Annotated in this window: 106 protein-coding genes, 1 tRNA gene and 2 pseudogenes (2 of these 109 cut by a window edge); 62 read left to right on the top strand and 47 right to left on the bottom strand. The window is 71.5% G+C overall.

The annotated features are described in order from the left end of the window. From ACIQRW_RS21755 to ACIQRW_RS21720, 8 genes and pseudogenes are all read right to left on the bottom strand, one after another. Positions 1 to 131 carry the 5' portion of a hypothetical protein gene (locus tag ACIQRW_RS21755; RefSeq protein WP_403762726.1) on the bottom strand. Its footprint begins 121 nt before the window's first position, so only the first 131 of its 252 coding nucleotides appear in the window; the start codon lies at positions 129 to 131; its stop codon lies off the left edge, out of view. Between the two features lie 72 nt (positions 132 to 203). Further along, entirely contained in the window at positions 204 to 1,004 is an 801-nt protein-coding gene (locus ACIQRW_RS21750; RefSeq protein ID WP_403762724.1) for a hypothetical protein, read from the bottom strand. Between the two features lie 282 nt (positions 1,005 to 1,286). Further along, complete coding sequence (locus tag ACIQRW_RS21745; RefSeq protein ID WP_401904565.1) at positions 1,287 to 1,718, bottom strand: hypothetical protein; 432 nt, start codon at positions 1,716 to 1,718, stop codon at positions 1,287 to 1,289. A 141-nt stretch (positions 1,719 to 1,859) separates the two neighbouring features. Continuing rightward, positions 1,860 to 2,267, bottom strand: a pseudogene (locus ACIQRW_RS21740) (TniQ family protein); the annotation flags it as partial. 3 nt (positions 2,268 to 2,270) lie between these two features. Next, positions 2,271 to 3,323 carry an AAA family ATPase gene (locus tag ACIQRW_RS21735; RefSeq protein ID WP_403762722.1) on the bottom strand — a complete coding sequence of 351 codons (1,053 nt, stop codon included), beginning with the start codon at positions 3,321 to 3,323 and terminating at the stop codon, positions 2,271 to 2,273. Further along, a complete protein-coding gene (locus tag ACIQRW_RS21730; RefSeq protein ID WP_403762977.1) occupies positions 3,320 to 5,341 on the bottom strand; it encodes a Mu transposase C-terminal domain-containing protein in 2,022 nt (673 codons plus the stop codon). Before ACIQRW_RS21730 ends, ACIQRW_RS21735 begins: the two co-directional genes overlap by 4 nt. A gap of 14 nt (positions 5,342 to 5,355) precedes the next feature. Next, positions 5,356 to 6,069 (bottom strand): TnsA-like heteromeric transposase endonuclease subunit, encoded by a 714-nt coding sequence (locus ACIQRW_RS21725; RefSeq protein ID WP_403762720.1) that lies wholly within the window; start codon positions 6,067 to 6,069, stop codon positions 5,356 to 5,358. Positions 6,070 to 6,190: 121 nt separating this feature from the next. Next, positions 6,191 to 6,457, bottom strand: coding sequence for a hypothetical protein (locus ACIQRW_RS21720; protein WP_127832453.1), 267 nt, complete (start codon positions 6,455 to 6,457; stop codon positions 6,191 to 6,193). 57 nt (positions 6,458 to 6,514) lie between these two features. Between ACIQRW_RS21720 and ACIQRW_RS21715 the strand changes: the two genes are divergently transcribed. Continuing rightward, complete coding sequence (locus ACIQRW_RS21715) at positions 6,515 to 7,108, top strand: DUF4240 domain-containing protein (protein WP_403762718.1); 594 nt, start codon at positions 6,515 to 6,517, stop codon at positions 7,106 to 7,108. Positions 7,109 to 7,126: 18 nt separating this feature from the next. Here ACIQRW_RS21715 and ACIQRW_RS21710 read toward each other — a convergent pair whose 3' ends face one another. Continuing rightward, entirely contained in the window at positions 7,127 to 7,540 is a 414-nt protein-coding gene (locus ACIQRW_RS21710) for a DUF5958 family protein (protein WP_403762715.1), read from the bottom strand. Between the two features lie 277 nt (positions 7,541 to 7,817). Next, entirely contained in the window at positions 7,818 to 8,288 is a 471-nt protein-coding gene (locus ACIQRW_RS21705) for a DIP1984 family protein (protein WP_108710717.1), read from the bottom strand. A 482-nt stretch (positions 8,289 to 8,770) separates the two neighbouring features. Here ACIQRW_RS21705 and ACIQRW_RS21700 point away from each other — a divergent pair, with 482 nt between their 5' ends. The 3 genes from ACIQRW_RS21700 (at position 8,771) to ACIQRW_RS21690 (ending at position 14,204) form a co-directional block, all read left to right on the top strand. Further along, a complete protein-coding gene (locus ACIQRW_RS21700; RefSeq protein ID WP_403762713.1) occupies positions 8,771 to 9,619 on the top strand; it encodes a TnsA-like heteromeric transposase endonuclease subunit in 849 nt (282 codons plus the stop codon). A gap of 224 nt (positions 9,620 to 9,843) precedes the next feature. Next, positions 9,844 to 12,957 (top strand): AAA family ATPase, encoded by a 3,114-nt coding sequence (locus tag ACIQRW_RS21695; RefSeq protein ID WP_403762710.1) that lies wholly within the window; start codon positions 9,844 to 9,846, stop codon positions 12,955 to 12,957. 8 nt (positions 12,958 to 12,965) lie between these two features. After that, on the top strand, positions 12,966 to 14,204 hold the full coding sequence (locus ACIQRW_RS21690) for a TniQ family protein (protein ID WP_403762707.1): 1,239 nt from the start codon (positions 12,966 to 12,968) through the stop codon (positions 14,202 to 14,204). Between the two features lie 142 nt (positions 14,205 to 14,346). Here ACIQRW_RS21690 and ACIQRW_RS21685 read toward each other — a convergent pair whose 3' ends face one another. Then, entirely contained in the window at positions 14,347 to 15,618 is a 1,272-nt protein-coding gene (locus ACIQRW_RS21685; protein WP_403762705.1) for a hypothetical protein, read from the bottom strand. A gap of 447 nt (positions 15,619 to 16,065) precedes the next feature. Here ACIQRW_RS21685 and ACIQRW_RS21680 point away from each other — a divergent pair, with 447 nt between their 5' ends. From ACIQRW_RS21680 to ACIQRW_RS21670, 3 genes are all read left to right on the top strand, one after another. After that, a complete protein-coding gene (locus ACIQRW_RS21680) occupies positions 16,066 to 16,533 on the top strand; it encodes a helix-turn-helix domain-containing protein (protein WP_403762702.1) in 468 nt (155 codons plus the stop codon). A gap of 35 nt (positions 16,534 to 16,568) precedes the next feature. Continuing rightward, the gene (locus tag ACIQRW_RS21675; RefSeq protein ID WP_403762699.1) at positions 16,569 to 17,318 is read left to right on the top strand and encodes a hypothetical protein; all 750 of its coding nucleotides are present in this window, start codon (positions 16,569 to 16,571) and stop codon (positions 17,316 to 17,318) included. 146 nt (positions 17,319 to 17,464) lie between these two features. Further along, the gene (locus tag ACIQRW_RS21670) at positions 17,465 to 17,803 is read left to right on the top strand and encodes a DUF2516 family protein (RefSeq protein WP_403762696.1); all 339 of its coding nucleotides are present in this window, start codon (positions 17,465 to 17,467) and stop codon (positions 17,801 to 17,803) included. Here ACIQRW_RS21670 and ACIQRW_RS21665 read toward each other — a convergent pair. The 3 genes from ACIQRW_RS21665 to ACIQRW_RS21655 form a co-directional block, all read right to left on the bottom strand. Beyond that, positions 17,785 to 19,206 carry a PP2C family protein-serine/threonine phosphatase gene (locus tag ACIQRW_RS21665; RefSeq protein WP_403762693.1) on the bottom strand — a complete coding sequence of 474 codons (1,422 nt, stop codon included), beginning with the start codon at positions 19,204 to 19,206 and terminating at the stop codon, positions 17,785 to 17,787. The two genes, ACIQRW_RS21670 and ACIQRW_RS21665, sit on opposite strands and share 19 nt — an antisense overlap. Positions 19,207 to 19,498: 292 nt before the next feature. After that, positions 19,499 to 20,581 (bottom strand): NlpC/P60 family protein, encoded by a 1,083-nt coding sequence (locus ACIQRW_RS21660; protein WP_403762690.1) that lies wholly within the window; start codon positions 20,579 to 20,581, stop codon positions 19,499 to 19,501. 301 nt (positions 20,582 to 20,882) lie between these two features. Continuing rightward, entirely contained in the window at positions 20,883 to 21,668 is a 786-nt protein-coding gene (locus ACIQRW_RS21655; RefSeq protein ID WP_403762687.1) for a class I SAM-dependent methyltransferase, read from the bottom strand. A gap of 190 nt (positions 21,669 to 21,858) precedes the next feature. Here ACIQRW_RS21655 and mshA point away from each other — a divergent pair, with 190 nt between their 5' ends. The 3 genes from mshA (at position 21,859) to ACIQRW_RS21640 (ending at position 25,690) form a co-directional block, all read left to right on the top strand. Continuing rightward, entirely contained in the window at positions 21,859 to 23,211 is a 1,353-nt protein-coding gene (gene mshA, locus ACIQRW_RS21650) for a D-inositol-3-phosphate glycosyltransferase (RefSeq protein WP_403762684.1), read from the top strand. 42 nt (positions 23,212 to 23,253) lie between these two features. After that, entirely contained in the window at positions 23,254 to 23,766 is a 513-nt protein-coding gene (locus ACIQRW_RS21645; protein WP_403762681.1) for a YbjN domain-containing protein, read from the top strand. A gap of 121 nt (positions 23,767 to 23,887) precedes the next feature. Further along, positions 23,888 to 25,690, top strand: a complete 1,803-nt coding sequence (locus tag ACIQRW_RS21640) for a glycosyl hydrolase family 28-related protein (RefSeq protein WP_403762678.1) — start codon at positions 23,888 to 23,890, stop codon at positions 25,688 to 25,690. 6 nt (positions 25,691 to 25,696) lie between these two features. On the opposite strand, the gene ACIQRW_RS21635 is transcribed toward ACIQRW_RS21640, so the two are convergent. Then, positions 25,697 to 26,701 (bottom strand): phosphotransferase family protein, encoded by a 1,005-nt coding sequence (locus tag ACIQRW_RS21635; RefSeq protein ID WP_403762676.1) that lies wholly within the window; start codon positions 26,699 to 26,701, stop codon positions 25,697 to 25,699. Between the two features lie 325 nt (positions 26,702 to 27,026). Between ACIQRW_RS21635 and ACIQRW_RS21630 the strand changes: the two genes are divergently transcribed. Beyond that, positions 27,027 to 27,836 (top strand): hypothetical protein, encoded by an 810-nt coding sequence (locus ACIQRW_RS21630; protein ID WP_403762674.1) that lies wholly within the window; start codon positions 27,027 to 27,029, stop codon positions 27,834 to 27,836. A 46-nt stretch (positions 27,837 to 27,882) separates the two neighbouring features. Here the strand turns inward: ACIQRW_RS21630 and ACIQRW_RS21625 are convergent, their stop codons facing one another. The 4 genes from ACIQRW_RS21625 to ACIQRW_RS21610 form a co-directional block, all read right to left on the bottom strand. After that, entirely contained in the window at positions 27,883 to 28,125 is a 243-nt protein-coding gene (locus ACIQRW_RS21625) for a hypothetical protein (RefSeq protein WP_018959818.1), read from the bottom strand. Continuing rightward, positions 28,122 to 28,370 carry a hypothetical protein gene (locus ACIQRW_RS21620; RefSeq protein WP_265600837.1) on the bottom strand — a complete coding sequence of 83 codons (249 nt, stop codon included), beginning with the start codon at positions 28,368 to 28,370 and terminating at the stop codon, positions 28,122 to 28,124. Before ACIQRW_RS21620 ends, ACIQRW_RS21625 begins: the two co-directional genes overlap by 4 nt. Positions 28,371 to 28,654: 284 nt before the next feature. Further along, entirely contained in the window at positions 28,655 to 29,044 is a 390-nt protein-coding gene (locus tag ACIQRW_RS21615) for a hypothetical protein (protein ID WP_403762671.1), read from the bottom strand. Positions 29,045 to 29,154: 110 nt separating this feature from the next. Continuing rightward, entirely contained in the window at positions 29,155 to 29,367 is a 213-nt protein-coding gene (locus ACIQRW_RS21610; RefSeq protein WP_403762668.1) for a hypothetical protein, read from the bottom strand. A gap of 158 nt (positions 29,368 to 29,525) precedes the next feature. Here ACIQRW_RS21610 and ACIQRW_RS21605 point away from each other — a divergent pair, with 158 nt between their 5' ends. Both ACIQRW_RS21605 and ACIQRW_RS21600 read left to right on the top strand, forming a co-directional pair. After that, entirely contained in the window at positions 29,526 to 30,269 is a 744-nt protein-coding gene (locus tag ACIQRW_RS21605; RefSeq protein WP_403762665.1) for a class I SAM-dependent DNA methyltransferase, read from the top strand. 106 nt (positions 30,270 to 30,375) lie between these two features. Further along, positions 30,376 to 31,020, top strand: a complete 645-nt coding sequence (locus ACIQRW_RS21600; RefSeq protein WP_403762974.1) for a hypothetical protein — start codon at positions 30,376 to 30,378, stop codon at positions 31,018 to 31,020. Positions 31,021 to 31,093: 73 nt separating this feature from the next. On the opposite strand, the gene ACIQRW_RS21595 is transcribed toward ACIQRW_RS21600, so the two are convergent. After that, a complete protein-coding gene (locus ACIQRW_RS21595) occupies positions 31,094 to 31,855 on the bottom strand; it encodes a phosphoglyceromutase (RefSeq protein WP_018959814.1) in 762 nt (253 codons plus the stop codon). A 206-nt stretch (positions 31,856 to 32,061) separates the two neighbouring features. On the opposite strand from ACIQRW_RS21595, the gene ACIQRW_RS21590 reads away from it, so the two are divergent. Beyond that, positions 32,062 to 33,390, top strand: coding sequence for an MDR family MFS transporter (locus tag ACIQRW_RS21590; protein ID WP_403762662.1), 1,329 nt, complete (start codon positions 32,062 to 32,064; stop codon positions 33,388 to 33,390). Positions 33,391 to 33,468: 78 nt separating this feature from the next. On the opposite strand, the gene ACIQRW_RS21585 is transcribed toward ACIQRW_RS21590, so the two are convergent. Both ACIQRW_RS21585 and phoU read right to left on the bottom strand, forming a co-directional pair. Beyond that, complete coding sequence (locus ACIQRW_RS21585) at positions 33,469 to 33,618, bottom strand: hypothetical protein (RefSeq protein WP_215108036.1); 150 nt, start codon at positions 33,616 to 33,618, stop codon at positions 33,469 to 33,471. 289 nt (positions 33,619 to 33,907) lie between these two features. Continuing rightward, positions 33,908 to 34,585, bottom strand: a complete 678-nt coding sequence (gene phoU, locus ACIQRW_RS21580) for a phosphate signaling complex protein PhoU (protein WP_403762659.1) — start codon at positions 34,583 to 34,585, stop codon at positions 33,908 to 33,910. A 199-nt stretch (positions 34,586 to 34,784) separates the two neighbouring features. Here phoU and ACIQRW_RS21575 point away from each other — a divergent pair, with 199 nt between their 5' ends. Next, complete coding sequence (locus ACIQRW_RS21575; protein WP_403762656.1) at positions 34,785 to 36,047, top strand: sensor histidine kinase; 1,263 nt, start codon at positions 34,785 to 34,787, stop codon at positions 36,045 to 36,047. Continuing rightward, a complete protein-coding gene (locus ACIQRW_RS21570; protein WP_003968183.1) occupies positions 36,044 to 36,724 on the top strand; it encodes a response regulator transcription factor in 681 nt (226 codons plus the stop codon). The genes ACIQRW_RS21575 and ACIQRW_RS21570 overlap by 4 nt, the downstream gene beginning before the upstream one ends. A gap of 118 nt (positions 36,725 to 36,842) precedes the next feature. Here the strand turns inward: ACIQRW_RS21570 and ACIQRW_RS21565 are convergent, their stop codons facing one another. Then, positions 36,843 to 37,565 carry a DUF461 domain-containing protein gene (locus ACIQRW_RS21565; RefSeq protein ID WP_403762653.1) on the bottom strand — a complete coding sequence of 241 codons (723 nt, stop codon included), beginning with the start codon at positions 37,563 to 37,565 and terminating at the stop codon, positions 36,843 to 36,845. An 868-nt stretch (positions 37,566 to 38,433) separates the two neighbouring features. Here ACIQRW_RS21565 and ACIQRW_RS21560 point away from each other — a divergent pair. The 11 genes from ACIQRW_RS21560 to ACIQRW_RS21510 all read left to right on the top strand — a co-directional run bounded on the left by ACIQRW_RS21560 (position 38,434) and on the right by ACIQRW_RS21510 (position 50,937). Next, complete coding sequence (locus tag ACIQRW_RS21560) at positions 38,434 to 38,916, top strand: CarD family transcriptional regulator (protein WP_003953493.1); 483 nt, start codon at positions 38,434 to 38,436, stop codon at positions 38,914 to 38,916. Positions 38,917 to 39,282: 366 nt separating this feature from the next. Then, entirely contained in the window at positions 39,283 to 40,050 is a 768-nt protein-coding gene (ispD, locus tag ACIQRW_RS21555) for a 2-C-methyl-D-erythritol 4-phosphate cytidylyltransferase (protein ID WP_403762649.1), read from the top strand. Then, on the top strand, positions 40,040 to 40,555 hold the full coding sequence (gene ispF / locus ACIQRW_RS21550) for a 2-C-methyl-D-erythritol 2,4-cyclodiphosphate synthase (RefSeq protein ID WP_403762646.1): 516 nt from the start codon (positions 40,040 to 40,042) through the stop codon (positions 40,553 to 40,555). The genes ispD and ispF overlap by 11 nt, the downstream gene beginning before the upstream one ends. Positions 40,556 to 40,706: 151 nt before the next feature. Further along, positions 40,707 to 41,333: a GNAT family N-acetyltransferase gene (locus tag ACIQRW_RS21545; protein ID WP_403762972.1), complete on the top strand. Its 627-nt coding sequence runs from the start codon at positions 40,707 to 40,709 to the stop codon at positions 41,331 to 41,333. Between the two features lie 31 nt (positions 41,334 to 41,364). Continuing rightward, complete coding sequence (locus ACIQRW_RS21540) at positions 41,365 to 42,897, top strand: ABC transporter substrate-binding protein (protein ID WP_403762643.1); 1,533 nt, start codon at positions 41,365 to 41,367, stop codon at positions 42,895 to 42,897. 4 nt (positions 42,898 to 42,901) lie between these two features. Beyond that, on the top strand, positions 42,902 to 44,623 hold the full coding sequence (locus ACIQRW_RS21535) for an ABC transporter permease subunit (RefSeq protein ID WP_403762640.1): 1,722 nt from the start codon (positions 42,902 to 42,904) through the stop codon (positions 44,621 to 44,623). Continuing rightward, the gene (locus ACIQRW_RS21530) at positions 44,620 to 46,017 is read left to right on the top strand and encodes an MFS transporter (protein ID WP_403762637.1); all 1,398 of its coding nucleotides are present in this window, start codon (positions 44,620 to 44,622) and stop codon (positions 46,015 to 46,017) included. Before ACIQRW_RS21535 ends, ACIQRW_RS21530 begins: the two co-directional genes overlap by 4 nt. Positions 46,018 to 46,066: 49 nt before the next feature. Further along, the gene (locus ACIQRW_RS21525; protein ID WP_403762634.1) at positions 46,067 to 46,471 is read left to right on the top strand and encodes a PPOX class F420-dependent oxidoreductase; all 405 of its coding nucleotides are present in this window, start codon (positions 46,067 to 46,069) and stop codon (positions 46,469 to 46,471) included. A gap of 131 nt (positions 46,472 to 46,602) precedes the next feature. Beyond that, positions 46,603 to 48,003, top strand: a complete 1,401-nt coding sequence (gene cysS / locus ACIQRW_RS21520) for a cysteine--tRNA ligase (protein ID WP_403762631.1) — start codon at positions 46,603 to 46,605, stop codon at positions 48,001 to 48,003. Positions 48,004 to 48,101: 98 nt separating this feature from the next. Further along, positions 48,102 to 49,058, top strand: coding sequence for a 23S rRNA (guanosine(2251)-2'-O)-methyltransferase RlmB (gene rlmB, locus ACIQRW_RS21515; protein ID WP_403762628.1), 957 nt, complete (start codon positions 48,102 to 48,104; stop codon positions 49,056 to 49,058). A 232-nt stretch (positions 49,059 to 49,290) separates the two neighbouring features. Further along, the gene (locus tag ACIQRW_RS21510; protein WP_403762625.1) at positions 49,291 to 50,937 is read left to right on the top strand and encodes a DoxX family membrane protein; all 1,647 of its coding nucleotides are present in this window, start codon (positions 49,291 to 49,293) and stop codon (positions 50,935 to 50,937) included. Between the two features lie 101 nt (positions 50,938 to 51,038). Here the strand turns inward: ACIQRW_RS21510 and ACIQRW_RS21505 are convergent, their stop codons facing one another. From ACIQRW_RS21505 to ACIQRW_RS21495, 3 genes are all read right to left on the bottom strand, one after another. Further along, positions 51,039 to 51,755 carry an NDP-sugar synthase gene (locus tag ACIQRW_RS21505; protein ID WP_397925040.1) on the bottom strand — a complete coding sequence of 239 codons (717 nt, stop codon included), beginning with the start codon at positions 51,753 to 51,755 and terminating at the stop codon, positions 51,039 to 51,041. Positions 51,756 to 51,818: 63 nt separating this feature from the next. Next, the gene (locus tag ACIQRW_RS21500) at positions 51,819 to 52,232 is read right to left on the bottom strand and encodes a hypothetical protein (RefSeq protein ID WP_403762622.1); all 414 of its coding nucleotides are present in this window, start codon (positions 52,230 to 52,232) and stop codon (positions 51,819 to 51,821) included. A gap of 227 nt (positions 52,233 to 52,459) precedes the next feature. Beyond that, positions 52,460 to 53,596: an ABC transporter ATP-binding protein gene (locus ACIQRW_RS21495; protein WP_403762618.1), complete on the bottom strand. Its 1,137-nt coding sequence runs from the start codon at positions 53,594 to 53,596 to the stop codon at positions 52,460 to 52,462. A 178-nt stretch (positions 53,597 to 53,774) separates the two neighbouring features. Here ACIQRW_RS21495 and ACIQRW_RS21490 point away from each other — a divergent pair. Next, positions 53,775 to 53,848 (top strand) — tRNA-Thr (locus ACIQRW_RS21490). A gap of 72 nt (positions 53,849 to 53,920) precedes the next feature. Here the strand turns inward: ACIQRW_RS21490 and ACIQRW_RS21485 are convergent. Continuing rightward, positions 53,921 to 54,241, bottom strand: a complete 321-nt coding sequence (locus ACIQRW_RS21485) for a hypothetical protein (protein ID WP_403762615.1) — start codon at positions 54,239 to 54,241, stop codon at positions 53,921 to 53,923. 383 nt (positions 54,242 to 54,624) lie between these two features. Between ACIQRW_RS21485 and ACIQRW_RS21480 the strand changes: the two genes are divergently transcribed. The 7 genes from ACIQRW_RS21480 (at position 54,625) to ACIQRW_RS21450 (ending at position 62,314) form a co-directional block, all read left to right on the top strand. After that, positions 54,625 to 55,149 (top strand): hypothetical protein, encoded by a 525-nt coding sequence (locus tag ACIQRW_RS21480; protein WP_403762612.1) that lies wholly within the window; start codon positions 54,625 to 54,627, stop codon positions 55,147 to 55,149. A gap of 179 nt (positions 55,150 to 55,328) precedes the next feature. Then, complete coding sequence (locus ACIQRW_RS21475) at positions 55,329 to 56,219, top strand: DUF4097 family beta strand repeat-containing protein (RefSeq protein ID WP_403762609.1); 891 nt, start codon at positions 55,329 to 55,331, stop codon at positions 56,217 to 56,219. Between the two features lie 102 nt (positions 56,220 to 56,321). Then, positions 56,322 to 57,317 carry an ATP-binding cassette domain-containing protein gene (locus tag ACIQRW_RS21470; RefSeq protein ID WP_403762969.1) on the top strand — a complete coding sequence of 332 codons (996 nt, stop codon included), beginning with the start codon at positions 56,322 to 56,324 and terminating at the stop codon, positions 57,315 to 57,317. Next, entirely contained in the window at positions 57,314 to 58,105 is a 792-nt protein-coding gene (locus tag ACIQRW_RS21465; protein WP_403762606.1) for an ABC transporter permease, read from the top strand. The genes ACIQRW_RS21470 and ACIQRW_RS21465 overlap by 4 nt, the downstream gene beginning before the upstream one ends. Before the next feature lie 53 nt (positions 58,106 to 58,158). After that, positions 58,159 to 59,427 carry a cytochrome P450 gene (locus ACIQRW_RS21460; protein ID WP_403762603.1) on the top strand — a complete coding sequence of 423 codons (1,269 nt, stop codon included), beginning with the start codon at positions 58,159 to 58,161 and terminating at the stop codon, positions 59,425 to 59,427. Positions 59,428 to 59,722: 295 nt separating this feature from the next. After that, entirely contained in the window at positions 59,723 to 60,637 is a 915-nt protein-coding gene (locus ACIQRW_RS21455; protein WP_403762601.1) for a diiron oxygenase, read from the top strand. A gap of 9 nt (positions 60,638 to 60,646) precedes the next feature. Beyond that, entirely contained in the window at positions 60,647 to 62,314 is a 1,668-nt protein-coding gene (locus ACIQRW_RS21450) for an FAD-dependent oxidoreductase (RefSeq protein WP_403762598.1), read from the top strand. Between the two features lie 107 nt (positions 62,315 to 62,421). Here the strand turns inward: ACIQRW_RS21450 and ACIQRW_RS21445 are convergent, their stop codons facing one another. Continuing rightward, positions 62,422 to 63,891 (bottom strand): MFS transporter, encoded by a 1,470-nt coding sequence (locus ACIQRW_RS21445; RefSeq protein ID WP_403762595.1) that lies wholly within the window; start codon positions 63,889 to 63,891, stop codon positions 62,422 to 62,424. Between the two features lie 179 nt (positions 63,892 to 64,070). On the opposite strand from ACIQRW_RS21445, the gene ACIQRW_RS21440 reads away from it, so the two are divergent. Beyond that, positions 64,071 to 64,517 carry a MarR family winged helix-turn-helix transcriptional regulator gene (locus tag ACIQRW_RS21440; protein WP_403762592.1) on the top strand — a complete coding sequence of 149 codons (447 nt, stop codon included), beginning with the start codon at positions 64,071 to 64,073 and terminating at the stop codon, positions 64,515 to 64,517. Positions 64,518 to 64,548: 31 nt separating this feature from the next. Here the strand turns inward: ACIQRW_RS21440 and ACIQRW_RS21435 are convergent, their stop codons facing one another. Beyond that, positions 64,549 to 65,949, bottom strand: coding sequence for an NAD(P)/FAD-dependent oxidoreductase (locus tag ACIQRW_RS21435; RefSeq protein WP_403762589.1), 1,401 nt, complete (start codon positions 65,947 to 65,949; stop codon positions 64,549 to 64,551). 79 nt (positions 65,950 to 66,028) lie between these two features. On the opposite strand from ACIQRW_RS21435, the gene ACIQRW_RS21430 reads away from it, so the two are divergent. Both ACIQRW_RS21430 and ACIQRW_RS21425 read left to right on the top strand, forming a co-directional pair. Further along, a complete protein-coding gene (locus tag ACIQRW_RS21430; protein WP_403762586.1) occupies positions 66,029 to 66,979 on the top strand; it encodes an aminoglycoside phosphotransferase family protein in 951 nt (316 codons plus the stop codon). Positions 66,980 to 67,117: 138 nt separating this feature from the next. Beyond that, positions 67,118 to 67,609, top strand: coding sequence for a GNAT family N-acetyltransferase (locus ACIQRW_RS21425; RefSeq protein WP_403762583.1), 492 nt, complete (start codon positions 67,118 to 67,120; stop codon positions 67,607 to 67,609). 595 nt (positions 67,610 to 68,204) lie between these two features. Here the strand turns inward: ACIQRW_RS21425 and ACIQRW_RS21420 are convergent. Further along, positions 68,205 to 69,395: an NAD(P)-binding protein gene (locus ACIQRW_RS21420; protein ID WP_403762580.1), complete on the bottom strand. Its 1,191-nt coding sequence runs from the start codon at positions 69,393 to 69,395 to the stop codon at positions 68,205 to 68,207. Between the two features lie 103 nt (positions 69,396 to 69,498). Between ACIQRW_RS21420 and ACIQRW_RS21415 the strand changes: the two genes are divergently transcribed. Then, the gene (locus tag ACIQRW_RS21415; protein ID WP_403762577.1) at positions 69,499 to 70,227 is read left to right on the top strand and encodes a pentapeptide repeat-containing protein; all 729 of its coding nucleotides are present in this window, start codon (positions 69,499 to 69,501) and stop codon (positions 70,225 to 70,227) included. A 54-nt stretch (positions 70,228 to 70,281) separates the two neighbouring features. Here the strand turns inward: ACIQRW_RS21415 and ACIQRW_RS21410 are convergent, their stop codons facing one another. Next, positions 70,282 to 70,779, bottom strand: coding sequence for a hypothetical protein (locus ACIQRW_RS21410; RefSeq protein ID WP_030590408.1), 498 nt, complete (start codon positions 70,777 to 70,779; stop codon positions 70,282 to 70,284). Positions 70,780 to 70,881: 102 nt separating this feature from the next. Here ACIQRW_RS21410 and ACIQRW_RS21405 point away from each other — a divergent pair, with 102 nt between their 5' ends. Further along, complete coding sequence (locus tag ACIQRW_RS21405; RefSeq protein ID WP_403762574.1) at positions 70,882 to 71,766, top strand: hypothetical protein; 885 nt, start codon at positions 70,882 to 70,884, stop codon at positions 71,764 to 71,766. 78 nt (positions 71,767 to 71,844) lie between these two features. Here the strand turns inward: ACIQRW_RS21405 and ACIQRW_RS21400 are convergent. The 4 genes and pseudogenes from ACIQRW_RS21400 to ACIQRW_RS21385 all read right to left on the bottom strand — a co-directional run. Then, positions 71,845 to 72,066 (bottom strand): annotated as a pseudogene (locus tag ACIQRW_RS21400) (methyltransferase); the annotation flags it as partial. Then, a complete protein-coding gene (locus ACIQRW_RS21395) occupies positions 71,976 to 72,881 on the bottom strand; it encodes a helix-turn-helix domain-containing protein (protein ID WP_403762571.1) in 906 nt (301 codons plus the stop codon). The gene ACIQRW_RS21395 and the pseudogene ACIQRW_RS21400, both read right to left, overlap by 91 nt. Positions 72,882 to 72,994: 113 nt before the next feature. After that, positions 72,995 to 73,639, bottom strand: coding sequence for a response regulator transcription factor (locus ACIQRW_RS21390; RefSeq protein WP_215111152.1), 645 nt, complete (start codon positions 73,637 to 73,639; stop codon positions 72,995 to 72,997). Continuing rightward, complete coding sequence (locus ACIQRW_RS21385; protein ID WP_403762568.1) at positions 73,636 to 74,937, bottom strand: sensor histidine kinase; 1,302 nt, start codon at positions 74,935 to 74,937, stop codon at positions 73,636 to 73,638. Before ACIQRW_RS21385 ends, ACIQRW_RS21390 begins: the two co-directional genes overlap by 4 nt. A 270-nt stretch (positions 74,938 to 75,207) precedes the next feature. On the opposite strand from ACIQRW_RS21385, the gene ACIQRW_RS21380 reads away from it, so the two are divergent. From ACIQRW_RS21380 to ACIQRW_RS21365, 4 genes are all read left to right on the top strand, one after another. Beyond that, positions 75,208 to 75,765, top strand: coding sequence for a heme-binding protein (locus ACIQRW_RS21380; protein WP_403762566.1), 558 nt, complete (start codon positions 75,208 to 75,210; stop codon positions 75,763 to 75,765). A 45-nt stretch (positions 75,766 to 75,810) separates the two neighbouring features. Next, positions 75,811 to 76,407, top strand: coding sequence for an ankyrin repeat domain-containing protein (locus tag ACIQRW_RS21375; protein WP_403762563.1), 597 nt, complete (start codon positions 75,811 to 75,813; stop codon positions 76,405 to 76,407). Then, positions 76,404 to 77,774, top strand: coding sequence for a hypothetical protein (locus tag ACIQRW_RS21370; RefSeq protein ID WP_403762561.1), 1,371 nt, complete (start codon positions 76,404 to 76,406; stop codon positions 77,772 to 77,774). Before ACIQRW_RS21375 ends, ACIQRW_RS21370 begins: the two co-directional genes overlap by 4 nt. Positions 77,775 to 77,857: 83 nt before the next feature. Next, positions 77,858 to 79,273 carry a M1 family metallopeptidase gene (locus ACIQRW_RS21365; RefSeq protein WP_403762558.1) on the top strand — a complete coding sequence of 472 codons (1,416 nt, stop codon included), beginning with the start codon at positions 77,858 to 77,860 and terminating at the stop codon, positions 79,271 to 79,273. A gap of 29 nt (positions 79,274 to 79,302) precedes the next feature. Here ACIQRW_RS21365 and ACIQRW_RS21360 read toward each other — a convergent pair whose 3' ends face one another. Together ACIQRW_RS21360 and ACIQRW_RS21355 are read right to left on the bottom strand one after the other, a co-directional pair. Then, positions 79,303 to 80,925 (bottom strand): M4 family metallopeptidase, encoded by a 1,623-nt coding sequence (locus ACIQRW_RS21360; RefSeq protein ID WP_403762555.1) that lies wholly within the window; start codon positions 80,923 to 80,925, stop codon positions 79,303 to 79,305. A gap of 273 nt (positions 80,926 to 81,198) precedes the next feature. Continuing rightward, on the bottom strand, positions 81,199 to 81,774 hold the full coding sequence (locus tag ACIQRW_RS21355) for a TerD family protein (protein WP_007446537.1): 576 nt from the start codon (positions 81,772 to 81,774) through the stop codon (positions 81,199 to 81,201). A gap of 238 nt (positions 81,775 to 82,012) precedes the next feature. Here ACIQRW_RS21355 and arfB point away from each other — a divergent pair, with 238 nt between their 5' ends. Next, a complete protein-coding gene (gene arfB, locus ACIQRW_RS21350) occupies positions 82,013 to 82,447 on the top strand; it encodes an alternative ribosome rescue aminoacyl-tRNA hydrolase ArfB (protein WP_403762553.1) in 435 nt (144 codons plus the stop codon). A 19-nt stretch (positions 82,448 to 82,466) separates the two neighbouring features. On the opposite strand, the gene ACIQRW_RS21345 is transcribed toward arfB, so the two are convergent. Beyond that, positions 82,467 to 82,973 (bottom strand): flavin reductase family protein, encoded by a 507-nt coding sequence (locus ACIQRW_RS21345; protein WP_403762550.1) that lies wholly within the window; start codon positions 82,971 to 82,973, stop codon positions 82,467 to 82,469. 428 nt (positions 82,974 to 83,401) lie between these two features. Here ACIQRW_RS21345 and cdgB point away from each other — a divergent pair, with 428 nt between their 5' ends. Then, complete coding sequence (gene cdgB, locus ACIQRW_RS21340) at positions 83,402 to 85,057, top strand: diguanylate cyclase CdgB (RefSeq protein ID WP_361331126.1); 1,656 nt, start codon at positions 83,402 to 83,404, stop codon at positions 85,055 to 85,057. A 144-nt stretch (positions 85,058 to 85,201) separates the two neighbouring features. Next, positions 85,202 to 86,209, top strand: coding sequence for a carbohydrate-binding protein (locus tag ACIQRW_RS21335; RefSeq protein ID WP_403762547.1), 1,008 nt, complete (start codon positions 85,202 to 85,204; stop codon positions 86,207 to 86,209). A gap of 41 nt (positions 86,210 to 86,250) precedes the next feature. On the opposite strand, the gene ACIQRW_RS21330 is transcribed toward ACIQRW_RS21335, so the two are convergent. The 3 genes from ACIQRW_RS21330 to ACIQRW_RS21320 all read right to left on the bottom strand — a co-directional run bounded on the left by ACIQRW_RS21330 (position 86,251) and on the right by ACIQRW_RS21320 (position 89,407). After that, positions 86,251 to 87,177 (bottom strand): 1-phosphofructokinase family hexose kinase, encoded by a 927-nt coding sequence (locus ACIQRW_RS21330; protein ID WP_403762544.1) that lies wholly within the window; start codon positions 87,175 to 87,177, stop codon positions 86,251 to 86,253. A 143-nt stretch (positions 87,178 to 87,320) separates the two neighbouring features. Beyond that, positions 87,321 to 88,478: an N-acetylglucosamine-6-phosphate deacetylase gene (nagA, locus tag ACIQRW_RS21325; RefSeq protein ID WP_403762541.1), complete on the bottom strand. Its 1,158-nt coding sequence runs from the start codon at positions 88,476 to 88,478 to the stop codon at positions 87,321 to 87,323. Continuing rightward, complete coding sequence (locus tag ACIQRW_RS21320; RefSeq protein WP_403762538.1) at positions 88,478 to 89,407, bottom strand: ROK family protein; 930 nt, start codon at positions 89,405 to 89,407, stop codon at positions 88,478 to 88,480. Before ACIQRW_RS21320 ends, nagA begins: the two co-directional genes overlap by 1 nt. A 404-nt stretch (positions 89,408 to 89,811) precedes the next feature. Between ACIQRW_RS21320 and ACIQRW_RS21315 the strand changes: the two genes are divergently transcribed. Both ACIQRW_RS21315 and ACIQRW_RS21310 read left to right on the top strand, forming a co-directional pair. After that, a complete protein-coding gene (locus ACIQRW_RS21315; protein ID WP_403762535.1) occupies positions 89,812 to 91,089 on the top strand; it encodes an ABC transporter substrate-binding protein in 1,278 nt (425 codons plus the stop codon). 44 nt (positions 91,090 to 91,133) lie between these two features. Further along, complete coding sequence (locus tag ACIQRW_RS21310; protein ID WP_403762532.1) at positions 91,134 to 91,415, top strand: DUF3263 domain-containing protein; 282 nt, start codon at positions 91,134 to 91,136, stop codon at positions 91,413 to 91,415. Between the two features lie 141 nt (positions 91,416 to 91,556). Here ACIQRW_RS21310 and ACIQRW_RS21305 read toward each other — a convergent pair whose 3' ends face one another. Then, a complete protein-coding gene (locus tag ACIQRW_RS21305; protein ID WP_403762529.1) occupies positions 91,557 to 92,237 on the bottom strand; it encodes a phosphotransferase in 681 nt (226 codons plus the stop codon). A 253-nt stretch (positions 92,238 to 92,490) separates the two neighbouring features. Here ACIQRW_RS21305 and ACIQRW_RS21300 point away from each other — a divergent pair, with 253 nt between their 5' ends. The 4 genes from ACIQRW_RS21300 to ACIQRW_RS21285 all read left to right on the top strand — a co-directional run bounded on the left by ACIQRW_RS21300 (position 92,491) and on the right by ACIQRW_RS21285 (position 96,542). After that, the gene (locus tag ACIQRW_RS21300) at positions 92,491 to 93,864 is read left to right on the top strand and encodes an alpha-lytic protease prodomain-containing protein (protein ID WP_403762526.1); all 1,374 of its coding nucleotides are present in this window, start codon (positions 92,491 to 92,493) and stop codon (positions 93,862 to 93,864) included. 129 nt (positions 93,865 to 93,993) lie between these two features. Next, complete coding sequence (locus tag ACIQRW_RS21295) at positions 93,994 to 94,845, top strand: carbohydrate-binding protein (RefSeq protein WP_403762523.1); 852 nt, start codon at positions 93,994 to 93,996, stop codon at positions 94,843 to 94,845. A gap of 196 nt (positions 94,846 to 95,041) precedes the next feature. Beyond that, positions 95,042 to 95,551, top strand: coding sequence for a SigE family RNA polymerase sigma factor (locus tag ACIQRW_RS21290; protein ID WP_403762520.1), 510 nt, complete (start codon positions 95,042 to 95,044; stop codon positions 95,549 to 95,551). A gap of 85 nt (positions 95,552 to 95,636) precedes the next feature. Next, complete coding sequence (locus ACIQRW_RS21285) at positions 95,637 to 96,542, top strand: hypothetical protein (protein ID WP_403762517.1); 906 nt, start codon at positions 95,637 to 95,639, stop codon at positions 96,540 to 96,542. 278 nt (positions 96,543 to 96,820) lie between these two features. Here the strand turns inward: ACIQRW_RS21285 and ACIQRW_RS21280 are convergent, their stop codons facing one another. After that, positions 96,821 to 98,497, bottom strand: a complete 1,677-nt coding sequence (locus ACIQRW_RS21280) for a bifunctional 3'-5' exonuclease/DNA polymerase (RefSeq protein ID WP_403762514.1) — start codon at positions 98,495 to 98,497, stop codon at positions 96,821 to 96,823. Between the two features lie 142 nt (positions 98,498 to 98,639). Between ACIQRW_RS21280 and ACIQRW_RS21275 the strand changes: the two genes are divergently transcribed. After that, positions 98,640 to 99,812 carry a DUF2786 domain-containing protein gene (locus ACIQRW_RS21275; protein ID WP_403762511.1) on the top strand — a complete coding sequence of 391 codons (1,173 nt, stop codon included), beginning with the start codon at positions 98,640 to 98,642 and terminating at the stop codon, positions 99,810 to 99,812. A gap of 36 nt (positions 99,813 to 99,848) precedes the next feature. Continuing rightward, positions 99,849 to 101,975 carry an FUSC family protein gene (locus ACIQRW_RS21270; RefSeq protein ID WP_403762509.1) on the top strand — a complete coding sequence of 709 codons (2,127 nt, stop codon included), beginning with the start codon at positions 99,849 to 99,851 and terminating at the stop codon, positions 101,973 to 101,975. Between the two features lie 34 nt (positions 101,976 to 102,009). Here ACIQRW_RS21270 and ACIQRW_RS21265 read toward each other — a convergent pair whose 3' ends face one another. After that, a complete protein-coding gene (locus ACIQRW_RS21265) occupies positions 102,010 to 102,528 on the bottom strand; it encodes a hypothetical protein (RefSeq protein WP_403762506.1) in 519 nt (172 codons plus the stop codon). 255 nt (positions 102,529 to 102,783) lie between these two features. Here ACIQRW_RS21265 and ACIQRW_RS21260 point away from each other — a divergent pair, with 255 nt between their 5' ends. After that, positions 102,784 to 103,026 (top strand): DUF397 domain-containing protein, encoded by a 243-nt coding sequence (locus tag ACIQRW_RS21260; RefSeq protein WP_003968242.1) that lies wholly within the window; start codon positions 102,784 to 102,786, stop codon positions 103,024 to 103,026. 37 nt (positions 103,027 to 103,063) lie between these two features. On the opposite strand, the gene ACIQRW_RS21255 is transcribed toward ACIQRW_RS21260, so the two are convergent. Continuing rightward, a complete protein-coding gene (locus ACIQRW_RS21255; RefSeq protein ID WP_403762502.1) occupies positions 103,064 to 103,570 on the bottom strand; it encodes an ATP-binding protein in 507 nt (168 codons plus the stop codon). 355 nt (positions 103,571 to 103,925) lie between these two features. Between ACIQRW_RS21255 and ACIQRW_RS21250 the strand changes: the two genes are divergently transcribed. Next, positions 103,926 to 104,789 (top strand): helix-turn-helix domain-containing protein, encoded by an 864-nt coding sequence (locus ACIQRW_RS21250; RefSeq protein ID WP_403762499.1) that lies wholly within the window; start codon positions 103,926 to 103,928, stop codon positions 104,787 to 104,789. A gap of 58 nt (positions 104,790 to 104,847) precedes the next feature. Beyond that, positions 104,848 to 106,305, top strand: a complete 1,458-nt coding sequence (locus ACIQRW_RS21245; protein WP_403762497.1) for an aldehyde dehydrogenase family protein — start codon at positions 104,848 to 104,850, stop codon at positions 106,303 to 106,305. 18 nt (positions 106,306 to 106,323) lie between these two features. On the opposite strand, the gene ACIQRW_RS21240 is transcribed toward ACIQRW_RS21245, so the two are convergent. Further along, a complete protein-coding gene (locus ACIQRW_RS21240; protein ID WP_403762494.1) occupies positions 106,324 to 107,325 on the bottom strand; it encodes a GlxA family transcriptional regulator in 1,002 nt (333 codons plus the stop codon). Between the two features lie 64 nt (positions 107,326 to 107,389). Here ACIQRW_RS21240 and ACIQRW_RS21235 point away from each other — a divergent pair, with 64 nt between their 5' ends. The 4 genes from ACIQRW_RS21235 to ACIQRW_RS21220 all read left to right on the top strand — a co-directional run bounded on the left by ACIQRW_RS21235 (position 107,390) and on the right by ACIQRW_RS21220 (position 111,263). Beyond that, positions 107,390 to 108,712: an MFS transporter gene (locus ACIQRW_RS21235; protein WP_403762491.1), complete on the top strand. Its 1,323-nt coding sequence runs from the start codon at positions 107,390 to 107,392 to the stop codon at positions 108,710 to 108,712. 24 nt (positions 108,713 to 108,736) lie between these two features. Next, positions 108,737 to 109,378, top strand: a complete 642-nt coding sequence (locus ACIQRW_RS21230) for a PadR family transcriptional regulator (protein ID WP_403762488.1) — start codon at positions 108,737 to 108,739, stop codon at positions 109,376 to 109,378. Positions 109,379 to 109,455: 77 nt separating this feature from the next. Beyond that, the gene (locus tag ACIQRW_RS21225) at positions 109,456 to 110,439 is read left to right on the top strand and encodes an ATP-binding cassette domain-containing protein (protein ID WP_403762486.1); all 984 of its coding nucleotides are present in this window, start codon (positions 109,456 to 109,458) and stop codon (positions 110,437 to 110,439) included. Then, a complete protein-coding gene (locus tag ACIQRW_RS21220; RefSeq protein ID WP_403762483.1) occupies positions 110,436 to 111,263 on the top strand; it encodes an ABC transporter permease in 828 nt (275 codons plus the stop codon). The genes ACIQRW_RS21225 and ACIQRW_RS21220 overlap by 4 nt, the downstream gene beginning before the upstream one ends. A gap of 28 nt (positions 111,264 to 111,291) precedes the next feature. Here ACIQRW_RS21220 and ACIQRW_RS21215 read toward each other — a convergent pair whose 3' ends face one another. Further along, positions 111,292 to 112,180, bottom strand: partial view of a glutamate decarboxylase gene (locus tag ACIQRW_RS21215; protein ID WP_403762480.1) — the 3' portion only. 539 nt of this gene lie beyond the right edge of the window; 889 of the gene's 1,428 nt are visible here — the last part of the coding sequence; the start codon falls outside the window, past its right edge; it ends in the stop codon at positions 111,292 to 111,294.

Raw genomic sequence — 112,180 nt, 5'->3', positions numbered from 1 at the left:
AGACGTGCGCAAGTGACGGCCCGATTCTTGGCGAATCGGCTGGAGGGTGGCTCAACCTCTTCGAGCGCTGGTTCGCTGAACTGGTCTGCCGCAAACTCGGGGTCTGCTGGTGAGGTGGCGTCGATATGCATGCCCCGATTTGGCGCTATCCCGCCGTGGCGAAGGGATCGGCTCCTGCTCGGCGAAGCTGGGCGTCGCCCACGTCAGTTGGCGGCGTCCCGGCGAAGGCGACGCCGAGGGACGATGTCCCCAGAGATACCGAGGTGCGCGGTGGCCTGGTCAAGCTCCTCGGCCAGCAACTGCTCGCTGAGGATGGAGTTAAGGATCCGGCCGGCCTGGATCAGGCAGACGGCCGTCCAAATGACGTCGTTCAGGCCACTCTCCCTGGGCTTGTTCCGCAGTTCCCAGCCGCCGGCCCGTGTGCGATGGAGATACAGCTGCGCTGTCTCTCGTGTGGTGTGGGAGTAGGAACTGAGGTGCCGGTAGGGCAGATAGCTTTCCTGCTCTCCGAATGCCGCCATCAGGTCGGCGGTGTTGCGGATCTCGTTCGTCAGCCGGACAACCTCAGGGGCCGGGTGGGCGGTGCGTTCGTCGACAGCGGCACGGACCTTTGCCTCGACCTCGTCTCCCTCGACATCCCACCCAGCTCGCTTCGCGTTAGTGATCAGCTTGAGGAGCTGGTCGTCGCTGTAGGCGTCAACGGCCTGCACCGCGGCGTCGCCGCCGTCAACGAGCCAGGCCATCGCCACCGCGTGCGTCATCAGGTTCCGCATCACCGGTGCGACGACGAACCCGTTACCGTTCTTGGCCGCCTCCGCCACCACGCGGGCGGAGGCCGAAATGAGCATCCACCAGCTCCACGCGACTGGTGCCACCGCCTCGTGTTCGCGGAGGAAGCCAATGCCGCCCACTCCGGAGGCCATCCTGTCGCGGGCGGCCAGCAGCTGGTCGATGACGTCGAGAGCGCGCCAGGCCGTGGCCTCGTCATGCGCAAAATCGGGCATAGCGCCAATCTATGGCTCCGCGACCCGAAACCGCCCCACAATTTCCGACTGGACCTGGAAGGCGACAGCTGTCGCGCAAATACGACACCTATCGTGCTCAGTTGTCCGTTCCCAAAAGATCTGGATCGAGGTGGTGCCTCTGACCTGGTCCTTGTCAGTTCTGCTGGGACGGGTTGGAAGCCGGGCGGCCCAGTGGATCTGGGCGCTGCTGCGCCTGCTTGAGCGCGAGCTGAGACCGTCCCACTTGTTCTGTCGGACGGCGCGGCCGTGGCCTGGTGTTTTTCAGTTCTGGTGGGACTCATCCCGTAGGGCGTCGTAGTCGTCCGGCGTCGTCACCAGCATCAGCGATCGTCCCAGGGAGTCGGTCCAGCGAAAGAGGGGGTCGTTGGAGAAGGCGTGGGAACGGAGCTTCTCGCGGAGAGTGGGGACGTTCAGCCGGTGCTCGGCCTCTGTGTAGACGGAGTCGATGGTGCGCCGGTGCTGGCTGAGGCTCGTCCATCGGCCAGGTTCCCGTAGTGCCCGCCAAGCAGGATCGGCCAGCATGCCCAGCAGCGTGACGAACTCTGGATAGGTGGCGATGTACTCCCGCTCGTCGACGCGTCGCCTGATGATGTTCCCGTAGATGGCTTCCTTTGGAGGAAGCTGGGCGAGGCGGTCGTTCCAGCGTGAGAGCAGATGAGGTTGCTTCTTGTTCAGGAGCCATGAGCGGACCAAGTGCTGCGCTTCCTTCGTCGCTGCTTCCAGGGTGTCGGGGAAGCGCCGGGCGATCCGTCGATGTCGGTGCTCAGCGGTACCGAGCTCTGGTAGGTGACCGACACGGTAGTGGCGGTTGCCGTCCACCCAGATGCCGTGTCGGCGGCAGAGTTGGAGATCTGCGGGACGATGGGCGAGGACTGGCCTGGTGATCCCGCGGCGGTGCATGCAGTGTGAGCAGGCGATGTAGAGATGCCGACGGTAGCGGACTACCTCACCTGTGGTGCGCGCCTCAACCCGGGCGATCGCTGGTAGCAGCATCCGGAGGGTCTCGGGCGTAAGGCCCGTCAGGGTGGCCAGCCGTGGCAGAACCATCGGAGTCCAGCGCCAAAGCGTGTCCGTCCTCTTACCAACCTGCGCGTTTTTGAATGGTGTCAGAGTCTTCGCCAGCTGGCCCGCCGTCACGTTGTTGGCGGCGGCGAGGCGGTGCAAGTACCAGCCGAAGACTTCTCCGTGGACTGGTGGCAGAGGAAGAGGCAGGAGCCTGACCGGGGCTTCCCTGGGCTCCATTACTCAGGCCGCCTTCGGCCTGCGGGCGTATTTGGCTCGGGGGCGATCGGGCCGGGTCTTCTGGACAGCGTGGTCGAGCTCGATCTCGTCGAGCATGCGCTTGGTGATCTTTTCCGTGCCGCTGTCGATGGCGTCGACTGCGGCTTCTCGGATGAGCTGGGAAAGGCTGCCGATCAGCCCGCCAGTGCGCTCGTGGAGGTAATCGGCCATGGCGACCAAGGTGCCGGGACGATGGGCGTGTAGTCGCAGGGAGTTCTCCATGGTCACCACCAGGGCCTGCCAGCTCTCCTTGTCCGCGCGGTTCTTGTGGCCGAAGGGTCGGGAGGGGATGACCGTATAGCGGCCGGCGATCTGCTGTCCGCGAGTGCCCTGGAACAGGCTGCTCGTCTCGACGTTGAGACCAGCAAGCACGAAGGTGGCCGCGATCCGTTCCGAGAGGTACTTGAGCTGATCGGATGCCTCGGCTCCATTGCGGGTGGTCAGGTCGAGGTTGTGGATCTCGTCGACCAGGACGAGTGTGGTGCCGAGTTTGCCGAGCAGGTCACAGACGGCGTTGGTGATCTGGACCTGGCTCATGCGGTGCTCCAGCGGGATGCCAAGGAATCGGGCGAACTCGCCTGCGAGCATCTTCGGGGTAGCCGCCGGGGGGACGGTGACGAAGACGACCGGCAGTCCGCCGACGGCGGTGGGGTTGCGCCGCCGGGTGATCTGTTCGACGTTCTTGCCCAGCTGGGTGATCGCTGTGGTCTTGCCGGTGCCGGCCGAACCGGACACGATCAGGCCGCGACGGGCGGAGACTTGGTGCCGGTTGAGCACGATGCGTTTGCGGCCCGTGGTGACGACGCCACGGATCGTGGGGGTATTCACGATGACGGATCGTGTGTGGTAGTCGATCCGCGCTTCCCTGTAGGACTCCAGCTCATCCTCGTCCAGGACGGTGCCAGACGGGAGCGACGGCGGGGGATCCGGGTTTTCGTAGACGAACGCTCGCCAGCCTTCCTTCGTGGTCAGTGACATCTGCGGGTTGGCGATGTTCTGTGGCGGAGCCTCGCTCACAGGCGGCTCCCGTCGGTGAAGGCGTCGAAGACGCCGAAGGGAATGACGTTCGACGTCTGCTCCGGGACGGTGGCCTCGTCCTCGGCGTCTTCCAAAGCTGGTGCCTGCGGCAGCGCAGGGACGGACCGGGCGGGTTCCAGGGCGGCGCGGGTACGGGCCGCGATACGGCGGTCCGGCCCGGTTTCCGCCCGTGTCAGCAACTGGTCGACGGCTGCGGTCACGGCGGCTTGGTTGGTGTCGTCCTGGCCCCGCATCGCAAGCAGGTCTCGGGCTCGGCGCCAGGTGAAGTCCGCGAACGGTGTCGAGACCAGGTGCCGGTGTGTCCACGGAACCGTGATCCACTCTCCGGTGCGCGCGTCGCGTACCCAGACCTGAGACAGGTCGTAGGGGTCGTAGTGGACCTCCCAGAGACCGCCTTTCGCGGCCACTCCCGAAGGGCGGCGCCGCAGCGGAGCCAACTCCAGGCAGTTGTAGGTGCGATGGTCGATACGGATTCCGTACTCGTTCACCGACCGCCAGACTGCTGGCAGCAGTTCGAGGTAGTCGAGACCGCTCAGCGGCAGCGGGACGTAGCCGGTGCGGGCCACGAGCAGCGCGTACGCGTCGTTGGGTGACATCGACCGGCCGGGTAGGAACGGACTACGAAGCCCGTCGTGCGGCCGCTGCTGCCAGCAGGCCACGATCCATTCCTGAAGAAGGTCATCGAGTTCCGCGAGCGTCCATACCGCCTCGACACCCGCGCCGCGGCGGTCCGTGTTGGAGCCGGTGTAGCCGGAAACATGCTGGCAGAACAGGGTGTTGATGGAGGAAAACGTCCGCTCCACGATGGCCTTGTCCGTCGGAGTGGCGGGCCGCGAGGGCTGCACGGAGACGCCCAGCGACCGACAGGCGGCGATGAACGCGTCGGAGACGAACACCTTGCCGTGATCGATGCCGATGGTTTCCGGGACGACCACCGGTTTCGCGGCGGCCTGCTCCAGCCGGACGTCGATGTCCAGCAGCCGGGCGTGCGGAATCAGCGTCGCCGACAGGGCCAGGGCCTCCGGCCAGCCCGGCCGCAGCGGCTCGGGGACCAGCATCTTCGCCAGCAGCAGCGACGCATCGACAGCCTTGGTGCCCGCCGGCCGCAGCACCGCCGCGCAGATTGTCCGGGTCGCCACGTCAACGGCGATAGTCAGTTCCGGACGACCGCTCACCCCGTCCTCCAGGATCACCAGCACATCCAGTGGAGTCGTGTCGATCTGTACCAGCTCGCCCGGTCGGCAGGCCGCGGACGGCGTGAACATTCCCTCGGGCCGACGAGCTTGGGAGCGGCGGGAAGCAGCCGAACCGAAGGCGTGCGTGCCCGCGCTCACTGCCGCGACAAGCCGGTAGAGCGTCGTCTTCGACGGCATCGGCACCACCCCGGCCCCGTGCTGCTCGGCAAGCAGGGCCTCGACCCGGCGCCGCACCCGGCCTCGTGTCCCAGTCGACTCGTTCAGCTGGCAGGCCAGCACCTCCGCGACGGCTGCCACCACCCGGTCATCAGCCCGACCCGTCGGCGAGGACAGACGGGTCTTGCGGTGATCGACCAGCCCCCAGACCCCTTGAACCCGGTAGCGGGTCCGCATCCTCTCGACCGTCCGCGCGCTCACCGTCCAGCCCAGGGCACGCAACTCGGTGGCTTTCGCGGCGATCCGCTCCTCCAAGGTATGCCTGGCCGGGTCGTACTCCGGCCGCGGCCCCGCCCCGGCTCCGATACCGCTTTGCCGCCCGGACTCCAGCTCCAGTAGATGCTGTTCCCAGGCGGTGGCCTTCTCTGCCTCCAGCGGCGGAACGGTGTCCAGCAACGCGAAGGGCGCCACTACCGGTGACCCGTCCCCCTGACCAAGGAACTCGAAGCCTTCGGCGGCCAGTAGGTGAGGCAGTAGCACAAGACTCGCCCGCCCAGCCTCGTCGGCCAGCCGCACCAGCGTCCCTGACAACCCGACCACGGTGTGCAGCCGCTCGTCGAGCCGGACCTGGTCGCCGACGCGCAGCGCCGCCCGTCCGCTCACCACGCCTCCGCCCGCGACACCAGCGTCGTGTCCGTCAGTGGCTTGGCCAGGTCCGCCCGGAGCCGCCCCGCCCAGAGCAGGTGGAACACCGCTGGTAGCACCGCAATCGGGTCACCCAACAGTGACGCCTGCCCCACCAGCGGTGAGGGCACCGAGAACGCCGCCATCAGCCGCTCGGCCATCCCGGCGGTAGTCGCATGCCGAGGGTGTCGATACCCCGCCAGCCAGCGGACATTGGCCATCCGGACCGGGTCCACTATCCCGACCACCCGGTAGCCCCAGCCCACCGCTTCACAAGCCAGCCGCGTCACGGCGAACTTGGCCGCCGACCGCTCGTCGACCCGGTCCAGAGGCCGGCAGTCCACCAGCAACCCCCGGCCGTCGTCGAAGCGTGCGAAGTAGTCCGGCGCGTGGGAGATTGCCCGGCCCTTGTCGTTCTGCCAGAACAGCCATAGCGGCTGCGACAGCAGACCAGTCACCTCGGGTGTGAAGTCCAGCAGCATCGCGTGATCCCGCTCCAGCCACGACTCGAACCCCACATGCCCGCCTGTTGTGGCCGACCAGTACAGGCCCGGGAAGTTCCGCTGGCCGCGGTATGAAGGGAAGCCACGGACTGGCAGTCCCGTCTCGAACTCGACCTCCTCCGCCTCATTCAGCGGTCGGCGGTGTTCACCTTTGGCATCCCGCCAACCGACCTCGAATCCGCCCACGTCCAGCGGTGCCGTATCACTCGTCCCACCCAACCCCATGGACTTCACTGTCCAGAATCAATGGGAATCCACCAGAAGTTTTGGGCTGAAACCCCTCATGTGAGTGATGCTGCGAGCCAGCTCAGTCAGAGTCTTCATGATCACTGGCGAGGTCGTCTGAGGCGGGTCGAAGCCTGCGACGCGCCGCGTCCAGGCGTTCGCCATAGTCCGCTGCGAAAATCCCAGGCAGGGACTTGTCGAGCGTTCCGGCCAGCCTATGAATGGGTGCCCAGACCGCCTCGTCGTCGACGAGACGGCTGAGGTCCGTCATCTGCACTCGCTCCAGCCAGTCCGACAGGACCAGCGCTTCATCAGAGGTGAGCTTGATGATGATCTCCGTGTTCTCCACTGCTCGAACATAGTTCGGCGACCCTGCGGTGTCAGAGGTGCCTGGCACAGTGCCGCCGTGGACATCGATTCCTTCTGGAAGCTCATCGAAGAGTGCCGACGGCAGACGCGGGGCCGGGACGAACGGCTGACGTGGTTGCGTGACGAGTTGTCGCGGAGGCCGCTGACACAGATCGTGCAGTTCCAGGTTCGCCTGGACGAAGTGACGCACGAAGCCTTCACCTGGGATCTCTGGGCTGCTGCGGAGCGGATCTTCGGCGGCTGGTGTTCGGACGACGGATTCTGCTACTTCGGCCTGTGGATGGTGGGGATCGGTCGGGAAGCCTTCGTGCGGGCAGTGATCGATCCCGACTCTCTGGCCGATACCCCTGAGGTTCAGTGCCTGGTGGGTCGCCCTCGGGAGCTCTGGAACGACGACTGGCCGGAGTGGGAGTCTCTCGACTACGTCGCCATGGAGGCGTATGGACTACTCACCCGTGCGGATGACTACTGCGTCGACGCATTCTATGAAGCCGTCGAAGCCGAGGAGGGCGCTGTAGGCGGCAATCGAGGGCCGCGCGGCGAGCAGTGGGACGTGCGATGCGAAGACGACGCGATGCGCAAACTGCCGAGACTGAGCGCGATGTTTCCCCTCCGGCCACTGGTCCGGTAGGCGCGAAAGCGCGAGGGATCAGGCCGAGGCTTCGGGGGTGTGGACAGACAGGCGATGCCACGCGTGGCCGCAACCGTCGGAGCAGAAGTGCTCTCGTCGGCGTTCGTCGGCGACGGCCAGCACCGCGATCAGTAGCCGGAATGACTTGAGGCGCTCGTCGTGCGGGGTGAGACTGGCGATCTTTCCGAGTTGCTGGTCGATCCGCCCCCGTGTGATCAGAACTGCCGGTGTGTGCGTGGCGCGAAGTCCGGCGCGTCGGATACTTTCCGGGCCGTCCTCGGCGGTGGCGCGGGCCTGAATGCAGAAATGTGACAGGAGGCGCAGGGTGTTGGACTGCTCCTCAGTCGAGAGGCCCTCGAACCACTCGATTCCCTGTGACATCGGCCGAAGCGCTTGGGCGAGTTCGTTGAGAATGATGTACGGATCAGCCATTCGCACGCCCCCGTTGCGCTCGGATCGCCGTTGTCCATGGTGTTGCGATGTGGAAAGCCCCGAACCCGCCCTCACCGCTTCGGATCTGCACGTGGTGATGTGCTGTGCGATGTGCACCTTTACCTGTACGCCGTGCTGAGCTGCACTGTTGATAGGGAGTCGAACCCCCGCGTTGCTCTTCACGCGCCAGGAGTGGGCTGGAAAACCGCCGGCCCTCGGTGTGTGCACGCCTCCGAAGCTGCTACCTGCTCCACATCGTCCCCGCCTGCTGGACTACTCAGTCCAGCAGATCCGCCTCCCAGTTCGTACGCTGGATCCGTATATCGACCTCGCGGATCTCCCGCGCGAGAACATCCGCCTGACCGCGCAGTTCCGCCACCGGAAGCGCGGAAAGCATCATCAGCTCGGACCGAAGCTGTCGGCCGTATCCCCGCTCGCCGCTACCCGCCGCCGCGTCCGCCGCCGCGGTGACCACGGAGTGACGCAACCGCAGGACATCGCGGCGTGCGAGGGCATCGGTGAGCGTGCCGTCCGAACCCATCTCCACGGTGGCATTGGTCCGGTTGATCCGCCGGATCAACGTTTCCAGAGCGCTCAGCACCTCACCGGCCTCAGCCAGCAACTGGGCGGCATCCTCGGCGGGCGTCTCCCCCTCCTGGTACCGCGCACTGCTGACGACGCGCGCTCGCAACTGTTCTACACGGCGCGTCGCTTCCGCACGTTCTGCCAGTGCCTCAGCAAGCTTCACTGTCTCCACCTCCCCCTCCATGAGCTCGCACGAGTATACGAGTGGGAACCAGCTCATACGCACTTGGATTTTGATCCACAGGAGCTCTGACCAGCCACTGGAGCTAGAGCGGACAGCCGCTCAGAGCGCTACGCAAAGAGAACCCAACAGTGCGAACGAGAACGAGTGGGAATCCGCCGGTTTCAGCGAGGCGGGACAACAGGCTGGCCAGCTTCGCCGGGACTCCGCCAAGTCGTTCGCCAGGAGCGCTGGGACTTGCCACGTCTACTGAGAACGGACACAGAGCGTGAGCACGGGTGTGACTCGCAGCGATAACTGTCACCGAGCGGTGGAGCTGACCTGGTCCGCTCGGTCGAGTTCGCAGCGGTAGTTGTCACTAATTGCTCGGGCTAGTTGTCACAAGGTTCATGTTCGCAGTCGGGTTGTCACCAATTTCGAAGCGTGCTGGTGCGGGCGCCGTGGGCGGGCGTTTGCTTGAAGGCATGGCCGATGAGTACGGACTGCTGCATGCGGCAGTCCCCGAGGCGGGGGCGGTGTGGTCACACCGCTGCCGCTGGGACGACCTGCTCATACGGGCATCGATTGTCTCTGGACGTCAAGATCTGGATCTCTCGGATGGCTGGACTCGTCGCTGGGCGGTCACTTTGAACCTCGGAGGCGGCGAACTGATCGTGCCGGTCCGGGACCTTGCCCAGGTTCAGCTTCCCGGGGTCGGGCCGGTCCGCTGGTTCTCGTGGCATCGGCGGCAGCGCCATCGGCCCGGGCTTCAGTACATGGTCAGCACAGGGCGGCATCACGGCTTCGAGAGCCTGGAGGAAGCGAAGGTTCTGCTTGCGCTGGACTTCGCCGGCCAGGTGCGGGAGGTGGTCCCACAGCCCTTGAAGCTGCAGTTCCGGACCGGCGGCGGGCCGCGCGTCCACGTTCCGGACTTCCTGGTGCTGTCCCGGGCCGGGGTGTGTCTGATCGATGTCCGACCGCTCGACCGGGTGCGCGCGAAGGACGTCGAGTCGTTCGCCGCCGCCTTTGAGATGGCACTGGCCTGCGGCTGGGAATACGTAGTGGCCGCAGGCTGGAGACGACAGGTCTTCACCGGGCTGGACGTTTTGTCCTGCCAGCGCCGCCCGCTACTCGATCCACTCGGGCTGCGGGCGGATCTCCTGGAACGGGCTCGGTCCCGGGTGACGTTCGGGGAACTCGTGGCTACCTCCACGGTTCCGGCGCTCGCTCGGGCGGAACTGCTGCACCAGCTCTGGCACCGTTCGCTCGGTATCGATCTTTCTGTCCCGCTGAGTGACCGATCGCTGGTCGAGCCCGCAGGTGAGGCCCTGTGAATCCTCCGCTGGCGCTTGATCTCGCTCCGGGGGCCGGGCTTGTCCTGGACGGGGTGGAGTGGACTGTCGAACGGCATGAGCCCCATCTGGGGCGGGTCGTGGTACGCGATCCGGCGGGAGCCCGCCAGCAGCTGACCTTCCGGTTCCTCGTCAACCATCCGACTTGTCGGCCGTCCTCACGCACAGCGGCCTTCGGCCCGGACCGCGGGCGGCAGCCCGCCTCCGTGGCCGATCTTCCGCCGGGGAAGCTGGAGTTGGTCCGGCTACGAATGGCCCATCTGCTGGAGGTGGGCACTGGGTTCCGTAGCGGGAATCCCGAGGATCCCAGGCCGGGAGAACCGAGGCCGTGTTACGACCCGGCCATCACCACGCTGACCGAGCGACGGTGGGCCAAGGTCGCCGAGCTGGCGGCGATGGACCGGCAGGAGGCCCGGCTGCTGGGACTGGACCGGGTTGGTTACCGCACGCTGATCCGCTGGGAGCGTGGCCGTGAGAGGTCCGGGCTGATCGGATGCGCCGATGACCGGTGGCTGCGGCCGGGTGGGCGCCGCCCGAGCATCGGCCCGGAGATCCGGGAGGCGATCTTCGCGGTCCACGCCGAACTGCAGGGTCGGTCCCGGGTTGGGATGGCCACCCGCACCCGCCTGATCCATCAGTACGTACGCGAGACCTACGGGCCCGACCTGCACGTCCCGTCATACAACACGCTGCGGCAGGTCTGGCACGAGTGGTTTGGCCCCAGCGGGTCACGGCCGCGCAACCAGGGGGCGGCTGATCTGCCGGTACGGTCCGGGCATGTGCTGGTCGACCGTCCCGGGCAGGTGGTCGCGCTGGACACCACGGTGCTGCCGGCGATGGTCCGCGAAGGTGTCTTCGGCGAGCCTGTCAGGGCCCACCTGACCCTCGCGCTGGATGTGTTCACCCATTCGCTTTGCGCTTTCCGGCTCACTCTGGTGTCGGACACCGCGGTGGATGCGGCGATGATGCTGCGTGACGTCATGCTGCCACTGCCGATGCGGCCGGAGTGGGGACCGGAGATGGAGTGGCCGTATCCGGGGCTGCCGTCCGCGCTGGTGGCCGAGTTCGCCGGCCATCCGGTGGCCGGGCTGCCGTTCTTCAGCCCGGAGACAGTCACCACCGACCACGGGTCGGTCTACCGCAACCACCACCTGGTGGAGGTCGAGCGGAAGTTGGGCTGCAACATCCTTCCGGCCCGGGCCCTGCGGCCTCCGGACAAGCACGCCGTCGAGCGGGCCTTCGGTGCGATCAGGACGATGCTGTTCGAGCACCTGCCCGGCTACACCGGCGTTGACGCCGCCGACCGCGGGGCCGCCCCGGAGGACGAGGAGGTTCTGACGCTGGAAGAAATGGAACACCTTGTCGCCACATGGATCGTGGGGATCTGGCAGCGGAGGCACCTGGGCGAGTACGCCCCGGCCTGGGACGTCGGCGGTAGCCACAGCCCCAACACCCTGTTCGCGGCATCCTTCGAGCAGACCGGTCTGGGGCTCCGGCTGCCGCAGCCGGACCTCTACTACGAGTTGCTGCCGTCCCACCCAATCTCCGTGCTGCGGGAGCGGGGAGTGAAGATCAGGGGCCTTTGGTATTACGGCGACGCACTTGAGCCCTACCTGAACGAGCGTTCGGCCCGGGGCGGGAGGTTTAAGGGCCGCTGGTGTGTCCACCGTGAACCGCGCGACCGCCGTACCGTGTTCTTCCAGGACCCCCTCACCCACGACTGGCACGAACTGCGCTGGACCGGACTGCCCCCGGTCGGCACGGTCCCCGCGTTCGGTGACCGACGGGTCTCCGAGCTACTGGCCGCCGCACGCGAGGCAGACATGCGGCCCCGCACGGATGCCGAACTGCTGCCCCTGCTGCTGGAGATCCTCGCCGCCCGGGCCCCGGTCAGCAGTTGGAAGACGGCCACCACCCGCTCCGAACGCATCAACCACGCCCGGGACGAGACCCAGGCTCGGGCCGCCGCCGAGGACCGGGCAGCTGCCCCGGTCCCCGTCTCACCCGTGCCCCCCATGTTGCAGCGCGTCGAGCAAGCCGTCTCCGGCCTGGATGCCGAGCGCCGGCACCGCCGTATGGACGACCGTGCCACGGGCGGTGACGGTGAGGCGAGCATCGTCTCGTTCCTGAGGGCCGGACCGCCACCGGACCGGCTCAGCGTCGAGGGATGGCAGCGCTGGCGCACGACCCGCAGCGCGTTCATCCCGGCTCCCCGGCTGAGCCCGGACCAGTACAGGGCTTTGCCGGCTCGCCGCCGGGCCTTGCACGATCTGCACCGCACCGCCTCGCACGTCAACCTCGGGCTGCAGGAGACCCCGATGAGCCGCCGGGTCACCACGCTGATGAGATCCCGCATCCAGAACAATGCACTGAACTTCACTCCTGGCACTCGTGACGGCCTGATGATCAGCGGGGGCGGCTACCAGGGCAAGACCGAGACGGCATGCGAGGCCGCAGCGGCCTTCGAAGACTTCTGGCGCGACCTCCACCAGCAGCTCAACCCCAACGCGATCGAGGGAACCCGAGACCTGTTCGTCCCCGTCGCCTACTGCCAGACACCGGTCAAGGCCACCCCGAAAGGGCTCTGCGAGGCGATCCTTGACTTCTACGGCGCCCCCTACGCAAAGACCCTCCGCGGCCTGATCCGCAGCGTCCGAGCCTCCCTGCACGACCACAACACCACCGTGCTGATCCTGGACGACATCACCCGGTTGAAGATGCACCGCGAGGACGACCAGGACACGCTCGACCTCATCCGCGACCTGATGTCCTTCAACGCCACCGTCATCCTCATCGGCGTCGACATCCCCGGCTCGGGCCTCCTGCGCGAAGGGCGGCCCGACCCCCGCACTGGCCAGTGGAGCCTGCCCAGTGCGCGGCGAGGCCGCAGCGACCAGGCCGCGACTCAAACCGAACGCCGCTTCGACCTGGTTGATCTCGACCCGTTCGCCTATGACACTCCTCAGCAGATCAACGCCTGGATCGAGCACCTGGCCGGCACCGAGGAACAACTCCGACTTCTCGGTGCCCGGGAAGGCATGCTCACTGATGGCGACATGCCCGAATACCTCTTCCGCCGCACCGGAGGCATCGTCGGTCTGCTTCGGCGACTCGTTCAGGACGGCTGTACTCGCGCCATGGAAACCGGCCAGGAGGCACTACATATCCCGCTCCTCGACGAGATCACCATCAACCTCGGCAACCTCCTCGACCGCGACCCGCAGGCCGGCGAAATTCCCGCCGTCCCTGCCAAGCCCACTCCGAAGCGCCGCCAGAAACCCCGCAACAGCGTCTTCGACAACAAGGCCGCGGGAAAGTGACGGTACGCATGCCTCAGCTCCGCCCGCTGCCCCGCAGCTTGGCCCCGCTCCCGGACGAAAGCCTCGTCGGCTTCCTTCTACGTCTGGCCCACCACAATAACGTCAGCCCCGGCACGATCGTCAGTCGCACCGGGTTGAGCGCCCACCGGACGGCGCTGATCGAGCAGATCCCCCTCAGTCAGCAGTACCTGCAAACACCAGAACAAGCAGCCGAGTTCGCCCGCACCACCCGACTGCATCCTGACGAAGTCCCCCACTTCTTCCTCGCCCCGTTCGGCTCCCGCTACGGCCCGCTCGACACAACTCTGATGCGCCGGTCGCCGAAACGGATTCTCCACAGCAACCGCGGCGTGTTCCGGCGCTGGTCACGGTTCTGCCCCCGTTGCCTGACCGGTGACTCCGATGTCGAACGTGCGCACGGAGGCAGCTGGAAACGCTTCTGGCGGCTCCCGCCGGTCTTCGCCTGCACCACCCACCGCTGCCTGCTCCGCCATAACTGCTTCGAATGTGGACATCCCGGTCTGGAGGCCCAGGGCGTCTCCCTCATCCCCCGAATCAAGGACGAAGATCTCCACCCCAACCAATGCCGCACCGTCATCGAAGGCCGCCCGGGCCGCCTCAATGCCCCGGTCTGCGGCGCCCACCATAACCAAAGCCCTCCACCCCCCTGCAGCGAAGCCTTCCTCGAAACAGCCCTCGCGCTCCAGGGAGAACTGCTTAATGCCTTGGGGCCCGACGGCCCACGAGAAGTGGGAAGTGTTGGTTGGATGATCGACACCAGTCAGTACTTCATCGACTTGCACACCGTCGCCGGCCTCATCACCCTGACCTGGCCAGCAGCCCGAGACCTCGCCCTCAGCGACGAGCACGCCCGAATCCTTGAGCGCGACGCTCAGCTGAGGGAAGACCTTAGGGGCCGCCTGCACGCGGTCAGAGGCAAGTTCCACTACCTCCACGTGCTCACTGGCCCCGCCCCCGACTCCCGGGCCTACGTGGCAGCGACCGGCATTGCCCACCAGATCTTGAAAGGCACTGACCTACGAGCCTTGGAAATACTCGCTCCAATCCATGCACATCTGCAGAAGGTTCAGGGACCTGTGAAGGCCGAGGGCGACAGGATGCGCAACTCTCCGAAGAACTCTCCGCCGCTGAGGTCCCTCCTCACCCGCAGGGCCCCGGTAACGGTCAAGGAAATCCGCCACTACCCGGGGGAACGCGATCGTGAGTGGCGTCCTGCGCCGCTGTGACTGGGTGAGCTACGTGAGCCACCACCTGGGGATTTTCTCTTGGTTGTCACCGCCTCGATAGTTGGGTTCGGTGTATGTCGACCGTGTGGTTGGACGCCAACCCTTCGCTGAAGTCACCTCGCGGCACAGCTCGCAGGAGTTTCTAGAGGCCACGCCTTTCCATGTCCTCCCATCTCCTCTTAATCGGAAGAATAGTGTTGGTCAAAGCACCAAACTCGACAGGATCTGGTTCTTCGCACCGCGCTTCTCCATTTGGCCCGCGTTCGACCATGCAGAGCTGTTCTGCCTGACGTCCATCCCTTGTGACTGCGTATACAGAAAGAGCTTCCATTCGGTCGAGTCGATCTCGCGCCGGGAAAAACACTGTCCCCAACTCTTTCTCCTTCTCGGTCTGAACGGCAATCCACATTTCGCCAATGACCAAAACGCCATCGGACCTTGTAGATTCGACGAGTTCAGCAACATGCTCAAAAGAGAGCATTTTCTCTTGCTGGTTGTTGAACTGTAGCTTTCGCATTGCAGTCAACTCGTTTCCTCGATAGAGGAAGCAGAGGGTGTCGTGATAGCCGTCCTTGTTCATGACCTTTCGGGCAGTCTCCATGAATCCGGGAACGTTTGAAATTGGATCAAAAGCCGGAAGGTCGATGCCGCCAATTCTCTCAGCTGAGGCTCGGCCCCGTTCCAGGTCAATTTCAACTGATTCGAATATCGATTCAATTACCCTGTTGTCGGTCAGGGAAAAGTGCCCTTGAAGATCAGATGAGGCAAGGTGCATGCAGGAAAGGCGGCTGGGGTTATCGCTGAGTGCTGACGTGACGCATTCGATCGATCGGTCTTCAATGTCGCACTCATGTACTCCGGCCGCCGAGTGGACCGTCCACAAGAGTCGAGCAAGCCGAGAGTACGCTTCCGCCGTGGCATCAAGGAGCTCCCAATCGGGGAGTTCCTTGTCGACCCAGCGCCGCCGCACGGTGACAAGTCCGGCAGGGGCAATTCGGCGCCGCCTTAGTTCGTCGATAATTTCGCGGGTCGGCATATGTGGTGGAAAAGTCTCCGCATTCTCGACTCGGTTGACCCAGTTCAAGGCCCAAGTGACTTGGCAAGTGCTAAGTAGGTCGAGGTCCGATTCCTTTGTGACTCGATTCCGGGAGTCGACTGACCATCTTGCGATCTGGTTCTGCTTAGCTTCTTGCTGGAATTGTGGATACCAGACATCATAGCCAATGAGTTTCGCCTTCTGCTTCTGGAGCAAGAAGGTTACATTCCTCAAATTCTGCAGCAGTGAATTCAGGTGGAGCCTGAACATGTCAGGGTCGAAATACGACTCATGCATGTGGTGCCATTGTGCATGGCAATCCATGAGTCGTCGATGGGAATCAACGGCCGGGCAGGGAAGGGCGTGATCCGAAGGCATGCAGATATTCTAGGCTGAGGGGGCCCGCCCCTGTAGGGAATTCTTGCAACATGGGATCGGTCGAGGGGTATGGACGGTTGGTCGACGTGGGGGCCGCGCCGGGAAGGTTGCGGATAGGCGGCCGTCAAGGGATAGGAATTGGGGATTCCGGGCGGGCAGATTTGCCGCATGCTGGCGGGACGCTGGGTTGCGCGGCCGTTGCGCAGGCTTACGACAGGGTGTGGCCGCTTGGCCGATGCGGGGCGTCCCTTGGTCGCAGGTGTCTTGCTCGGATGGCAATCATTCTGCTCGGCCGCAGCCGCGGGTCGGCTACGAGCGGCGGGTGACAGATACCCCTGCGAAGTGACTGCTATCGCTGCGAGTCACAACGGGTCGAGCCCAGTGGCGCGCGACACTTTTGCAAGCATGTGCTTGCAAAAGTTAGCAAGGGTGTTGCACTATCGGGTCATGGCATCACTCAACGTCGGCAATCTCGGTGAGTACCTGCGGGAGCAGCGCCGTGCAGCGCAGCTCTCGCTGCGGCAGCTCGCCGATGCGACCGGGGTGTCGAACCCGTATCTCAGCCAGATCGAGCGCGGTCTGCGCAAGCCCAGCGCGGACGTGCTCCAGCAGGTCGCCAAGGCTCTGCGGATCTCGGCCGAGACCCTGTACGTACGTGCGGGGATCCTCGACGAGCGGGAGCGGGAGGAGCTGGAGACGCGCGCGGTCATTCTGGCCGATCCGTCGATCAACGAGCGGCAGAAGAACGTGCTGCTGCAGATCTACGACTCCTTCCGCCGCGAGAACGGATTCGTCCCCGGGCCCGATGCGGACGGGAAAGCGGACGCCGACGCCCCCGCGGGCGGCGATGCCGGGCCCCGTAACGGCGACGGCGCCGGTGCGGACACCACCGAAGACCAAGACCCTCACAGCTGAACAGCTGGTTCTGATGATCCGGGAGGACCACAGTCATGGCCATCACCGATGACCTGCGCAAGACCCTCACCGACCCCACCCCCCTCTACTTCGCCGCCGGCACGGCCGACCTGGCCGTGCAGCAGGCGCGCAAGGTTCCGGCGCTGATCGAGCAGCTGCGGGCCGAGGCGCCCGAGCGGATCGACGCCGTGCGCAACACCGACCCCAAGGCCGTGCAGGAGAAGGTGACCACGCAGGCCAAGGAGGCCCAGGCCACCGTGCAGGCGAAGGTCACCGAGGTGTTCGGTTCGCTCGACGCCGCCGACCTGAAGAAGCTGGGCGAGAGCGCTCAGGACCTGGCGCTCCGCAGTGTGGGCGTGGCCGCCGAGTACGCGATCAAGGCCCGGGAGGCGTACGAGAAGGTCGCCGAGCACGGCGAGCAGACCGTACGGACCTGGCGCGGGGAGACGGCCGAGGAGATCGTCGAGATCGCCGCCGTCGTCGAGGCCGAACCCAAGCCGAAGGCCGCGCCCGCCGCGAAGCCCTCCGTGACCAAGGCCGCGCCCGCCGCGAAGCCCTCCGTGACCAAGGCCGCGCCCGCCGCGAAGCCCTCCGTGACCAAGGCCGCGCCCGCCGCGAAGCCGACCGCGACGAAGGCCGCGCCCGCCGCGAAGCCTTCCGCGCCCGCCGCGACCAAGCCCGCCGCCCCGGTGAAGTCCGCCGAGGCCAAGGCCGCACCCGCCAAGAAGACGCCCGCGCCGCGTAAGCCCGCGGCCAGGAAGACGCCGCCGCCCGCCGGCGAGTGACCCAGACGGGTCCTTCCGGTACGCGGAAAGCGGTACGCGTGACCGGGGCGCGGGGCGGGCACCTTTACGGGTGGCCGGCTCGTTGTCCCGGTACCTTGGCCTTTCCGGCCGCAGGGCGCTCATCCACTCACTAGGCGGTACACACCATGTTGCTCTCAGCGTTCGGCTCGCTCCTCCAGCTGCTCTATCTGGCGATGCTGGTGCTGGCCGTGGTCGCGTTCGTCTTCGCGGCGACCGCCCGTGAGGACGCCTACCGTGCCGCCGACAAGAAGAAGAAATCCTTCTGGATGGTGATCCTCGGTGTCGCCGTCGCCGTGAACCTGCTGATCCCGATGCTCTTCCTTCAGCTCGCGGGTGTGGTCGCGTCGATCGTGTTCATGGTCGACGTGCGTCCCGCGCTCAAGGCCGTCTCGGGCGGCGGCGGTGGCCGCAGCGGCGGCTCCAGCAGCGACGGTCCGTACGGTCCCTACAACGGCGGGCGCTGAGCCCTCGCCGCCCTCGCGACGGGCGGGGACGGCTGCCGGTCGACGGACGCGGGGTGGGAGCGCGGTGCGCTGCCGCCCCATCGTCGTATCCGCTCCGGATCGCGGCCCAGCAGCAGGACCGCCACGTCGTCGGTCAGCTCGCCGCCGTTCAGCTCCCGCACTTCGGCGACCGCCGCCTCCAGCAGCTCCTCGCCCGCCAGCCCCTGTTCCAGCCGGCTGTTGACCATCGCGACCATGCCGTCCTGGCCGAGCCGCTCGCTGCCGCCATTCCCCGCGCGCCCCTCGATGAGCCCGTCCGTGTACATCATCAGGCTCCAGGCGCCGCCCAGCTCGACCTGACGGCGCGGCCAGCGGGCCCGCGGCAGCAGTCCCAGGGCCGGGCCGCCGTCCTCGTAAGGGAGCAGCCGGGCGGGCAGGCCGTGGCGGGCGAGCAGCGGTGCGGGATGGCCGGCCAGGCAGAGTCCGGCCCGTCGCCCGTCGGGTGCGATGTCCACGGTGCAGAGCGTCGCGAAGATCTCCTCGCTCTGCCGCTCGTGCTCCAGCACCTGCTGGAGCGTGGAGAGCAGCTCGTCCCCGCACAGCCCGGCCAGGGTCAGCGCCCGCCAGGCGATCCGCAGCTCGACGCCGAGCGCCGCCTCGTCCGGGCCGTGTCCGCAGACGTCGCCGATCATCGCGTGCACCGTGCCGTCCGGGGTGCGGACGACGTCGTAGAAGTCGCCGCCGAGGAGGGCGCGGCTGCGGCCCGGGCGGTAGCGGGCGGCGAAGCTCAGGCCGGAGCCGTCCAGCAGCGGGGTGGGGAGCAGGCCGCGTTCCAGGCGGGCGTTCTCCTGGGCGCGCAGCCGGGACTCGGTCAGCTGGTGCTGGGCGATGTCGGCGCGCTTGCGCTCCACGGCGTACCGGATGGCGCGGCTCAGGACGCGCGCGTCCAGCTCGCCCCGGAAGAGGTAGTCCTGCGCCCCGACCCGGACCGCCTCGGCCGCCAGCTCCGTGTCGTCCTGCGCGGTCAGCGCGAGGACCGCGTGCAGCGGCGCGATGCGGAGTACGTGGGTGAGGGCCGCCAGCTCGTCGGCCCGCGCGGAGACGGGCTCGGGCAGCGATCCGCCGGATGTGCCGGTGCCTGCCGTCCCGGCGTCCGTGGTGGGCGTGCCGGGGCCGGACCCGCCGCCCGTGAGGGGCAGTGCCAGGTCCAGCAGGATGCAGTCGACGTCGTCGGTGAGCAGCCGCGCGGCCTCGGTGAGGTTGCGGGCGGTACGGACACGGACCCGGGTCCCGGCCGCTGCCGAGAGTTCGGGGACGGTGATGGTGGTGCCCGCCGGGTCGTCCTCGATCACCAGCAGGGTGAGGTCGCCGTGCGAGGTCTCCGCAGCGGGAACGGAGCGCTGCTGCGGTACGGGTACGGGCATCGGTTCGAGTTTCCTTCCCTCCCCCCGAGGGCGCGGCGGGTCGACGATCGACGATCCGCCAGTCGGGGACGATAGCGGTCCGCGGTGGGGGAACGGAATGGCGCACCGGGACCGGCCCGTGCCGGACGCGCCGCCATAAGCCGCGTCCCGACACGGATCCGGCGCGATGGGCGGCCAGAACGGCGGAGAAGCGCGCATGACAAACATCACGCGCCAACGAGCGGCGGCGTGGCCCCGCTCACGTGGCCCCGCTCACGGCCTCGGGAGGGCCGTGCCCCCTGTCCGGTCGGTCCTACTTGTCCGGGCGGACCACGCCGAGGATCTTCATCGAGCCGGCGCCCGCCAGCGTGACGTTGCGGCCGGGGCGCGGGGCGTGGACGATCGCGCCGTCGCCGACGTACATCCCGACGTGGCTGGCGTCGGCGTGGTAGATGATCAGGTCGCCGGGGCGCATGTCCTGGATGTCGATACGCGGCAGCAGCCGCCACTGCTCCTGCGAGGTGCGCGGGATCGTGCGCTTCGCCGCCAGCCACGCCTGCGAGGTCAGCCCCGAGCAGTCGTACGAACCGGGGCCCTCGGCTCCCCAGACGTACGGCTTGCCTATCTGCGCCGTCGCGAAGGCCACCGCGGCCGCTCCGCCCGCGCTCGCCTCGCCGCTGACGTCCTTGACGGCGCCGGAGGAGAGCCAGGCGGTCTGTGCCTGGTCCGCGGCGTCCCGCTCCAGTTGGCGGAGCCGGTCGCGCTCCTTCTCCTCCAGCTGCGATTCGAGCTTCTCCGCCGCCTTGATCTGGGCGTTGATCTTCTTCTTGGCCTTGGCCTGCTTGACCCGGGTCGTCTCCAGCTTTTCCCAGTTGGTGCTGGCGTCCTGGGTGTACGTCTCCAGGTCCTGCTGCGTCTGGGTCAGATCCGTCAGGAGCGACTTGGACGCCTGCTGGCTCTGGCGGACCTTGTTGAGCCCGTCCAGGAACAGCTTCGGGTCGTTGCTCAGGGCCAGCTGCGCGCCGGGCGGCAGGCCGCCGTTGCGGTACTGCTCGCGGGCCTGGGCCCCGGCCCGGTCCTTCAGGGCGGCGATGCGCGCCTGGCCGTCGACGATCGCCTTGGCCAGCTTCACGATCTCGCCGGACTGCTTCTTCGTCTGCTCCTCGGCGAGGTTGTACGCGTCCGTCGCCGCGCCCGCCTTCCGGTACAGCGTGTCGATCTGCTCGCGGACCTTTTCGAGGTCCGCGTTGGAGTAGCGGGGCGGCGAGTCGGCGGAGGCGGACGGGGAGGGCGAGGGCTCCGGGACCGGGGCGGCCATGGCCTGGCCCGTGGACGTCAGCAGGGCCAGCGCACAGACCAGCGTGATGGCGGCAGTGGCGCAGTGGCGTCGGTTCACGAGCTCCCCCTCCGGGTTGTTACTCCGGGCCCGCCTCCGGACGAGGCGACAACGTACATCTGACTTACCGTCAGTAACTTCTCGGCGACGTCGCGATCGTGCCATGGCGTCCCGTAAAGCAACAGGGGCCGACGGTACCTGACGCGTCACATACCGCCCCCACAGGGCTACTTCGTCATGATTCCCCCCGGCCCGCCCGGCGCGCGCTCCGCTGCGACCTGCGCCATCTCCCTCCACTGGGACGAACGGTGCCCCTGGGGCGTTCCCGGAACGGAGGATTTCTGCCCTTCCGGGCAAGGCCTCAGTGACTGTTGGGCCGCAGCGCGTCCCACGGCACGGTGATCTCGCCCTGCCGCCACCGCCGTACCCCTTCCGTCACCGGCCAGTCGGCCGACACCGCCCGCACCGCCGCGATCCAGCGCTGCCGCGCGCCGAGCGAGGCGTACGGGGAGGCCGTCGCCCAGGCCCGGTCGAAGTCCCGCAGGAACGCGTGGACCGGCTCCCCCGGCACGTTGCGGTGGATCAGTGCCTTCGGCAGGCGCTCCGCGAGGTCCGAGGGGCGCTCCAGCGAGCCGAGCCGGGTCGCGAAGGTGACCGTGCGCGGCCCCTCGGGCCCCAGCGCCACCCAGACGTGCCGGCGCCCGATCTCGTCGCAGGTCCCCTCCACCAGGAGTCCGTCCGGGGCGAGGCGGGAGCACAGCCGCCCCCAGACCTCGGCGACCTGGTCCTCGTCGTACTGGCGCAGCACGTTCGCCGCCCGGATGAGCAGCGGCCGGACGCCCAGCGGGACCTCGAAGCCGCCGTGCACGAAGGTGAGGCCCTCGCGGGCGTACGGCTGCGCGGCGGCGACCCGCTCCGGGTCGATCTCGATGCCCGCCACCACGGTGCGCGGCTCGGCGGTGCGCAGCCGGTCCAGCAGCTCGACCGCGGTCCAGGGGGCCGCCCCGTAACCGAGGTCGACGGCGACCGGCGTCCCGGCGCGGCGCAGGGCGGGGCCGTGTGCGTCGGCGATCCAGCGGTCCATGCGGCGCAGCCGGTTCGGGTTGGTGGTCCCGCGGGTGGCGGTGCCGATGGGGCGCTGGCGCATGGGTCGAGCGTATGCGACGGGGCGGGGCACGGTGGCTGCCCGGACGCCCCGCCGTCGCCGTGCGACGCGCCGCCCGGCCGCGTAATGATTTGGCAAAGTGGAAATGAAAGGCGGGATTCCACTGTTCTCGCCCTTCGGAGGACCCCCGTGCCCTCCGGTCAGCATGCCCCGATCGAGGAGGACCGACGAGGTGAGCCAGTACGTCTCCCGGCTCGGCTCCACCCGCACGGCCGCGCGCCTCAGGTTTCCCGGAGGCTTCTCCGGGGCCTCCCGCAAGCCCCGTCGCATCGCGATGCTCTCCGTGCACACGTCCCCGCTCCACCAGCCCGGCACGGGCGACGCGGGCGGGATGAACGTCTACATCGTCGAACTGGCCAAGCGCCTCGCCGCGATCAACATCGAGGTCGAGATATTCACCCGGGCCACCACCGGCTCGCTGGCCCCCGCGGTCGAGCTGGCGCCCGGCGTTCTGGTCCGGCACGTCGACGCCGGTCCGTACGAGGGCCTCGCCAAGGAGGAGCTGCCCGCCCAGCTCTGCGCCTTCACGCACGGCGTGATGCAGGCCTGGGCCGGTCAGCGCCCCGGCTACTACGACCTCGTGCACTCCCACTACTGGCTCTCCGGCCAGGTCGGCTGGCTCGCCGCCCAGCGCTGGGGCGTCCCGCTCGTGCACGCCATGCACACCATGGCCAAGGTCAAGAACGCCGCGCTCGCCGAGGGGGACACCCCCGAGCCGGCCGCCCGGGTCATCGGCGAGACCCAGATCGTGAACGCCTCCGACCGGCTGATCGCCAACACCGCCGAGGAGGCCGACGAGCTCGTCCGCTTCTACGACGCGGACCCGGCCGCGGTCGCCGTCGTGCACCCCGGCGTCAACCTGGACCGCTTCCGCCCCGCCGACGGCCGCGCCGCCGCGCGGGCCCGGCTCGGGCTGCCGCAGGACGCGCTGATCCCGCTCTTCGCGGGCCGCATCCAGCCGCTGAAGGCCCCGGACGTGCTGCTGCGCGCCGTGGCGGTGCTCCTGGACCGGGACCCGTCCCTGCGGTCCCGCATCGTCGTGCCGGTGGTCGGCGGCCCCAGCGGCAGCGGACTCGCCAAGCCCGAGGGGCTCCAGAAGCTGGCCGCCCGCCTCGGCATCGCCGACGTCGTACGGTTCCATCCGCCGGTGGGCCAGGACCAGCTCGCCGACTGGTTCCGCGCCGCGTCGGTGCTGGTCATGCCGTCGTACAGCGAGTCCTTCGGACTGGTCGCCATCGAGGCGCAGGCGACCGGCACCCCCGTGGTCGCGGCGGCCGTGGGCGGGCTGCCGGTGGCGGTGCGCGACGGGGTCGGCGGCTTCCTGGTGCAGGGGCACGAGCCGGAGGCGTACGCCCGCGCGCTCGGGCGGTTCGCGGACGCGCCGGAGCTGGTCGAGCGGATGGGGGCGGCCGCCGCGGCGCACGCCCAGTCCTTCGGCTGGGACACGGCCGCCTCGGCGACCGCCGATGTGTACGCGGCCGCGCTCTGCGACCACCGCCGCCGGGCCCGGGCGCACCACGGCTGAGCCCGTCCCGTGCGTCCCGGCGCCCTGTCGTAGGCTCGCAGCATGGCTGACGTACCGGACGAAACCGCAGCGGCCCAGGTCATCGAGGCGACGCTGAACGATGCCGGGCTCGCATGGGAGAGCCCGGCGCGCGGCAACTATGTCGTGACGCTGCCCGGCACCCGCAAGCTGTCGACGACCTGTTCGCTGATCGTCGGCAAGCACTCCCTCTCCCTCAACGCGTTCGTCGTCCGGCACCCCGACGAGAACGACGCCGAGGTGCACCGCTGGCTGTTGGAGCGCAACCTCCGCCTGTTCGGGGTGGGTTACGCGATCGACTCGCTCGGCGACGTCTACCTGGTCGGCAAGCTGCCGCTGTCGGTGGTCACCCCCGAGGAGCTGGACCGGCTGCTCGGCGTGGTGCTCGAAGCGGCGGACGGGGCGTTCAACACCCTCCTGGAGCTGGGTTTCGCGAGCTCGATCCGTAAGGAGTACGCGTGGCGGGTGTCGCGCGGCGAGTCCACCCGGAATCTGGACGCGTTCAGCCATCTGACCCGGCGTCCGTCCGCCGACTGACGGGCGCATCCCCTACCTTCTCCGGCGGCGCAGGGGTCTTTCCCTGCGCCGCCGAGCCGTGCCATGCTCACCGCCAACGCAGACATGAACGTCATTCACATACATGAAAGGCGGTCGGGGTATGGCGACGCATCAGGGGAGTGGGCGGAGGAACGTCGGAAGACGCGCGGTGCTGGGCGGCGCCGCGGCCGTGGCGGCGGGCGCGGTGACCGGCGGCGCCACCACCGCATGGGCCGGGCCGGGCCCGTCCGGAGCGTCACCCGCCGGGCCCGCCGCCGCGAGCGCCGGGACGGCCGGAAGCGCCGGGACGGCCGGGACTTCGGCGGCCGGGCCGGTCCGTGACGCCGCTCTCTGGCGGGAGTTCACCGCCACACCCCTCGCCCATCCCCAGATCCCCTTCATCGGCCGCGCCGGCTACCGCGCGGGATCAGCCCTCCCGCGCCGCCCCTCCAGGGGCGAACGCCCCCGCGGCTTCCACACCGACGTCGTACGCGACCACGGGGCCCGCCCCGACGGCTCGGCCGACGCCGCGCCCGCGATCAACCGGGCCATCGCCGCCGCCGGGGAGCGCGGCGGCGGCACGGTGATCATCCCGGCGGGGACGTACCGCATCGACGACGTCATCCGCATCGGCCACAGCGACGTCGTGGTGCGCGGCGCGGGCAGCGGCGCGACGAAGCTGTACGCGACCCGCAGCCTCACCGAGCTGATCGGCGTCTACGGCAGTCGCTACGGCGGCGACAAGTCCAGCTGGTCCTGGGCCGGCGGGCTCATCTGGCTCTGCCCGAAGGACCGCTGGGCCGCGCTGACCGACGCGATCCGCGCCGAGGAATGGCCCTTCGAGGGCTGGACCGGCAACCGCCGCGACGCCTGGCGCACCCTCGCCACCCCGGCCCCCGCCCGCCGGGGCGACCGCACGATCACCGTCTCCGACGCGCGGCATCTGCGATCCGGACAGCTCGTCCTCCTCCGCCTCTCCGACGACCCCGGACACACGCTGCTCCAGCACATGGCGGGCGACAGCGAGGGCGCGCGGGCGTACGCCTGGGCCGGCAAGACCAAGCTGACCTCGTACGTCCCCTACGAATGGCCGGTCCGCGTCACCGGTGTGCGGGGCCGCCGGATCACCCTGGAACGCCCGCTCCCGCTCGACCTGCGCCCCGCATGGGACCCCCGGCTGACCACGCTCGCCACCCCGCTCACCGGGTGCGGCGTCGAGGGCCTCACCCTGGAGGCGGTCGAGAAGCCGCAGGCCCCGCACCTGCTCGACCAGGGGTACAACGGCGTCGCGTTCCAGTGCGCGTACGACTGCTGGGCCGACGACATCACGGTCCGGCACGTCGACAACGGCTTCGGCCTGATCAGCGCGTCCGCCTGCACCCTGCGCCGCACGAAGGTGGAGGGGCGTGGCTCGCACCACCCGTACTACTGCCGCGAGGGCTCGCACGACAACCTGATCGAGGACTTCGCCGTCGTCGCCCGCACCACGCCCGCGCCCCCCGGCACCCAGCTCCACGGCATCAACGTCGAAGGGCTGTCCAGCTACAACGTCTGGTCGCGCGGCCGGATGGAGATGGGCACGTTCGACTCGCACCGGGGGATGCCGTTCGCCTGCGTCCGCACCGACATCACGGTGAACAACAACGGCGTCCACGGCGGCGACGCGAGCGCCGGCCCCCTCTTCGGGGCGCGCTTCACACACTGGAACATCCGGGTCGTCAACGAACGGGCCGGGCTGATGAGGATCGACGGCCTCGCCCCGTACAGCGCGACCGTGGGCATCAGCGAGGTGCGGGAGTTCGGCCAGATCGACGTCCCCGACTTCACCGGCGACCTGCACACCCGCCTGGAGGCGTACGGGAGTCCGGAGTCGGTCCGGCCGGCCAACCTGTACGAGGCGCAGCGGGGCGTGCGCCTGCGCTGAGGCCTGTCAGCCGCCCTTCCGCACCGCGTCCAGGGCATCGACGAGGTGGGGCGCGACCAACTCCCAGGTCTCCTCGGCGGCTTCGGGCCCGACCGCGCGGGGCACGGTCTCGACCAGCATGATCAGGTAGAGGTAGCTCCGGTACAGCGCGTAGCGGGTCCGCAGCGAGTCCGTGAACTCCACCGCCCTGCCGGTGGACCGCGCGTACCCGTCGAGGAAGTCCCGGTCCCGCTCGATGTCCCCGAAGAGCGCGAGGGAGACGAAATCGGCCACCGGGTCGCCCCAGAACATCCGCTCCCCGTCGATGATCCCGCCGATGGTGCGCGCGCCGGCCTCCCCTGTGACCAGCAGGTTTCCCGGCCACAGGTCGAAGTGGACGAGGGCGGGCCGGGTGACGTCGTCCAGCACGTGGGCCGCGCCCGCCAGCACCGTACGGATGTGGCCGACGGGGTACGGCAGCCGGGCCCGGTAGGTCTCGGCGTCGGCGAGCACGGCCTCGGTCATCGCGGTGAACGCGGCACGCCAGGTGGGGGCGAGCGGCCCGAACGGCTCGGCGGGATAGCCGAACCCGGCGGGACCGGTCACGGTGTGCAACCGGCCGACGACGGCGCCGAGTTCGGCGCGCAGCCGCGGCTCGTCGCCGGCGTTCGGCGCCTCGCTGACCTCGTGCCAGGGGCGGCCGGGACGGGCGGTCATGACCAGGTACGCGCCGGTCGGCGAGGCCGGGTCCGGTTCGCTGCGGACGACGCGGGGGACGGCGGGCCCGCCGGCCCGCGCGGCGGCGGTGTAGAACGCGACCTCGTTGACGAGGAGGTCGCGTTCGTACCGCAGGGCGGCGGTGTGCGGCGGGGGCGTCTTGACCACCCAGTCGCGGCCGTCGGTGAGCGTGACGCGGGTGACGGTGTTGTACGTGCCGCCGGTGAGGGGGGCGAGGGAGGCGATGTCGCGTTCGCCGACCCCGAGGGCGTCGAGGACGCGGGTGAGCGGTGGGACGGGGACGTGGCCGGACATACGGGGTGACGTCCTTTCGTACGGCGGGGGCGGGGGTGCACGGCGGGGTGGTACGGCGGGGGTACACGGCGGGGTGGTACGGCGGGGGCACACGACGGTAGTCCGGCGGGGGTGCACGGCGGGTTGTACGGAGGCGCCACACAGTGCGTTCACAGGATGATCACAGCAGAATCACGATCAGCGGAGGATGCCACCGGACCGGACATCGCTCACAGGTTCGATCGTAAAGTGTGGATCACTGCGACGGCCCGTCCCAGACGGAGTCGAAGTGCCGTACGGGGACAGGGCGGTTGCTTCCGAGCCGGAGATTGCAGGAAGTAGAACCATGCGCGCCACTGCCGTACGCCGTACCGCCCTCGCCGCCTCCGCGGCCGCCCTCACCCTGCTGGCCACCGCCTGCGGTGGCACGTCGGACGCCGACAAGAAGGACGGGAAGGACGACAAGGGCGCCGCGAGCGGCAGCAGTTCGGCCTCGAAGACCCCGGCCAAGGCGCTCACCGCCGCCGAGCTGGAGAAGGCCACGCTCGCCCAGGGCGACGTGCAGGGCCGCAAGGTCACCAAGGCCGGCCCGGCCGACGAGGTCCCGGCGGACGGCGTCAAGGTCGACAAGGAAGGCTGCCTGCCGGTCGCCCACGCCATGTTCGGTGTGGCGCAGAAGGGTTCGGTGGCCACCACGAAGCGCAAGGTGATCGACGAGCCGAAGACCGACGGCAAGAAGAAGTCTCTGGAGGACATGGCGGAAGGCGAAGCCGGGGAGGCGTTCAAGGACGCCTTCAACCTGACGTCCACCTTCGTCGCGCTGCACTCGTACGAGGGGACGGCGGGCCCGGACGCGTTCGCCGCACTGAAGAAGGCGGCCGCGGACTGTGCGGGCGGCTTCACCGCCACGGTCGCGGGCACGCCGACGAAGGTCGCCTCGATCACCGAGGAGAAGGTCACCGGCGGCGACGAGGCCGCGGCCTGGACGGTCACCTCCGAGGACGAAGGCGACACCGCCCCGTTCAAGCTGGTGGCGCTGCGCAAGGAGGCCACCGTGGCGACGTTCTTCTCCTTCAACCTGGCCGCGGCGGGCGGCGACGTGAAGTTCGAGGTGCCGGCGGAGGTCGTGGCGGCGCAGGACAAGAAGCTCGCCTGACGTACGGACCCCGCGCCTCTGCCCTTCCCGCCCGCCCCTCGGGTGGTCAGGGCAGGGGAACGAGGCGGACCACGGTGACGGTCAGGACGGACCGGGAGACGTAGTAGAGGACGATGGCCCCGGAGACGGTCGCCTCACGCCGGTCCCGTTCGCTCTTGACGGCGGAGGACGCGTGGCCGTACGGCTCCTCGCCGAGGGTGCGGGCCATCTCGTCCCGGAAGGCCTCGCCGCCGCGCATCTTGGCCAGGGTGTCGTCGGCGGGCGGTGCGTAGGAGATACGGAAGCTCAAGCGACGCTCCGCCTCTCGGCCTCGTCCTGCGCCAGCCGGTCCAGGATCTTCTCGGCCTCCGGGTCGGGGACGGCCTCCAGCATCCAGTGCCGCATGACGGCCTGAATCTCGTGCACCCCGGCCCCGTTGATCGCGAGGTCGAACTCCTCGCGTCTCTCGTCGGGCAGCGCGGCCCGGATGTCCGGGATGCTGTTGGGCACCTCGACCTCGGCACCGCCGACGAAGGTCTTCAGAGACTCACCCATGATCGCTCTCCTCGATCTCCTTGCCCTGGAAGCACACGGACGGTACGGGCCCACCGTAGTGCGTACGAGGGGCACTTCGGCCGGTCCGAGGGGGTCACGGATCGGGCACGGACCGGGGTGCGCGGTGGCTGCGCCATCACTGCACCGCGGCTGCGCCTTGGCTGCACCGCGACGCGGCCCGCGCTGTCCGAAGGTGGCGCGGCACGACCGCCGCGCGGTCCTACGGCCGCGCGGCGCGGCCCGCGCCGCCCGACGGCAGCGCGTCTCGGCCCGCCACCGGGCCCTCAGTCCCGCCCGAGCCGTTCCGCGACCCGGTCGCGCAGGATCGCGTACTCCTCCTGGAGCCGACGCCACTCGCTGACGGGCGGCCTGACGATGACGTCACCGCCGACGACGGTCTCCTCCGGCCCGAACTGCTCCCGGGTCAGGTCGATCTCGACGCCCGGGCCCAGGCGGTTCCACCAGTGGAAGTCGGTGCGCATGCCGTCGACATGGACCTCGCCCCGGATCAGCTCCCCGCCGAGCAGGTCGTTGAGCACCATGGCCGTCACCCCGCACTGGTCCCGCGCCGGATTGTCCGGAGTCCAGCGGTCCCGGTACTCCGGGGTGCAGGTCTCGGCGCTCCAACTGCTGCGGAGGGCCTGTTCGATGTCGGAGAGCAGGTAGGTCGCCATGACGACCATGGTGGCAGGGGGCACTGACAGTGGGGGGCTGGCGTCTTTCGTTTGAGTCAGACCGCGAGCCCGGCATGACCCAAACGAAAGGCCCTAGCCGACCGCGCGCGTCAGCGGTCGACGGCGGCAGCGGGCGAACGGCGGTCGCGACGCCGCCTGAACAGCAGAAAGCCGAGGTGCAGCGCGGCAGCGGCGGCGGAAATCCCGGCCAACACCCTGACATAGGGCTGGTTTCCAGAACTGACCGCTGCCCAGAACGCCACGACCCCGAGGAACGCCAGGTACCCGGGGGTGTCCACGAACGACTGCTTCTTGGCCGCCACCCCGTGCCCCCGTCCTGTCGTCGAACTCCAGTTTCCCACTCCGGGTCCGCGGCCCCCGGGGCGGCGACCGAGCACGTGAGCAGAGGGCTGGAGCAGAGGGCTGGACCGCGGGCAATTGCGTCGACAGAGCCCCCGGCCTCCCGGCAGAGTGGTCGCCCGTGACGAGCAGCGAACTGTGGAGCCGAGAGACCGCCGACCGCTACGACGACGAGGAGGCCGAGAACTCCTCGGCCGCCGCCCTCGAACCGACCCTCGCCTTCCTCGCCGAACTCGCCGGAGGCGGACGCGCCCTGGAGTTCGCCATCGGGACCGGGCGCGTGGGCGTGCCGCTCCGGGAGCGCGGCGTGCCGGTGGCGGGTATCGAACTGTCCGAACCGATGGCGGCAGTACTCCGCCGCAAGGTCGACGTGAACACCCTCCCGGTGACCATCGGGGACATGGCCACCACGGTCGTCCCCGGCGAGTTCACCCTGGTCTACCTCGTCTACAACACCATCTCGAACCTCCTCACCCAGGACGAACAGGTCGAGTGCTTCCGCAACGCGGCCCGCCACCTCGCGCCCGGCGGCCGGTTCGTCATCGAACTGGGCGTTCCGCCACTGCGGTTCCTGCCACCGGGCCAGGTCGCGGTGCCGTTCGACGTGTCCGACCGGCATCTCGGCTTCGACACGTTCGACCTGGTCGAACAGATCCTCGTCTCGCACCACTTCACCCGCGACGGCGAGGACGGCCGCTACCGTCGCGCCAACTCCCGGCACCGCTACGCCTGGCCGGCGGAGCTCGACCTGATGGCCCGCATCGCCGGGCTGGAGCTGGAACAGCGCGTGGCGGACTGGCACGGAGCGCCGTTCACCGACGATGCGGACCAGCACATCTCGGTCTGGCGCAAGCCGGTGACCTGAGGCAGCGGGGGCCGAGGCCTCTCGTCTAACATGATCCGCTTCAGACCTGGGGGCTCTTGTGCGAAAGATATCGACCGCCGGGACAACGGTCCTGGCGTGCCTGGCCATGGGCGTCGCCCTGACCGGCTGCACGGACGGCGGAGCATCGGGGAAACCCTCCGCCACTCAGCTGCTCGACGACGCGAACGCCGCGATGAGCGATCTGAAGTCGGTGACCATCGAGACGGCCACCAAGGTGACCGGGGGCGAGGACCGGTCCAGCCACCTGGTGACCGACCTCAAGGCCACATGCGCGTACAGGACGGAAACGGCCTCCGGCGCCCGGCTCGACCAGATCCGGATCGACGGGTCCGACTACATCCGCCCCAATCGGACCCACATGGAGGAGTCGGGCCGGAAGGTCGCGGGCAAGGACGAGCAGAGACTGTGGGTCAAGGAGCTTTCCAGCGAGTCGCAGCCGGGCGACGAACTTTCCGACTGCACACACGAGTTCACCTCGTTCGGCGAAGCCACCAAGGGCGAGTCCTCCGAGATCGACGGAGTGCCGGCGGTTCTGCTGAAGGTGCCCGACAAGGAGAACAAGGGCGAATTCGGCTTCCACGTGGCCACCGAGGGCAAGCCGTACATCCTCAAGGTCGTCTACAACGACGCCACGTTCGACAACACGACGTCATTCAGCGCTTTCGACGAGCCGCTGGACGTCCGTCCCCCGGACAAGGGCGACGTCATAGACATGAGCGGCGTCGGCTGACCGACAGCACGAACGAGCCCCCCACCCGCGGACGAACCGCGAGCAGGGGGCTCGGTGAGCCGGAGAAGGTGGCTTACTTCTTCTTGCCCTGGTTCTTCACGGCCTCGATGGCGGCCTTCGCCGCGTCCGGGTCCAGGTACGTGCCGCCCGGCTTCAGCGGCTTGAAGTCGGCGTCGAGCTCGTAGGAGAGCGGGATGCCGGTCGGGATGTTGAGGCCCGAGATCTCCTCGTCCGAGATGCCGTCCAGGTGCTTCACCAGACCGCGGAGGCTGTTGCCGTGGGCGGCGACCAGGACCGTGCGGCCGGTGAGGAGGTCCGGGACGATGCTGTCGAACCAGTACGGGAGCATGCGGACGACGACGTCCTTCAGGCACTCCGTGTCCGGGCGCAGCTCCGGGGGGAGCGTCGCGTAGCGCGGGTCGTCGAACTGGGAGTACTCGGCGTCGCGGTCCAGGGGCGGCGGCGGGGTGTCGTACGAGCGGCGCCACAGCATGAACTGCTCCTCGCCGAACTCGGCGAGCGTCTGCGCCTTGTCCTTGCCCTGGAGCGCGCCGTAGTGGCGCTCGTTCAGGCGCCAGGAGCGGCGGACCGGGATCCAGAGGCGGTCGGCGGACTCCAGGGCCAGCTGGGCGGTCCGGATCGCGCGGCGCTGGAGGGAGGTGTGCAGGACGTCGGGGAGCAGACCGGCGTCCTTGAGCAGCTCACCGCCGCGGACTGCTTCCTTCTCGCCCTTTTCGGTGAGGTTGACGTCCACCCAACCGGTGAACAGGTTCTTCGCGTTCCATTCGCTCTCGCCGTGGCGGAGGAGGATCAGCTTGTACGGTGCGTCGGCCATGAGTCCGAGCGTAATCGAACCCGTGCGGGCGCCGCGCGCCCGCCCGTAACGCGGACAGGGCCCGGGCCGGGAGCGCCCGCCGGGCGGACGATTGACGGGGGCCGTCAATCCAGTGGCGGGTGGGACCGGGGCTTCGTAATGTCTCGAATGGCGTCGGGGGTGTTACCCGAGGCTCCCGTTCCGTACGTCCCGTGGGGGGAATCCTTATGTCCGTCGCCGGTCTGCGCACAGCCGCCCGGGAGACCGTCTCCGGGATGCCCCGCGAGTTCTGGTGGCTGTGGACCAGCACCCTGGTCAACCGCCTCGGGGCGTTCGTCGCGACCTTCATGGCCCTGTATCTGACCCTGGACCGGGGCTACTCCGCGTCGTACGCCGGGCTCGTCGCCGCCCTCCACGGGCTCGGCGGGGTCATCTCGTCGCTCGGCGCCGGTGTGATGACGGACCGGCTCGGGCGGCGGCCCACCATGCTGATCGCCCAGGTCTCCACCGCGGTGTCGGTGGCGGTGCTCGGGTTCATGGTGCACCCCTTCGCCATCGCCGCCGTGGCGTTCTTCGTCGGCATGGCGAGCAACGCCTCGCGCCCCGCCGTCCAGGCGATGATGGCGGACATCGTGCCCCCGAAGGACCGGGTCCGGGCCTTCTCGCTCAACTACTGGGCCATCAACCTGGGCTTCGCGATCTCCTCCGCCGGGGCCGGCTTCATCGCCGAGTACAGCTATCTCGCCGGTTTCATCGGCGAGGCCCTGATGACGCTCGTGTGCGCCGTGCTCGTCTTCATGAAGGTGCCGGAGTCGCGGCCCGAGGAAGCGGTCGTGAAGACCGTCGGCGGCAAGCGGCCCAAGGACGAGGTGCGGCTGACCACGGTCCTGCGCGACGGGCGCTACATGGGGGTCGTGGGGCTGTCGTTCCTGGTGTCGCTGATCTTCCAGCAGGGGTACGTGGGGCTGCCGGTGGCGATGGGTACGGACGGGCTCTCCAGCTCCGACTTCGGTACCGCCATCGCCGTCAACGGTGTGCTGATCGTGGTCCTCCAGATCCCCGTCACCCGCTTCATCCAGCACCGCGACCCGCGCAGGCTGCTGATCATCTCCTCGCTGCTCGCCGGGTACGGCTTCGGGCTGACGGCCTTCGCCGGGTCGGTCGCCGCGTACGCCCTGACGGTGTGCGTCTGGACCCTGGCCGAGATCGTGAACGCGCCCACCCAGACGGGCCTGGTCGTGCAGTTGTCGCCCACCCAGGGCCGGGGCCGCTACCAGGGCGTGTACACGATGTCCTGGTCGGTGGCCGCGCTCGTCGCGCCGCTGATGTCCGGCTTCGTGATCGACCACTACGGCGCCGCCTGGCTCTGGGCCGCCTGCGCCGTGATCGGCACGGTCGCCGGCCTCGGCTACTGGCTGCTGATGCGCAACCTGCCGCGCGAGGAGCACGCGGTGGGGGACGCCCTGCCGGAGCCCGCGCCCGTACCGGCCGAGGCCCGGCCGGACCTGGCCGAGCCGGAGGCCGCACCCGCCGCCGCGGTGGAGCGGGCGGGCTGATCCGGGCGACCGGTGACACGCACGGTGCCCGCCCGGACCGAAGCCGGGCGGGCACCGTGCGTTCGTACGCGGCGCGGGTCAGCCGGAGCAGCCGCCGCACTGGCACGGGGCACCGGACTGGCAGCCGCACCCGCAGCCCGACCCGCAGCCGCAGGCGCCGAGCACGGCTCGGCGCACCACTTCGGTCGGGGTCTCCTGCTGGGGTTCGGTCGTGGGGGAATCGGCCATGGTTCCTCCTCAGGGCATACGGCTGGGCGGCGGACGCCGGTGCGCCGCCGCCGGGGACGTACGGCATGACCCACCGCTCACGGCCATGGCGTCGTCCGTCCCCGCCCCATTGCATGCCCATCCCCGCGGGCGCATCAACGGCGCACGCGTGCAGGAACATAAGTGCGACCGGCGTGCGCCGTCGATACTCCGGTACGACAGTGGCTGCCGGAGTTACGGGAGCTACCAGAGCTACCAGAGCTACCGGAGTCGCTGGAGCTGCCGGAGTTATCGGCGGCCGAAGCTGCCGCTACGCGCCATCGACCGGGGCCGCCGCCTGGATCTCGTCCGCGTGCTCGCCCGTCACCAGGTAGACCACGCGCTTGGCGACCGACACCGCGTGGTCGGCGAAGCGCTCGTAGTAGCGGCCCAGCAACGTCACGTCGACGGCCGTCTCGATGCCGTGCTTCCAGCGGTCGTCCATCAGGTGCTGGAACAGCGTGCGGTGCAGCAGGTCCATCTCGTCGTCGTCCTGCTCCAGCTGGAGTGCCAGATCGACGTCCTTGGTGATGATGACCTCGGCCGCCTTGGCCATCAGGCGCTGGGCGAGCTGGCCCATCTCCAGAATGGTGGCGTGCAGGTCGTTCGGGACCGCCGCCTGCGGAAAGCGCAGCCGGGCCAGCTTCGCCACGTGCTGGGCGAGGTCGCCCGAGCGCTCCAGGTCGGCGCTCATCCGCAGCGAGGTGACCACGATCCGCAGGTCGGTCGCCACCGGCTGCTGGCGGGCGAGGAGCGCGATGGCGCGGGCCTCCAGGTCGTGCTGGAGGTCGTCGACCTTCTGGTCGCCGGCGATCACGGTCTCCGCCAGCGCCAGGTCGGCGTCGAGCATGGACGTGGTCGCCCGCCCGATCGCCGAGCCGACCAGCCGGGCCATCTCGACCAGGCCTTCTCCGATCGAATCGAGTTCCTCGTGGTAAGCGTCGCGCATGGGAAGTCCCTCTCCAGTTCCAAACTGAGGCCGGGGTCTCGGACCGACCCCCACGGTTACACGGTGGGGCCGGAACGCGTCCGTATCCGTCCCCCTAAGTGAACCGGCTCCTACCCCTCGGTGAACTCTGGGCGACGAGTGTTCGAGATGGCACTCGGACGGCTGGGAGGGAGTCGTCGCACCCGCATAACCTTGAAGCATGGACGTGAACGCGGCGGTCGCCGCAGCTGCAGCGATCGCCGGGCTGTTGACCGGTGTGATCGCCATGCTGGCGTTCCGCTGGAGCGAACGCGACCTGAAACGGCCCACGCGTACGTCGCTGCGGCCGGACGGCAACGCGGCCCTGCCCCCCGGGGTGGACACCGTCCTCTCCGTTCTCAGCTCCTCCGCCGTCGTCCTCGACGAGAGCGACGGCGTGGTGAAGGCCAGCTCGGCGGCGTACGCCCTGGGCCTGGTCAGAGGCGGCCGGCTGGCCGTCGAACCCATGCTCAACATGGCGAGGGACACCCGGCGGGACGGAGAGATACGACAGGGCGAGCTGGACCTGCCCCGGCGCGGCACGGGCCGGGGGGACACCCTCGCGGTCTCCGCCCGGGTCGCCCCGCTGGGCTCGCGGCTGGTGCTGCTGCTGGTCGAGGACCTCACCGAGGCCCGCCGGATAGAAGCGGTACGGCGCGACTTCGTCGCCAACGTCAGCCACGAACTGAAGACGCCGACCGGAGCGCTCTCCCTGCTCTCCGAAGCGGTCATGGACGCCTCCGACGACCCGGAGGCGGTGGAGCGGTTCGCCGGGCGGATGCAGATCGAGGCGACCCGGCTGACCAACCTCGTCCAGGAGCTCATCGACCTCTCCCGGGTGCAGAACGACGACCCGCTGGAGGACGCCGAGCCGGTCAAGGTGGAGACGCTGGTCGCCGAGGCGATCGACCGCTGCCGCCAGCAGGCCGGCTCGAAGCAGATCACCATGGCCTCCGCGGGCGCCGAGGGCCTCACGGTCTGGGGCAACCGCGGCCAGCTCGTCGGCGCGCTCGGCAATCTCGTCGAGAACGCCGTCAACTACAGCCCCGCCCACACCCGCGTCGGCATCGCCGCACGCCGCATGGGATCGCCGGGCGGGGACCTCATCGAGATAGCCGTCACCGACCAGGGGATCGGCATCTCCGAGAAGGACCGCGAACGGGTCTTCGAGCGGTTCTACCGTGTCGACCCGGCCCGCTCACGGGCCACCGGTGGCACCGGTCTCGGCCTCGCCATCGTCAAACACGTGGCCGCCTCGCACGGCGGGGAGGTCACCGTCTGGAGCTCCGAGGGCCAGGGCTCCACCTTCACCCTCCGGCTGCCCGAATCGGGCGCCGCGAGGGAGCGCACCACCGGCGGACCGCTTATCGTCAACGGCGACGACGAGGGGCCGTACGAGACCGACACCTTTGACCCCTTCCCTGCCCCGGAGGCTCTTCCGTGACCCGAGTGCTTGTCGTCGAGGATGAGGAATCCTTCAGCGACGCCCTGTCCTACATGCTGCGCAAGGAAGGTTTCGAGGTCGCCATCGCGGCGACCGGCCCCGACGGGCTGGACGAGTTCGAGCGCAACGGCGCCGACCTGGTCCTGCTCGACCTGATGCTGCCCGGCCTGCCCGGCACCGAGGTGTGCCGCCAGCTCCGCAGCCGCTCCAACGTTCCGGTGATCATGGTCACCGCCAAGGACAGCGAGATCGACAAGGTCGTCGGGCTGGAAATAGGAGCCGACGACTATGTCACCAAGCCCTTCTCCTCGCGGGAGCTCGTCGCCCGCATCCGGGCCGTCCTGCGCCGCCGCGGGGAGCCCGAGGAGGTCACCCCGGCTGCCCTGGAGGCGGGCCCGGTCCGGATGGACGTGGACCGGCACGTGGTCACCGTCTCCGGCGGCAAGGTGGACCTCCCGCTCAAGGAGTTCGACCTGCTGGAGATGCTCCTGCGCAACGCGGGCCGGGTGCTGACCCGGATGCAGCTCATCGACCGGGTCTGGGGCGCGGACTACGTCGGCGACACCAAGACCCTCGACGTCCACGTGAAGCGCCTGCGCGCCAAGATCGAGCCCGACCCGGGCGCCCCGCGCTACCTCGTCACCGTGCGGGGCCTGGGGTACAAGTTCGAGCCGTAAACCGAAGGGCGCCGAGGGGACACCACCCGCGGTAATGCCGAAGGGGCGCTTCCCGGCCGGGAAGCGCCCCTTCGGCGTGCTGTACGCCCGCGTCCCCGTTACGGGACGGGGGACCGCGTCAGTCGGCCGCGGGCACCGAGGCGGCGTCGCCCGTGCCCTGTGCGCCCGTCTCGTCCTGCGTGCCGGTCTCGCCCTGGGCGCCCTCGGCGCCCTCGCCGTTCTCCGGCGTGCCGGACGTCTCGCCCTCGGCCGCGCCGGGGGTCTCCCCCTCGCCGGACGCGTCGCCGGACGCGCTGCCCGACGGCTTCGGCGCGGGCGCCTCCGCCTTCGGGCTGGGGCCGAAGTCCTTGAAGAAGCCCTCGGCCGGGAAGACGCTGGCGCCGAGGCCGACGTCGCCGGTCCGGCTGAGCTTGAAGACGACCTGCTGGACGTCGCCGTTGCGCGCCGCCTCGCCGCTGTTCTCGATCACGGCGGCGGCGTTGCCCTTGCCGCCGATCGTGACCTGGCCGCCGGCCGGCACCACGATGGGACCGTTGCCCTCGGCGGCCTGGAGCTTCACCTCGACGTCGCTGCCGGGCAGCGTGACCGACTCCAGCACCTCGCGCTCGGTGCCTTCGTTGAACAGCGTCGCGGCGACGACGGCGGGGCCGTCCGCGCCGCCCTCGGGCTGCGTGAGCACGTTCACGTTCTGGATCTTGATGTCGCCCACCGAGGTGGCCGGGTTGTCCGGCCTGACCTTGAGCGTCTCGGCGTTGTTGCCCGCCGCGCAGGCGGACAGGGCGACGATCGAGAACACGGTGGCGGTGGCGGCGAGGGCGCCGTGTCGAAGGCTGCGGCTCACGGCGGCGGCAACTCCTTGAACGAGTCGGACTGCGGACTTCGGACGTCAGTCGTCGAGCGGTGGTGTGTCGAGCGGCGTGTAAAGCCGCCCTAAGGGTGTGTCAGCGGCCTTAGGCTACCGAGCCGCCGCGCCCGCCCCGCACCCGACCCGCCCCTAGGTCGTGTCCGCAAAGTCTCGTCTGGCCCACGACGCCTGGCACGCACTCTCGCGGCGTTGCCGAAATGCCCGAGTAGCTCCGCTACTAGGACACTCCGGCGCCTTGCGAGAGCACGCACCAGACCCCGCGGGCCCCGCCCCAGAGGGCGGACGACGATACTTTGCGGACACTCCCTAGGCGCATCAGCTCTTCCCCGAGGGCGGTGAGGGAGAGGCCGGGAGGCTTCGGCGGTACGTCCTCCGAAGAGGCCGCGAGGTGTTCTACCGGCGGGTACGCCCTGTGCCGTTCACATAATCCGCGTGATCAATTCTTCTGCCCGCCTCGTGGGGTCGTGGTCGTTTCTTCGCCCTTTCCGGCTTCGCGACGGAAAGGGGCCGGGCGCCATGTGGCTTGATCAATTTCATTGCGGTCGGACAGTTACGTCCGTACGGGTGAGCGATCACCGAACGGAGTACGGAATGATGGCCATCTCGAAACCGACAAAACGGGACTTTCGTCCTCTTCTGTAGGGCTTCGGGGCCGTGTGGCGTGGATGTTTCGCTCCGGGCGCACAGTGGCTCCGACCTGCGAATACCGTCTTCCGGAAGCCTTCCGCAGCACGTTCGTGTTGCTGTTGTCAAGCCCCGAGATATGCCCTGACCTGCGAAAACGCCATTCAGGAGATGCGGTTCTCGTGTTACTCTGGATAGCCACGGAAGGGGTACCTGTCACATGACGTTCAAGGTTGGCGACACCGTGGTCTATCCCCATCACGGGGCCGCGCTGATCGAGGCTATCGAAACTCGCCAGATCAAAGGCGTGGACAAGACCTACTTGGTGCTCAAGGTCGCCCAGGGCGACTTGACGGTTCGTGTGCCGGCGGACAATGCGGAGTTCGTGGGCGTGCGCGACGTGGTCGGGCAGGACGGGCTGGACCGGGTCTTCGAGGTGCTGCGCGCACCGTATGCCGAAGAGCCGACGAACTGGTCCCGGCGCTACAAGGCAAATCTCGAAAAGCTCGCCTCCGGCGATGTCATCAAGGTCGCCGAAGTAGTGCGTGACCTGTGGCGTCGGGAGCGCGAGCGCGGTCTCTCCGCCGGAGAGAAGCGCATGCTCGCCAAGGCCCGCCAGATCCTGGTGAGCGAGCTCGCCCTCGCGGAGAACACGAACGAGGACAAGGCCGAGGCTCTGCTCGACGAGGTCCTCGCGTCCTGAAAACTGGATTACTCCGGCTCGTACGGCCGGAGCGCACCGGTTGTATGAATGTGCCGCGGTGCCCGCTGACCAGCCGTTTTCACGCTGTGTCGTCGGGCGCTGCGGCATGTTCGGACCCGCATCCGGTGCCCGACTGCCGGTAGCCCCGTGCCCGCGATGTGATCCGCGTATGCGGCGGCCGTCGGTGAAGGACGGCCCCCCTGCTGGGTGAGCACCCGACGCGACCTGTGCTCGACCGGGTGTCACGGAAGGGGCCCGGTGCGAGTCCAGGGCGTCACGCCCGGCTCGCTGGGCCCCTACCCATGTCGGTCGTGGAAACAAACCTGCCGAACCTTCGGACCTTCTCGGACCTTCGGAGTGCAACCGATGTCATCGACGCCACCCCCGACCGACCGGCCGCGCCCTCCCCGTACCGCCGCGGTGATCCCCGCGGCCGGACGGGGCGTGCGGCTCGGGCCGGGCGCGCCCAAGGCCCTTCGGGTGCTCGGCGGGACGCCCATGCTGATCCACGCCATTCGCGCCATGGCCGCGTCCCGGGCCGTCTCCCTCGTCGTGGTCGTCGCCCCGCCGGACGGTGCGCCCGAGGTCAAGCACCTCCTCGACGAGCACCCGCTGCCCGAGCGCACCGACTACCTGGTGGTGCCGGGCGGTGAGACGCGCCAGGAGTCCGTGCGGCTGGGCCTCGACGCGCTGCCCGAGGACATCTCCGTCGTCCTGGTCCACGACGCCGCCCGCCCCCTGGTGCCGGTCGACACGGTCGACGCCGTCGCCTCGGCCGTACGGGACGGAGCGCCCGCCGTCGTGCCCGCGCTGCCCCTCGCGGACACCGTCAAGGAGGTGGAGCCCGCCGTGACGCCCGGGGAGCCGGAGCCGGTGCTCGCCACCCCCGTACGGGCCAGGCTGCGCGCGGTGCAGACGCCGCAGGGCTTCGACCGGGACACGCTGGTGCGGGCGCACGCCGAGGTCGCGGTCGACGGCGAGGGCGCCACGGACGACGCGGGCATGGTGGAACGGCTCGGCGCGCCCGTGGTCGTCGTCCCCGGCCACGAGGAGGCGTTCAAGGTGACCCGGCCGCTCGATCTGGTGCTGGCCGAGGCGGTACTCGCCCGCAGGAGGGCCAACGATGGTTTCTGAGAACCCCGGAGCGGGAGCCCCCGCCCCCGTCATCCCGCTCGTCGGCATCGGCACCGACATCCACGCCTTCGAGGAGGGCCGCGAGCTGTGGTGCGCGGGCCTGAAGTGGGAGGGCGAGGGGCCCGGTCTGGCCGGTCACTCGGACGCCGACGTCGTCGCGCACGCCGCCTGCAACGCGCTCTTCTCCGCCGCCGGCCTCGGCGACCTCGGGCAGCACTTCGGCACCGGCCGCCCCGAGTGGTCCGGGGCCGCGGGCGTCACGCTGCTCACCGAAGCCGCCCGGATCGTCCGCGCCGGGGGCTTCGAGATCGGGAACGTCGCCGTCCAGGTCGTCGGCGTCCGCCCGAAGATCGGCAAGCGGCGTGAGGAGGCGCAGAAGGTGCTGTCCGACGCCGTGGGCGCCCCGGTCTCGCTCTCCGCCGCCACCTCCGACGGGCTCGGCTTCACCGGCCGCGGCGAGGGCATCGCCGGCATCGCGACCGCCCTGGTCTACCGGACCGCCTGACGCCCGGGCGGCACCCGGGAGGCCGCGCCTCCTGTGACCGCCTGACGTGCAGGGGCGCCGCCTCCTGCACATCACTTGCACGTACGCTGAAGATGCAAGCGATGTGCAGGAGGAGGCGGAAGTGGGACCGGTGACCAGCGCGACCACGGTGATGGCGGGGACGGTGGCCGACCGGACCGACACCGACGGGGCCCACGGGGACGCCGGATACGTCCTGCGCACCGCCACCGCCGACGACCTCGGCGGAGCGCGGGCCGTGATGCTCGACACCGTCTACCGCGACCTGAAGTCCGGCTACGTACCCCGCTGGCACGCCGACATCATCGACCCCCGGGCCGCCTATCTGCGCCCGGAGCGCTGCACCCTGCTCGTCGTCGAGCACCGCGGCGGGATCGTCGCCACCGGAGCCGTGCGCGACCGGGGGCCGCAGGCGCCGCCCAATCCCCCGTGGGTCGCCGAGCGTTTCCCCTCCGGGACCACCGCGCAGCTCTGCCGGATCTATGTGCGCCCCGAGCACCGCAGGCACGGGCTGGCCCGGCGACTGGTGCGGGAGCTGGCGGAGTTCGCCGCCCGGGCCGGGGGCTACGAGGCGCTGTACCTGCACACCGACCCCGCCGTGCCGGGCGCCGAGCCCTTCTGGCGTTCGCTGGCCCGTGAGGTGTGCGACGAGCGGGCGCTGCCCGGGGGCGGGCAGGGGATCGTCCACTTCGAACTGCCGATGCCCGGGGCCGTCCCCGGTGCCGCCGGCGGCTCCCCCCGGACCACCCCCGCCCATTAGATGACAATCGTTTTCATATAAGGTCGTCGCCATGCCCACCTTCCGGCCCCGCCTTCCCCGCCGCCGCGTCGCGCTGCCCCTGGCCGCCGCCACGCTCCTCGTGCCCGTCGCCACCGCCTGCACCTCGTCCACGGATTCCGGCGGCTCCGGCGGGGACCAGCGGCTGAAGGTGGCCATGGCCTTCCCGCCCGCCCAGGCCATGTCCCCGTACGGCGACGACGCTGTCACCCTGAGCCGGCTCGCCGTCGTCGAGGGGCTCACCCGGCTCGACCGCAACGGTGAGGCGAAGCCCGCGCTCGCCGCCTCCTGGAAGCGCGACGGCGAGAGGGCCTGGGAGTTCACCGTCCGCGAGGACGCCGTCTTCCAGGACGGGACGAAGCTCGACGCAGCAGCCGTGGTCCGGTCACTGACCGCCGCGCAGAAGGCGTCCCCCAAGCCCCGCGTGCTGTCCGACACGACGCTCACCGCCACGGCGGAGGGCGCCGGAACCGTACGGATCACCACCAAGGACGCCGACCCGCTGCTGCCCCAGCGGCTGGCCAACCCGTCGCTGAGCATCCTGTCCGCCGCCGCGTACAAGGACGCGTCCAAGGTGAACCCCGCCGGGCACGCCACCGGACCCTTCACCCTCGCCGAGGTCAACGGCGCGGTCAGCGCCACCCTGGAGCGCAACGACACCTACTGGGGCGACAGGGCGAAGGCCCCCGGCGCCGACGTGAAGTTCGTCGCCGACGGCACCGCCCGCGCCAACGCGCTGCGGACCAAGGACGTGGACGTCGCCGAGTACGTACCGATCTCGCAGGCCTCGCTGCTCGGCGACGGCCTGGTCCACGAATTCCCCTCCGCCCGCACCAACGGCCTCTCCCTCAACACCGAACGCGGCGTCTTCGCAGACCCGGCGATGCGCGCCGCCGCCCGCGAGGCCATCGACTCCCAGGCCCTCGTCGACGGCGTCTACGAGGGGCGCGCCGACACCGCCCAGGGGCTGCTGGGCCCCGGCGTCCCGTGGGCCGCCGACCTGCGCACCGCCCCCACCGGCCGCGCGAAGGCCGCCGCCCCGGCCGAGGTCGCGAAGACCGGGCAGATCGTTCTCGCCACCTACACCAACCGGCCCGAGCTGCCCGAGGCCGCCACCGTCGTCCAGCAGCAGCTGGAGAAGCGCGGCTTCACCGTCAAGCAGGTCGTCCGCGACTACGCGCAGATGGAGGCCGACGCGCTCGCCGGGAAGTACGACGCGTTCATCCAGGCCCGCAACACCCTCCTGGACACCGCCGACCCGGTCTCCTACCTCGCCTCCGACTTCACCTGCGACGGCAGTTTCAACATCACCCAGCTCTGCGCGACCCCCGTCGACGCCGCCGTCGACCGGGCCGCCGCCCTCGCCGACACCGACGCCCGCCACCGGGCCGAGATGACCGCCGAGGCCGCGATCCTCGGCTCCGACGCCCTCGTCCCGCTCGTCCACGAGCGCTTCGTGCAGGGGTACGACGACACCCGCGTCCGGGGCGTCGCCCTCGACCCGATGGAACGCACCCTCATCACCGCCGACACCCGCATCGGGTGACCGCGTGAAGTACCTCGCCGGACGGCTCGGCGCGCTGCTCGCCGTCGTCGCGGTGATCGGGCTGCTGCCCTGGCTGACCCGGACCGACCCGGCCCGCACGATCCTGCACGCCCGGTACGCCGACCGGGCCCCGACGCCCGAGACCCTCGCCGCGATCCGCGCCGAGACCGGGCTCGACGGCGGGCCGTGGCACGTCCTGGGCGGCTGGCTCGGCGGGCTCGTACGCGGCGACCTCGGCACGTCCTGGGTCTCCGGGCAGCCCGTCGGACCCGACGTGACCGCCGCGCTCGGCAACTCCCTCACCCTGATGGGCGCCTCGCTCGCGGTCGCCGTCCTCCTCGCCCTCGCGCTGAGCGCCGCCACCCTGCGGCGCGGGGCCGCGCGCCGGATCGTCCGGGTGCGCGCCGGAGCGGGCGCGGCGGTGCTCGCCGCGCTGCCCGAGTTCCTGCTCGCCGCCGTACTGGCCACGGTGTTCGCCGTGCACCTCGGGTGGTTCCCGGCGCTCGGCTGGGGCGCACCCGACCAGCTCGTGCTGCCCGCGCTCGCCATGGGCGTCCCCGCCGGGGCGCTGCTCGGCCGGCTGCTGGACGACGCCCTGCCCGGCGCGTTCGCCGAACCCTGGGCCCGGGCCGCCGCCGCGAGCGGCCTGCCCGGCCGCATCGTCGCCCGGCACGCCCTGCGCCGGGCGCTGCCGGGCCTGCTGCCCCAGCTCGGCCTGGTCGCGGTCGGGCTGACCGGCGGGGCGGTCGCCGTCGAGACGCTGTACGCGATCCCCGGCCTCGGCGGTACGGCCCTGGCCGCCGCCCTCGCCCAGGACCTGCCCGTCCTCCAGGCGGCCGTGCTGGTCCTGCTGCTCCTCGGGGTCGCCGCGGGCCTGCTGTCCCGCCTCGCCGTCCGCGTGCTGCTCGGCCCCGCGCTCACCGACCGCGCGCTGCCCGCCCTCGTCGCGCCCCGGCTGCCCGGCCGCCGCGCCCTCGCCGTCGCCGCCCTCGTCCTCGGCGGCCTCCTGATCGCCGTCACCGTCGCGGGCCTCCTGCGCGACCCCCTCCACGTCGACACGGCCGCCCGCCTCGCCGGCCCCTCCGCCGCGCACCCCCTCGGCACCGACAACCTCGGCCGCGACGTCCTCGCCCGCCTCGGCCACGGCGCGGCCCGCACCGCGCTGGCCGCCGTGGCGGTCGGAGCCGTCACCCTGGTGCTCGGGCTGCTCCTCGGAGCCGCCCGCGCCGGGGCGCTCACCGAGACGGCGAACGCGCTCCCCGCCGTCCTCGCCGGCCTCGTCGTCGCGGGCATCGCCGGGCCGGGCCCCTGGGGCGCCGCGGCGGCCGTGGCCGCCGTCGCCTGGGCCCCGCTCGCCGCCCACACCGCCGCCCTGTACGCCCAGGAGAAGGCGGCCCCGCACCTCGCCGCCGCCGTAGCCCTCGGCGCGGGCCGGGCCCACCTGCTGCGCCGCCACGTCCTGCCCGGGGTCCTGCCGCCGGTGGTACGCCACGCCCTGCTCCGCGTCCCGGCCATCGCGCTCGCCCTCGCCTCCCTCGGCTTCCTCGGCCTCGGCACGCAGGCCCCGGCGCCGGAGTGGGGCCGGATGCTGTCGGAGAACATGCCGTACGCGGAACGGGCCCCGTGGGCCGTCCTCGCCCCCGCCGCCGCGCTCGCCGTCCTCGGCGCACTGGCCGTCCTCACCTCGGCCGCGGTGCGCGGGCGCACCCCGGCGGGCCTGAAGTGAACCGGCCCGCACCCGCGCAAGCCGGCGCCGCCAGGGAGGGCCGCCGCCTCCGGCCCCGGCTCGCGAGCGCGCCCACCCCCTACCTCCGGCTCCTCACCGCCACCCAGTTCGCCTTCAACGTCGGCTTCTACGCCGTCCTGCCCTACCTGGCCACCCACCTCGGCAGCGGCCTCGGCATGGCGGGCTGGCTCGTCGGCCTCGTCCTCGGCCTGCGCACCTTCAGCCAGCAGGGCCTGTTCGTCGTCGGCGGCGCCCTCACCGACCGCTACGGCCCGCGCCCCGTCGTGCTGGCGGGCTGCGCCCTGCGGATCGCCGGGTTCGGCTGGCTCGCGCTCGCCGGGTCCACGGCCACCGTCATCGCCGCCGTGCTCCTCATCGGCTTCGCCGCCGCGCTGTTCTCCCCGGCCGTCGAGTCCGAGGCCGCCCGCGAGGCCGTCCGGCACGAACGGGACACCGGCGCCCCGCGCGCCCACGTCCTCGCCCTGTTCTCCGCCGCCGGGCAGGCCGGGGCGTTCATCGGGCCGCTGCTCGGCTCCCTGCTCCTGCTGCTCGGCGGCGGCTTCCGGACCGCGTGCCTCGCCGGGGCCGCCGTCTTCGTCGGCGTACTGACCGGGCACGCCCGCCTGATGCCGCGCGCCGCCCCGGTACGGGACCGAGCAACCGCCCCGGTACGGGACCGGGCAGCCGACCCCGTACGGGACCGGGCAGCCGACCCCGTACGCGAACGGGGGGAGGCACAGGCGCCGGACGCCATCACCCGTACGGCCCAACCGGGCCGGTCGCCGTGGCGGGCGGTCTTCACCAACCGGCCGTTCCTGCTGCTCTGCCTCGCGTACAGCAGCTACCTCGTCGCCTACAACCAGCTCTACCTCTCGCTGCCCGTCGAGGTGGAGCGGGCCACCGGATCGGGGGCCGCGCTCGGCTGGCTCTTCGCGCTGTCCTCGTTGCTCGTCGTCGTCGCCCAGTTGCCGCTCACCCGCTGGTCCGCCCACCGGATCACCCCGCGCACCGCACTGGTCACCGGCCTCGCCGTCGTCGCCGCCGGGTTCGCCGCCGTACCGCTCACCCCGGCAGGACCCGGCGGTCTGCTGCCCGGCGCGGCGCTCGTCGTCCTGCTGACCCTGGGCCAGATGCTGCTGGTCCCCGCCGCCCGGGGCCTGGTGCCCGACCTGGTCGAGGACCGGCAGCTCGGGCTGGCCACCGGGGCGCTCTCCTCCGTATCCGGGATCGCCGTCCTCGGGGGGAGCGCGGCGACCGGCGCGCTGCTCGACGCGCCCGCGCCCGTGCGGTGGGCGGTGCTCGCGGCGGTCCCGCTGGCGGGGGCGGCGCTGGCGTTCACCCTTCCGGCGGGCCGGGGCGGGAAGGTTCGGGGAACGCGCGCGGTTGCCGGGTAGGAGCAGCACTGGACGAAGGACCGACCGCAGCGCACAGGAGGCCGTACGCATGACCGCCGCACTCTCCGCCGAGCTCAAGAACCTGCTCGACAGCCCCGTGTTCGTCAACATCGCCACCATCCAGCCCGACGGCAGCCCCCAGGTCTCCCCGGTCTGGGTCAAGCGCGACGGCGACGACGTCCTGATCTCCACCACCGTCGGCCGCCGCAAGGAGAAGAACCTCCGCCGCGACCCGCGCGTCACCGTGGTCGTCCAGCCCTTCGACGCCCCGTACAGCTACGCCGAGATCCGCGGCGAGGCGACGCTGACGACGGACGGCGGGCAGGAGCTGATCGACGAGCTGTCGGTGAAGTACACCGGCAAGCCGTACGCGGAGTTCAACCCGAACTCCGCCGACGACGACCCCCGCGTCGTGGTGCGCATCTCCCCGCGCAAGGTCGTCGGCCGCCTGTAGGCCCCACGGAGGGCGTGAGAACGCTCTCCGGGCCCTTCGCGGGCCGTTTCGGGGTATCCCGGTACCAGAAAGTTGTCCCCGCGATCCCCAAGGGTCGCGGGGCACTGGTGCGGGCCTACTACCCTTGAGGCGTGACTATTCGCCTGCACGACACCAACGCCCGGCAGATCCGTGACTTCGTCCCGCTCACAGCGGGCTGCGTCTCGATCTACCTCTGTGGCGCCACTGTCCAGGCAGCACCGCACATCGGCCACATCCGCTCGGGCCTGAACTTCGACATCATGCGCCGCTGGTTCACGTACCGCGGCTACGACGTCACGTTCATCCGGAACGTCACCGACATCGACGACAAGATCATCGCGAAGTCCGCCGAGCAGGGCCGCCCGTGGTGGTCGATCGGCTACGAGAACGAGCGCGCGTTCAACGACGGCTACGACGCGCTGGGCTGCCTGCCGCCCACCTACGAGCCCCGCGCCACCGGTCACGTCCCCGAGATGATCGAGATGATGCGCGGCCTCATCGAGAGCGGTCACGCCTACGAGGCCGACGGCAACGTCTACTTCGACGTGCGCTCGCTGCCCAGCTATCTGGCCCTCTCCAACCAGGAGCTGGACGATCTGCGCCAGCCCTCCGGCGACGGCGAGACCGGCAAGCGCGACCAGCGCGACTTCGCCATGTGGAAGGCCACGAAGCCGGGCGAGCCCAGCTGGGAGACGCCCTGGGGCCGGGGTCGGCCCGGCTGGCACCTGGAGTGCTCCGCGATGGCCCACAAGTACCTGGGCTCCGCCTTCGACATCCACGGCGGCGGCATCGACCTGGTCTTCCCCCACCACGAGAACGAGATCGCCCAGGCCAAGGCCTACGGCGACGAGTTCGCGAAGTACTGGGTGCACAACGGCTGGGTCACCATGTCCGGCGAGAAGATGTCGAAGTCGCTGGGCAACTCCGTCCTCGTCAGCGAAATGGTCAAGCAGTGGCGCCCGATCGTCCTGCGCTACTACCTCGGCACCCCGCACTACCGGTCGATGATCGAGTACAGCGAGGAGGCCCTGCGCGAGGCCGAGTCCGCGTTCGCGCGGATCGAGGGCTTCGTCCAGCGCGTCACCGAGAAGGTCGGCGAGGTCGTCGCCCCCGCCGCCGAGGTGCCGCCCGCCTTCGCCGAGGCGATGGACGAGGACCTGGGCGTGCCGCAGGCGCTGGCGATCATCCACACCACCGTCCGCCAGGGCAACAGCGCACTGGCCGCCGACGACAAGGAAGCCGCGGCCGACCGCCTCGCCGAGGTCCGGGCCATGCTCGGCGTCCTCGGCCTGGACCCGCTCGACCCGCACTGGGCGGGCGAGGGCGACCGGGGCGAGGATCTGCACGGCGTCGTCGACACCCTCGTGCGCCTCGTCCTCGACCAGCGGCAGTCGGCCCGCGCCCGCAAGGACTGGGCCGCGGCCGACGCCATCCGCGACCAGCTCAACCAGTCCGGCCTCGTCATCGAGGACAGCCCCACCGGCCCCCGGTGGACGCTGGGACCGCGCTGAGCACCCGCTCCGAGCAGTGAGATTGTGCCGCCCGGCGATCCGGGCGGCACACTTTCCTTATACGTACGTACGTCTGAAAGCAACGAAACAGGTAGATCATGGCCGGGAACAGCCAGCGCAGGAACCGCCGCACGTCCAACAAGAAGGGCATGCAGGTCGGCAGCGGTGGCCAGCGACGCCGTGGTCTCGAAGGCAAGGGACCGACGCCGCCGGCCTCCGCCCGTAAGGGGCACAAGAAGAACCGGATCGCCGGCGCCCAGGCCAAGCAGGCCGCCGCCCGCCGCCCCGCCCCCCGGCGCGGCGGCGTCAAGGGCACCTCGGAGATGGTCGTCGGCCGCAACCCGGTCTACGAGGCCCTGCGGGACGGCGTGCCCGCCGTCACCCTCTACGTCCAGCAGTTCATCGACAACGACGAGCGCGTCCGCGACGCCCTCAAGCTCGCGAGCGAGCGCGGCAACATCAACCTGATGGAGGCCCCGCGCCCCGAGCTGGACCGGATGACGAACGGCCTGAACCACCAGGGCCTCGTCCTCCAGGTCCCGCCGTACGAGTACGCGCACCCGGAGGACCTCACCGCCGCCGCGTACGACAACAACGAGGACCCGCTGATCGTGGCCCTCGACGGGGTGACCGACCCGCGCAACCTCGGCGCCATCGTCCGCTCGGTCTCCGCGTTCGGCGGCCACGGCGTGGTCGTCCCCGAGCGCCGCGCGGCCGGCATGACCGCCGGTGCGTGGAAGTCCTCCGCCGGCACGGCGGCCCGCACGCCCGTCTCCCGGGTCACCAACCTCACCCGCGCGCTGGAGGGCTACCAGAAGGCGGGCCTCACGGTCGTCGGCCTGGCCGCCGACGGCGAGCACACGGTGGAGGACCTGGAGCAGCTGGCGGGCCCGGTCGTCATCGTCATCGGCAGCGAGGGCAAGGGGCTCGGCCGTCTCGTCGGCGAGACCTGCGACTACCGGGTGCGGATCTCGATGCCGGGCGGCGCGGAGTCGCTCAACGCCGGTGTCGCGGCGGGCATCGTGCTGTACGAGGTGGCGCGCCGCCGCGGATAGCCGTCCGTCGGGCCGCGGGTCGGTTCGGGTCGCCGGCCCGCGGGTGCCACGGCGTTCGCGCGGCAACGCGTGCGCGGCAACGCGTGCGCGGCAACCGGCTCGCCCGCCCGGCGAGTTGACGCGCGAACGCCGAACACAGTTCCAGGTTGCCCGAGTTTGGCCTGATCTTGACGGGTCTCGGACACATCCGGTGCGGTCAAGGCAGTGTCCTAAACACACATCACTCGGTTAGATGAGTGTGGACACCAGAACGCCTCGGTTCGACGAGCAACCCGCCGCCCTGAGCATGACCAAGGTGGACAGCGACCCCGCGCAGGTCATCGTCAACCACGCCAGCTTCCGGGTGCAGCTCGCCCCGGGTCAGCGCGCACGGCTGCGCGGTGCCCCCGCGGAAACGGCCCGCATCCCTGCCATGAGCGGTGCCGGCGGAGGCCGCAGGCGGGCACCGGTCGTCTGGAGCGGGAAGTCCGCTCCCGGCGACCCCGGCGCGACAGGCCTCCTCCAGGCCGTGCGCAACTCCACCGCGGGACACCTCGACGCCGGACTCGGCGGGGGGTCCGGGGACGGGCGCGGAGCGGGCGCGACGCAGGTCATCCCGCTCCTGGAGGAGACGCAGCCCAACCCCGTACTGACCGCCCCCCACCAGCCGGGACACACCGGTCCGCTGCTGCCGCCCATGCGGCAGGCCGTCGGCGCGTACGACCCGGTCGAGGGGCCCGACGACCTCGGCAGGACCGGCGCCCCCGGCGCCCCCGGCGACGACGACTACGACGAGGCCGACGAAACCGCCGAGTCCCGCGCCCGGCGGGGCGTGGGCGACCCCGTCCGGCACGCCTACTACCCCGGTCACCGGATGAACCTGGGCGTCGTCCTGCTCCCCATGCGGGTGCTGCTCGGCTTCATCTCCATCTACGCCGGCATGGGCAAGCTGAGCGACCCCGTCTACTTCGACGGCGGCGAGCGCGGCTCGATGGTCAAGTGGCTGACCTCCCTGCACCCGTGGGCGATGGCCGAGCCGCTGCGCGACTTCGCGCTCTCCCACCCGGTCGGCGCCGGCCTGACCGTCGCCTTCCTCCAGGTCGTGGTCGGCGTGCTCACCGTCCTCGGCCTCTGGCAGCGGGTCGCCGCCGCGTTCGGCGCGCTGCTCTCCGCCGCGCTGCTGGTGACCGTGAGCTGGCGCTCGGTCGCCGTGTACGACGCACCCGACATCATCCTGCTGGCCGCCTGGAGCCCGCTGATCATCGCGGGCGCGCCGGTTTACTCCGTGGACGGCCGGCTGGCCGGAGAGGCCTGGCGCAAGCTCGGCCCGCGCTCGGAGATCTGGGACCTGCGCCGCCGGGTCCTGCGCCGGGGCACCATCGTCGCGACGGTCGTCGTCGGCCTCACCCTGCTCATCGGCTCCATCCTCGGCGGAGCGGTCCGCTCCAGCGAGGTCGTCACCGTCCCCGGCCGCAACGACAACCCCACCAACCGCCTTCCCGGCATGCCGCTGCCCCAGGAGTCCACCGGCGAGCGCCAGGCCTCCCGTACACCGGACCAGCGGCGACAGCCGGAGCCCAGCCGCTCCGGCGCGGCCACCACCCCCGCCGACGGCCAGGCCACACCGGGCGCGACGCGCGACTCCGGCGGCCAGAGCACCGGTTCGGGCACCCAGCCCAGCCAGACCCAGGGCACCGACCAGGCGCCCCCGCAGCAGTCCACCCCGCAGGAGCCCCCGGCGGCCACCAGCGCCGGACCCACCTCCTCCGGCTCCACCGGAGACGCCTCGTCCGGAGGCGGCGGCGAACCGGCGCCCACCGGCGGCTCGACCTCCTCCGGCGGCGAGGGCTCGACCACGGGCGGCGGCGGCCGGAACCCGATCGGCGGTCTCCTCGGCTGACCCCGTACGACAGCTGACCCGTACGACAGCAGTGAGGGGCGGCCCCCACCCGGACGGAAGAACCGGGTGGGGGCCGCCCCTTCGTGTGAGGGCGAAGGCCGTCAGCCTTCGTGGGAGCCGAGCTCGCGGGCCGCCTCGGTCAGGTCCTTCGCCGTGTCGATGGCCCGCCAGTACGCCCCGTTCGGCAGCGGATACCCGGCCAGCCGGCGCTCGCGGGCGAGGCGCGGGAACGTGGTCCGCTCATGGTCGCCGCGGTCCGGCAGCAGCTTCGTGAACGCGGGTGAGAACACGTACACCCCGGCGTTGATCAGATACGGGGAGGGCGGCGACTCGATGAAGTCGGTGATGTGCCCGAACGCGTCGGTCTCCACGGCGCCCCACGGGATCCGGGGCCGGGCGAGGGCCAGGGTGGCGGTGGCGTCGCGCTCCGCGTGGAAGGCGGCCATCTCCCGCAGGGAGAAGCGGGTCCAGATGTCGCCGTTGGTGGCGTACCAGGGCTGCTCCGGGTCGGGCAGCCGCCCGGCCGCGTACTTCAGGCCGCCGCCGCGACCCAGCGGCTCGGTCTCCACGACGGTGGTGACCCGGAGCGGCAGTACGGCGGCGTCCAGCCACTCCTGGAGCACCTCGGCGAGGTGCCCGCAGGAGACCACGGCGTCGGTGACTCCCTCGGCGGCCAGCCAGGACAGCTGATGGCCGATGATCGGAGTCCCGGTCCCGGGGATCTCGACCATCGGCTTGGGGCGGTCGTCGGTGTACGGCCGCAGCCGCGACCCCTGGCCACCGGCGAGGATCACGGCCTGCGTCGGATACGTATGCATGGCAGGCACGATATGCGGTGCCCGCCGACGGAAGGCGACGCTCCGCGCGACCGCCTCCCGGGCTCAGCTGAACTGCGCGACGCCGGAGGCGAACGAGGTGTCGCAGACGGGGCGGGAGAAGCGGTGCGCCCGGGTCGGGCCGTACTGCTCGACGGCCGCCTTGCCGAGGGCCTTCGCGATCGACATGCAGTGGCGGGCGAGCGAGGGACGCTGCTCCACGGCGCGCTGGAGGCCGGTGAGCGCGGTGCCCGGGTCCTTCTCCTGCAGCTCCACGAGCAGCTTCTCGCGCAGGATGTCCTGCGGGGTGTGCGGCTTCGCGGGCTTGGACACGGTCTCCGACGAGGCGGCCAGCAGTTGGGAGTCGTTGTCCGACTCCGCCCACTGGACGCTGGTGACCGCGAGGGTCCCGGACAGAACCATGACGACGGGCAGGACGAGAGCGAGGGATCGGCCGATGCGGCGCGCGGTGTGGGTCACGCAGCGAGCGTAGCGGCCAGTGATGACTTGGCGACAATTCGTCACCCTTGCGGGGGATGGTTCGACGCGCCCTTTCGAATGCGGGATTGACGAACCAGGGTGAAATGCCCTGTGTGCCGGGGTATTTGCTGCCGCCCGGCACCGAAACCCAAACCCGCCGGGACCACGCAATCGGCCCCGCACCCCCTTGCGGGGAGTGCGGGGCCGGGCGTACGGCGGGTGGGGCGTCAGTTGGTGAGACGCTCGCCGGTGGAGGTCGCGAAGACGTGCAGCTCGTCCGGGCGCGGGACGACGTGCAGCTCCGTGCCCTTCTCCGGGACGGCACGGCCGCCGACGCGGACGACCAGGTCCTTGTGCTCGCCGGCGACCTGCGCGCCGCCGTAGACGAAGCCGTCGGCGCCGAGCTCCTCGACGACGTTGACGGAGACGGCGAGACCGGCCGGCGCGTCCGAGGAGTCCTTGGTCAGCGTCTTCGCGGCGGCGCCGCCGTGCTCGACGATGTCAAAGTGCTCGGGGCGGATGCCGACCGTGACGGTGGTGTCACCGCGGTCCGCGGCGGCGGTGAGCGCCTCGCGGGAGACCGGGACGACGCTGTTGCCGAACTTCACGCCGCCGTCGGTGATCGGGACCTCGACGAGGTTCATCGCGGGGGAGCCGATGAAGCCGGCGACGAAGAGGTTCGCGGGGCGGTCGTACATGTTGCGCGGCGAGTCGACCTGCTGGAGCAGCCCGTCCTTCAGCACCGCGACCCGGTCGCCCATGGTGAGGGCCTCGACCTGGTCGTGGGTGACGTACACGGTGGTGATGCCGAGGCGGCGCTGCAGCGAGGCGATCTGCGTACGGGTGGAGACACGGAGCTTGGCGTCGAGGTTCGACAGCGGCTCGTCCATGAGGAAGACCTGCGGCTCACGCACGATGGCGCGGCCCATCGCCACACGCTGACGCTGACCACCGGAGAGCGCCTTCGGCTTGCGGTCCAGGTAGTCGGTGAGGTCCAGCATCTTGGCGGCCTCTTCGACCTTCGCCCGGATCTCGGTCTTGTTGATACCGGCGATCTTCAGCGCGAAGCCCATGTTGTCCGCGACGGACATGTGCGGGTAGAGCGCGTAGTTCTGGAACACCATGGCGATGTCCCGGTCCTTCGGCGGCAGGTGCGTGACGTCGCGGTCACCGATGCGGATCGCACCGCCGTTGACGTCCTCAAGACCCGCGAGCATGCGCAGGGAGGTCGACTTGCCACAACCGGAGGGACCGACGAGGACGAGGAACTCACCGTCCGCGATGTCGATCTCGAGCTGGTCCACGGCCGGCTTCGTGGAGCCGGGGTAGACGCGGGACGCCTTGTCGAACGTGACACTGGCCATGCTGAATCTTCTCCTCAACCGGCAGGAACGTGCCGGACGATCCGAGTAGGGAGTGGTCTGGTCCACAGACGCGAACCTGCGGTGACGCTACCTGGCGTTTCTCGATCTGTCAGTAGTCCGGAGCACACGGAAAACGCGGACGGGCGGGGCGCGCGGTTGGTTAGACTGCTCCCGGCGCGCCTCCTTAGCTCAGCTGGCCAGAGCAACGCACTTGTAATGCGTAGGTCGTCGGTTCGAATCCGACAGGGGGCTCAGCGTGAAGCCCGGGTCAGACGCACTTCTGACCCGGGCTTCTTTTGTTCCTCCGCCGTTCCCATGGGTGGTTCAGGCGCGGTTCGAGGTGCCGATGGTCAGTTCCACCTCGCCCTCCTTCTGTGTGAACTCCTTGACGGCCCATGTGCTGTCCTCGATGGAGGTGCCGGCCGCGGTGGTGTAGGCGGTGACCGTGAGGGACGGGCCTGTCGGGGTCTCGGTGTGGAGTTCTGCCGCCGTGGCCGTTCCGTCGGAGAAGCGCAGGTATACGTCGGTCGGCTCCGGGGCCGCCGCGAAGGCCGCCGGGTCGGGCAGGCCCTGGAGGCGGCAGCGCGCGCCCGGGAACAGGTGGGTGTGCGTGCAGAGGGCCTGGTGGGCCTTGGGGTGGGGCATGCGGGGCCTCCGGGGTGGTTCTCGGTGGGTGCCCGGGCCGGGCTGTGCGCGGTGCGCTTGGTGTCTGTCCTCAGTACAGCCAGGTTCGGCGACGGGGGAGGGCGTGCCACGCGGGGCCACGTGTGTGTCGGCTGGCGTGGGAGCGCCGAGTGGCGCCGAGTGGCGCCGAGTGGCGCCGAGTGGCGCCGAGTGGCACCACCTGGTGCCAAGTGGTGCCTGGTGGTGCCAGATGGTGTTGCTGTGGCGCCATTCCTCGCCTTCTCGGGTGTCCACGTGGTGCCGTCATGACCGTCTTGGCTGTGATGTTGCAGGTCAGCGGCTTATTCGCCGGAGGTGCGCCAATGTGGCTCGACGTGGTGCCATCGATGTGCCATGATGGCGTCATGGACCTCACCCCCTACGTCGACAATCTCCGGCGGGAACTCGCCGTCGCCGCGGATGCCAGCGGTGACGAAGCCCGCGCCCTGGCCGAGCGGCTCAGTGCTCCCCTGGAGTCCGCCGTCCGGCTGACCCTGCTCAACGTGCTCTCCGCGGCCATGGGCGACGTCACCCGGGAGCTGGCTCCCGGCTCGGTCGACGTACGGCTGCGCGGGCTCGATCCCGAGTTCGTGGTGACGCCGCCGCCGGTGTCCGAGCCGGTGCGGGAGGAGCGGGAGGCGGTCGTGGCTCCCGTGGTGGTGGCGCCCGCGGTCGGGGAGGCCGACGACGGCACCATGGTGCGGATCAACCTCCGGCTCCCCGCCCACCTCAAGGGCCGCGCCGAGAGCGCCGCCGCGGCGGAGGGGCTGTCGGTCAACGCCTGGCTCGTGCGGGCCGTATCCGTGTCCCTCGACGGTGGGGGGCGCGCGAGCGCACCGGGCCGGGACAAGGACTCGGGCGGTCGCGGCTTCACCGGCTGGGTCCGCTAGGCCCGCTGGGCCCGCTGGGTCCGCTGGGTCCGCTGGGTCCGCTGGGTCCGCTGGGCCCGCTGGGTCCGCTGGGTCCGCTGGGCCGTCTGTTCGTAGGGCGCCACTTCACCGGCGGATCGCCGATCCGGCCGACGTCACTGATCACTCATCACTCACCGAGCCAAGAGGACGGGACAGCCATGCCTTCTTTCGACACCCCCGAGCCGATCTCCGCCGTCATCGAGCTGGACGCCGGCACCGCCCGCATCACCGCCGGCAAGCGCACCGACACGGTCGTCGAGGTGCTGCCGGGAAACGGGTCCGACGAGGACGACGTACGTGCCGTGCAGCAGACCCAGGTCTCCTGCTCGGGTGGTCGTCTCACCGTCAAGACCCCCAAGAAGCGCTCGTTGTTCGGCAAGCCGGGCGCCGTCGTGGTGAGCATCGAACTGCCCGCGGGGTCCGATGTGCGCGGCACCTCCGCACTGGGCGGCTTCTTCGGGGAAGGGCCGCTCGGTGAGGTGCAGCTCAGGACCTCGCTCGGCGACCTCCAGGTGGAGGAGGCGGCCCGTGCCGAGCTCAGGACCGACCACGGCGACATCCGGCTGGTCCGCTCCACCGGGGACGCCGAGGTCATCGGCTCGGGCCGGGTCGAGGTCGGCGTCGTCGCCGGGACGGCGGTCGTCAAGAACGGCAACGGCGCGACCGGGATCGACGAGGTCGGCGGTGAGCTGAAGGTCAACGCGGCCAACGGCGACATCTCCGTGGGCGTCGCGCACGGCGACGTCGTCGCCAAGTCCGCCAACGGGCGCATCGAGATCGGCGTCGCCCGGGCCGGGGTCGACGCGACCGCCTCCAACGGCCGCATCCGCGTCGGCGACGTGACCCGCGGCCGCATCGCTCTGCGCACCTCCGTCGGCGACCTCGAAGTGGGCATCCACGAGGGCACCGCCGCCTGGCTCGACCTGAATCCCAAGTTCGGCACCGTACGCAACTCGCTCGGCGCCGCCGCCGGGCCCGAGGACTCCGACGAGACCGTCGAGGTGCACGCCCGGAGCGGGGCCGGCGACATCATCGTCCGCCGTGCCTGAGTCCGCCGTGCCTGAGTCCGCCGTGCCCGCCTCTCCCGCCTCTCGTCCCGCCCACGCCCGACTCGCCGCCGGCGAGAGGGAACCAGCATGAAGGGAACCAGCATGACCGTCACCCGGTCCTCCGCCCCGCTTGCCGCCCAGGCGATCACCGCCACCGGACTGCGCAAGTCCTATGGCGACAAGGCCGTCCTGGACGGCATCGACCTGACCGTCCCGGCCGGCACGGTCTTCGCGCTGCTCGGCCCCAACGGCGCGGGCAAGACCACCGTCGTCAAGATTCTCTCCACCCTCATCTCCCCCGGCGCCGGCTCCGGCGAGATCCGCGTCGGCGGGCACGACCTCGCCACCGACGCCCAGGCGATCCGCGCCGCGATCGGTGTCACCGGCCAGTTCTCCGCCGTGGATGGGCTGATCACCGGCGAGGAGAACATGCTGCTCATGGCGGACCTCCATCACCTGTCCCGGCGTGAGGGGCGGCGGGTCGCCGCCGAACTGCTGGAGCGGTTCGACCTGGTGGAGGCGGCGAGGAAGCCCGCCGCGGGCTACTCCGGCGGTATGAAGCGGCGTCTGGACATCGCGATGACGCTGGTCGGCTCCCCGCGGATCATCTTCCTCGACGAACCGACCACCGGCCTCGACCCGCGCTCCCGCCACACCATGTGGGGGATCATCCGCGAGCTGGTCTCCGGCGGCGTCACCGTCTTCCTCACCACCCAATACCTGGAAGAGGCCGACGAACTCGCCGACCGCATCGCCGTCCTCAACGACGGGAGGATCGCCGCCGAGGGCACCGCCGAGCAGCTCAAGCGGATCGTCCCCGGCGGCCACGTCAAGCTCCGCTTCACCGGCCCGGACGCCTACCGGTCCGCCGCCTCCGCGCTGCGCGAAGTCACCCGCGACGACGAGACCCTGTCGCTCCAGATCCCCAGCGACGGCAGCCAGCGCGAACTGCGCTCCATCCTCGACTGGCTGGACTCGGCCGGTATCGAGGCCGACGAGCTGACCGTGCACACCCCCGACCTCGACGACGTGTTCTTCGCCCTCACCGGCTCCGGCGTGCCCGCCCGGACCAACCAGCCGAAGGAGGCTGTCCGATGACTTCCCTCTCCGTCGCCGTACGCGACTCGAACACCATGCTGCGCCGCAATCTCCTGCACGCCCGGCGCTACCCCTCGCTCACCCTGAACCTGCTCCTCACGCCTGTCATGCTCCTGCTGCTTTTCGTCTATATCTTCGGCGACGTGATGAGCGCGGGCATCGGCAGCGGAGGGGGCGGCCGTTCCGCGTACATCGCCTACATCGTCCCGGGCATCCTGCTGCTGACCGTCGGCTCCACCGTGGTCGGGACCGCGGTGTCCGTCTCCACGGACATGTCCGAGGGCATCATCGCCCGCTTCCGCACGATGGCGATCCACCGCGGCTCCGTGATCATCGGGCACGTCGTCGGCAGTGTGTTGCAGAGCGTGCTGAGCGTGGTCCTGGTGGGCGCGGTCGCCGTGGCCATCGGCTTCCGCTCCACGGACGCCACGCTCGTGGAGTGGCTGGCAGCTTTCGGGCTGCTCGTGCTCTTCTCCGCCGCCCTCACCTGGGTCGCGGTCGGCATGGGCCTGATCAGCCCGAACGCCGAGGCCGCCAGCAACAACGCCCTGCCGATGGTGCTGCTCCCGATGCTGTCCAGCGCCTTCATCCCGGTGGAGACGATGCCGGGCTGGTTCCGGCCGATCGCCGAGTACCAGCCCTTCACCCCGGCCATCGAGACCCTGCGCGGCCTGCTGCTCGGCAGCGAGATCGGCCACAACGGCTGGCTGGCCGTCGGCTGGAGCCTCGGGCTCGTGGTGCTCGGCTACTTCTGGGCGACCTCGAAGTTCGGCCAGGACCCCCGGTAGCCGCTTTCCCCGCCCGGCTCGGCTCCTCAAGCCCACTACTTCGGGAGAACCCCATGGCCCACGACCCGGCCGCCGACTCCGCGACCGCCGACGAGCCGCCCGTCCTGCCCACCGACCGGCACACCGGCTGCCCCTTCGATCCGCCCGCCGGGCTCACCGCGCTGAGCGACCGGCCGGTCCGCCGCCTCCGCTACGCCGACGGGCACGTGGGCCGCCTGGTCACCGGGCACGCCGAGGCCCGCGCGGTGCTGGCCGATCCGCGCTTCAGCTCCCGCTACGAGCTCCTGCACCTGCCGATGCCGATGGAGGGCGCGCCGGGAGAGCTGCCACCGGCGCCCGTCGGGGACATCATCGGCCTCGACGCCCCGGAGCACACCCGCTACCGTCGACTGCTCGCCGGCCGGTTCACGGTGCGCCGGATGCGTCAACTGACCAGTCGTATCGAGCGGTTCACCACCGACTGCCTGGACGCCATGGAGCAGGCCGGGCCCACGGCCGACCTGGTGGAGGCCTTCGCGCGGCCCGTGCCCACGCTGGTGATCTGCGAGCTGCTCGGCGTGCCCTACGCCGACCGGGGGCGCTTTCTGGGGCTGGTCGAGGTCATCTTCGACCAGGCGGCCGGCGCCGGGGCCAGGGACGAGGCCTACGCGGGGCTGCTCCGGTACGTCGGTGAACTCGTCCTCGCCAAGCGGGCCGAGCCCACCGACGACCTGCTCAGCGACCTCGCCGCACCCGGCCCCGCATCGGACTCCGGAGACCTCGCCGCTTCCGGTCTCAGCGACGAGGAGTTGGCCGGGATCGGCGGGCTCCTCCTCGCCGCCGGGCTCGACACCACCGCGAACATGCTCGGCCTCGGTGTCTTCGCCCTGCTGGTCAACCCCGGCCAGCTGGATGCCCTGCGCGCCGACCCGGATCTCGCCGGGGCGGCCGCGGAGGAGCTGCTGCGCTACCTCAGCGTGGCCGACCCGCTGCTGCGGTCCGCGCTGGAGGACGTCGAGGTGGCGGGCGAGCTGATCAGGGCGGGGGAGACGGTGACCGTCTCCGTGCAGGCCGCCAACCGCGACCCGCACAGGTTCCCCGAGCCCGGCCGGCTCGACATCCGCCGCCGGGCCACCGGGCATCTCTCCTTCGGTCACGGCCCTCACCAGTGTCTCGGCCAGCAACTCGCGCGGGTCGAGATGACCGTCGCGCTCCCGGCGCTCCTCGCCCGCTTCCCCGCCCTGCGCCTCGCGGTCCCGCCGGAGGAAGTGCCGCTGCGCGAACGCTCCAGCGTCTACGGAGTGGTCTCCCTGCCGGTCGCCTGGGGAGAGGAACAGCGCTGAACTGCCCTCGGGGCGAGGAGATGCGGTGAGGGTCCGTACTGATTCCTACCGAGGGGTAGGCGACCCGGGATCCTTGTTATACCTTGCGTCTAACAAGGATCCCGGGCCGGCCGGTGTCCGGTCCGGCGCGGGCCGCCCCCGGCCCCGGTGATCCCGTACAGCACACGGCACACGGCACGACCCCGTACGGCGCGAGCCGATTCCGTACAGCGCGCTTCGGATCCGTCGCGGCGGTCGGCCGACGTACGCACCACCACGATCGAGGATCACCGCACTCGACCCAAGGAGCCGCAGCATGGCCGGCAGCACCGTTCCGTCGAAGGTCCAGGAGAGTCCCGAGGGCGACGACGTCGCGCGGCGGCTGCTCGACTCGGCCGCGCAGCTGGCGTACGACCCGGCCACCGAGGTGGACTGGGAGACGCCGCTGGACAAGGAGTTCCACGGCGCGAGCCCGGAGTGGTGCAGTCTCTACGGGACCGCGTACTGGGGCGAGTTGACCGAGGGGCAGCGCAAGGAGCTCACCCGGCAGGAGGCGGCGTCGGTCGCCAGCACCGGGATCTGGTTCGAGATGATCCTCCAGCAGATGGTGCTGCGCGACATCTACATGAAGAACCCGGCGGGCGCGGAGTTCCAGTGGGCGCTCACCGAGATAGCCGAGGAGTGCCGCCACTCGATCATGTTCGCGCGCGGTGCGCAGAAGCTCGGGGCGCCCCATTACCGGCCCCGCCGCGCGGTGATGGAGCTGGGCAGGGCCTTCAAGACGCTGGCGTTCGGCGAGGCGGCGTACGCGGCGATCCTGGTCGCCGAGGAAGTGCTCGACGTGATGCAGCGGGACTGGATGCGCGACGAGCGGGTCGTGCCGTTCGTCCGCACCATCAACAACATCCATGTGGTGGAGGAGTCCCGGCACATGAAGTTCGCCCGGGACGAGACCCTCAAGCGTCTGGCGGGCGCCGGGTGGGCGCGGCGGCAGCTCAACGCGTTCGTCGTCGCCGTCGCCTCGTACTTCATCGTGACCAGCATGGTGAACCCGGAGGTCTACCGGAAGGCCGGGCTGGACAAGCAGCGCGCGCTGGCCGCCGCCAAGGGCAACGAGCACCACAAGTCGATGATGCGGTCCAGCTGTTCGGGACTGATGGACTTCCTGGCCTCCGCCCGCCTCCTCACCAAGCCCGCCCTCGCGTTCTACAAGCGCGCGAACCTGATCTGAGCCGGGGCCATGACCTACGCCATCACCCAGACCTGCTGCAACGACGCCACCTGCGTGGCCGTCTGCCCGGTCAACTGCATCCACCCGACGCCCGAGGAACGCGCCTTCGGCAGTACGGAGATGCTCCACATCGACCCCCGGGCGTGCATCGACTGCGGGGCCTGCGCGGACGCCTGCCCGGTGGACGCGATCTTCCCGGTGGACTCGCTGTCCGCCGGGCAGCGGGAGTACGCCGACATCAACGCCGCCTATTACGAGGGCGGGGAGCCGGCCCCCGAGGCGGTGGGGCCCAACTTCCACGTCTGGGGCGAGCCGGTCTTCGGGCGCAGTCTGCCGTCCGACTTCGGGCCGCTGCGGGTGGCCGTCGTCGGCACCGGGCCCGCCGGGATGTACGCGGCGCAGGACCTGCTGCTGCACACCGCCGCCGAGGTGACCCTGATCGACCGGCTGCCGGTGGCCGGCGGGCTCGTCCGGTACGGCGTGGCCCCCGACCACCCCGCGACGAAGAAGGTCGGCGACACCTTCTCCCGTTTCCACTCCCACCCCCGGGTCCGGATGCACCTGGGCATCGAGGTGGGCCGGGACGTCACGGCGGAGGAGTTGGCCGCCCACCACGACGCGGTGATCTACGCGGTCGGCGCCTCCACGGACCGGCGGCTCGGTATCCCCGGCGAGGAAGGGCCCGGATGTCTGTCGGCGACCTCGTTCGTCGCCTGGTACAACGCCCACCCGGAGGCCGTCGCGCAGGGCGTCGACCTGTCCGCCGAGCGGGTCGTCGTGGTGGGCAACGGCAACGTCGCCCTCGATGTCGCCCGGATCCTGGTCGCCGACCCGGCGGCGCTCGCGGGCACGGACATCGCCGCCCACGCGCTGGAGGCCCTGCGGGCGAGCCGGGTCCGCGAGGTGGTGGTGCTGGGGCGGCGAGGGCCCGAGGACGCCGCGTACACCCGCTCCGAACTCCTCGCGCTGAAGCATCTGCCGGGCGTGGAGCTGGTCGTGGACGACCACGACCCGCGCACGGGTGCGGCGATCGACGCGGCCGGGGCGGGCGATCGGGCCGGGCTGCTCCGGGGGCTCGCCCGGGCGCGGACGGCCGCCGCGTCCCCCGGGCCCGGTCGAGGGGCGGACCGGCGCATCGTGCTCCGCTTCCACTCCGAGCCGGTGGAGATCCTGGCCGACGGGGACGTGCGCACCGTACGGGTCACCGACGGCGGCGGCGGGGGCGCGGCGGATCTGACCGCCGGAATGCTGCTGCGGGCCATCGGATACCGGGGGCTGCCGGTCCCCGGGCTGCCGTTCGACGAGTCCTCGGGCACCGTCCCGCACGAGGGCGGCCGGATCGCCGGGCTGCCCGGCGGCTATGTGGTCGGCTGGATCAAGCGGGGGCCCTCCGGCGGGATCGGCGCGAACCGCACCTGCGCGGCCGAGACGGTCGGCACGCTCCTGGCCGACGCGGTCGCCGGGACCCTGCCCGCCCCGACGGGCGACGCCAAGGCGTTCCGGCGCCTTGCCCGACGGCGTAACCGCCGGGTCGTGGACGCCCGGGGCCTGGCCGCGATCGACCGCGCCGAACGGGACCGGGGGCGGCGCGACGGGCGCCCCCGGGTGAAGCTCGCCACCGTCGAGGAGCTGGTCGCGACGGCGAGAGCCGGGCGGCTGCTGAGACTGACCCGCTGACCCGCTGACCGGCTGACCGGCTGACCGGCTGACCGGCTGACCGGCTGACCCGCTGACCGGCTGACCGGCTGACCGGCTGACCCGCTGACCCTTCGTCCGGGCGACGGTCAGGCCTTGGACTTTGAGGCCTCCGGCACCCCCGCGGGACCGCTCGCGGCGGCCGGGCGGAGCGGCGCGGTCATCGGGCGTACGGGGATGAGAGCGGCGACGACCGCCGCCGCGAGGCCCACGCCGCAGCCGATGAGCATCGCGACGCGGAAGCCGTTCTGGGAGGCCAGCGGGAAGCCGCCGAAGTCCGTGGTCATCCGGGCCAGGACCACGCCGATCACCGCCGCCGCGAAGGACGTGCCGACTGAGCGCATCAGGGCGTTGAAGCTGTTCGCCGACGCGGTCTCCGACTGGGGCACCGCACTCATGATGAGCGCGGGCATCGCCCCGTACGCGAAGCCGACGCCCGAGTTGCAGACGAGGGTGACGATCAGCAGGCTCCACGGGGAGTCCGCGCCGATCAGCGGTACGGACAGGCCGTAGCCGGCGGCGATGAGGAGGCTGCCGACGGCCAGGGTGACCTTCGGGCCCTTGGCGGCGGACAGCTTCGCGCCGACCGGGGACATCGCCATCATCATCAGGCCCGCGGGGGCCATCCACAGGCCCATCGCCAGCATCGACTGGCCCAGGCCGTAGCCGGTGGCCTCGGGCAGCTGGAGCAGCTGGGGCACGACGAGGGACTGCGCGTACATCGCGAAGCCGACCAGGATCGAGGCCGTGTTCGTCATCAGGACCTGGGGGCGGGCGGTGACGCGCAGGTCGACCAGCGGTTCGCTGAGGCGCAGTTCCCACCAGCCCCAGGCGGGCAACAGCACCAGCACGGCGGCGAAGAGGGCGAGCGTGGTGGCGCTGCCCCAGCCCCAGTCGGCGCCCTTGGAGACGGCGAGCAGCAGACAGATCAGGGCGGTGCCGAGGCCGACGGCCCCGAGCAGGTCGAAGCTGGTGGACCCGTTGGCCGGGCGGTCCCCGGGGACGAGGGCCAGGATCAGCGCGCCGACCGCGAGGGCCAGCACGGCGACCACCCAGAACAGCACCCGCCAGCTGGTGTTCTCCGCGATGGCGGCGGCGAACGGCAGGCCCAGCGCGCCGCCCACGCCCATCGAGGCGCTCATGATCGCGATGGACGGGCCGAGCTTCTCGGTCGGCACCACATCACGCAGCAGGCTGATGCCGAGCGGGACCACGCCCATCCCCAGGCCCTGGAGCCCGCGCCCGGCGATCATCGGGACCACCGACGAGGACAGGGCGCAGACCACCGAGCCGAGGACCAGCGGGACGAGCGAGACGAGCAGCATGCGCCGCTTGCCGTACATGTCGCCGAGCCGGCCGGCGACGGGCGTGGCCACGGCGGCGGCCAGCAGGGTGGCGGTGATCACCCAGGAGGCGTTCGACGCGGAGGTGTCGAACATCTTCGGCAGCTCCGCGATCAGCGGCACCACCAGGGTCTGGGTGAGCGCCGCCACGATGCCGGCGAAGGCCAGGATGCCGACCACGCCTCCCGGGCGGGCTGCGGGGGGTGAACTCTCCACGGGTACTGCTCCCTCTTGCCCTTCCGGGCCTGTCGGTCGTTCGGGTCGTTCGGGTCGTTCGTTCTCGCGCACGCGCTCTCGGCGTTCGACTATGCAAGATACATTGTTTATGCATCATGCATAGCGTGTGCATCATGCACATCTATCGTGAGAGACCTGTTCGACGAAGGAAGCAGCGCGTGGACAAGCCCATCGACCGGATCGAACGCGAGACGATGCTGCTCGGCCGGTACATGCACATGGTCACTCCGCGCGTGGACTGGCAGCTCGACCGGTCCGCCTACATCCTGCTCAGCCGGATCCAGGTGGAGGGGCCCATGTCCATCGGCCAGCTCGGCGACGCCTTCCGTCTGGACGCCTCCACGCTCAACCGGCAGACCGCCGCGATGCTGCGGGCCGGGGTCGTCGAGCGCATCGCGGACCCCGACGGCGGCATCGCCCGCAAGTTCGCCATCACCGAGGAGGGCGAACGCCGCCTCGACTACGACCGGAGCCGGAATCTGGCGGGCCTCGCGAAGGTCCTCACGGACTGGACCCCCGAGGAGGCCCAGCAGCTCGCCGACTCCCTCAGCCGCCTGAACCTCTCCATCGAGCGTCTCGACGGACGGCCCTGGCCGCGCGACTGAAGCGAGGCCCCGGGGCCGTGGGCCCGGTGGCTCAGTGGCGGCCCGCGATGCGGTCCGCCACCCTGGCGACGGGGTCCGTGCCGGGGCGCGGCGAGGTGCTCTCGCGGCGGTCGGCCGCACGGTAGGCCGCGTACATGCCGTGGACGCCGAGCCAGCGGAAGGGTTCCGGCTCCCAGCGGCGGACCTTGTGGTTCACCCACGGCAGGGCGGTCAGATCCGTCGGGCCCGCCTGTCCGGAGTCCTGCTGGATCAGGTCGCGCAGGGTGCGGGCGGCGAGGTTGGCGGTGGCCACGCCCGAGCCGACGTAGCCGCCCGCCCAGCCCAGGCCCGTCGAGCGGTCCAGGGTGACCGTGGCGCACCAGTCGCGCGGGACACCGAGGACGCCGGACCAGGCGTGGTCGACATGGACGCCGGCCGTGGTGGGGAAGAGCCGGACCATCAGTTCGCGCAGGGCCGCGACCGTCTCGGGCCGGGTGCGGCCGTCGTTGTCGGTGGCCGAGCCGAAGCGGTAAGGGTAGCCGCGGCCGCCGAGCGCGATGCGGTCGTCGGCGGTGCGCTGGGCGTAGAAGTAGGCGTGGGCCATGTCGCCGAGGGTCTCGCGGCCCTCCCATCCGATCGTGTCCCAGATCCGGGCGGGCAGCGGCTCGGTGACGATCATGGAGGAGTTCATCGGGAGCCAGGTGCGCTTCTGGCCCTTGAGGCTCGCGGTGAAGCCCTCCGTGCAGCGCAGGACGTACGGGGCGCGGACCGTGCCGTAAGGCGTCACGGCGTGCTTGGGCTTGATCTCGGTGACCGGCGTCGACTCGTGGATGGTCACGCCGAGCGCCTCCACCACGTCCGCCAGGCCCTTGACCAGCTTGGCCGGGTGCAGCCGGGCGCCGTGCGGGGTCCAGGTCGAGCCGACGGCCCCGGTCACATGGACGCGCTCGGCGGTCTCGCGGGCGCCGCGCAGCACCCGGTCGGTCTCGCCGAAGGCGATCTCGACGCTGTGGAAGTCCTTGAGCCGGGCGAGCTGGGAGGGGGTGTGGGCCACTTCCAGGACCCCGCCCTGGTGGATGTCGGCGTCGATCTTCTCCTCGGCGGCGGTCCTGACGACCTCGCCGACGGTGTCGTTCATCGCCTTCTGGAGCCGGACGGCGGCGTCGTGGCCGTGCAGCTTGGCGTACCGGTCACGGCCCGCGATGCCGTTGTACAGCCAGCCGCCGTTACGGCCGGAGGCCCCGTAGCCGCAGAACTTGGCTTCCAGGACGGTGATGTTGAGGAAGGGGACGGCCTTCTTCAGGTAGTACGCCGTCCAGAGCCCGGTGTAGCCGCCGCCGACGATGCAGACGTCGACGCTCGTGTCGCCGGGGAGGGGTTCGCGCGGGGCGGGGGTGCCCTCCTGCGCGTACCAGAACGATATGCCGCCGACGACGGTACTGACGGTGCTCATGATGCCCCTGGTGTCCCTGTCCGGTGAGATGCCGAGCGTACGTGTGGCGGGACGTTACTGCGCGCGGGGCTGTTCCGTCATGGCCCGGTCGACGCGGGTCCCTAGGATCGGCGAGGTGATCGACATTCCTGACGAACTGATCGCCACGCAGTCCCGCTACAACGGAGCGGCGGGCCGGGCCTTCGTCGCCGCCCTGCCCGGCCTCGCCGAGCGGTGCCTGGAGCGGTGGGGGCTGCGGCCGGACGGCCCGTCGATGTACGGGATGTGCGCGCTGGTCCTGCCGGTGGTGCGGGAGGCCGACGGGCGGCCCGCCGCGCTGAAGCTCCAGTCGGTGGACGAGGAGACGGCGGGCGAACCGGTCGCGCTGCGGGCGTGGACCGACGCGGGGGCCGGGGCGGTGGAGCTGCTCGGCCATGACCCGGAGACCGGCGCGATGCTGCTGGAACGGCTGGACGAGCGGCGGCCGTTGTCCGGCGAGGCCGATGTGCGGGAGGTGGTGACGGTTCTCGGGGCGGTGCTGGCCCGGCTCGTGGCGGTGCCCGCGCCGGCGGGGCTGCGCACGTTGGGCGTGGCGGTGGAGCGGATGCTCGCGGCGGTGCCGGAGAGGGTGGGCCTGCTGGCCGACGCCGAGGACCGGCGGCTCATCGCGGACTGCGCGGCGGCGGTGCGGGAGGTCGCGGGGGAGCCGGGGGACCGGCTGCTGCACTGGGACCTGCACTACGACAACATCCTGGCCGGGCGTGCGGACGCGGGGCGGGCCGGGGAGTGGGTGGCGCTCGACCCGAAGCCGCTCGCGGGGGACCCGGGATTCGAGCTGTTCCCGGCGTTGGACAACCTCTTCGACGCCGACGAGGTGGTGTGGCGGTTCGACGCGCTGACGGAGGCGCTGGGCCTGGAGCGGGACCGGGAGCGGGCGCGGGCCTGGACGCTGGGGCGGGTGCTCCAGAACGGGTTGTGGGCGGCGGCGAGCGGGGAGGGCCGGATCGCCCCCGACCATGCGGAGATCGCGCGCCGGCTGCTGGGGCGGTGAGGGCGGGCGGGCCGGGGGCGGATCCCATCAGCTTCGGCCGGGGGCGGGGCCGGGGGCTGGGGTCGGCGGTCGGGGCTGGGGCCGGCGGTCGGGGAAACCAGGGTGTGGCCCGGGCCGCGGGTTGCTTACGCTGCGCCCATGATTCGTACCGCCACACCTGAAGATGTCCCCGTCCTGCACGCCCTGGTGCGGGATCTCGCCGCGTACGAGAAGGCCCTCGACGAGGTCGTCGTCACCGAGGAGCAGCTGAACGAGGCGCTGTTCGGCGACCGGCCCGCCGCCTACGCGCACGTGGCGACGGCCGACGACGACGGCGGCGAGGTGATCGGTTTCGCCCTGTGGTTCCTGAACTTCTCGACCTGGCGCGGAGTGCACGGCATCTACCTGGAGGACCTGTACGTCCGCCCCGACCGGCGTGGCGGCGGCCACGGCAGGGCGCTGCTGACGGAGCTGGCGCGGATCTGCGTGGAGCGCGGCTACCAGCGGCTGGAGTGGTCCGTCCTCGACTGGAACGCCCCGTCCATCGCGTTCTACGAGTCGCTCGGCGCGCGCCCGCAGGACGAGTGGACGGTGTACCGACTGACGGACGGGGCCCTGGCCCGGCTGGGGGCGGACGGTCGCAGGGCCTGACTACGGTCCCAGGACCACGTTGCCCGTCGTGCCCCGGGTCTCCGGCGCGCGGTGCGCTGCGGCGGCCTCGGCGAGCGGGAAGCGCTGTACGGCGGTCCGCGGCCGCCCGCGGCCTCGGCGAGGCCGACCACGGGTCTCCCGTGCGCGCAGACCGCCGCCCCGTCTCGGCCCTCCCCGGTCATCCCCTCGGCCCCCCCGGCCCCCCCGGCCCCCCGGCCCTCCCCGGCCCGAGGACCGAACCGGACGTGAAGCCGCGTTCGGCCGGCTCCTCGTCGGTGAGGGTGAGCGGCCCCCGTCGAGGAGCCCGTCGCCCGGCCGGCCGTGGGCCGCGTGCCGCCCGCGGGGCCGAGGAGGTCCACGGCGGCGTGGGGCGGTGGCCCCCCTCGTATCGGGGTTCTGCTAGGGCGTGTTTCGAAAGTCCCGCCTGCTCGGCGGCGTCTGGCACGCACGCTCGCCGCGTTGTCGGAATCGCCCCGATACATCCAGTATCGGGGCGACCCTCCGCCTTGCGATCGCACGCACCAGACGCCGCCGAGCCCGCCCTCCGGGCGGACGGCGCTACTTTCGAAACACGCCCTAGAGGTTCTGCTTGAGGTCAATCCAGGCCCCGGGCTCCTGCCCTGGAGCGCTGTCCGGCGGCCTTCACGGCGAGCAGGGCGGCTTCGATGCCGCTGGTGAAGGAGACCTCGCTGAGGAGTCCGGGGGCGGCGACCTGGTCGCCCGCCAGGAAGATCCCGTCGCCCCGGACGACGGAGGGCCGGTCCCGCCAGGTGGCGCCCGGGCGGTCGACAGCTCCGGTGCGGCCGTCGGCGAGGGCCTCGACGCGCCAGGTGGTGCGCTCGCGCCAGCCGGGGAAGCCGAGGTCGAGGAGTTCCTCGGCCCGCGCGGTCCCTTCCGCCCGGCGCGCGTCGGGGCCGATCGGGAACTGGCCCTGGAGCAGCTGTTCGCCGGCCGGGGCGAGGCCGGGATCCTGGGCGGTGAACCGCTCCAGCCAGCCGGGCGCGTCCAGGTCCGACACGACGAACGCGTCGCCGCGCCGGGTGCGCACCGCCAGGTCCAGCAGGACGGTGCGCCCGCTGTCCCAGGTGAGGGACGCGTCGTCGAGGAGGGCGCGGGCGGAGTCGAGGGAGGTGGCGACGACGACCGGCCCGGTACGGGCCAGCTCGCCGAGGGTCCGGGCATCGACGCGGGCGGCGGTCTCGATGCCGACCCCGAGACCCCGGGCGTGGCCGGCCAGCCGCTCGACGAGCGCCGCCCAGCCGCCGACCGGGTAGTGGGCCTCGGGCGGGAACGAGGCCAGGCGGTGCAGGCGCTCTTGGACGAACCGGGCGGAGAGCGACCCGGGGTCGTGGTGGAACAGTGCGGTGGCGGCGAAGTTCGCGGCGGCCCGGGCGCCCTCCTCGCCGACCTGTCCGGCGGCCCACTCCAGGAAGGCGTCGTCGACCGGGGCCGTGCGGGGGGCCCGCCGGGCGAGCCGCAGCAGAGCCACGGGCGGGGTACGGCGGACGGCTCCCGCGCGGCGGAAACGGAAGCGGAGGCCTTCGAGGGGCGGTACGGAGACGACGGCGCCGAGAAGACCGCGCCGGGCCAGCCAGGTCCAGTGCGGCCCGCGCCGGTACAGGGCGTGCGGGCCTTCGTTGGCGCGGTACGGCCCGTCCGCGGTCCTGGCCCGGCCGCCGAGGGCCCGGTGGCCCTCGTGCAGGGTGACGCGCGCACCGGACTCGGCCGCGGTGATGGCGGCGGTGAGGCCGGCGAGGCCGCCGCCGATGACGTGGATGTCTTCCATGGCTGGATCTCCTTCGCGTCTTTGATGATGCGACGGATCGGGGGCGGCTGCTCGTGACACGGTCGCTCGGGGGTTGTCAGTGGGGTGCGTCACGATGGGGGGTATGGCAGCGAGCGAGGGCAGGACGACGAGGGCGACCGGGGCGACCAGGGGGACCAGGGCGGTCAAGGGCAAGAAGGACACCATCGCGGCGGCGCGGCGTCCGGAGGTGCGGCTGCCACCGCTCGTTCCCTACGACGGCGAGGGCCTGGAGCCGGACGGGGACTACGACGGGGTGCGGTTCGACGGGGTGGACCTCGCGGACGCGTCGGGCCGGGGCGCCCGGTTCATGGACTGCGCCCTGGACGGTTGCACCCTGGACCGCGCGGAGCTGACGCGGGCCCGCTTCATCGACGCGGTGCTGACGGGCGTACGGGGGGTGGGCACCGATCTCGCGGAGGCGTCGCTGCGGGACGTGGAGGTGGTGGACGCCCGCCTGGGCGGGGTGCAGCTGCATGGTGCGGTGCTGGAGCGGGTGGTGGTGCGCGGCGGCAAGATCGACTACCTGAACCTGCGCAAGGCCCGGCTCAAGGACGTCGTCTTCGAGGGCTGTGTGCTCTCCGAGCCGGACTTCGGGAACGCGCACCTGGTCCGCGTCGAGTTCCGTGACTGCGTGCTGAAGCGGGCGGACTTCAGCGGGGCCCGGATGGAGTCCGTGGACCTGCGCGCGGTGGCCGAGCTGGACATCGCGCGGGGTGTGGACCGGCTGGCGGGCGCGGTGATCAGCCCGTTGCAGCTGATGGAGCTGGCTCCGGCGTTCGCCGCGCAGATCGGGGTGCGGGTGGAGGCGTGAGGCCCTCGGCAGGTCTCCGGGGCCGCACAGGACAGGAGAAGCGGGCCCGGGGCCTCACAAGCGGGGGAAGCGGGCCTGGAGGTCCCAGATCACGGGGTTGTCGGCCAGGCCCTCGTGCATGTCGGCCAGGTCGGCGATCAGGTCGTGCAGGAAGTCACGGGCCTCGCGGCGCAGGAGGGAGTGGCTGAAGGTGAGCGGGGGCTCGTCCCCGGGCATCCAGTCCGCCTCGACGTCGACCCAGCCGAAGCGCCGCTCGAACAGCATCCGGTCCGAGGACTCGGTGAAGTCCAGCTCCGCGTACTGCTGCCGGTGGGAGCGGTTGCCGCGCGGGTCCTGGTCGATCTGCTCGACGATGTCGCACAACGCCCACGCGAAGTCCAGCACCGGCACCCATCCCCAGGCTGTGGACACCTCGCGGTCCGCCTTCGTGTCCGCGAGGTAGACGTCGCCGGAGAACAGATCGTGCCGCAGCGCGCGGACGTCCGCGCGGCGGTAGTCGGTCTGCGGGGGGTCGGGGAAGCGGCGGGAGAGGGAGTAGCCGATGTCGAGCACGGATCGATGGTGTCATGCCCGTCCGGGGCGAACCGACACGATCGGGTGAAGCGGTCCGGGTATGCCGGAAGCATATGCCGATGGCTCCCTAGCCTCCGGCATATGGTCAGTTCGCCTCATGAGGCTCATCATCGGATCTTCCAGGGCAATCCGGGTTTATTCGCGAGTGCCTTCCGGACCTTGGGCATCCCCTTTCCGGAACCCGTCGCGGTGTCGCTCATGGACACGGATCTCACGGAGATCAGACCGCTCGAACGGCACGTGGACACGCTGCTGCGCATCGATGTGGCCGACGGGGGCTCCCTGTTGCTGGCAATCGAGGCTCAAGGCAAGAAGGACCCGGACAAGCGCAGTAGCTGGGCGTACTACCTCGCCCACCTCTACGCGAAGTTCCGCTATCCGTGTGTGCTCCTGGTCGTCTGCCGGGACAAGGGAACGGCGGAGTGGGCAGCCGAGCCGATCCGTATCGGCCTGGACAAGCACCCGAGTCTGGTCGCTCTCCCCTTGGTGCTCGGGCCGCACAACGTACCCATGGTCACGGACGCCGCCAGGGCGGCCGACGACATCCCGATGGCCGTCTTCTCGGCGATCACTCATAGTAACGATCACGACATCGCTGCCATACTGGAGGCTCTTGCCGCGGCGCTCCGGACCACGGACCCCGATGCCGCAGCGGTTTTCGCCGAATTCACCGAGGCGGGTCTGGGCGCCACGCCGGCCCGTGAGATCTGGAGGAACCTGATGGGCACTGGTCTCAGTCACTTCCGCGGCTTCGTCGCCGAGAGCTTCCGGGACGAAGGTCGGGACGAAGGCCGCGTGGAAGGCCGGGCCGAGGACATTCTGCGGATTCTCGCGGTGCGCGGTGTCACGGTGCCGGATGAAGCACGGCGGCGGATCACCGCCTGCAAGGACCTCACGGTGCTCGATGTGTGGTTCGAGCGGGCCGTTACGGCGACGACCGTCGACGCGGTGCTCGCGGAGATCTGATCGCCGGGTTCGTCCCGGAGGCTCTGTCTCCGCGCGCACTTCAGCAACGTCCGGTGCCCGGGGGCCGCTCGGCGCAGGTCAGTCGGCCACGGCCTCGATCATGGCGAACGGCGCGGCTTCGGTGAGCGGGGTGACCGTCGTGAGGGTCAGGCCCGCGCGGCGGCACACCTCCGCGAAGTCGTCGCGGGTGCGCTCCCGGCCGGCCAGGTTCACCAGCATGTTGAGGTCGCTGAGGTAGGTGACCCCGCCGTCGGTGACGTCGGCCCGGATGTCGACCGCGTCGGGAAGCACGGGCTCCACGTGGACCTGCCGGCCAGAGCGCGCGGCGTGCACCCGGCCAGGGCCGTGACGTCGCGGTGGAGGTGGGACTGGTCGGCGTATCCGCACGCGAGGGCGACGGCGTCGGCGCTCTCGCCCGCGCAGAGGGCTCGGGCGGCGTGATCGAAGCGGACCAGCATGGCGGCGCGTTTGGGGGTGAGGCCGATCTGGTCGGTGAACCGGGACCACAGCCGCTTGCGGCTCCACCCGAAGGACGCGGCGAGACCGGCGACCCGTACCCGGCCCCGGCGGGCCACGATGGTGTTCCAGGCGGCGGCGACCTCGGGCGACACCGACGGTGTGCCGGCGGCCCGCCTCGCGAGGAACGCGTCCGTCAGTGCCAGGCGTTCCTGCCACGTCGTGGCGTCGGTCAACTGCTCGCGGAGGTAGCGGGCGTGCCGCCCCCACAGGTCTTCCAGACCGTTGACCGACCCGTCCAGCTCGCGCGGGGAGACGCCCAGTACCGCATGGGCGGCCAGCGGCGGCAGACACACCTCGACGCACTCGACATGCTCGCCCCGGACACGGGCCGGGCCGGGCGACAACGAGGCGACGAAGCTCCTCAGCGGCCGGGGCGCCGTGGCACTCTCCACCGTGAGGGGGGTGTCCCCGAGCCCGATGACGACGACCACGACGGGCTGGGGGAGCACCTGCATGTCCAGCCCGACGGAGGCGCGGTCACGGAAGCCGGCCATCCGGACCCCGTCGAGCGCCGTGCTGCCGAGGAAGTGGGCGACCTCCCAGCCGTGCTCGGAATCGTGCTCCCGAGGCGCGGGACCCACGTGATTTCTGCGCATGCCCCTACCGTTGCCGACTCCGGCGCGCCTGTCTTGGACGAAAGTTCCGGAGTCACCCGGTCCCGCCGTGCCGCGATACCGTCCAGCGGATCACGCGGGCTCCGCGCCCCGGCTCACGGCAGCAGGCGCTGCTCCTTCGCCACCGACACCGCTCCCGCACGCGTGTCGACGCCGAGCTTGTCGTAGATCCGGCCCAGGTGGGTCTTGACCGTGGCCTCGCTGATGAACAGGGCGCGGGCGATGTCGCGGTTGCCGAGGCCCTGGGAGAGCTGGGCCAGGATGTCGCGTTCACGGTCGGTGAGGCTGGGGCGGGGGCTGCGCATCCGGGCCATGACCCGGCTGGCGACGGGGGCCGAGAGCGTGGTGCGGCCCTGGGCGGCGGACCGGATCGCGGCGAACAGTTCCTCGGGGCGCTCCGCCTTCAGCAGATAGCCGGTCGCCCCCGCCTCGATGGCCCGGGTGATGTCGGCGTCGGTGTCGTACGTGGTCAGCACGAGGACGTGGACCGTGCCGTCGGCCGCGATGCGGCGGGTCGCCTCGACCCCGTCGATGCCCTCGCCGAGCTGGAGGTCCATGAGGACGACGTCCGGGGTGAGCCGGGCGGCGAGCACCACGGCCTCCTCGCCGCTGCCGGCCTCGCCGACGACCTCGATGTCCGGTTCGCTGCCGAGGAGGGCGAGCAGTCCGGCGCGGACGACCACGTGGTCGTCGCAGAGCAGGATGCGTACGGGGGGTGTCTGCGGGCCTTGGCCGGTCATGCGGGGTCCTCCGGGGCGGTGAGGGGGGCGGGCGCGAGCGGGATCGCGGCCGAGAGGACCGTGCCCTCGCCCGGGGCCGACTCGATGGTGAGCGTTCCGCCGAGCTGGTGCACGCGGGCCCGGATGGCGGGGAGCCCGTGGCCGCGCACGGTGTCGGGGCTGCGGACGGGCGCGGGCTCCACGGTGAAGCCGCGGCCGTTGTCGCCGATGTCGAGGACCACCCGGTCGTCGAGGTGGGTCAGGGTCAGCCCGGCGGCGGTGGCCCCGGAGTGTTCCCGCACATTCGCCAGGGCCCCTTGGGCGATGCGCAGCAGGGCGGACTGCACCCGGTCCGGCAGCGGGGCGCCCGGGGTGCCCTCCACATGGCAGTGGACGGTGAGCGCGCCCTCCGCCTGGGCGCTTTCGCGGGCCGCCAGCGTGTGCAGGGCCGCCTCCAGACCGCCGCCCTGTGCCAGGTCGGCGGGGGCCAGGTCGTGGACGAAGCGGCGGGCCTCGGCGAGGTTGCGTTCCGCGATCCCGGTGGCCGTACGGACATGGCGGCGGGCCGCGTCCGGGTCGGCGCTCCAGGTGCGGTCGGCCGCCTGGAGCAGCATCTGCTGGCTGGACAGGCCCTGCGCCAGGGTGTCGTGGATCTCCATCGAGAGCCGCTGGCGCTCGGCGAGGGTCCCCTCGCGCCGCTCGGTGGCGGCCAGTTCGCGCCGGGTGCGCAGCAGGTCGTCGATCAGCTCGCGCTGGCGTCCGGCCAGTTCCCGCTGGCGTACCGCCTGACGCCGCATATGGACGAAGACGGCGGTCGCCACGGCGGCGACCGCGGGCGGGGCGAGGACCAGGTTCGGGTCGAACCCGTCGGCCAGGCGCAGTTGCGCGGCCACGACGAACGCGGTGAGCAGGGCGACCAGGGCGAGGGCCGCACGCGGCGGCAGGATGCGCAGCCCGGTGTAGAACAACGGCACGGCGCACCACGCGAAGCTCGGCGCGAGGACGACCAGCACCATCCAGACGAGGACTAGCACGCCGAGCCAGGCGAGCCGGCGCGGGGTGGGGCGCGAACCCAGGACGGGCCCCAGGAGATACAGCACCGCCAGAGTGATCGACAGGGCGATGATCCACGGGGTGCGGGCCTCACCGGGGTGCCGCATCAGGAACCGGGTCAGCGAGGCGCCGAGCAGCAGGAAGAACGCGGCGTGCATGAGGAGCGCGAGCCAGCGGGCGTCGGGGTCGGCGCCGAAACCCGGGCCGGGGCCGGCGTCGGCGGATCCGTCCCCCTCCGGGGCCCGCGGATCGCTGCGGTGCTCCACCTCGTACCTCGTGTTCCGTCTCGCCCGATCCCGCTGAGACCCTGCTGACCTGCGCGGATCTTCCATGGTGACCCGATCCGGCCACCCCCGCATCAACCGATCGGCTGACGGGGACGTCGGCCGACCCGCGCGCCGCTTCCAGCCGGTACGTCGACCGTACGGGGCCGGATCCGCCGGGAGGATCGATACCAGAGCGAAACGCCCGGACCACTTCCGGGCCGCCCGGCACACCGAACCACCGGGCCGCCCCCGGATCACCAAGGAGCCACCATGAAGAAGCTGTCGCTGCGCACCCGTGTCGTCACCGGCGCCGTCGTCGTCGCCGCCCTCGGGGCCGGCACGTTCGGCGCGATGTCCGCGAGCGCCTCCTCCCCGGCCGCCGCCCCCGCCGCCGCGGTCAAGGCCGACACGAGCAACCGGAACCTCCAGCAGACGACGCACCTGACCGTGGCCGCCGCCACCAAGGCCGCGCAGGCCACGCTGGACGCGGCGAAGAAGGAGAACCAGCGGATCTCCGTCGCGGTCGTCGACCGCGACGGCAACACCATCGTCTCCCTGCGCGGTGACGGCGCTGGCCCGCAGTCCCCCGAGTCCGCGGTGAAGAAGGCGTACACCGCCGTCTCCTGGAACGCCCCCACCTCCGAGTTGGTCAAGCGCCTGGAGCAGGCCCCGAACCTGAAGGACATCCCTGGCACCCTGTTCCTCGGGGGCGGTGCTCCGGTGCAGGTCAAGGGCGCCCCGGTGGCCGGCATCGGTGTGGCCGGCGCGCCCAGCGGCGACCTCGACGAGAAGTTCGCCCAGGCGGGCGTCGCGGCCCTCGCCCGGTAGTCACGCCCGCTCGCAGCGGAAGCCCCCAGCGGAAGGAAGAGACCCATGAACGCCCTCGATCACGACCTGCTCACCACCGCACGCACCGGCGACACCGAAGGTGTGCGCACCGCGATCGAGGGCGGCGCCCGGGTCGACGTCCGCGACGAGGAGTTGCGCACCCCTCTCCTCCTCGCCGTCCACGGCGACCACGTCGACGCGGCCCGGCTGCTCGTGGCCGCCGGGGCGGACCCGGACGCCCAGGACCGGCGCGAGGAGAGCCCGTGGCTGGCCACCGGCGTCACCGGCAGCGTCGCGATGCTGCACGTGCTGCTGCCGGCCGGACCGGACCTGGCCCTGCGCAACCGGTTCGGCGGCGTCTCCCTCATCCCGGCGAGCGAACGCGGCCATGTCGGTTACGTACGGGAGGTGCTGCGGGTCACCGACATCGACGTCGACCATGTCAACCGGCTCGGCTGGACCGCCCTGCTGGAGGCGGTGATCCTCGGCGAGGGCGGGCTCGCGCACCAGCAGGTCGTGGAGCTGCTGCTCGCGGCCGGGGCGACGCGGGACCTGCCCGACGGCGACGGGGTGACGCCCCTGGCCCACGCCGAGCGGCGCGGCTTCGCCGAGCTGGCCGCCCTGCTGCGGGACGCCGCGTGACCGGGGACCACGGCCCCCGCGCCGCCCTCCGCGAAGCCCTCCGGACCCCCGGCCCCCGCGCCGCCCTCCGCGCCGCAGGCCGTGGCGACGGCCCCTCGGCCTCCGCCCCCCGCACCGCCCTCCGCCTCCCCGGCCCCCGCGCCGCAGGCCGTGGCGACGGCCCCTCGGCTTTCGCCCCCCGCACCGCCCTCCGCCTCCCCGGCCCCCGCGCCCGTCGCCTCGCCCTCGGGCTCGTCGCCGCCGCCCTGCTCGCCGGGTGCTCGGCCGGCCCGACGGAGGCGGCCCCGGACACCCCGGGCACCCCGGGCCCGTCCGCCGCGGCCGGCACCGTGGCGCCCCCCGATCCCTCCCGCGCCCCCACCGGCCGCACCCCCGACGGCACCCTCCTCGTCGCCGACTTCGGCGGCGACACCGTGACCTTCGTCGACCCCGGCCGGGACGGGTCCGGGAAGGGCGGGGCCCCCATCGCCTCGGTGAAGGTCGGCACCGCGCCCTACGGCCTCGTCGTCGGCGAGGACGGGCGGGCCTGGGTCGCCACCGCCGAGGGTGTCGCGGTCGTCGACACCCGGGAGCGGACCCGGCTCGCGCTCGTCCCGTACGAGACGGAGTCCGGCCCGGTCACCACCGGCGAGTACCGGGGCGGCGGCATGGGCATCGCCCTGGCTCCGGACGGGACCCACGTCTACGTCGGGGTCAACGTGCCCGGCGGCGACGGCGCGGTCGAGGTCATCGACACCGCTACCCGCGAGGTCACCGGCACCGCGCCCGTGGGCATGCGCCCGTTCGACGTGGACGTGTCCCCGGACGGCCGCGAGGTGTACGCCACCGATCACGACTCCTTCGACGTGACGGCGGTGGACTCCGACTCGCTGGAGACCCGGCGCATGGAGGTCGCCCCGTACGGCACGGAGGGCGGGCTCGGCTCCTGGCTGAAGCCGCACTACGCCGTCGTGCGCCCCGAGGACGGCAAGCTGCTGCTGCCGTTCGAGGGGGAGCGGCTCGCGGTCCTCGACCCGCGCACCGGAGAGGTGGCCATCGAGCCGATGACCGCCGACACCCACCAGCACGGCGCGGCCCTCGCCCCCGACGGCACCCTCCTGGTGGTGGGCACCGGCCCGATCGGATCGGACGACGAGGACCCCTCGCTCACCGTCCGGTCCCCCGGCGGCGAGGAGCGGGTCGTCCCGCTGGACGGGCCGCACGAGGACGTGGCGGTGTCGAAGGACGGCCGCACGGCGTACGTGACCGGCGGCTTCACCCGCGACGGGTACTGGAACGGCATCACGGTCGTCGACCTGGCCGACGAGAGCAGCGCGCCGGTCCGTCTGGAGGCAGGCAACCGGCCGCTCGGAATCGCCATCCTCTGAACTGGAGCCGCCCGTTCTTCCCCCGAGGCGGGCGGCTCCTTCGGGTCCCGGGAACCGGTTTCCCGGGACCTAGGATCCATCGGGTGAACCACCCTCACCCGGCCCGGCGGCACACCGCCCGCACCCCTCTGCTGCTGGCCCTCAGCCTGGTCCTCCTCGGCGCGGGCTGCACCGGCGGGGTCGAAGGCACCCCGGGCGCGGTCGGAGTGCGTGACCCGTACTTCCCGGGGCTCGGCAACGGCGGCTACGACGTCACCCACTACGGCCTGGAGCTCGACGTCGGCCCGGCCGGAGACCGGCTGCGCGGCACCGCCACGATCACCGCCCGCGCCACCCAGGACCTGAGCGCCTTCCACCTCGACCTCGCCGGGCTCGACGTGGACGGCGCCACGGTCGAGGGCCGCCCGGCCGCCGTGAACCGGGCGGGCAAGGAGCTGACGCTGCGTCCGGCGGCCGCGGTCGAGGACCGGCTGCGCAAGGGGCGTACGTTCACCGCCGTCGTGCGCTACTCCGGCTCCCCGGAGACGATCACCGACCCGGACGGGTCGAAGGAGGGCTGGCTGCGGACGGCCGACGGCGCGGTCGCGCTGGGCGAACCGGCCGGGTCCATGGCCTGGTTCCCCGGCAACCACCACCCGAGCGACAAGGCCGCGTACGACATCGCGATCACCGTGCCCGAAGGGCTCGCGGGGATCTCCAACGGGGAGCTGGTGTCCCGGCGTACGGAGAACGGGCGCACCGCCTACCGCTGGCGGACCGCCGAACCGATGGCGAGCTATCTGGCGACCGTCGCCGTGGGGCGGTTCGCCACCGAGGAGTCGGTGACCTCCGACGGCATCCGGCTGTTCACCGCCGTGGACCCGGAGTCGGCGGCGGCGAGCGAGGACGTGCTGGCGCGGATTCCGGCGGTGCTGAAGTGGTCGGCGGGGAAGTTCGGCCCGTATCCCTTCGCCTCCGCCGGGGCGATCGTCGAGCGGACGGGCGACTCGGCCTACGCCCTGGAGACCCAGAACCGGCCCGTCTACCCCGGCCCGCCGGACACCGCGCTCCTCGTCCACGAACTGGCCCACCAGTGGTTCGGGAACTCCGTCACCCCCGCGACCTGGCGGGACATGTGGCTGAACGAGGGCTTCGCGACCTACGCGGAGTGGCTCTGGGCCGCCGACCACGAGGACGTACCGGTCGAGGAGAGCTTCGAGGCGGCGTACGAGTCCGACGCGAACTGGGCGTTCCCGCCGGCCGATCCGCCGACCGCCGCCGAGCTGTCCGAGCCGCCGGTCTACGGGCGGGGGGCGATGGCCGTGCACCGCGTCCGGCTCGCCCTGGACGACGACCGGGCGTTCTTCGCCCTGGTGAAGGGGTGGACGAGGGCCCACCGGCACGCCAACGCCTCGACCGAGGACTTCACCGCGTACGTGGAGGAGGAGACGGGGCGGGACCTCACCGGGCTGTGGGACGCCTGGCTGTACGGCAGGAGCCGGCCGCCCGTGGAGGGCTGACCGGCTCCCGTGGTCGCTGATGTGACGCGTTACTTGACGTTGACCCCGGTCCAGGTGGCCGAGACCGCCTTCAGCTCCTCGCTGTCCGCGCCGAACAGGTCGGTCGCCGCCTTCTCGGTGGCGACGCGCGCGCCCGCGTAGTCGGTGGTGGAGGTCATGTAGACGGAGAGGGCCTTGTACCAGATCTGGTACGCCTTCTCCCGGCCGATGCCCGTCAGCGTCGAGCCGTCGGAGGTCGCGGAGTCGTAGTCGACGCCGTTGATCGTCTTCTTTCCGCTGCCCTCGGCGAGCAGGTAGAAGAAGTGGTTGGCGACGCCGGAGGAGTAGTGGACGTCGAGGTCGCCGAGGTTCTCGTCCCAGAAGTCGGCCGAGCTGCCGTCCTTGCTGGGCTTGTCCATGTAGCGCAGCGGGGTGCCGTCGCCGTTGATGTCGATCTTCTCGCCGATGAGGTAGTCCCCGGCGTCCGTGGCGTTGTCGGCGAAGAACTCCACCGAGGCGCCGAGGATGTCGCTGGTCGCCTCGTTGAGGCCGCCGGACTCGCCCGCGTAGTCCAGGTTGGCGGTGGCGGAGGTGAGACCGTGGGTCATCTCGTGGGCCGCGACGTCGATGGAGGTGAGGGCGCTCTTGTTGCCCTCGCCGTCGCCGTACGTCATGCAGAAACAGCTGTCGTCCCAGAAGGCGTTGACGTAGTTCTCGCCGTAGTGGACCCGGGAGTAGGCGGCCTTGCCGTCGCCCGCGATGCCGTCGCGGCCGAGCGCGGTCTTGTAGAAGTCCCAGGTCTTCGCGGCGCCGTAGTGGGCGTCGACGGCGGCGGTCTGCCGGTCCGCGCCGGTGCCGTCGCCCCAGGCGTCGTCGTCGTCCGTGACGAGTTCGCCGGTGCCGGAGGAGCCCTGGTTCAGGTCGTACGTCTTGTGGCCGCCGCGCTCGCCGTCGGTCAGCTCGAAGCCGGCGTCGGTCTTCGTGGTGGTGAGCTCGACCTCGCCGCTGTACTGGCTGGTGCCGGTGCCGGTCTCGATCGCCTCGTAGCTGTGCAGCTTCTCGCCGGTCGAGGCGTCGGTGATGGTGTGGACGCGGCTGGGCGTGCCGTCCTTCTGGACGCCCTTCTTGACGGTCTCCCAGGCGAGGACGGGGTTCTCGCCTCCCGCGTAGATCACCTTGCGGGCGCTCGCCGCGGCCTTCAGCTTCGGCGTCGTCGACGCCACGGCTATCTTCGCGTCGGTCGCCTTGTCGACGCTCTTGATCTTTCCGGCGGCGGTGGCGTGGGTGACGAGGTCGCCGCCGAGGACGGGCAGGCCGTCGTAGGTGCGCTCGTAGCGGGTGTGGACGGTGCCCTGGGCGTCCTTGACGACGTCGCGGGCGATCAGCTTCTCCCGGCCGCCCAGCTTCAGGGTCGTCGCCGCCGAGGAGGCGTCCGCCTGGGCCGACTTGATGGCCGTGGCGCGCTGCGCCGAGGGGTTCACGCCGAGTGCGGCGGCCGTGGAGGGCGTCGCCCCGGTGGTACGGGCGTCGTCGTCGCCGGGCGTGGCGACGGCGGATCCGGCCTGGACACCGGCGACGACCATCGCGGCGACCGCCGCGAGTGCTGCGAGCCGACGGGTGCCGCGGTTGGCGCGGGAGGTGTGGGGGGTGTGGGGGGTGCTGTGGAGGTTCATGTGGGTGTTCTCCGTTGGTCGTCCTGTGGGGGGACTACGAGCGGAGAGCGTGCCACCTGATGAACGAAGTTGACGGTGTGCCGACAATTGCCTCACAAGTTCTTGACCAGTTCTTGTACGAATGGGGAGCCGTGCTGTCCGGTATTCGGTGAAGTGGTGGATTTCCGCCGTACGGGGCAGGCGGCGTGACGGCCGCTCACACACGCGGGAGCCCCCGGCCGCGAAGGCGGCCGGGGGCTCCGGTGAAGCGGGTGAAGCGGGTGTGCGCTCGGGTCAGAGGTTGACGCCGAAGTCCTGGGCGATGCCGCGCAGGCCGGAGGCGTACCCCTGGCCGACCGCGCGGAACTTCCACTCGGCGCCGTTGCGGTAGAGCTCGCCGAAGACCATGGCGGTCTCGGTGGCGGCGTCCTCGCTCAGGTCGTAGCGGGCGATCTCGGCGCCGCCGGCCTGGTTGAGGATGCGGATGAACGCGTTCCGGACCTGGCCGAAGTTCTGGCTGCGGTTCTCGGCGTCGTAGATGGAGACCGGGAAGACGATCTTGTCCACGTCGGCCGGCAGACCCGCCAGGTTGACGTTGATCTGCTCGTCGTCGCCCTCGCCCTCACCCGTGACGTTGTCACCGGTGTGCACGATGGTCTGGTCCGGCGTCGACTTGTTGTTGAAGAAGACGAAGTGGCCGTCCGAGACGACCTTCCCGCCCGGGTTGACCGCGATCGCCGAGGCGTCGAGGTCGAAGTCGGTGCCGGTGGTGGTGCGGACGTCCCAGCCGAGGCCGACCGTGACGGCGGTAAGGCCCGGTGCCTCCTTGGTGAGCGAGACGTTGCCGCCCTTGGACAGGCTTACTGCCATGGGAAGTCCCTTTCCTCGTCGTGTGCGGGCTTCGTGCCATCACGAAAGCTACCGTCACCCGTCATAACGCAAGCAGCAGACCACGAGGTTCCTGGTCGCTTTACTTTCTTTGCCGAACTTCGTCCCGAAGTGGAGCCGGTCAGGGGACACCGTGCGGCCCGGTGCGCGATCCCGGGCGGACCCGGTGCGCGATCCCGTGGGCAAAAGAAGGTGACGAACAGGGCGCGGGGAAGGGACCATGGGTGTCATGTCCGGGCCCTATGTCATCCGCGGCTCGGTCTCCCTCCCGGAGGCCGAGCTCATGTGGCGTTTCTCGCGGTCCTCCGGTCCCGGCGGCCAGCACGTCAACACCAGCGACTCCCAGGTGGAGCTGCGCTTCGACCTGGCGGCGACCGACGCGTTCCCCGAGGTGTGGAAGGCGCGGGCGCTGGAGCGGCTCGCGAGCAGGCTGGTGGGCGGGGTAATCTCCGTACGGGCCTCCGAGCACCGTTCCCAGTGGCGCAACCGCGAGACGGCCGCCGTCCGGCTCGCCGCACTCCTCGCCGAGGCCACGGCGCCGCCGCCCAAGCCCCGGATCAAGCGGAAGATCCCGCGCGGGATCAACGAGCGCAGGCTGCGGGAGAAGAAGCAGCGCGGCGACACCAAGCGCGGGCGCTCGGGCCGCGACTGGTGACTCCGGGGGCCCTGCGCCGTCAGCCCAACTGGCGGTAGCGGCCCTTGAAGTACGCCAGCGGGTCGCCCTCCGGGCTCGGCAGCACCGCCGTGAGCACCCGGCCGATCACCAGGGTGTGGTCCCCGGCCACCACGCGCTGCTCGGTGCGGCACTCCAGCGTCGCCAGCGCCCCGCCGATCAGCGGCGCGTGCGTGACCTCGCCCCGTACGTACGGGACGTCCTCGAACAGCAGCCGGTCGCTGATCCGGCCCTTCATGGCGAACCGCCCCGCGATGTGCCGCTGGCTCGCGGCCAGGACGGAGACCGCCCACAGCGGCTGCTCGTCCAGCAGGTCGTCCATCCGGGAGCCGTTGCGCAGGCTCACCATCACCAGGGGCGGGTCCAGGGACACGGACATGAAGGCGGTCGCCGTCATGCCCACGTCCTCACCCCGGCCGTCCTCGTCGAGGGGCGGCTCCTGGGCGGTGACCAGCACCACCCCGGCGGCCAGCCGCGCGAGGGCGGCACGGAACTCGTCGTTGCTCACTCCCTCAGCATGGGGGACGGTCTCGGGGCGCGGGGTGGGAGGTTTCGTCTGGAGCACACCCCGACGCTAACCGCGGGGGCCCGACGGTCGCATCGGGCCAGGGGACCAGGCCGGTCCTAGGACTCCGGAAGGGCCGCGTGCGCGGGCGCACGAGCGGTGCGACACATGGGCGCGTACAACGGGAACCGGCCCTTCCGGCTCCCCGCGCGACGGGAGTCGGCCCTTTCGGCTTCGCGCCGAACGGGAGCGGACACCCTGAGTCACCGGCACCCCCCGGTCATCTGTTGTGACTTGAGTCACAGAGTCCATTTTCTGCTGACCCTGTGTACCGGGTGCACAGCTCACTGTGATTCAGTGGCCGTGACACTGCAACAAGTACGTCGATATGAAACCTGGAGTTGCTGTCGAGGTCTCGGGGAGTGCGAGCGATGGAGGCCGAGTCGGAACCGTACGTCCGCCTTGCGACCATGCGGCAGCTGCATCAGGCCGTCGCTGATCTCAATACGGCACGGAGTCTGGCGGACACGCTGCAGACCGTGGCCGACGGAATCGTCGCGGGCCTCGGCTACGAGCTGGGCTGCGTGAACCTGGTCCGGCCGGACGGCGACCTCGTCATCGCCGCCTTCGCGGGCAACGCCGCGGCCGAGGCCCTGATCACCGGGCGCGTCGGCTCCCGCGCCTCCTGGGAACGTCGGCTCTCCATGGGCGAGGCCTGGGACAACCTCCGCTTCATCCCGCACACCGAGGGCTGGGTCCTCCTCGACGACGACGTACCCCAGTGGCACACCGAGGGGCCCGAACCCCGGTTCGAGGACGAGTGGCACCCGCTGGACCGGCTCTACGCCCCGATGTACGCCTCCGCGGGCGGCCGGGACCTCCTCGGGGTCATATCCGTCGACCGGCCGCGCAACGGGCGCCGCCCCGGAGCCTGGGGGCGCGAGGCGCTCCAGATGTACGCCTCCCAGGCCGCCATCGCGATCAGCAACGCCCGCCTGCGGGCCAACATGCAGCGTGCCCTGGTCCGCCTGGAGCGGGAGCAGCAGGCGCTGCGGGCCAGCGAGGAGTCCTTCCGGCAGGCCTTCGAGTACGCGCCCAGCGGCATGGCCATCGCGGAGATGGGCGGCGACCAGCAGGGCAGGCTGCTGCGCACCAACGACGCCCTGTGCCGGCTGCTCGGCCGCCCGGCCTCCGTCATGCGCCGCTACTCCTTCGCCGACCTGGTCCACCCCGAGGACATCGGCACCCTGCTGCGCACCTCCGCCGAGGGCGGCCGGGCCGAGCTGCGGCTGAGCCGCCGGGACGGCACCTATCTGTGGGTCTCGCTGCGCAATTCGGTCGTCGCCGACACCGCCGACGGGCCGCGCTTCCTGCTCACCCATGTCGAGGACATAGAGGAGCGCAAGCGGCACGAGCTGAACCTCGCCCACCGCGCCTCGCACGACGCGCTGACCGGGCTGCCCAACAGCGCCGAGCTGAAATCGCGGCTCAGCGCCCGGATCTGCGAGCGGCCGCACTCCCCGGCCGCGACCGCGATCGAGGCGCTGGACGCGGCGTACGGGGACGTCGAGTCGTCCCTGACCCACGGCTACCAGGCCGACGGCTACGAGGGTGAGGCGGTCCCGGGCGGCGGCCCCTTCGACCACCATGTGCACGCGGTGGCCCCGGACCCGGAGCACGACGACGGGACGAAGGGCCTCGCGGTCCTCTTCTGCGACCTCGACGGCTTCAAGTCCATCAACGACCGCTTCGGGCACCACACCGGTGACGCCGTGCTCATCGAGGTTTCCCGGCGGCTGAGCACCTGTGTGCGGGACGGTGACACCGTCGCCCGGCTCGGGGGTGACGAATTCGTCGTTCTCGCCGACGGCCTCGGGGCGGCGGACGCCGCTGACCTGGCCGTTCGCCTGAGAAATGCCATCATTCCGCCCATAAGGGTCGATGGTCGCGCGGTCCGGGTCGGGGCGAGTTTCGGCATCGGCTGGGCCGAGTGCGGAATGACCGTCGAAGAGGTCCTGCGCTCCGCCGACCAGCGGATGTACGTGGAAAAGCGGTCCCGGTCGAAGGTTCACCGCAGGGCCGGATGACGTTCACGGCCCGTTTCTCCCCCTACCCCGTACCCGTTCCCCGAGGGCCGTCCGGGTCACCGAGCGCAATTCGGGGCCTGCTCCGTTCGAGGTAGGCTCGGCCGGTCGGCGACGGCTGGCGACATGGTGAGGAGTGACCCAGGGATGACGGCCGGAAACAACGGCGCGAGCAAGCCCGAGGACGACGATCCGTTCGGCTATCTGTACGCGGACGGACAGGCGGCAGGCGCCCAGCCGCCCGGCCAGGGCGGCTACGGCTACCCGGGGCCGGTAGCGCAGCCGGGCGTGCCCAGAACGTCCTACAACCAGGTGCGGGCCGTCGGCGAGCGCCAGTACGGCCAGCAGCAGGCGCCGCAGCAGCAGGGCGGGTACGGCTACCCGCCCCAGCAGGGCTACGGCCAGCAGCCCCCGCAGCAGTACAACCGGCCGAACCCGCAGTACGCGGCCCCCGAGACCTACCCGGGCGGCGCGTCCAACGGGCAGCCTCCGGCGCAGGGCGGTCACGGCGGCGGTCCGGGCCGCGGCGGTCCGAACACGAAGGCGCTCCTGATCGCGGCGGTCGCCGTGGTCGCGGTCGTCGTCATCGGCATCGGCGCCGCCCTGCTCACGGGCGACGACGGCGACAAGGACGACAGCAAGGACGAGGCGTCCTCCTCGCAGGGCCCCGCCGGCGAGGTCGAGCAGTCGAAGAAGCCGGAGAAGAAGCCCAAGGAGACGCCGAAGCCGGTCGAGCTGCCGAAGCAGGACGCGGCGACGCTGACGCTGGGCGGCACGGCGGCCCTGGACTCCACGGTCAAGGGCGCCAAGGGCGCGAACGGCAACTACATCAACCTGAACGAGGTCGGCCGGTCGGCCACCTGGACGGTCGATGTTCCCGAGGCCGGCGCGTACACCCTGTACGTGACCTACGGCGTGCCCGGCAAGGACGCGAAGACGACCCTGACGGTCAACGCGCAGGAGCCGCGCTCCATCAACATGAAGAACTTCGCGCAGGCCGCCGAGGGCGATCTGGAGAAGGGCTGGACGAACACGTACGCGTACGTCCAGCTCGACAAGGGTTCCAACACCCTCAAGCTGTCGTGCGAGACAGGCGATCAGTGCGACGCCAATCTCGACCAGCTGGAGCTGAAGTCGGGCCACATCAAGAGCTAGTCACACCGTGCGCGACGACGCCCTGACCGCCTTCGAGGTGGTCAGGGCGTCGGCGTGTGCGGCTCCACCGTGACGCGCGGCAGCAGCTCCGCGTAGGCCGCCGCGTCGAACTCGCCGGCCGTCGGGGCCAGCACGGTCGCCGTCGACAGGGCCACCGCCCGGGCGAGGCGATCCGGCCAGTCGAGGCCCTCGGCCAGGGCGGACAGCAGTCCGGCCACCGCGGAGTCGCCCGCCCCGGTCGGGTTGCCGCGCACGGGGGCGGGCGGGGCGGCCCGCCAGACGCCGTCCGGGGTGAGGGCGAGCACGCCGTCCGGGCCCAGGGACGCGATCACGGAGTGGGCCCCGCGGCGGCGGGCGTCGCGGGCGGCGCGCAGCGGTTCGCGGGAGCCGGTCAGCTGGGCCAGCTCCTCGGCGTTCGGCTTGACCAGGTCGGGGCGGGCGGCGATGCCCCGGCGCAGCGGTTCTCCGCTGGTGTCCAGCAGCACCGGCACGGCGGCGGCGCGGGCGATCCGGACCAGCTCCGCGTAGGCCCCGACATGGATGCCGGGCGGCAGGCTGCCGCAGAGCGCGACGGCGTCGGCTCCGGCGAGCAGCTCCTCGTACGTCCGCAGGAAGGCGGCCCATTCGGCGGGGCTCACCTGCGGTCCGGGTTCGTTGAGCTGGGTGGTGTCGCCGGTCGAGCGGTCGGTGATCGCGAGCGTGCGGCGGGTGTTCCCGGCGACGGGCACGAGGGCGTCGCGCGGCGGGAGCGGGGCGAGCAGGGAGCGCAGGACGTCCCCGGTCGGGCCTCCCGCGAAGCCGGTGACGACGCAGTCGTGGCCCAGCGCGCCGAGGACCCGGGCGACGTTGAGGCCTTTGCCGCCGGGACGTTCGGTGACCTCGCCGACCCGGTGGCTGCGGTGCGGGACGAGCGCTTCGACGGTGTACGTCACGTCGAGCGCGGTGTTCAGAGTGACGGTCAGGATCACCTCTGGTCCCTCCCTCGGTGCATGGCCCCAACGGCGCGCACCCGTCCGCAGCGCGCCCATCCGATGATCATGTCAAAGCGAGGGCGGTCGGCCCAGTCCCGCGGGCCGACCGCCATCGCTTCGTTACGTGCTCGCCGCGCGGGCTACGCGGCCTTCGGCTCGATGATCCACTCGCCCCGGCGCATGACGCCCTTGAGGACGAAGTCCTCGTCGAGGACGACCAGGTCGGCGTCCTTGCCCGCCTCCAGCGAGCCGACCCGGTCGTAGACGCCGAGCAGCCGGGCGGGGTTGGCGGAGATGGACCGGACGACGTCCTCGACGGGGAGGTCGTCGAGGGTGACCGCCCGCCGGAACGCGGTGTCCAGGGTGAGCGTGGAGCCGGCGATCGAGCCGCCCTCCACCAGCCGGGCCACCCCGTCGGTGACCTCGACCGCGAGCGGGCCGAGCTGGTACTCCCCGTCGCCGAAGCCGGCGGCGTCCATCGCGTCGGTGATCAGCGCGACGCGGGCCGCGCCCTTGTGGCGGTAGGCCAGCTCCAGGACGGCCGGGTGCAGATGTGTGCCGTCGTTGATCAGCTCGACGGTGATCCGGTCGTCCTCCAGGAGGGCGGCGATCGGGCCGGGGTCGCGGTGGGCGAGCGGCGGCATCGCGTTGAACAGGTGCGTGGCGACGGTCGCGCCCGCGTCGATGGCCTCGACGGTCTGTTCGTACGTCGCGTCCGTGTGGCCGATCGCGGCGATGACCCCGTGCTCGGCGAGCAGCCGTACGGAGTCGATGCCGCCGGGCAGCTCGGTGGCGAGGGTGAACATCCGGGCGGTGCCGCGCGCGGCGTCCAGCAGCTTGCGGACGTCGGCCGGGTCCGGGTCGCGCAGCAGCTCCTCGCTGTGGGCGCCCTTGCGGCACGGCGAGATGAAGGGGCCCTCGAAGTGGATCCCGGCCAGGTCGCCCTGCTCGACCAGCTCGGACAGGACGCCCGCGCGGCGGGCGAGGAAGTCCATCTCGCCGGTGACCGTGGAGGCGACCATGGTGGTCGTGCCGTGCTCGCGGTGCGTACGGATGCCGGTGAGGACCTCGTCGACGGTGCCGGAGGTGAAGGAGGCCCCGCCGCCGCCGTGGTTGTGCATGTCCACGAAGCCGGGGACCACCCAGTGGCCGCTGAGGTCGATGGTCCGGGCGCCCTCCGGTGCGGAACCGGAGATCCGGGAGCCCTCGACGGTCACCCGGCCGTTCTCGACGGTGCCGGTGGGGAGCACCACCCGGGCGCCGGCGAGAACGGTGCTGTCTGCTGCGCGTCCGGCCATCAGGCGGAAACCTCCGTGGAGAGTAGATCCCAGGCGAGCAGCCCCGCGCCCAGGCATCCGGCGGTGTCCCCGAGGGCCGCCGGGACGATGTGGGGCAGCTTCTGGAACGTGACGCGTTCCTCGACGGCCGCACGCAGTGGTGTGAACAAGGTTTCCCCGGCTTCGGCGAGTCCGCCACCGATGATGAGCGTGCCCGGGTCGAGGAGGGTGAGCGCGGTGACGAGGCCGGCGGCGAGCGCGTCGATCGCGTCCTGCCAGACCCGGACCGCCGCCGGGTCGCCGGACTCGACGGCCTTCGCGCAGTCCGCGGCGTCCGCCCCGGGGTCCCCGGAGGCGGCGGCCCAGGCCCGGGTCACCGCGGCGGCCGAGGCCAGCGTCTCCAGACAGCCGCGCTGGCCGCAGCTGCAGTCGGGGCCGTCCGGGCGGACCACGATGTGGCCGATCTCGCCCGCGTCGCCGTGGGCGCCCGCCTCGATGGCCCCCGCGATGCCGATGGCCCCGGCGATCCCGGTGCCCAGCGGGACGAACAGGAAGCGGTCCGCGCCCCGCCCGGCCCCGATCCGGCCCTCGGCGAGCCCGCCGGTGCGGACGTCGTGGCCGAGGGCGACGGGGACGCCGAGGCGCTCGCCCAGGAGGGCGCGCAGCGGTACGTCGCGCCAGCCCAGGTTCGCGGCGTACACCGCGATGCCCTTCTCGGCGTCGACGATGCCGGGCACGGCGACCCCGGCGGCGACGGCGCTCTCGCCGAGGTGCTCCTCGCCGTGGGCCCGCAGATCCGCCGCGAACGCGAGGATGGTCTCGACGACCGCGTCGGCGCCGCGCTCCCGGCCGGTGGCTCGCCGCGCCTCGTGGAGGAGGGTGCCGTCGGTCCCGACCAGTGCGGCCTTCATTCCGGTGCCGCCCACATCGAGGGCGATGACATGTCTCACGGGAGACAGTTTCGCCCGCCGACCCCCAAAAGGTCTAGTCCACTAGCGTGGTTTGTTGCGCACCCATACAAAATGATGAAGGAGTGAAGGCCGGTCTTTTTCTGCCGGAAAGTCACTAATGGGCAGCGCGGACCGGGGGGAATCGGTCCAAAGGTCTGGACCAAGATACGGGCAGAGGTCCCCGACTGCCAGTGCGCGTACGCCAGTTGTGGCCCCCGAGACCCGCCCGAGGCCCGTATACGTTGCCGAAGCGATACGCCGGTGGTGTAGACCTTCGCGTCGCCAATGGGGGAAAATCGCAGTTCATCCGGACGGTGCCCAGGACAGGGCGGCGCTGCCGCGGCCGAACGGAGGCCGGGGGCCGGCGCCGTGCGCGCCGTCCGTGAGCCAGGTGATCAACGAGGATGGGCGAGGCTGTGCAGCGGCGCTTTTTGGGTCTGACCGCGGTGGTGGCCGCGCTGGGAATGACAGCGACGTTGGCAGGCTGCGGCGGTGACGGCGGCTCGGGCGACGTCACGCTCAAGCTGGTCGCCGCCGACTACGGCACCAGCCCGGAGAACAGCTCCGAGAAGTACTGGAGCGGAGTCGCGGCGGGCTTCGAGAAGGAGCACCCCGGCATCAAGGTCGACGTCACCGTCCTCCACTGGAAGGACATCGACCGCGAGGTCGCCGCGATGGTCAAGGCCGGCAACGCCCCGGACATCGCCCAGATCGGCGCGTACGCGGACTACGCCAAGGCGGGCAAGCTCTACACCGCCGACGAGACGCTCGCGATCCGCACCACGGCGAACTTCCTGCCGAGGCTCGCCGACGCGGGCAAGATCGACGGCACGCTGTACGGCCTGCCCTTCGTCGCCAGCACCCGACTGCTCTTCTACAACGAGAAGCTCTTCGACCAGGCGGGCCTGGACGCCCCCGAGACCTGGGACGACATCCGGAGCGACGCCGCCACGCTCAAGGCGAAGGGCGTCGACTACCCCTTCGCCCTGCCGCTCGGCCAGGAGGAGGCCCAGGCCGAGACCCTGATGTGGCTCCTCAGCGGTGGCGGCGGCTACACGGACGACGTCGGCGCGTACGACATCGACTCGGCCCAGAACGTCGCCACGTTCCGCTGGCTGCGGGACAACCTCGTCGGCGAGGGCCTCACCGGACCGGTCGAGCCGGGCAAGCTGGACCGGGCGAAGGCCTTCGAGGCGTTCGCCGACGGCGAGGTCGGCATGCTCAACGGCCACCCCACCCTGATGGACGAGGCCGAGGCCAAGGGCGTCAAGGTCGGCATGGTGCCGCTGCCCGGCTTCGACGGCCCGACCAAGGGCTCCATGGGCGTGGCCGACTGGATGATGGGCTTCAAGGAGAAAGGCCACCGCCAGGAGATAGGCAAGTTCCTCGACTACGCCTACTCCGACGAGAACGTGCTGGAGTTCGCCGAGAGTTACGACCTGCTCCCGGTGACCGGCAGCGCCTCCGCCGCGATGGAGACCGACAAGAAGCACAAGAAGCTGCGCCCGTTCCTGGCGGCCCTGCCGAACTCGACGCTCATCCCCTACGGCAAGACGTCCTGGGCCACGGTCAGCGACGGGATCAAGCAGAAGATCGGCAGTGCGGTCGCACCGGGCAGCAACCCCGAGAGCATCCTCGGCGGGCTCGCCGCCGAGGCGTCACAGGCGGAGGCCGCCGAGTAGCAGCCGCGGGCGTGGTGTCGGGGGTGGGCGTTAGGTTGGTTGATATGACCGCCCCCGACCACGAGCACCGCGCCCCCCGGGCCGAACCCGCCCCCGACTCCGACGGACTGTCCGTACGGGACCGGGCGCTGCTGGCCCTGGAGCGGCGGCCCTGGCCGGGGCCCGGGGCGAAGGAGCGGGCGATCCGCGAGGAGCTCGGGATCTCGCCGGTCCGCTACTACCAGCTGCTGAACGCGCTGATCGACGACGCGCGGGCGCTGCGCGAGGACCCGGTCACGGTGAACCGGCTGCGGCGCGTGCGCGACGCGAAGCGCGGGCGGCGCTGAGCGCGGGCGGCGCTGAGCGCGGGCGGCGCTGAGCGCGGGCTGGTCGGGGGCTCCGCCCCCGGGCCCCCGCTCCTCAATCGCCGGAGGGGCTTGATTTCCCCCCGGGGCGCTCGAATCTCCCCGGAGGCGCTTGAATTCCCCTTACGGGGCGCAGCCCAGCACCAGGTCCACCGCCCGGTCCAGGCAGGCCCGTTCGTGGTCGGTCAGATACGGGTTCGCCCGCTGGCGGGCGCGGGCGAGGGACAGATCCCCAGCCGACGCGCCGCCGTCGTCGGAGAGTTCCGCCAGGAGCGCCGTCAGCAGGGGCCGGACGTCCGCCCCGGCCGGGAACTCCGGGTCGAGCGCGACCCGGGCCAGGGTCAGCGCCGACATCGCCCGGTCGAGACCGGGCGGACCCTCCGCCGCGGTGGACCAGTCGATCACCACCGCGCCCCCCTCCGTCAGCAGCACGTTCTCCGGATGCAGATCCAGATGGAGCACGCAGTCCTCCGGGTCGGCCGAGACCCGGGGCGGTATGGCGTGGAGCTCGCGCAGCAGCCGGGCGAGCAGCGCGCCCGCCTCGGCGGCCCCCAGCCGCCCCGCCAGCAGGGCCTCGGCCAGGGTCGGGCCGGTCAGCCGCTGGAGCACCAGGTCCGTGGGGCGGGCCCCTTCGGCGGGCGGACCGATGCGCGGCACCGGGAAGCCGAAGGCGCCGACGTAACTCATCACGGCCAGCTCCTCCGTGATGTCGGTGCGGTCCCGGTAACGGCGAAGGACCCAGGAGCCGTCGAGTGCGTACACGTCGGCGGTGCGTCCCGAGCCCAGAAGTTGCCCTGTGTGCATGAGGCCGAACCTACCCGGGCGCCCCGCCGAAAGGGAGTCGCGTTCCGGCTTCGCCCGGCCGGGCCTCCGAAACGGCTCCGTACCCGGCCCGCGCGGTGGGCCGAAGCACGTGCCGCGCGGCCCCATAACGCGGAGGGAGGGGGGTGAACGGGATCTCCTGCGCCGGGTGTCGCCGCCGCTACGGTTTCGGCAATTCCCTGGTCCGGACCAACCCCCACCGGACCCGGACACCCCCAGAACCAAGGAGAGTGACGTGGAGAGAACCACGCTCCGCAGACGCGCCCTCGCCGCCGGCACCGCCACGGTGGCCGTGGGTGCGCTCGCCCTCGCCGGGCTGACCGGCGTGGCGTCCGCCGACCCCGCGGCCACCGCCGCCCCGCCGGTCTCCGCCGACAGCCTGTCACCCGGCATGCTGGCCGCCCTGGAGCGCGACCTCGGCCTCGACGCTGACGACGCCCGCAGCCGGATAGCCAACGAGTACCGCGCCGCCGCCGTCGCCGCCGGACTGGAGAAGTCCCTCGGCGCCAGCTTCGCCGGAGCCCGGGTCAGCGGTGCGAAGGCGACCCTGACCGTCGCCACCACCGACGCCTCCGAGGCCGCCCGGATCACCGACGCCGGAGCGCGGGCCGAGGTCGTCGGCCACAGCCTGGACCGGCTCGAAGGCGTCAAGAAGACCCTCGACAGGGCCGCGCTGAACAAGGCGCCCAAGAACGTGCCCGTCTGGTACGTCGACGTCGAGGCCAACCGGGTCGTCGTCAACGCCGCCGGCACCGCCGCCGGACAGGCGTTCCTCAAGGCCGCCGGGGTCGACAGCGGCCTCGTCACTGTCGCCAGGTCCGCCGAACAGCCCCGCGCCCTCGCCGACATCCGGGGTGGCGACGCGTACTACATGAACGGCTCCGGCCGCTGTTCCGTCGGCTTCTCGGTGACGCGCGGCACCCAGAACGGCTTCGCCACCGCCGGCCACTGCGGGCGGGTCGGCACGACCACCAACGGCGTCAACCAGCAGGCCCAGGGCTCCTTCCAGGGCTCGACCTTCCCGGGCCGGGACATGGCCTGGGTCGCCACCAACGCCAACTGGACGCCGCGTCCGCTGGTGAACGGCTACGGGCGGGGCGACGTGACCGTCGCCGGCTCCACCGCCTCCGTCGTCGGCGCCTCGGTCTGCCGCTCCGGCTCCACCACGGGCTGGCACTGCGGCACCATCCAGCAGCTGAACACCAGCGTCACCTACCCGGAGGGCACCATCTCCGGGGTCACCCGCACCAGCGTCTGCGCCGAACCGGGCGACTCCGGCGGCTCGTACATCTCCGGCAGCCAGGCGCAGGGCGTCACCTCCGGCGGCTCGGGCAACTGCTCCTCCGGCGGTACGACGTACTTCCAGCCCATCAACCCGCTGCTCCAGACGTACGGGCTGACCCTGGTCACCAGCGGCGGCGGTACGCCGACGGACCCGCCCACCACCCCGCCCACCGACCCGCCCGGCGGCACCTGGGCGGCCGGCACCGCGTACGCCGCCGGAGCCACGGTGACGTACGGCGGAGCCACCTACCGCTGCCTCCAGGCGCACACGGCCCAGCCCGGCTGGAACCCCGCCGACGTGCCCGCGCTCTGGCAGCGGGTCTGACCACCCCGGTCCCGGGTCCGACCGCCCCGGGACCGGTCCGGCACCACCGAACCTCCTGAACCTCCCGCCTCCCGCCTCCCCGCGTCGAGGACCCCCGAGGACTCCGAGGAAACCGTCATGACCCCACAAATGGACAACACAACCCCCCATGAGCCCAACGCGTCCGACGAGGCGTCGGGGGACCGGCGGCGGATCAGCCGCAAAGGTCTCCTGAAGGCCGCGTTCGTCGCGAGCGCCGCGCCCCTGCTCGCCGGAGGGGGCGTCGCGCTCGCCCGGGACGCCGCCTCGTCCGGGAACGGGCCGCTGGCCCCGACCCCGGAGTGCGACGACGGCGACGACACGACGCCTCCGCAGATGGAGGGGCCGTACTTCAAGCCCAACTCGCCGCGCCGCACCAGCCTGGTGACCCCGAGCACCCCCGGCGTACCGCTCACCGTGAGCGGCTACGTCTTCGGCCGGGCCTGCCGTCCCATCTCCGGGGCGCTGCTCGACTTCTGGCAGGCCGACACCAACGGCTCCTACGACATGGCCCAGTTCGCCTTCCGGGGGCATCAGTTCACCGGCCCGGACGGGTCGTTCAGCCTCACCACCATCGTGGCGGGTCTCTATCCGGGCCGTACCCGGCACATCCATGTGAAGGCGCAGGCGCCCGGCGGCCGCATCCTCACCACCCAGCTGTACTTCCCGAACGAGCCGCGCAACAACACCGACGCGCTGTTCGACCCCGAGCTGCTGATGAACGTCCGCAACGTCGGGAACGGGCGCCAGGGCACCTTCGACTTCGTGCTGGACGTCGCCCAGACGCCCAACCCGACCGATCCGCCCACCGAGCCGGGGTCCACCACCTGGGCCACCGGCACCTCCTACCGCGCGGGTGACCGCGTGACGTACGGCGGGGTCGCCTACCGCTGTCTGCAGGCGCACCAGGCCCATGCGGGCTGGGAGCCGCCGAACGTCCCCGCGTTGTGGGAACGCGGGTAGACGAGGAAACAGCGAGCGCACCACCGCCCGCGCCCCGTTCACGCCGTCCGGCGCGTGAACGGGGCGCTTCTCGCGTTCCCCCGCGAGGACCGGCCCCGGGTCCGGAAAAGTTTTCGCGGATCGTCCGAAACATTTTCCCGCCCCCGCCGCGTCGTACAGGGGGAAGGGCGGAACGGACGGACGGACGGGGGAGGGTATGAGGGCGTCGCGTACCGAGGAGTTCAAGGTGTTCGCGGCCGCCCGGGCCGGCCATCTGTTCCGCTCGGCCTCCCTGCTCACCAGCGGCGATGTGCACCTCGCCGAGGACCTGGTGCAGGAGACGCTGAGCCGGATGTACGTGCTGTGGGGCCGCGCCCGCCGGATCGACAACCCGGCGGCGTACGCCCAGACCGTGCTCGTACGGACCTTCCTGACCCACCGGCGACGCCGCTCCGCGAGCGAACGCCCGCTGGCCGAACTGCCCGAGGGCGCTCCGGCCGACCCCGACGACCCGGCGCTGCGGATGACGCTGCTCCGGGCCCTGGCCCAACTGGCCCCCAAGGACCGGGCGGTCGTGGTGCTGCGGTACTGGGAGGACCGGAGCATCGAGGAGACCGCCGCCGCCCTCCAGGTCAGCCCCGCCGCCGTACGGACCCGCTGTGTGCGGGCCCTCGGGCGGCTGCGTGAACTGCTGGGCGGCAGCATCGCGGAGTTCGTCGCCCGCTGACCTCCCGCGGCCTCCGGCTGCCTGCCCAACCGGCCCCGTGGGCCGTCAACTGTCGAGCATCCAGAACGAGAAGTGGTGGTTCCCCATGCCCAGCGAAGACGAGCGGCCGTTCGAGGACGGCCTCGGTACGGAAATCCGCCGTGCCGGAGAGACCTTCGAGCTGTCCGGCCGCGCTGCCCTGGTCGACGCCGCGCTGGAACACGGCCGGCGCACTGTACGCCGCCGTCGTGCCGCCGCCGTGGCGGGCAGCGTGCTGACCCTGGCCCTCGTCGGCGGCGGGGTCACGTTCGCCACCGGGCAGCTGGGCGCTTCCGGCGACGGGGCGAACGTCGCGAGCAGTGGCCCGGTCGCGCAGACGGCCACCCCCACGGACGCTGCCACGGACACCGCCACACCCACGCCGACGGCCGCGCCCACGGACGCCGCGACGGCCACACCGTCGGACGCGCCCCCGACCCCGGACGCGCCGGCGCCCACCGCCACGGAGGCCGCGCGCACCGTAGAGCCCTCGCCGGGCCCGCCGTCGCGCGGAACGCACGACGCCGGGGAGCCGGCGCCGCCGCTCGACTACACAGCTCTGATGCCCACCTTCCGTGCCCTGCTGCCCGACGGCCTCTTGGTGGGGGAGGAGACGGACAGCGGGGGCGAGTTCGCGTCGGTCGTCGTCGACGACGGCAAGGGCCGGTCCCTCGTGCAGATCAATGTGCAGGCCGACATGCGGGACGTCGCCGACGATCTGTACCGCGAGGCGACCACCCTGCCGGACGGCACCCTGCTCGCTACCTCGAAGAAGCCCGGCGAGAAGGGCGGCCAGGGAGTGGTCATGTGGACGGCCGACACGATGCGCCCCGACGGTATGCGGGTCGTCGTCTCGGCCTTCAACTCCGGCGAGCAGTCCAGCCCCGCCACCCGGCCCGCGCCCGCCCTCACGATGGACCAGCTCACCGCCCTGGCCCTCAGCCCGGAATGGCCGAGGCTCCAGCAGCGCTAGGGCGTGTTTCGAAAGTCCCGCCTGCTCGGCGACGCCTGGCACTTCCCCAAGCTCTCGGCTTCGCTCGAGCAGGGGAGACCCCATCCCTCGCCGCGTTGTCGGGATCACCTCGATACATCCAGTATCGGGGCGACCCTCCGCCTTGCGATCGCACGCACCAGACGCCGCCGAGCCCGCCCTCCGGGCGGACGGCGCTACTTTCGAAACACGCCCTAGGGCCTGTCCGGCGGATCATGACCGGGTCCGCGACGCGTGGCACGCCCAGTCACGCCACGGCGTCATTTGGCGTCCGCGTACCGCTCCACCACCGCCGTCGTGAAGGGGAACCGCACCGGCGTCTCCCCGAAGGCGGTCCGCCCGGCCAGCTCGCCCGCCGCGCGGATCGCCTCGGCGACGGCGGCACTCTCCCCGGCGGGGCAGTGCACGATCACCTCGTCGTGCTGGAAGAACACCAACCGCGCCCGCAGCCCCTGCTCGAAGAGCGTCCGGCGCAGCGCGGCCAGCAGCAGCAGCGCCCAGTCGGCCGCGCTGCCCTGCACCACGAAATTACGGGTGAAGCGCCCCCGGGCCCGCGCCGGACCGCCGTCCGGCGCGGCCCCGGAGCCCTCGGGTCCCTCCTGGGGGAGGCCCGCCTCCTCGTCCTGCCCCGCCAGCGCGACCGGCGGGCTGGTCCGGCCCAGCCAGGTCCGCACCACCCGCCCCTCCTCGCCCGCCCGCGCCGCGTCGTCGACATAGGCGACGGCGAGCGGGAAGCGGCGGCGCAGGGCGGCCAGGTTCTTCAGCCCGTCCCCGGACGTCTGGCCGTAGATCGCCCCGAGCAGCGCCAGCTTGGCGTGGTCGCGGTCGCCGGAGAACGCCCGGTCGGACAGGGCCTTGTAGAGGTCGCCGTCATGACCGGCCACCTCCATCAGGCCCCGGTCGCGGGAGATCGCCGCCAGCACCCGGGGCTCCATCTGGTCGGCGTCCGCGACGACGAGCCGCCATCCCTCGTCGGCGACGACGGCCTGCCGTATCACCTTGGGGATCTGGAGGGCTCCGCCGCCGTTGGTCGTCCAGCGGCCGCTGACCGTGCCGCCCGGCTGGTACTCCGGGCGGAAGCGGCCCTCGCGCACCCAGTCCTGGAGCCAGGACCAGCCGTGCGCCGTCCAGATCCGGTACAGCTTCTTGTACGCGATCAGCGGCTCGACCGCCGGATGGTCCAGCTCCTCCAGCTCCCACCGACGGGTCGACTTCACCGGGATCCCCGCCTGCGCGAACGCCTTCACCACATCGGCCGGCAGGTCGGGGCGGACCCTTCGGCCGAACGCCGCCGACACCTCGTCCGCCAGCTCGGCGAGCCTGCGGGGCTCGCCGCCGCCCGCGTACCGCTCGCCCAGCAGCCCGTTCAGCAGCTCCCGGTGGACGTCGGCGCGCCAGGGCAGCCCGGCCCGGTGCATCTCGGCGGCCACGAGCATCCCCGCCGACTCCGACGCGGTGAGCAGGCGCATCCGCTCCGGGTGTTCCGCCGCGTCGTGTCGGCGCACCTGGTCCGCGTAGACCCGGAGGAGCCCCTCGAACGGCACCCCGGGGCCCGAGGGCGGCTCGAAGAGGGAGGACTGCGCGCCCGGTTCGGCGGACCGGGCGGGCGGGTCCGGCGGCACCGGCGCGTTGTCGAGCCGGGCCAGCGCGGCGGCGGCGGAACGGGGCTCGCCGAGCCGCCCGGCGTGCCCGAGCAGCAGCAGCTCGGCGCACTCGATGTCGTAGCACCGCTCGACCCGGACCCCGGCGGCCAGCAGCCGGGGGTAGATCTCGGCGGTCGACCGCCACACCCAGCGCACCACGTCGGGCCGGGAGCGGACCGCCTCGACGAGGTCGGGCTCGGCGAGGACCGGCCCGGCGGGCATGCCGTCCCGGGCCAGCGGCGCGAGCAGCGCCCCGCCCCCGTCCGCAGCCGCCACCGCCCACCGTTCGGTCATGGGTGCGAGTCTGGCACCCGCCACTGACAGTGCCCCGGAGGCGGGGCGCCGAGCCGCCCGTGGGCCGGGACGGCTCCCGCTTCCGTTGCTTTCGTAAAAGGGGCGTGCGGGCGGTGCGGGCGGTGCGCCTACCCTTGGCCGGATGGAATCGGTGATCGACCGGGCGTGCGCGGCGGCCCTCTACGTGGAGGGTGACGCCGCCCTCGACACCGGGGCCTCCCTGCTCGCCGCCGCCCCGGAGGCGGACGCGGAGGCGCACAGGCGCGGCGAGGAGTTCGTGCGCCGGGCGTGGGACCGGGGCTGGCACCCGGCCGACCTGGTCCGGTTCGTCCGCCACGAGCTGGACGAGCGGCGGGCGGCGCTGGCCGCGACCCTGATCGCCGCCGAGACCGCCCGGTACGCGGAGCTTCCGCCCCGCTGGCGGCAGCAGCTCGCCGAACTGCCCGCCCCCGTACCGCGCAACCGCCCCGACCGGTTCCGTTACGCCGGTGACCTGCTGGAGCTGTACCGGCTGCTGCTGCGGCTGCCCGCCATCGAGCCCGTGGGGGCCCCGCCCGGCGCCGCCGCCGATCACCTGCACCGGCCGCCCGCCGCCGACGAGCCCCGCATGCTCACCCGGATCCGGGCGCTGCTGGCGAAGGCGGAGGCGACCGGCTTCCCGGAGGAGGCCGAGGCGCTGACCACCAAGGCGCAGGAGCTGATGGCCCGGCACAGCATCGACGAGGCCCTCCTCGCCGCCCGGACGCGGAGCCGCGAGACGCCGGGCGCCTGCCGGATCGGGGTGGAGCCCCCGTACGAGAGCGCCAAGGCGATCCTGCTGGACGCCGTCGCCTCCGCGAACCGCTGCCGGGCCGTGTGGAACGACGATCTCCGTTTCACCACGGTCGTCGGCTTCGAGCCGGACCTGGAGGCCGTCGAGCTGTTGTTCACCTCGCTGCTCGTCCAGGGGACGGCCGCGATGACCCGGGCGGAGGCCGGGCAGCGCGCCGGGGGACGCAAGCGGACCAAGACCTTCCGGCAGGCGTTCTGGATGGGGTACGCCCAGCGGCTCGGCCGCCGGCTCGCCGACGGCGCCGAGCGGGTCACCGCGGCGGCGGACGGCGCCGACGCGGTCCCGGCCGGCGAGCTGCTGCCGGTGCTGGCCGCCCGGGACGTCGCGGTCACCGAAACCGCCGGGCGGATGTTCCCGAGGACCACGACATCCCGGGTCCGCGGCGTCACCGACCTGGACGGCTGGACGCACGGCACCGAGGCGGCCGACCGGGCCCACACGGGCGGTGCACCCCGAGGACCCGACGGCGAAATCATGGCGTAAGTCGGGCTTGTCCCGGATTGCGGCTAGGCTCGGCCCATGAGCTGGCTCCGGGCGCTGAAGGAGACCGCCCGCTCGGGGCTGGAGATCGAGCGGCAGAGGCTGGAACCCCTCATCGCCTTTCGCGGTGCGGCCGGCCTCGCCCTCGTCGTCGGGGTCAGCCTCGTGCTGTTCGGGCCGGAGATCGCGGCGAGCTCCGCGTTCGGCGCGTTCCAGGCGGCCATCGCGACCTTCCAGCGCAGCTGGCGGCCCCGCCCCGTCCTCGCCCTCGTCTCCGGTGTGAGCCTCGCCGTCTCGACGTTCGTCGGCTACGTCAGCGGCGCGCACGTCGTGCTGTTCCTGTGCCTCCTCGGCGCCTGGACCTTCCTCGCCGGACTGGCCTGGGCGGCGGGCCCCACGGGCGGCATCATCGCCGCGTCCAACGTCGCGATCATGCTGGTGACGATCACCCTGCCCACCTCGGTCGTGGACGCCGCCGCCCACGCGGGGATGATCGCCTTCGGCGGCTTCGTGCAGGCGGCCCTCATCGTCCTCTTCCCGGTCCGCAGATGGGGTGCCCAGCGCGACGCGCTCGCCGACGCCCTGGCCGCCGAGGCCGACTACGCCCGCCGCCTGCGGCTCGACCCGGTCGCCCCCTTCGACCCGCTGCCCCTGATGACCGCCCGCAGCGCCGCCGCCGTCACCCCGCGGGAGGCCCGCCGCCGCCCCGCCGAACTGCACGGGGCCCGGGGGGTCGCCGAGCGGCTGCGCCCGGTGCTCGCCTCGCTCGCCGACCCGGCGATGGGGGTGCCCGGCGACGGTCTTGAGCGGCTCTGGGTGAACGAGCTGCTGGGCGCGGCCGGATCGGTCCTGGACGCCGCCGCGCGGGCCGTCCGGCACGGCGAACCCGTCCATCTCTCCGCCACCGACCTGGGCGTCCTGAAGACCCCCGACAACGACGTGATCCTCGTCGGCCCCGCCCGCCGCGCCGCCGACCGGCTCGCGGCCCTGCTCGACGACGTCCTGGAGATCGCCGAGGGCACCGGGACCGACAGCGGCGTCCCCACCGACCTCGCCCCGGACACCCGGCACCGGCCCACGCTGCTGAAGCTGGTCCCGGTGGTGCTGGCCGCGATGCGCCGCGAGCTGCACCACAACTCGCCGATCCTGCGCCACGCCATCCGGGTCGCGGTGGTCGCCGTCTCCGGGTACTTCGTCGGCGAGGCCGTGCCGCTCGGCCACGGCTACTGGGCCCCGATGACCGCCGTCATGGTGATGCGGCCCGACTTCTCCCAGACGTACGCCCGCGCGGCGGGACGCTTCGGCGGCACCCTGGTCGGCGTCGGGCTCGCCACCGCCGTCGTGCAGACCACCAGTCCCGACGCCCGGCTCTCCGCGCTCCTCGCGGTGATCTGCGCCTGGCTGATGTACCTGCTGATGCGCACCGGCTACGCGGTCGGCCAGGTCTGCGTCGCCGCGTACGTCGTCTTCCTGCTCGGCCTGGCCGGCGACGACTGGTCCCAGACCGTCACCGAGCGCATCGTCCTGACGCTCGTCGGCGGACTGCTCGCGATGATCTCGTACGCCGTCTACCCGGCCTGGGAGACCCCGCGGCTGCGCAACCGGCTGGCCGAGTGGCTGGTGGCGGACGGGCGGTACGCGGCCACGGTCGTCGACCGGTACGCGGACCCCGCCTCCCGGGACGCCGAGGACGTCCGGGACGCCCTGATCGCCACCCGGGAGGCGCGTGTGGCGTGGCAGGAGGCGCTGGCGACCGCCCAGCACGAACCCGTACGCCACCGGGGCATCTCCCGGGCCGCCGCGACCGACGCCCAGCACGCGCTGGCCCAGTTGGGCCGGTCCGCGATGGTCCTGGAGGCCCATCTGCCGGCCCGGTCGGCCGACCCGGTGCCCGGCGCCGCCCAGCTGGCCGAGGCGTTGCGCGGGGCCACCGAGAAGGGCGCCAAGGCGGTACGGGAGCGGCGGCTGCCCGACTGGCAGCCGGTGGTGGACGCGGTGGCCCACTGGGACATGCCCACCCCGACGGACGACGGCACGACGCCGCTCGGCGACCCGGTCGTGCGCCGGGGCGCGGCGCTGCTCCTGGACGCGCTGGAGGAGTTCACCCGGGCCCTGGACGAGCGGGGCGGCTCCACCCGGGTCAGCAGCACGCTGGCCGAGGGCTGAGCGGCCCCGGGCGGGCGTCGGGGCGCGGCGGGCGTCAGGGGGCGGGGACCTCGGGCAGGTCCCCGAGGTCGGGCAGCGAGGGCATGCCGCTCGGCAGCTTGCCCGGGTCGGCCTTGGCGAGGGTGTCCTTGACGCCGCCGTCCCACGAGAGGACCAGCTTCGTGCCGTCCACGGAGTCGATCGCGCCCATCGTGCGGTCGGTGGAGCCGCCGGTGCACTTCAGCGCCAGCATCGGTTCGCCGCCCATGTCCTTCACATCGCCCTGGCACACGGACTGATCGGCGACCAGGGCGACCTTGCGGGCGGTGATGGACACGGTGACGTTCTTCGCGTCCGTCAGCCCCACCCAGGTGCCCTCCAGCGCCGCGGCGTCCACGGCGCCGCTGCCGGCGGACTCCTCGGAACCGTTGCCGCCGCCGCTCCCGGGCGTCGCGCTCGCCGCGGAATCCGCGCCGGAATCCTTGCTCGCGCCGTCGCCGCCGCATGCGGTCAGCGCCAGTGAGGCGGCCAGAGCGGCGACCGCGACGGCACCGGTGCGTAGAGATCTGGTCACGTGGAGTTCCCCCTTGCTGTTTTCCGGTCGAAAGACCGCGCCACGTTACCAAGGTCCGCGACGATCAACTCCCTTGAACGGGAGCGAAATAGGCGTGCCGTTCGTCTCTCTTCCCGGAGGGCGCGACCGGGGCGGAAAAGCCTGTAATCAAAGGAACACCCGGCGTGCACGTGCATCTGCTCATGCATTGGCATATGAACAGAGCTATGATCCGAGCTAGTTGACACTTGCACCTTGCAACTCGGGGAGCGTCCTGTGCACCACGTGTACAACGGCATGGCGGCCACAGAGCTTCGCGGAGTCGTCTGGCAGAAGAGCAGGCACAGCAACTCCCAGGGATCCTGCGTGGAGTTCGCGCGGCTGCCCGGAGGGAATGTGGCGATGCGGAACTCCCGTCACCCCGACGGGCCCGCCCTCGTCTATACGCCCGCGGAGATAGAGGCGCTGCTGCTCGGCGTCAAGGACGGCGAGTTCGACCACCTCGCCGCCGGCGCCTGACGCGCGGTCCGGCCCATGACGGGCCGGACCGGGGCACTCACGAACCCGGCTTCGGGCTCTCCTGGAGCCGGAAAAGGGCCCAGACGACCTTGCCGTACAGCGGGCCCGAAGGCAGTTCTCCGAGCTGTACGGGAGAGGGGTGCCAGCCCCAGCTGTCGCTGACGCATTCCACCAGGAACAGTCCGCGGCCGGATTCGGCCGAATCCGCCGCCTCGCCCGCCACCGGGCTCTCCCGGCTGGGGTCGCGCACGGCGCACACCAGTCGCGAGGTCCAGCGCATCAGATGCAGTCGCACCGGCGGGTCCGTCAATTCCCGGGGCGGATCGCCGGGCAGCGCGTGGCGCAGGGCGTTGGTGACGAGTTCGGACACCACCAGGGCGACATCGTCGAAACGGTCGCCCAGCTCCCATCGCTCCAGCGTCGACCGGGTGAACTTCCGTGCCCCGCCGACCGCTTCGTAGCGTGCGGGCAGAGCGCAGGACGCCGATCCGGCAACCCCTGAGGGGTCGGTGGGGGGAAGCCCCTGCCGTAACGGCTCGAGCATCGTCGATCCATTCGTCCCCATACGAGGCACTCCCGGGATTCGCGGCTGTAGCGGCACTGCCTGTAGCGGTACTGCGGGGGGTACAGCGGCACAACACGAGCACGCAGGTGCGCGAGGACCATGGTTCCGAATGCGCAGAGCAGATGCAAGGGCAGATGCACGTGCACGCGCCGGACCTGCCCGATACCGTGGTGGTTCTGGGGTATTTCTTCCCGGGGTCAGTTTCGGAGCTTTCTGGACGTCTTCCCATTTCCGTAATCGAATGAGTACGGGCTGAAGCGTTTTGGTGGCAGAATCCGGCTCTTGGGGTTGGGGGGCTCCGGATGCCAGGTAGGCGATGGGGAGGGTCGGACCAGTGTCGGCAGGCGAGTCGAGTGGATCGGTGGTGCGGCGCATCCTCCTGGGCTCTCAGCTCAGGAGACTGCGGGAGTCGCGCGGAATCACCCGTGAGGCGGCCGGCTACTCGATCCGGGCCTCCGAATCGAAGATCAGCCGCATGGAGTTGGGACGGGTGAGCTTCAAGGCCAGGGACGTCGAGGACCTGCTCACGCTCTACGGGGTCGCGGACGAGGCGGAGCGCGACTCCCTCCTCGGGCTGGCCCGTGAGGCCAACGTGGCGGGCTGGTGGCACAGTTACGGAGACGTGCTGCCCGGCTGGTTCCAGACGTACATCGGTCTGGAGGGTGCTGCCTCCCTGATCCGTATCTATGAAGTGCAGTTCGTGCACGGGCTGTTGCAGACCGAGGCGTATGCCCACGCCGTCGTCTCGCGCGGGATGCGCGGAGCCTCGCCCGCCGAGGTCGACCGCCGGGTGGCCCTGCGGCTGGCGCGCCAGAAGGCCCTCGTCTCGGAGCGCGCCCCGACGTTCCACGCCGTTCTCGACGAGGCCGCGCTGCGCCGCCCGTACGGCGAACGCGACGTCATGCGTGCCCAATTGCGGCATCTGATCGATATGTCGGAGCAGCCGAACATCACGCTCCAGGTCATGCCCTTCAGTCACGGCGGTCATGCCGGCGAGAGCGGATCGTTCACGATGCTGCGATTCCCGGAATCCGACCTGTCGGACATTGTCTATTTGGAGCAGCTGACGAGCGCGCTCTATCTGGACAAGCCCGAGGAAGTCGCGCAGTACGAAAAGGCCATGGCGGGTCTCGCCCAGGACAGCCCCACACCGGAAGACAGCCGGGATCTTCTGCGCGGTCTACTCCAACTGGCGTAATTTCTCAGTACGATGACGTCGCATCAGGAGTCTGCGAACGCCTGCAGTAAGGGATTGCATGTCCTTCTTCCATGAACTGGCCCACCAGTACATCGACGGCGAGTGGCTGACCGGCAGCGGCTCGTGGGACATCATCGATTTCAATCCCTACAACGGTGAGAAACTCGCCGCCGTCACCGTGGCCACCGCGCTGGAGGTCGACCGGGCCTACCGGGCCGCCGAGCGGGCCCAGCGGGAATGGGCCGCCGTCAATCCCTACGAGCGTCGCGCCGTCCTCGAACGCGCGCTCCGCGTCACCGGTGAACGCGCGGAGGAGATCGTCGAGGCGATCATCGACGAACTGGGTGGCACCCGGCTGCGGGCCCAGTACGAGGTCCGGGGTGCGACCGAGTTCCTGCGCGAGGCGATCCGCCAGGCGCTGCGGCCCACCGGGCGGCTGCTGCCCGCCGTGGGGGACGGCCGGGAGAACCGGCTCTACCGGCTGCCCGTCGGCGTCGTCGGCGTCATCAGCGCCTTCAACTTCCCTTTCCTGGTGACGATGAAGTCCGTCGCCCCCGCCCTGGCGCTCGGCAACGCGGTCGTCGTGAAACCCCATCAGAACGCGCCCGTCGTGGGCGGCGGTCTGATAGCGAGGATCTTCGAGGACGCCGGGCTGCCGGCCGGGCTGCTCAACGTGGTGATCACCGACAGCGCGGAGATCGGCGACGCGTTCATCGAGCACCCCGTGCCCAAGGTGATCTCGTTCACCGGATCGGACCGGGTCGGCCGGCACATCGCGGCCACCGCGGCGGGCGGCTTCAAGCGGACCATCCTCGAACTGAGCGGGAACAGCGCCCTGGTGGTGCTGGAGGACGCCGACGTCGACTACGCGGTCCGGGCGGCCGTCTTCAGCCGCTTCCTGTACCAGGGGCAGGTCAGCATGGCGGCCAACCGGATCCTGGTGGACCGGTCGGTGGCGGCGGAGTTCACCGAACGGTTCACCGCCGAGGTGGCCGCCCTGAAGACCGGGGACCCGAGGGACCCGGAGACCCGGATCGGACCGGTCATCAACGCCTTCCAGGCCGACGCGTTGGACGCCCTGGTGGACCGGGCGGTCGCGGACGGCGCGACGGCGCTCGTGCGCGGCCGGACCGTCGGCAACGTCGTCGGCCCGACCCTCCTGACCGGCCTCGCGGAGGACTCCCCGCTGCTTCAGCAGGAGATCCTCGGCCCGGTGGCCCTGCTGATGACGTTCGACGGCGAGGAGGAGGCCGTGCGGATCGTCAACGAGAGCCCGTACGGGCTCAGCGGCGCGGTGCACACCCGGGACGCGGAGCGCGGGGTGAAGTTCGCGCAGCGGATCGCCAGCGGGATGTTCCACGTCAACGACTCCACCGTGCAGGACGATCCGCTGGTCGCGTTCGGCGGCGAGAAGACGTCCGGGGTGGGGCGGTTGAACGGCGAGGCCGTGGTCGAGGCGTTCACCACCCAGCGGTGGATGTCGATCCAGCACGGCCGCTCGGTCTTCCCATTCTGACGGGGGCGTGCGCCCTCGTCAGTTCCCCGGCCCCCGGAACGTGGTGCGGTAGGCGCTCGGCGAGACGCCCAGCGCCGTGTGGAAGTGGTGGCGCAGATTGGCCGCCGTGCCGAGCCCGGCGCGCGCGGCCACCTGCTCGACGGGCACGTCCGACTCCTCCAGCAACTCCCTGGCCAGTTCGATACGTTGCCGGGTCAGCCAGTTCATGGGCGTCAGGCCGACCTCGTCCCGGAACCGCCGGGTGAAGTGCCGCACGCTCATCGACTCTTTGGCCGCCAGCTGCCCCAGTGTGATCGGGTCCTGGAGCCGCCGCAGCGCCCACGCACGGGCGGCCGAGGTCCCCGGAGCCGACCGTTCCGGCACCGGCCGGCGGATGTACTGGACCTGCCCGCCCTCGCGGTGGGGCGGCACGACCGTGCGCCGGGCCACGTCGTTCGCGACGGCGCTTCCGTGGTCGCGGCGGATCATGTGCAGGCAGAGGTCGATCCCGGAGGCGCAGCCCGCCGAGGTCAGCACGGTCCCCCCGTCGGTGTACAGCACGTCCGGGTCCAGCTCGACCCGGGGGAAGAGCCGGGCGAACAGCTCCGTGTACCGCCAGTGGGTGGTCGCCGTGTGGCCGTCGAGCAGCCCGGCCGAGGCCAGCACGAACGCTCCGGTGCAGATCGAGGCCGTCCGGACGCCGGGCCGGATCAGCGCGAAGGCCTCCGCCAGCGGGGCCGGGAGGGCCGGCGTCTCCTGGACGTAGTCCTCGTACGAGGACAGGACGATCACGGTGTCGGCCTCGGCCAGCGCCTCGGGGCCGTGCGGGACGGCCACGGTGAAGTCGCCGTCCGTGCGCACGTCCCCGGGCGACAGGGAGCAGGTGGCGACCTCGTACAGCGGCTCGCCGTCCGCCGAGGCCCCCTGCCTGGCCTGGCCGAAGAGCTGGTGCACGATGCCCAGCTCGATGGGGAGCAGGACCGCGCGGGCGAGCACGGCGACGCGGTGCCGCCCGGGGTGGGTGAAGACCGTCATGGCCATATCTTTGCGCACCTGGTCCATCTGGACACTCGTGGGGGCGGGCCCCGCTCGCGACGCTGAACCCATGGCCCCTTCGACCTCGGTATCCCCGTCCGCCCCGCCCTCCGGCCGGCCCTTCCGGATCCACCGTGCCTGGCTGATGGCCGTCGTCGCGGGCGCGGCGATCGTCACGGCCGGGGCGTTCACCACCGTGCCGGGTCTGCTGGTGACGCCCCTGCACGAGGAGTACGCCTGGGAGCGCGGGCAGATCGCTCTCGCCGCCTCGGTGAACATGGTGCTGTTCGGCCTCACCGCCCCGTTCGCGGCGGCGCTGATGGACCGGATCGGGGCCCGCCGCGTCGTCATGGGCGCGCTGCTCCTGGTCGCGGCGGGGGCACTGCTCACCGGCGTCATGACGCGGCCGTGGCAGCTGGTCGCGTACTGGGGCGTGCTGATCGGCCTCGGCAGCGGCTGCCTGACCATGACGTTCGCCGCCGGGATCACCGCCCGCTGGTTCGACCGGCGGCGCGGCCTGGTGACCGGTGCGCTCAGCTCCTCCAGCCACCTGGGCCAGCTGCTCTTCCTGCCCCTGCTGGCCTGGTCCGTCGGCCGCTTCGGCTGGCGCCCGCCGGTGGTGACGCTGGCGCTCGTGGCCCTGGCGGTCGCCGCCCTGGTGTTCCTGCTGCTGCGCGACCACCCGGCGGACGTGGGTGTGAAGCCGTACGGGGCAACGGAGTTCGTTCCCCGGCCGCCGCCGGTCCCCGGGGCGGCCGGGCGGGCGCTGAGGGTGCTGCTGCGTGCGGCGCGCACCGGTCCGTTCTGGCTGCTCGCCGGGGTGTTCGCCCTCTGCGGGGCGTCGACCAACGGCATCATGTGGTCCAACTGGGCGCCCGCCGCGCATGATCACGGCATGCGGGCCACGGCGGCGGCCTCGCTGCTGTCCCTCGTCGGGGTCTTCTCCGCCCTCGGCGCGCTGCTGGCGGGCTGGCTGACCGACCGGTTCGACCCGCGCCGGCTGCTGACCGTCTGCTTCGCCGTCCGCGCGCTCACCCTGCTCGCGCTGCCCCTGGTGTTCACCTCCACGGTCACGGCCCCGATGCTCCTGTTCGTGGCGGTCTACGGACTCGTCGACGTCGCGACCGTGCCGCCCGTCATCGAGCTCGCCCGCCGTGTGTACGGGGACGACGGCCCCGTCGTCTTCGGCTGGACGAACGCCGCCCACCAGCTGGGGGCGGGCGCCTCGGCGTTCCTCGGGGCCACCGCGCGGGACGTTTTCGGCACGTACGACGTGGTGTGGGCCGCGCTGGCGGCCGGCTGCCTCGTCGCCGCGGTGCTGGCCCCGGCCGTACGCGTGAGGGCACACCGACCGGCCGAACGCAAGCGGGCGGGCTACCCTAGTCAAAGTTGAATAGGAAGATGGGTGTTGGGTGTCATGTCCGCGATCCGACTGCTGGTCCTCGGTGCCGTGCGCATGCACGGCCGCGCACACGGCTATCAGGTCCGCAACGACCTGGAGTACTGGGGCGCGCACGAGTGGTCCAACGCCAAGCCCGGGTCGATCTACCACGCCCTGAAGCAGATGGCGAAGCAGGGACTGCTCCTCGCGCACGAGACGGCCCCCTCCACGGCGGGCGGCCCGCCGCGCACCGAGTACGAGCTCACGGACGAGGGGCTGGCGGAGTGCCGCCGCCTGCTGCGTGACGCCATCCGCTCCTACGACCAGAACATGGACGTCCTCTCGGCGGCCATCGGTTTCATCGTCGACCTGCCCCGGGCGGAGGCGGTCGCGCTGCTCAGGGAGCGGATCGAGGGCATGGAGGAGTGGCGCAAGTCGGTCACGGAGTACTACACCCCCGAGGAAGGCCCCGAATCCCTCGGCCACATCGGCGAGATCATGAACCTCTGGGTGCACTCGGCCGACACCGGGGCGGAGTGGACCCGGGGTCTGATCGCCCGCATCGAGGGTGGCGCGTACACCTTCGCCGACGAGGGTGACCCGTTCGTCGGGCTGCTCGCCGATGACGAGGAGAACCCCTACGCCACGGGTGTTCCCCACCCCGGAGACCGCGACTAATCAAGTTTGACGAATGATGGATCCGGGTTTACCTTCGACCTCCTAGTCAAGTTTGACTACAGGAGGGTGCGGGAAACGTGACCGAAGCGATCGTCATGGACGGCGTGCACAAGCGGTACGGGGAGAAGCGCGCCCTGGACGGACTGGACCTGGCCGTCGGCAGCGGCACCGTGCACGGAGTGCTCGGCCCCAACGGGGCGGGCAAGACCACCGCCGTACGGATCATGTCGACGCTGCTGCGCCACGACGCGGGCCGGGTGACCGTGGCCGGCCTCGACGTCCGCGAGCGGGCGGGCGAGGTGCGGCGCAGGATCGGGCTGCTCGGCCAGCACGCGGCGGTGGACGAGCAGCTCGGCGGGCGGCAGAACCTGGAGATGTTCGGGCGGCTGTACCACCTGGGCGCACGCCGGGCGGGCAGCCGGGCGGACGAGCTGCTGGAGCGGTTCGGCCTCGCGGACACCGGGCGCAAGGCCGTCAAGCAGTACAGCGGCGGCATGCGCAGGCGCCTCGACCTGGCCGCGTCGCTGATCACCGACCCGGACGTGCTGTTCCTGGACGAGCCGACGACCGGCCTCGACCCACGCGGCCGGACCGAGGTGTGGGACGCGGTGCGGTCCCTGGTCGGCGGCGGCACCACGGTCCTGCTGACCACGCAGTATCTGGAGGAGGCGGACCAGCTGGCCGACCGGATCTCCCTCATCGACGACGGCCGGGCGGTCGCCGAGGGCACCCCCGACGAGCTGAAGGCCCTCGTCGGCGGCGACCGGATCGACATCGTCCTGCGCGACGCGTCCCGGCTGGTGGAGGCGGGCGCCCTGCTCGGCGGCGCGGACCTGGTGCTGGACGCCGACCGGCGGCGGATCGGCGCGCCCGCCCCGGACCGGATGGCGGCCCTGGCGCGGACGGTACGGGTGCTGGAGGAGGCGGGCATCGAGGCGGAGGACATCGCGGTGCGCCGCCCCACCCTGGACGAGGTGTTCCTGTCGCTGACCGGACAGCCCGCCGGCGAACGGCGTACGGAGAAGACGGCGAAGGCGGAGAAGGCGGAGGTGGCGGCATGAGCGCGGCGACGACGACGGCGGCCGGACCGGGCGGGGCGCCCTCCCGCTGGGGATGGGCACTGGCCGACTCCTGGACGATGACCCGCCGCGAACTGGCGCACTGGGCCCGGCAGCCCGTCGAGGTGCTCGTCGGCCTGGTCTTCCCGGTGATGCTGCTGCTGATGTTCACGTATCTGGTCGGCGGCGGCCGGGGCGTGGACGGCGACCCCACGGAGTTCCTGGTCCCCGGGATGCTCGCGCTGACCATGGCCTTCGGCCTGGAGAGCACGATGCTCGCGGTCACCCAGGACCTCGGCAAGGGCGTCATCGACCGCTTCCGCTCGATGCCGATGGTCCCCGGCGCCGTCCTGGTCGGCCGCAGCGCCGCGGACATGCTCCAGTCGACGGCCGCGCTCGCGGTGATGACCGGGGTCGGTTACGCGGTCGGCTGGCGCTGGCACCACGGGGCCGCCGCCGCGCTGGGGGCGTTCGGGCTGCTGCTCCTGCTGCGGTTCGCGATGCTCTGGGTCGGCATCCTGCTGGCCATGGTGGCGGGGCGGCCGGAGATGGTCGCGGCGGTCCAGATCCTGGTCTGGCCGGTCGGCTTCCTCTCCAACGTCTTCGCCACCCCCGAGTCGATGCCGGGCTGGCTGGGCACGGTGGTCGAGTGGAACCCGATGTCCGCCACGGCCACCGCCGTACGGGAGTTGTTCGGCAATCCGGGCGGCGCCACCGGCTCCTGGGCGGCCGAGCACGCCCAACTCCTCGCGGTGCTCTGGCCGGTGGCCATCATCGCGGTGTTCTTCCCGCTGGCCGTGGCCAAGTTCGCTCGGCTCAGCCGGTAGCCGTGCTCGGCCGTGCCCGTAGCCGTGCTCAATGGTGGAAGGCCGTCGAGGCCGCCCGGTCATGGCTCAGCGGGTGCTTCTGGGACCGGAGGTCGGGAAGCAGCAGCCTGAGGTCCTCGATCAGCAGCTCGGCCAGGTCCGAGGAGAACCCGTTGCGGCACACCACGCGCAGCACGGAGAGGTCCTGCCGGTTGGCGGGGAAGGTGTAGGCGGGCACCAGCCAGCCGTGCTCCCGCAGCCGGCGGGACACGTCGAACACGTCGTACGCGTGGACGTCCGCGTTCGTCGTGAAGGCGAACACCGGCAGCTCGTCGCCCCGGGTGAGGAGCCGGAAGTCGCCCAGCTCCTCCACCGCGCGGGCCAGGCCGCGGGCCACGTCCCGGGAGGCCTGCTGGACCGCGCGGTAGCCCTCGCGCCCGAGGCGCAGGAACGTGTAGTACTGCGCGACCACCTGCGCCCCGGGCCGGGAGAAGTTCAGCGCGAACGTCGGCATGTCGCCGCCCAGGTAGTTGACCCGGAAGACCAGCTCCTCGGGCAGCGCGTCCGCCGTCCGCCACAGCGCCCAGCCGACCCCCGGGTAGACGAGGCCGTACTTGTGGCCCGAGGTGTTGATCGACGCCACCCTCGGCAGCCGGAAGTCCCACACCAGGTCCGGGTCGAGGAAGGGCGCCACCATCGCGCCGGACGCCCCGTCCACATGGACCGGGATGTCGAGGCCGGTCCGCTCCTGGAGGGCGTCCAGGGCCGCGCACAGCTCGGCGATCGGCTCGTAGGACCCGTCGAAGGTGGAGCCGAGGATGCCGACGACCCCGATGGTGTTCTCGTCGCACAGCTCGGCGGCGGCCGCCGGGTCGAGATGGAACCGCTCGCCCTCCATCGGGACGAGCCGGGCCTCCACCTCCCAGAAGGCGCAGAAC

It is taken from the genome of Streptomyces sp. NPDC091287 (assembly GCF_044768525.1).
Lineage (GTDB): Bacteria > Actinomycetota > Actinomycetes > Streptomycetales > Streptomycetaceae > Streptomyces.
The sequence above is the reverse complement of the archived record's forward strand: the minus strand, read 5'-3'. Positions and strand labels throughout refer to the sequence as shown.

Coding starts and splice junctions, on each gene's coding strand:
- ACIQRW_RS21690 (WP_403762707.1), top strand. CDS start 12,966: ATGCCTCAGCTCCGCCCGCTGCCCCGCAGCTTGGCCCCGCTCCCGGAC.
- ACIQRW_RS21270 (WP_403762509.1), top strand. CDS start 99,849: ATGAGCTGGCTCCGGGCGCTGAAGGAGACCGCCCGCTCGGGGCTGGAG.
- ACIQRW_RS21680 (WP_403762702.1), top strand. CDS start 16,066: ATGGCATCACTCAACGTCGGCAATCTCGGTGAGTACCTGCGGGAGCAG.
- ACIQRW_RS21525 (WP_403762634.1), top strand. CDS start 46,067: ATGACCGCCGCACTCTCCGCCGAGCTCAAGAACCTGCTCGACAGCCCC.
- ACIQRW_RS21255 (WP_403762502.1), bottom strand. CDS start 103,570: ATGCTCGAGCCGTTACGGCAGGGGCTTCCCCCCACCGACCCCTCAGGG.
- ACIQRW_RS21560 (WP_003953493.1), top strand. CDS start 38,434: ATGACGTTCAAGGTTGGCGACACCGTGGTCTATCCCCATCACGGGGCC.
- cdgB (WP_361331126.1), top strand. CDS start 83,402: ATGGAGGCCGAGTCGGAACCGTACGTCCGCCTTGCGACCATGCGGCAG.
- ACIQRW_RS21595 (WP_018959814.1), bottom strand. CDS start 31,855: ATGGCCGACGCACCGTACAAGCTGATCCTCCTCCGCCACGGCGAGAGC.
- ispD (WP_403762649.1), top strand. CDS start 39,283: ATGTCATCGACGCCACCCCCGACCGACCGGCCGCGCCCTCCCCGTACC.
- ACIQRW_RS21750 (WP_403762724.1), bottom strand. CDS start 1,004: ATGCCCGATTTTGCGCATGACGAGGCCACGGCCTGGCGCGCTCTCGAC.
- ACIQRW_RS21275 (WP_403762511.1), top strand. CDS start 98,640: ATGGAATCGGTGATCGACCGGGCGTGCGCGGCGGCCCTCTACGTGGAG.
- ACIQRW_RS21420 (WP_403762580.1), bottom strand. CDS start 69,395: ATGGAAGACATCCACGTCATCGGCGGCGGCCTCGCCGGCCTCACCGCC.
- ACIQRW_RS21290 (WP_403762520.1), top strand. CDS start 95,042: ATGAGGGCGTCGCGTACCGAGGAGTTCAAGGTGTTCGCGGCCGCCCGG.
- ACIQRW_RS21475 (WP_403762609.1), top strand. CDS start 55,329: ATGCCTTCTTTCGACACCCCCGAGCCGATCTCCGCCGTCATCGAGCTG.
- ACIQRW_RS21450 (WP_403762598.1), top strand. CDS start 60,647: ATGACCTACGCCATCACCCAGACCTGCTGCAACGACGCCACCTGCGTG.
- ACIQRW_RS21305 (WP_403762529.1), bottom strand. CDS start 92,237: ATGCACACAGGGCAACTTCTGGGCTCGGGACGCACCGCCGACGTGTAC.
- ACIQRW_RS21575 (WP_403762656.1), top strand. CDS start 34,785: ATGGACGTGAACGCGGCGGTCGCCGCAGCTGCAGCGATCGCCGGGCTG.
- ACIQRW_RS21640 (WP_403762678.1), top strand. CDS start 23,888: ATGGCGACGCATCAGGGGAGTGGGCGGAGGAACGTCGGAAGACGCGCG.
- ACIQRW_RS21310 (WP_403762532.1), top strand. CDS start 91,134: ATGACCGCCCCCGACCACGAGCACCGCGCCCCCCGGGCCGAACCCGCC.
- ACIQRW_RS21430 (WP_403762586.1), top strand. CDS start 66,029: ATGGCCCGGTCGACGCGGGTCCCTAGGATCGGCGAGGTGATCGACATT.
- ACIQRW_RS21360 (WP_403762555.1), bottom strand. CDS start 80,925: ATGAACCTCCACAGCACCCCCCACACCCCCCACACCTCCCGCGCCAAC.
- ACIQRW_RS21585 (WP_215108036.1), bottom strand. CDS start 33,618: ATGGCCGATTCCCCCACGACCGAACCCCAGCAGGAGACCCCGACCGAA.
- rlmB (WP_403762628.1), top strand. CDS start 48,102: ATGGCCGGGAACAGCCAGCGCAGGAACCGCCGCACGTCCAACAAGAAG.
- ACIQRW_RS21510 (WP_403762625.1), top strand. CDS start 49,291: ATGAGTGTGGACACCAGAACGCCTCGGTTCGACGAGCAACCCGCCGCC.
- ACIQRW_RS21710 (WP_403762715.1), bottom strand. CDS start 7,540: ATGGCTGATCCGTACATCATTCTCAACGAACTCGCCCAAGCGCTTCGG.
- arfB (WP_403762553.1), top strand. CDS start 82,013: ATGGGTGTCATGTCCGGGCCCTATGTCATCCGCGGCTCGGTCTCCCTC.
- ACIQRW_RS21700 (WP_403762713.1), top strand. CDS start 8,771: ATGGCCGATGAGTACGGACTGCTGCATGCGGCAGTCCCCGAGGCGGGG.
- ACIQRW_RS21285 (WP_403762517.1), top strand. CDS start 95,637: ATGCCCAGCGAAGACGAGCGGCCGTTCGAGGACGGCCTCGGTACGGAA.
- ACIQRW_RS21425 (WP_403762583.1), top strand. CDS start 67,118: ATGATTCGTACCGCCACACCTGAAGATGTCCCCGTCCTGCACGCCCTG.
- ACIQRW_RS21470 (WP_403762969.1), top strand. CDS start 56,322: ATGACCGTCACCCGGTCCTCCGCCCCGCTTGCCGCCCAGGCGATCACC.
- ACIQRW_RS21645 (WP_403762681.1), top strand. CDS start 23,254: ATGGCTGACGTACCGGACGAAACCGCAGCGGCCCAGGTCATCGAGGCG.
- phoU (WP_403762659.1), bottom strand. CDS start 34,585: ATGCGCGACGCTTACCACGAGGAACTCGATTCGATCGGAGAAGGCCTG.
- ACIQRW_RS21395 (WP_403762571.1), bottom strand. CDS start 72,881: ATGCGCAGAAATCACGTGGGTCCCGCGCCTCGGGAGCACGATTCCGAG.
- ACIQRW_RS21665 (WP_403762693.1), bottom strand. CDS start 19,206: ATGCCCGTACCCGTACCGCAGCAGCGCTCCGTTCCCGCTGCGGAGACC.
- ACIQRW_RS21435 (WP_403762589.1), bottom strand. CDS start 65,949: ATGAGCACCGTCAGTACCGTCGTCGGCGGCATATCGTTCTGGTACGCG.
- ACIQRW_RS21460 (WP_403762603.1), top strand. CDS start 58,159: ATGGCCCACGACCCGGCCGCCGACTCCGCGACCGCCGACGAGCCGCCC.
- ACIQRW_RS21620 (WP_265600837.1), bottom strand. CDS start 28,370: ATGGGTGAGTCTCTGAAGACCTTCGTCGGCGGTGCCGAGGTCGAGGTG.
- ACIQRW_RS21455 (WP_403762601.1), top strand. CDS start 59,723: ATGGCCGGCAGCACCGTTCCGTCGAAGGTCCAGGAGAGTCCCGAGGGC.
- ACIQRW_RS21655 (WP_403762687.1), bottom strand. CDS start 21,668: ATGCGCCAGCGCCCCATCGGCACCGCCACCCGCGGGACCACCAACCCG.
- ACIQRW_RS21590 (WP_403762662.1), top strand. CDS start 32,062: ATGTCCGTCGCCGGTCTGCGCACAGCCGCCCGGGAGACCGTCTCCGGG.
- ACIQRW_RS21495 (WP_403762618.1), bottom strand. CDS start 53,596: ATGGCCAGTGTCACGTTCGACAAGGCGTCCCGCGTCTACCCCGGCTCC.
- ACIQRW_RS21675 (WP_403762699.1), top strand. CDS start 16,569: ATGGCCATCACCGATGACCTGCGCAAGACCCTCACCGACCCCACCCCC.
- ACIQRW_RS21335 (WP_403762547.1), top strand. CDS start 85,202: ATGACGGCCGGAAACAACGGCGCGAGCAAGCCCGAGGACGACGATCCG.
- ACIQRW_RS21540 (WP_403762643.1), top strand. CDS start 41,365: ATGCCCACCTTCCGGCCCCGCCTTCCCCGCCGCCGCGTCGCGCTGCCC.
- ACIQRW_RS21390 (WP_215111152.1), bottom strand. CDS start 73,639: ATGACCGGCCAAGGCCCGCAGACACCCCCCGTACGCATCCTGCTCTGC.
- ACIQRW_RS21355 (WP_007446537.1), bottom strand. CDS start 81,774: ATGGCAGTAAGCCTGTCCAAGGGCGGCAACGTCTCGCTCACCAAGGAG.
- ACIQRW_RS21315 (WP_403762535.1), top strand. CDS start 89,812: ATGGGCGAGGCTGTGCAGCGGCGCTTTTTGGGTCTGACCGCGGTGGTG.
- ACIQRW_RS21505 (WP_397925040.1), bottom strand. CDS start 51,755: ATGCATACGTATCCGACGCAGGCCGTGATCCTCGCCGGTGGCCAGGGG.
- ACIQRW_RS21480 (WP_403762612.1), top strand. CDS start 54,625: ATGGACCTCACCCCCTACGTCGACAATCTCCGGCGGGAACTCGCCGTC.
- ACIQRW_RS21615 (WP_403762671.1), bottom strand. CDS start 29,044: ATGGCGACCTACCTGCTCTCCGACATCGAACAGGCCCTCCGCAGCAGT.
- ACIQRW_RS21295 (WP_403762523.1), top strand. CDS start 93,994: ATGGACAACACAACCCCCCATGAGCCCAACGCGTCCGACGAGGCGTCG.
- ACIQRW_RS21545 (WP_403762972.1), top strand. CDS start 40,707: ATGGCGGGGACGGTGGCCGACCGGACCGACACCGACGGGGCCCACGGG.
- ACIQRW_RS21220 (WP_403762483.1), top strand. CDS start 110,436: ATGAGCGCGGCGACGACGACGGCGGCCGGACCGGGCGGGGCGCCCTCC.
- ACIQRW_RS21230 (WP_403762488.1), top strand. CDS start 108,737: ATGTCCGCGATCCGACTGCTGGTCCTCGGTGCCGTGCGCATGCACGGC.
- ACIQRW_RS21380 (WP_403762566.1), top strand. CDS start 75,208: ATGAAGAAGCTGTCGCTGCGCACCCGTGTCGTCACCGGCGCCGTCGTC.
- ACIQRW_RS21630 (WP_403762674.1), top strand. CDS start 27,027: ATGCGCGCCACTGCCGTACGCCGTACCGCCCTCGCCGCCTCCGCGGCC.
- ACIQRW_RS21280 (WP_403762514.1), bottom strand. CDS start 98,497: ATGACCGAACGGTGGGCGGTGGCGGCTGCGGACGGGGGCGGGGCGCTG.
- ACIQRW_RS21405 (WP_403762574.1), top strand. CDS start 70,882: ATGGTCAGTTCGCCTCATGAGGCTCATCATCGGATCTTCCAGGGCAAT.
- ACIQRW_RS21600 (WP_403762974.1), top strand. CDS start 30,376: ATGGGCGTCGCCCTGACCGGCTGCACGGACGGCGGAGCATCGGGGAAA.
- nagA (WP_403762541.1), bottom strand. CDS start 88,478: ATGGCCGGACGCGCAGCAGACAGCACCGTTCTCGCCGGCGCCCGGGTG.
- ACIQRW_RS21375 (WP_403762563.1), top strand. CDS start 75,811: ATGAACGCCCTCGATCACGACCTGCTCACCACCGCACGCACCGGCGAC.
- ACIQRW_RS21415 (WP_403762577.1), top strand. CDS start 69,499: ATGGCAGCGAGCGAGGGCAGGACGACGAGGGCGACCGGGGCGACCAGG.
- ACIQRW_RS21235 (WP_403762491.1), top strand. CDS start 107,390: ATGGCCCCTTCGACCTCGGTATCCCCGTCCGCCCCGCCCTCCGGCCGG.
- ACIQRW_RS21670 (WP_403762696.1), top strand. CDS start 17,465: ATGTTGCTCTCAGCGTTCGGCTCGCTCCTCCAGCTGCTCTATCTGGCG.
- ACIQRW_RS21245 (WP_403762497.1), top strand. CDS start 104,848: ATGTCCTTCTTCCATGAACTGGCCCACCAGTACATCGACGGCGAGTGG.
- ACIQRW_RS21685 (WP_403762705.1), bottom strand. CDS start 15,618: ATGCCTTCGGATCACGCCCTTCCCTGCCCGGCCGTTGATTCCCATCGA.
- ACIQRW_RS21485 (WP_403762615.1), bottom strand. CDS start 54,241: ATGCCCCACCCCAAGGCCCACCAGGCCCTCTGCACGCACACCCACCTG.
- ispF (WP_403762646.1), top strand. CDS start 40,040: ATGGTTTCTGAGAACCCCGGAGCGGGAGCCCCCGCCCCCGTCATCCCG.
- ACIQRW_RS21465 (WP_403762606.1), top strand. CDS start 57,314: ATGACTTCCCTCTCCGTCGCCGTACGCGACTCGAACACCATGCTGCGC.
- ACIQRW_RS21240 (WP_403762494.1), bottom strand. CDS start 107,325: ATGGCCATGACGGTCTTCACCCACCCCGGGCGGCACCGCGTCGCCGTG.
- ACIQRW_RS21635 (WP_403762676.1), bottom strand. CDS start 26,701: ATGTCCGGCCACGTCCCCGTCCCACCGCTCACCCGCGTCCTCGACGCC.